Origin of the sequence: Rheinheimera texasensis DSM 17496, from assembly GCF_000711985.1 — a bacterium.
In the GTDB taxonomy this organism is placed as follows: Bacteria; Pseudomonadota; Gammaproteobacteria; order Enterobacterales; family Alteromonadaceae; genus Pararheinheimera; species Pararheinheimera texasensis.
In genome coordinates this window covers 1,178,660-1,294,002 of record NZ_KL544005.1, presented here as the reverse complement: position 1 = coordinate 1,294,002, position 115,343 = coordinate 1,178,660, and the positions used below count along the sequence as shown (strand labels likewise).

At 53.5% G+C, this 115,343-nt stretch carries 103 protein-coding genes (2 of these 103 running past the window's edge); 52 read left to right on the top strand and 51 right to left on the bottom strand.

The annotated features are described in order from the left end of the window. From gspD to Q399_RS0116240, 11 genes are all read left to right on the top strand, one after another. Positions 1-588, top strand: the end of a protein-coding gene (gspD, locus tag Q399_RS0116290; protein WP_106388992.1) for a type II secretion system secretin GspD. Its footprint begins 1,512 nt before the window's first position; the window shows 588 of its 2,100 coding nt (coding positions 1,513-2,100); the start codon falls outside the window, past its left edge; its stop codon occupies positions 586-588. Then, entirely contained in the window at positions 589-2,091 is a 1,503-nt protein-coding gene (gene gspE, locus Q399_RS0116285; RefSeq protein WP_031570255.1) for a type II secretion system ATPase GspE, read from the top strand. Beyond that, positions 2,091-3,314 (top strand): type II secretion system inner membrane protein GspF, encoded by a 1,224-nt coding sequence (gene gspF / locus Q399_RS0116280; RefSeq protein WP_031570253.1) that lies wholly within the window; start codon positions 2,091-2,093, stop codon positions 3,312-3,314. Before gspE ends, gspF begins: the two co-directional genes overlap by 1 nt. Positions 3,315-3,318: 4 nt before the next feature. Further along, positions 3,319-3,756: a type II secretion system major pseudopilin GspG gene (gene gspG, locus Q399_RS0116275; RefSeq protein WP_031570250.1), complete on the top strand. Its 438-nt coding sequence runs from the start codon at positions 3,319-3,321 to the stop codon at positions 3,754-3,756. Continuing rightward, entirely contained in the window at positions 3,756-4,466 is a 711-nt protein-coding gene (gspH, locus tag Q399_RS0116270) for a type II secretion system minor pseudopilin GspH (RefSeq protein WP_031570248.1), read from the top strand. The genes gspG and gspH overlap by 1 nt, the downstream gene beginning before the upstream one ends. Next, positions 4,450-4,824, top strand: coding sequence for a type II secretion system minor pseudopilin GspI (gspI, locus tag Q399_RS0116265; RefSeq protein WP_051686086.1), 375 nt, complete (start codon positions 4,450-4,452; stop codon positions 4,822-4,824). Before gspH ends, gspI begins: the two co-directional genes overlap by 17 nt. After that, positions 4,814-5,431: a type II secretion system minor pseudopilin GspJ gene (gene gspJ, locus Q399_RS0116260; protein WP_031570242.1), complete on the top strand. Its 618-nt coding sequence runs from the start codon at positions 4,814-4,816 to the stop codon at positions 5,429-5,431. The genes gspI and gspJ overlap by 11 nt, the downstream gene beginning before the upstream one ends. Continuing rightward, a complete protein-coding gene (gene gspK / locus Q399_RS0116255; RefSeq protein ID WP_031570239.1) occupies positions 5,428-6,534 on the top strand; it encodes a type II secretion system minor pseudopilin GspK in 1,107 nt (368 codons plus the stop codon). The genes gspJ and gspK overlap by 4 nt, the downstream gene beginning before the upstream one ends. Beyond that, a complete protein-coding gene (gspL, locus tag Q399_RS0116250; RefSeq protein WP_031570236.1) occupies positions 6,531-7,724 on the top strand; it encodes a type II secretion system protein GspL in 1,194 nt (397 codons plus the stop codon). The genes gspK and gspL overlap by 4 nt, the downstream gene beginning before the upstream one ends. Beyond that, positions 7,721-8,182, top strand: coding sequence for a type II secretion system protein GspM (gene gspM, locus Q399_RS0116245; RefSeq protein WP_031570233.1), 462 nt, complete (start codon positions 7,721-7,723; stop codon positions 8,180-8,182). Before gspL ends, gspM begins: the two co-directional genes overlap by 4 nt. 75 nt (positions 8,183-8,257) lie before the next feature. Continuing rightward, on the top strand, positions 8,258-9,019 hold the full coding sequence (locus Q399_RS0116240; RefSeq protein ID WP_031570230.1) for a type II secretion system protein N: 762 nt from the start codon (positions 8,258-8,260) through the stop codon (positions 9,017-9,019). A gap of 74 nt (positions 9,020-9,093) precedes the next feature. On the opposite strand, the gene yrfG is transcribed toward Q399_RS0116240, so the two are convergent. After that, a complete protein-coding gene (gene yrfG / locus Q399_RS0116235) occupies positions 9,094-9,786 on the bottom strand; it encodes a GMP/IMP nucleotidase (protein WP_307691194.1) in 693 nt (230 codons plus the stop codon). A gap of 58 nt (positions 9,787-9,844) precedes the next feature. Between yrfG and nudE the strand changes: the two genes are divergently transcribed. Both nudE and cysQ read left to right on the top strand, forming a co-directional pair. Further along, on the top strand, positions 9,845-10,423 hold the full coding sequence (gene nudE / locus Q399_RS0116230) for an ADP compounds hydrolase NudE (RefSeq protein ID WP_031570224.1): 579 nt from the start codon (positions 9,845-9,847) through the stop codon (positions 10,421-10,423). Next, positions 10,410-11,240 carry a 3'(2'),5'-bisphosphate nucleotidase CysQ gene (cysQ, locus tag Q399_RS0116225; protein WP_031570221.1) on the top strand — a complete coding sequence of 277 codons (831 nt, stop codon included), beginning with the start codon at positions 10,410-10,412 and terminating at the stop codon, positions 11,238-11,240. Before nudE ends, cysQ begins: the two co-directional genes overlap by 14 nt. On the opposite strand, the gene Q399_RS0116220 is transcribed toward cysQ, so the two are convergent. The 3 genes from Q399_RS0116220 to Q399_RS0116210 form a co-directional block, all read right to left on the bottom strand. Then, entirely contained in the window at positions 11,200-13,497 is a 2,298-nt protein-coding gene (locus Q399_RS0116220; protein WP_031570217.1) for a phosphodiesterase, read from the bottom strand. The genes cysQ and Q399_RS0116220 overlap by 41 nt on opposite strands. A gap of 79 nt (positions 13,498-13,576) precedes the next feature. After that, complete coding sequence (locus Q399_RS0116215; protein ID WP_031570214.1) at positions 13,577-13,822, bottom strand: YheU family protein; 246 nt, start codon at positions 13,820-13,822, stop codon at positions 13,577-13,579. After that, on the bottom strand, positions 13,822-14,826 hold the full coding sequence (locus Q399_RS0116210) for a hydrolase (protein WP_037046192.1): 1,005 nt from the start codon (positions 14,824-14,826) through the stop codon (positions 13,822-13,824). The genes Q399_RS0116215 and Q399_RS0116210 overlap by 1 nt, the downstream gene beginning before the upstream one ends. 50 nt (positions 14,827-14,876) lie before the next feature. On the opposite strand from Q399_RS0116210, the gene Q399_RS0116205 reads away from it, so the two are divergent. Next, entirely contained in the window at positions 14,877-15,386 is a 510-nt protein-coding gene (locus tag Q399_RS0116205) for a hypothetical protein (RefSeq protein ID WP_031570209.1), read from the top strand. Then, positions 15,379-16,959: a GMC family oxidoreductase gene (locus Q399_RS0116200; RefSeq protein ID WP_051686085.1), complete on the top strand. Its 1,581-nt coding sequence runs from the start codon at positions 15,379-15,381 to the stop codon at positions 16,957-16,959. Before Q399_RS0116205 ends, Q399_RS0116200 begins: the two co-directional genes overlap by 8 nt. 139 nt (positions 16,960-17,098) lie before the next feature. On the opposite strand, the gene Q399_RS21960 is transcribed toward Q399_RS0116200, so the two are convergent. The 3 genes from Q399_RS21960 to Q399_RS0116185 form a co-directional block, all read right to left on the bottom strand. Next, a complete protein-coding gene (locus tag Q399_RS21960; RefSeq protein ID WP_084164426.1) occupies positions 17,099-17,236 on the bottom strand; it encodes a DUF3149 domain-containing protein in 138 nt (45 codons plus the stop codon). Between the two features lie 68 nt (positions 17,237-17,304). Beyond that, complete coding sequence (locus Q399_RS0116190; protein WP_051686084.1) at positions 17,305-17,853, bottom strand: DUF2390 domain-containing protein; 549 nt, start codon at positions 17,851-17,853, stop codon at positions 17,305-17,307. After that, the gene (locus Q399_RS0116185) at positions 17,843-19,759 is read right to left on the bottom strand and encodes an ATP-binding cassette domain-containing protein (RefSeq protein WP_031570200.1); all 1,917 of its coding nucleotides are present in this window, start codon (positions 19,757-19,759) and stop codon (positions 17,843-17,845) included. The genes Q399_RS0116190 and Q399_RS0116185 overlap by 11 nt, the downstream gene beginning before the upstream one ends. 99 nt (positions 19,760-19,858) lie before the next feature. Between Q399_RS0116185 and Q399_RS0116180 the strand changes: the two genes are divergently transcribed. Next, positions 19,859-20,065 (top strand): YheV family putative zinc ribbon protein, encoded by a 207-nt coding sequence (locus Q399_RS0116180; protein ID WP_031570196.1) that lies wholly within the window; start codon positions 19,859-19,861, stop codon positions 20,063-20,065. A 6-nt stretch (positions 20,066-20,071) separates the two neighbouring features. Here Q399_RS0116180 and Q399_RS0116175 read toward each other — a convergent pair whose 3' ends face one another. Together Q399_RS0116175 and Q399_RS0116170 are read right to left on the bottom strand one after the other, a co-directional pair. Further along, positions 20,072-20,302, bottom strand: coding sequence for a SlyX family protein (locus tag Q399_RS0116175; RefSeq protein WP_031570193.1), 231 nt, complete (start codon positions 20,300-20,302; stop codon positions 20,072-20,074). Further along, on the bottom strand, positions 20,299-21,285 hold the full coding sequence (locus Q399_RS0116170; protein WP_031570189.1) for a WD40 repeat domain-containing protein: 987 nt from the start codon (positions 21,283-21,285) through the stop codon (positions 20,299-20,301). The genes Q399_RS0116175 and Q399_RS0116170 overlap by 4 nt, the downstream gene beginning before the upstream one ends. Positions 21,286-21,384: 99 nt before the next feature. Here Q399_RS0116170 and Q399_RS0116165 point away from each other — a divergent pair, with 99 nt between their 5' ends. Beyond that, the gene (locus Q399_RS0116165; RefSeq protein WP_031570186.1) at positions 21,385-22,158 is read left to right on the top strand and encodes a BamJ family beta-barrel-assembly machinery protein; all 774 of its coding nucleotides are present in this window, start codon (positions 21,385-21,387) and stop codon (positions 22,156-22,158) included. 76 nt (positions 22,159-22,234) lie between these two features. Here Q399_RS0116165 and ilvN read toward each other — a convergent pair whose 3' ends face one another. After that, positions 22,235-22,726, bottom strand: a complete 492-nt coding sequence (gene ilvN / locus Q399_RS0116160) for an acetolactate synthase small subunit (protein ID WP_031570183.1) — start codon at positions 22,724-22,726, stop codon at positions 22,235-22,237. Position 22,727: 1 nt separating this feature from the next. Further along, positions 22,728-24,464, bottom strand: a complete 1,737-nt coding sequence (locus tag Q399_RS0116155; protein ID WP_031570180.1) for an acetolactate synthase 3 large subunit — start codon at positions 24,462-24,464, stop codon at positions 22,728-22,730. A gap of 372 nt (positions 24,465-24,836) precedes the next feature. Between Q399_RS0116155 and Q399_RS0116150 the strand changes: the two genes are divergently transcribed. The 3 genes from Q399_RS0116150 (at position 24,837) to Q399_RS0116140 (ending at position 27,981) form a co-directional block, all read left to right on the top strand. Then, positions 24,837-25,682, top strand: a complete 846-nt coding sequence (locus Q399_RS0116150) for a tetratricopeptide repeat protein (RefSeq protein WP_051686083.1) — start codon at positions 24,837-24,839, stop codon at positions 25,680-25,682. Positions 25,683-25,750: 68 nt separating this feature from the next. Beyond that, positions 25,751-27,016 (top strand): S1 family peptidase, encoded by a 1,266-nt coding sequence (locus Q399_RS0116145; RefSeq protein WP_031570174.1) that lies wholly within the window; start codon positions 25,751-25,753, stop codon positions 27,014-27,016. Then, positions 27,007-27,981 carry an FHA domain-containing protein gene (locus tag Q399_RS0116140; RefSeq protein WP_031570170.1) on the top strand — a complete coding sequence of 325 codons (975 nt, stop codon included), beginning with the start codon at positions 27,007-27,009 and terminating at the stop codon, positions 27,979-27,981. The genes Q399_RS0116145 and Q399_RS0116140 overlap by 10 nt, the downstream gene beginning before the upstream one ends. Before the next feature lie 20 nt (positions 27,982-28,001). Here Q399_RS0116140 and Q399_RS0116135 read toward each other — a convergent pair whose 3' ends face one another. Further along, positions 28,002-28,388, bottom strand: a complete 387-nt coding sequence (locus Q399_RS0116135) for a response regulator (protein ID WP_031570168.1) — start codon at positions 28,386-28,388, stop codon at positions 28,002-28,004. 83 nt (positions 28,389-28,471) lie between these two features. On the opposite strand from Q399_RS0116135, the gene Q399_RS0116130 reads away from it, so the two are divergent. Then, positions 28,472-29,650, top strand: a complete 1,179-nt coding sequence (locus tag Q399_RS0116130; protein ID WP_031570166.1) for a methyltransferase — start codon at positions 28,472-28,474, stop codon at positions 29,648-29,650. On the opposite strand, the gene Q399_RS0116125 is transcribed toward Q399_RS0116130, so the two are convergent. The 3 genes from Q399_RS0116125 to speA form a co-directional block, all read right to left on the bottom strand. Continuing rightward, a complete protein-coding gene (locus tag Q399_RS0116125) occupies positions 29,647-30,585 on the bottom strand; it encodes an acyltransferase (protein WP_051686082.1) in 939 nt (312 codons plus the stop codon). The two genes, Q399_RS0116130 and Q399_RS0116125, sit on opposite strands and share 4 nt — an antisense overlap. Further along, a complete protein-coding gene (locus Q399_RS0116120; RefSeq protein ID WP_031570161.1) occupies positions 30,585-31,475 on the bottom strand; it encodes an acyltransferase in 891 nt (296 codons plus the stop codon). The genes Q399_RS0116125 and Q399_RS0116120 overlap by 1 nt, the downstream gene beginning before the upstream one ends. A 116-nt stretch (positions 31,476-31,591) precedes the next feature. Then, positions 31,592-33,475 carry a biosynthetic arginine decarboxylase gene (gene speA / locus Q399_RS0116115; RefSeq protein ID WP_031570159.1) on the bottom strand — a complete coding sequence of 628 codons (1,884 nt, stop codon included), beginning with the start codon at positions 33,473-33,475 and terminating at the stop codon, positions 31,592-31,594. Positions 33,476-33,604: 129 nt separating this feature from the next. Here speA and speE point away from each other — a divergent pair, with 129 nt between their 5' ends. After that, a complete protein-coding gene (gene speE / locus Q399_RS0116110) occupies positions 33,605-34,465 on the top strand; it encodes a polyamine aminopropyltransferase (RefSeq protein ID WP_031570157.1) in 861 nt (286 codons plus the stop codon). 129 nt (positions 34,466-34,594) lie between these two features. Here speE and Q399_RS0116105 read toward each other — a convergent pair whose 3' ends face one another. Together Q399_RS0116105 and Q399_RS22175 are read right to left on the bottom strand one after the other, a co-directional pair. Beyond that, positions 34,595-35,251: a YiaD family glycine zipper/OmpA-like lipoprotein gene (locus tag Q399_RS0116105; protein WP_031570154.1), complete on the bottom strand. Its 657-nt coding sequence runs from the start codon at positions 35,249-35,251 to the stop codon at positions 34,595-34,597. Positions 35,252-35,351: 100 nt separating this feature from the next. Then, the gene (locus Q399_RS22175) at positions 35,352-35,654 is read right to left on the bottom strand and encodes a hypothetical protein (RefSeq protein ID WP_157836336.1); all 303 of its coding nucleotides are present in this window, start codon (positions 35,652-35,654) and stop codon (positions 35,352-35,354) included. A gap of 58 nt (positions 35,655-35,712) precedes the next feature. Between Q399_RS22175 and proB the strand changes: the two genes are divergently transcribed. Together proB and Q399_RS0116090 are read left to right on the top strand one after the other, a co-directional pair. Next, positions 35,713-36,825: a glutamate 5-kinase gene (gene proB, locus Q399_RS0116095; protein ID WP_031570152.1), complete on the top strand. Its 1,113-nt coding sequence runs from the start codon at positions 35,713-35,715 to the stop codon at positions 36,823-36,825. Position 36,826: 1 nt separating this feature from the next. Continuing rightward, the gene (locus Q399_RS0116090) at positions 36,827-38,098 is read left to right on the top strand and encodes a glutamate-5-semialdehyde dehydrogenase (protein WP_037046187.1); all 1,272 of its coding nucleotides are present in this window, start codon (positions 36,827-36,829) and stop codon (positions 38,096-38,098) included. 49 nt (positions 38,099-38,147) lie between these two features. Here Q399_RS0116090 and Q399_RS0116085 read toward each other — a convergent pair whose 3' ends face one another. Further along, positions 38,148-39,605, bottom strand: coding sequence for a hypothetical protein (locus tag Q399_RS0116085; RefSeq protein ID WP_031570145.1), 1,458 nt, complete (start codon positions 39,603-39,605; stop codon positions 38,148-38,150). 169 nt (positions 39,606-39,774) lie between these two features. On the opposite strand from Q399_RS0116085, the gene Q399_RS0116080 reads away from it, so the two are divergent. Continuing rightward, positions 39,775-40,854: a glycerol-3-phosphate dehydrogenase/oxidase gene (locus tag Q399_RS0116080; protein ID WP_031570143.1), complete on the top strand. Its 1,080-nt coding sequence runs from the start codon at positions 39,775-39,777 to the stop codon at positions 40,852-40,854. 56 nt (positions 40,855-40,910) lie between these two features. On the opposite strand, the gene Q399_RS0116075 is transcribed toward Q399_RS0116080, so the two are convergent. From Q399_RS0116075 to argA, 4 genes are all read right to left on the bottom strand, one after another. Continuing rightward, complete coding sequence (locus tag Q399_RS0116075) at positions 40,911-42,080, bottom strand: DUF4340 domain-containing protein (protein WP_031570141.1); 1,170 nt, start codon at positions 42,078-42,080, stop codon at positions 40,911-40,913. 12 nt (positions 42,081-42,092) lie between these two features. Next, the gene (locus Q399_RS0116070) at positions 42,093-45,032 is read right to left on the bottom strand and encodes a Gldg family protein (protein WP_031570139.1); all 2,940 of its coding nucleotides are present in this window, start codon (positions 45,030-45,032) and stop codon (positions 42,093-42,095) included. Then, complete coding sequence (locus Q399_RS0116065) at positions 45,022-45,957, bottom strand: ABC transporter ATP-binding protein (protein WP_031570136.1); 936 nt, start codon at positions 45,955-45,957, stop codon at positions 45,022-45,024. The genes Q399_RS0116070 and Q399_RS0116065 overlap by 11 nt, the downstream gene beginning before the upstream one ends. A 310-nt stretch (positions 45,958-46,267) precedes the next feature. Next, positions 46,268-47,590 carry an amino-acid N-acetyltransferase gene (gene argA / locus Q399_RS0116060; RefSeq protein ID WP_031570133.1) on the bottom strand — a complete coding sequence of 441 codons (1,323 nt, stop codon included), beginning with the start codon at positions 47,588-47,590 and terminating at the stop codon, positions 46,268-46,270. Between the two features lie 100 nt (positions 47,591-47,690). On the opposite strand from argA, the gene Q399_RS22170 reads away from it, so the two are divergent. Further along, on the top strand, positions 47,691-47,834 hold the full coding sequence (locus Q399_RS22170) for a hypothetical protein (RefSeq protein ID WP_157836335.1): 144 nt from the start codon (positions 47,691-47,693) through the stop codon (positions 47,832-47,834). Positions 47,835-47,967: 133 nt separating this feature from the next. Here Q399_RS22170 and Q399_RS0116050 read toward each other — a convergent pair whose 3' ends face one another. From Q399_RS0116050 to Q399_RS0116025, 6 genes are all read right to left on the bottom strand, one after another. Continuing rightward, a complete protein-coding gene (locus tag Q399_RS0116050) occupies positions 47,968-51,033 on the bottom strand; it encodes a glycosyl hydrolase family 18 protein (RefSeq protein WP_245612900.1) in 3,066 nt (1,021 codons plus the stop codon). Between the two features lie 27 nt (positions 51,034-51,060). Then, entirely contained in the window at positions 51,061-52,479 is a 1,419-nt protein-coding gene (locus Q399_RS0116045; protein ID WP_051686081.1) for a glycoside hydrolase family 19 protein, read from the bottom strand. A gap of 76 nt (positions 52,480-52,555) precedes the next feature. Then, positions 52,556-54,283, bottom strand: coding sequence for a glycosyl hydrolase family 18 protein (locus tag Q399_RS0116040; RefSeq protein ID WP_084164422.1), 1,728 nt, complete (start codon positions 54,281-54,283; stop codon positions 52,556-52,558). A 297-nt stretch (positions 54,284-54,580) separates the two neighbouring features. Continuing rightward, entirely contained in the window at positions 54,581-55,735 is a 1,155-nt protein-coding gene (locus Q399_RS0116035; RefSeq protein WP_031570122.1) for a glutathionylspermidine synthase family protein, read from the bottom strand. 10 nt (positions 55,736-55,745) lie between these two features. Next, positions 55,746-56,321 (bottom strand): DUF1190 domain-containing protein, encoded by a 576-nt coding sequence (locus tag Q399_RS0116030; RefSeq protein WP_031570119.1) that lies wholly within the window; start codon positions 56,319-56,321, stop codon positions 55,746-55,748. Positions 56,322-56,331: 10 nt separating this feature from the next. After that, a complete protein-coding gene (locus Q399_RS0116025; protein ID WP_031570117.1) occupies positions 56,332-56,745 on the bottom strand; it encodes a DUF350 domain-containing protein in 414 nt (137 codons plus the stop codon). 159 nt (positions 56,746-56,904) lie between these two features. Between Q399_RS0116025 and Q399_RS0116020 the strand changes: the two genes are divergently transcribed. The 9 genes from Q399_RS0116020 to Q399_RS0115975 all read left to right on the top strand — a co-directional run bounded on the left by Q399_RS0116020 (position 56,905) and on the right by Q399_RS0115975 (position 71,363). Further along, positions 56,905-58,530, top strand: coding sequence for a methyl-accepting chemotaxis protein (locus tag Q399_RS0116020; RefSeq protein ID WP_031570115.1), 1,626 nt, complete (start codon positions 56,905-56,907; stop codon positions 58,528-58,530). 189 nt (positions 58,531-58,719) lie between these two features. Beyond that, positions 58,720-60,786: a M13 family metallopeptidase gene (locus Q399_RS0116015; RefSeq protein WP_031570114.1), complete on the top strand. Its 2,067-nt coding sequence runs from the start codon at positions 58,720-58,722 to the stop codon at positions 60,784-60,786. A 182-nt stretch (positions 60,787-60,968) separates the two neighbouring features. Then, positions 60,969-62,414, top strand: a complete 1,446-nt coding sequence (locus tag Q399_RS0116010; RefSeq protein WP_051686079.1) for a capsule assembly Wzi family protein — start codon at positions 60,969-60,971, stop codon at positions 62,412-62,414. Positions 62,415-62,441: 27 nt separating this feature from the next. Next, positions 62,442-62,864, top strand: coding sequence for a hypothetical protein (locus Q399_RS22165; protein WP_157836334.1), 423 nt, complete (start codon positions 62,442-62,444; stop codon positions 62,862-62,864). Further along, a complete protein-coding gene (locus Q399_RS0116000; RefSeq protein WP_031570111.1) occupies positions 62,861-65,674 on the top strand; it encodes a TonB-dependent receptor in 2,814 nt (937 codons plus the stop codon). The genes Q399_RS22165 and Q399_RS0116000 overlap by 4 nt, the downstream gene beginning before the upstream one ends. Positions 65,675-65,976: 302 nt before the next feature. After that, positions 65,977-67,476 carry a tryptophan halogenase family protein gene (locus Q399_RS0115990; protein WP_031570109.1) on the top strand — a complete coding sequence of 500 codons (1,500 nt, stop codon included), beginning with the start codon at positions 65,977-65,979 and terminating at the stop codon, positions 67,474-67,476. A 10-nt stretch (positions 67,477-67,486) separates the two neighbouring features. Further along, positions 67,487-70,075 (top strand): alpha-amylase family glycosyl hydrolase, encoded by a 2,589-nt coding sequence (locus tag Q399_RS0115985; RefSeq protein ID WP_051686078.1) that lies wholly within the window; start codon positions 67,487-67,489, stop codon positions 70,073-70,075. A 76-nt stretch (positions 70,076-70,151) separates the two neighbouring features. After that, positions 70,152-70,376 carry a hypothetical protein gene (locus tag Q399_RS0115980; RefSeq protein WP_031570107.1) on the top strand — a complete coding sequence of 75 codons (225 nt, stop codon included), beginning with the start codon at positions 70,152-70,154 and terminating at the stop codon, positions 70,374-70,376. A gap of 57 nt (positions 70,377-70,433) precedes the next feature. After that, on the top strand, positions 70,434-71,363 hold the full coding sequence (locus tag Q399_RS0115975) for an endonuclease/exonuclease/phosphatase family protein (RefSeq protein ID WP_031570106.1): 930 nt from the start codon (positions 70,434-70,436) through the stop codon (positions 71,361-71,363). Here the strand turns inward: Q399_RS0115975 and Q399_RS22160 are convergent. Both Q399_RS22160 and Q399_RS0115965 read right to left on the bottom strand, forming a co-directional pair. Continuing rightward, positions 71,350-71,526, bottom strand: a complete 177-nt coding sequence (locus Q399_RS22160; RefSeq protein ID WP_157836333.1) for a hypothetical protein — start codon at positions 71,524-71,526, stop codon at positions 71,350-71,352. The genes Q399_RS0115975 and Q399_RS22160 overlap by 14 nt on opposite strands. A gap of 36 nt (positions 71,527-71,562) precedes the next feature. Beyond that, positions 71,563-72,411, bottom strand: coding sequence for a substrate-binding periplasmic protein (locus Q399_RS0115965; protein ID WP_031570105.1), 849 nt, complete (start codon positions 72,409-72,411; stop codon positions 71,563-71,565). Between the two features lie 153 nt (positions 72,412-72,564). Between Q399_RS0115965 and dusC the strand changes: the two genes are divergently transcribed. Beyond that, positions 72,565-73,506: a tRNA dihydrouridine(16) synthase DusC gene (dusC, locus tag Q399_RS0115960; RefSeq protein WP_031570104.1), complete on the top strand. Its 942-nt coding sequence runs from the start codon at positions 72,565-72,567 to the stop codon at positions 73,504-73,506. 5 nt (positions 73,507-73,511) lie between these two features. On the opposite strand, the gene Q399_RS0115955 is transcribed toward dusC, so the two are convergent. The 3 genes from Q399_RS0115955 to Q399_RS0115945 all read right to left on the bottom strand — a co-directional run bounded on the left by Q399_RS0115955 (position 73,512) and on the right by Q399_RS0115945 (position 76,900). After that, on the bottom strand, positions 73,512-74,687 hold the full coding sequence (locus Q399_RS0115955; RefSeq protein ID WP_037046182.1) for a multidrug effflux MFS transporter: 1,176 nt from the start codon (positions 74,685-74,687) through the stop codon (positions 73,512-73,514). Between the two features lie 157 nt (positions 74,688-74,844). After that, positions 74,845-75,402 carry a sugar O-acetyltransferase gene (locus tag Q399_RS0115950; protein WP_031570102.1) on the bottom strand — a complete coding sequence of 186 codons (558 nt, stop codon included), beginning with the start codon at positions 75,400-75,402 and terminating at the stop codon, positions 74,845-74,847. A gap of 16 nt (positions 75,403-75,418) precedes the next feature. Further along, complete coding sequence (locus Q399_RS0115945) at positions 75,419-76,900, bottom strand: hypothetical protein (protein WP_031570101.1); 1,482 nt, start codon at positions 76,898-76,900, stop codon at positions 75,419-75,421. A 223-nt stretch (positions 76,901-77,123) separates the two neighbouring features. On the opposite strand from Q399_RS0115945, the gene Q399_RS0115940 reads away from it, so the two are divergent. Beyond that, positions 77,124-77,801 carry a DUF3334 family protein gene (locus Q399_RS0115940; RefSeq protein ID WP_031570099.1) on the top strand — a complete coding sequence of 226 codons (678 nt, stop codon included), beginning with the start codon at positions 77,124-77,126 and terminating at the stop codon, positions 77,799-77,801. Between the two features lie 43 nt (positions 77,802-77,844). Here Q399_RS0115940 and Q399_RS0115935 read toward each other — a convergent pair whose 3' ends face one another. Genes Q399_RS0115935 through Q399_RS0115920 form a run of 4 tightly spaced genes read right to left on the bottom strand, consistent with a single transcriptional unit; the run spans position 77,845 to position 81,069 of the window. Then, positions 77,845-79,101 (bottom strand): ATP-binding protein, encoded by a 1,257-nt coding sequence (locus Q399_RS0115935; protein ID WP_051686077.1) that lies wholly within the window; start codon positions 79,099-79,101, stop codon positions 77,845-77,847. Between the two features lie 2 nt (positions 79,102-79,103). Then, positions 79,104-79,796 carry a response regulator gene (locus Q399_RS0115930; RefSeq protein ID WP_031570096.1) on the bottom strand — a complete coding sequence of 231 codons (693 nt, stop codon included), beginning with the start codon at positions 79,794-79,796 and terminating at the stop codon, positions 79,104-79,106. Beyond that, a complete protein-coding gene (locus tag Q399_RS0115925; RefSeq protein WP_031570092.1) occupies positions 79,796-80,182 on the bottom strand; it encodes a DUF3019 domain-containing protein in 387 nt (128 codons plus the stop codon). The genes Q399_RS0115930 and Q399_RS0115925 overlap by 1 nt, the downstream gene beginning before the upstream one ends. Beyond that, positions 80,182-81,069, bottom strand: coding sequence for a MipA/OmpV family protein (locus Q399_RS0115920; RefSeq protein ID WP_157836332.1), 888 nt, complete (start codon positions 81,067-81,069; stop codon positions 80,182-80,184). The genes Q399_RS0115925 and Q399_RS0115920 overlap by 1 nt, the downstream gene beginning before the upstream one ends. A gap of 523 nt (positions 81,070-81,592) precedes the next feature. Between Q399_RS0115920 and Q399_RS0115910 the strand changes: the two genes are divergently transcribed. After that, positions 81,593-82,639 carry a LacI family DNA-binding transcriptional regulator gene (locus Q399_RS0115910; RefSeq protein ID WP_031570088.1) on the top strand — a complete coding sequence of 349 codons (1,047 nt, stop codon included), beginning with the start codon at positions 81,593-81,595 and terminating at the stop codon, positions 82,637-82,639. Next, complete coding sequence (gene rlmF / locus Q399_RS0115905; RefSeq protein ID WP_051686075.1) at positions 82,636-83,577, top strand: 23S rRNA (adenine(1618)-N(6))-methyltransferase RlmF; 942 nt, start codon at positions 82,636-82,638, stop codon at positions 83,575-83,577. The genes Q399_RS0115910 and rlmF overlap by 4 nt, the downstream gene beginning before the upstream one ends. Positions 83,578-83,791: 214 nt before the next feature. Here the strand turns inward: rlmF and Q399_RS0115900 are convergent, their stop codons facing one another. The 6 genes from Q399_RS0115900 to Q399_RS0115880 all read right to left on the bottom strand — a co-directional run bounded on the left by Q399_RS0115900 (position 83,792) and on the right by Q399_RS0115880 (position 90,950). Further along, positions 83,792-86,194 (bottom strand): glycoside hydrolase family 15 protein, encoded by a 2,403-nt coding sequence (locus tag Q399_RS0115900; RefSeq protein WP_031570085.1) that lies wholly within the window; start codon positions 86,192-86,194, stop codon positions 83,792-83,794. Between the two features lie 32 nt (positions 86,195-86,226). Then, positions 86,227-87,708, bottom strand: a complete 1,482-nt coding sequence (locus Q399_RS0115895; RefSeq protein ID WP_031570083.1) for an MFS transporter — start codon at positions 87,706-87,708, stop codon at positions 86,227-86,229. Positions 87,709-88,160: 452 nt separating this feature from the next. Continuing rightward, positions 88,161-89,033: an HDOD domain-containing protein gene (locus Q399_RS0115890; RefSeq protein WP_031570081.1), complete on the bottom strand. Its 873-nt coding sequence runs from the start codon at positions 89,031-89,033 to the stop codon at positions 88,161-88,163. A 131-nt stretch (positions 89,034-89,164) separates the two neighbouring features. After that, positions 89,165-90,160 (bottom strand): tetratricopeptide repeat protein, encoded by a 996-nt coding sequence (locus Q399_RS0115885; protein WP_031570079.1) that lies wholly within the window; start codon positions 90,158-90,160, stop codon positions 89,165-89,167. A gap of 72 nt (positions 90,161-90,232) precedes the next feature. Next, the gene (locus Q399_RS21955) at positions 90,233-90,379 is read right to left on the bottom strand and encodes a DUF2256 domain-containing protein (protein ID WP_084164418.1); all 147 of its coding nucleotides are present in this window, start codon (positions 90,377-90,379) and stop codon (positions 90,233-90,235) included. Between the two features lie 106 nt (positions 90,380-90,485). Continuing rightward, entirely contained in the window at positions 90,486-90,950 is a 465-nt protein-coding gene (locus tag Q399_RS0115880; RefSeq protein ID WP_031570078.1) for a hypothetical protein, read from the bottom strand. A 158-nt stretch (positions 90,951-91,108) separates the two neighbouring features. Between Q399_RS0115880 and glpE the strand changes: the two genes are divergently transcribed. Next, entirely contained in the window at positions 91,109-91,432 is a 324-nt protein-coding gene (glpE, locus tag Q399_RS0115875; protein ID WP_031570076.1) for a thiosulfate sulfurtransferase GlpE, read from the top strand. A gap of 5 nt (positions 91,433-91,437) precedes the next feature. Continuing rightward, positions 91,438-92,271, top strand: coding sequence for a rhomboid family intramembrane serine protease (locus Q399_RS0115870; protein WP_031570075.1), 834 nt, complete (start codon positions 91,438-91,440; stop codon positions 92,269-92,271). Between the two features lie 11 nt (positions 92,272-92,282). Here the strand turns inward: Q399_RS0115870 and Q399_RS0115865 are convergent, their stop codons facing one another. Next, the gene (locus tag Q399_RS0115865) at positions 92,283-92,702 is read right to left on the bottom strand and encodes a flagellar basal body-associated FliL family protein (protein ID WP_245612899.1); all 420 of its coding nucleotides are present in this window, start codon (positions 92,700-92,702) and stop codon (positions 92,283-92,285) included. 253 nt (positions 92,703-92,955) lie between these two features. On the opposite strand from Q399_RS0115865, the gene Q399_RS0115860 reads away from it, so the two are divergent. The 3 genes from Q399_RS0115860 to Q399_RS0115850 all read left to right on the top strand — a co-directional run bounded on the left by Q399_RS0115860 (position 92,956) and on the right by Q399_RS0115850 (position 94,891). Further along, positions 92,956-93,474, top strand: a complete 519-nt coding sequence (locus tag Q399_RS0115860) for a chorismate--pyruvate lyase family protein (RefSeq protein WP_245612915.1) — start codon at positions 92,956-92,958, stop codon at positions 93,472-93,474. A 1-nt stretch (position 93,475) separates the two neighbouring features. Next, a complete protein-coding gene (gene ubiA, locus Q399_RS0115855) occupies positions 93,476-94,336 on the top strand; it encodes a 4-hydroxybenzoate octaprenyltransferase (protein ID WP_031570069.1) in 861 nt (286 codons plus the stop codon). Between the two features lie 111 nt (positions 94,337-94,447). Continuing rightward, the gene (locus Q399_RS0115850; protein WP_051686073.1) at positions 94,448-94,891 is read left to right on the top strand and encodes a DUF3429 domain-containing protein; all 444 of its coding nucleotides are present in this window, start codon (positions 94,448-94,450) and stop codon (positions 94,889-94,891) included. A gap of 49 nt (positions 94,892-94,940) precedes the next feature. On the opposite strand, the gene Q399_RS0115845 is transcribed toward Q399_RS0115850, so the two are convergent. Continuing rightward, complete coding sequence (locus Q399_RS0115845) at positions 94,941-97,037, bottom strand: amidohydrolase family protein (protein ID WP_031570067.1); 2,097 nt, start codon at positions 97,035-97,037, stop codon at positions 94,941-94,943. A gap of 222 nt (positions 97,038-97,259) precedes the next feature. On the opposite strand from Q399_RS0115845, the gene Q399_RS0115840 reads away from it, so the two are divergent. The 3 genes from Q399_RS0115840 to Q399_RS0115830 all read left to right on the top strand — a co-directional run bounded on the left by Q399_RS0115840 (position 97,260) and on the right by Q399_RS0115830 (position 101,386). Continuing rightward, on the top strand, positions 97,260-100,427 hold the full coding sequence (locus tag Q399_RS0115840) for a DEAD/DEAH box helicase (RefSeq protein WP_031570065.1): 3,168 nt from the start codon (positions 97,260-97,262) through the stop codon (positions 100,425-100,427). Positions 100,428-100,508: 81 nt separating this feature from the next. Then, on the top strand, positions 100,509-100,778 hold the full coding sequence (locus tag Q399_RS0115835) for a hypothetical protein (protein ID WP_031570064.1): 270 nt from the start codon (positions 100,509-100,511) through the stop codon (positions 100,776-100,778). After that, a complete protein-coding gene (locus tag Q399_RS0115830; RefSeq protein WP_031570062.1) occupies positions 100,775-101,386 on the top strand; it encodes a hypothetical protein in 612 nt (203 codons plus the stop codon). Before Q399_RS0115835 ends, Q399_RS0115830 begins: the two co-directional genes overlap by 4 nt. Positions 101,387-101,457: 71 nt before the next feature. Here Q399_RS0115830 and Q399_RS0115825 read toward each other — a convergent pair whose 3' ends face one another. The 6 genes from Q399_RS0115825 to Q399_RS0115800 form a co-directional block, all read right to left on the bottom strand. Next, the gene (locus tag Q399_RS0115825) at positions 101,458-101,802 is read right to left on the bottom strand and encodes a DUF3718 domain-containing protein (RefSeq protein ID WP_031570060.1); all 345 of its coding nucleotides are present in this window, start codon (positions 101,800-101,802) and stop codon (positions 101,458-101,460) included. 222 nt (positions 101,803-102,024) lie between these two features. Continuing rightward, positions 102,025-103,998 (bottom strand): M6 family metalloprotease domain-containing protein, encoded by a 1,974-nt coding sequence (locus Q399_RS0115820; RefSeq protein ID WP_051686072.1) that lies wholly within the window; start codon positions 103,996-103,998, stop codon positions 102,025-102,027. Positions 103,999-104,292: 294 nt separating this feature from the next. Then, on the bottom strand, positions 104,293-105,021 hold the full coding sequence (locus tag Q399_RS0115815) for a LytR/AlgR family response regulator transcription factor (protein ID WP_031570056.1): 729 nt from the start codon (positions 105,019-105,021) through the stop codon (positions 104,293-104,295). Continuing rightward, positions 104,987-106,117 (bottom strand): sensor histidine kinase, encoded by a 1,131-nt coding sequence (locus Q399_RS0115810; RefSeq protein WP_031570053.1) that lies wholly within the window; start codon positions 106,115-106,117, stop codon positions 104,987-104,989. Before Q399_RS0115810 ends, Q399_RS0115815 begins: the two co-directional genes overlap by 35 nt. Next, the gene (locus Q399_RS0115805) at positions 106,114-107,154 is read right to left on the bottom strand and encodes a sensor histidine kinase (protein WP_031570050.1); all 1,041 of its coding nucleotides are present in this window, start codon (positions 107,152-107,154) and stop codon (positions 106,114-106,116) included. The genes Q399_RS0115810 and Q399_RS0115805 overlap by 4 nt, the downstream gene beginning before the upstream one ends. Before the next feature lie 127 nt (positions 107,155-107,281). Then, a complete protein-coding gene (locus Q399_RS0115800) occupies positions 107,282-108,781 on the bottom strand; it encodes a YifB family Mg chelatase-like AAA ATPase (RefSeq protein WP_031570047.1) in 1,500 nt (499 codons plus the stop codon). Between the two features lie 171 nt (positions 108,782-108,952). Here Q399_RS0115800 and Q399_RS0115795 point away from each other — a divergent pair, with 171 nt between their 5' ends. From Q399_RS0115795 to Q399_RS0115775, 5 genes are all read left to right on the top strand, one after another. Continuing rightward, positions 108,953-110,422 carry a TrkH family potassium uptake protein gene (locus Q399_RS0115795; protein WP_031570046.1) on the top strand — a complete coding sequence of 490 codons (1,470 nt, stop codon included), beginning with the start codon at positions 108,953-108,955 and terminating at the stop codon, positions 110,420-110,422. 119 nt (positions 110,423-110,541) lie between these two features. After that, positions 110,542-111,297, top strand: a complete 756-nt coding sequence (locus tag Q399_RS0115790; RefSeq protein ID WP_051686071.1) for a TetR/AcrR family transcriptional regulator — start codon at positions 110,542-110,544, stop codon at positions 111,295-111,297. Then, positions 111,294-113,609 carry an efflux RND transporter permease subunit gene (locus Q399_RS0115785; RefSeq protein WP_031570042.1) on the top strand — a complete coding sequence of 772 codons (2,316 nt, stop codon included), beginning with the start codon at positions 111,294-111,296 and terminating at the stop codon, positions 113,607-113,609. The genes Q399_RS0115790 and Q399_RS0115785 overlap by 4 nt, the downstream gene beginning before the upstream one ends. Position 113,610: 1 nt before the next feature. Next, positions 113,611-114,453 carry an outer membrane lipoprotein-sorting protein gene (locus Q399_RS0115780; protein WP_051686070.1) on the top strand — a complete coding sequence of 281 codons (843 nt, stop codon included), beginning with the start codon at positions 113,611-113,613 and terminating at the stop codon, positions 114,451-114,453. Between the two features lie 147 nt (positions 114,454-114,600). After that, positions 114,601-115,343, top strand: the 5' portion of a protein-coding gene (locus Q399_RS0115775) for a FimV/HubP family polar landmark protein (RefSeq protein ID WP_031570038.1). The gene runs 997 nt beyond the window's last position; the window shows 743 of its 1,740 coding nt (coding positions 1-743); the start codon lies at positions 114,601-114,603; its stop codon lies off the right edge, out of view.

Here is a 115,343-nt window from a genome sequence, read left to right as displayed (position 1 = left end):
GGTCAAAACGGCAACAGCCCTTTTACCACCAAAGATCGCAAAGAGATTGGTATCAAGCTTAAAGTCACGCCGCAAATCAACGAAGGCAATGCGGTGCGCCTGACTATTGAGCAGGAAGTTTCCAGTCGCGCCGGCGCGATTGACGGTGACCTCATCATCGCCAAACGCGAAATCAAAACTACAGTGATGGCCGACGATGGCGCCACCGTGGTGTTAGGTGGTCTGATTGATGAAGACGTGCAACAAAGCGAATCGAAAGTACCGCTGCTCGGTGATATTCCGGTGCTGGGACATTTATTCCGCTCCACCAGTACCAGTAAGAAAAAACGTAATCTGATGGTGTTTATCAAACCGACCATTATGCGCGACGGTGGTGTGATGAACGAAGTCAGCCAGCGTAAATACAACTACATGCGCGCGCAGCAGCTACAGAAGCAAGACAATGGCGTGTCGCTGATGCCTGATACACCAACGCCGGAATTGCCGGTTTGGGGCAAGGACAAAGCCTTACCGCCGGAAATTCAGCAGCGTCTGGAGCAGATGGACAAAGGCGAGCTGAACCCGGCCAAAGCTGAGGGCAACCAATAAATGGCGGCGGTTGACCTGCCTGAAGGCAGCGTAAAAGTGCGTTTGCCCTTTGGTTTTGCCAAACGGCACAAAGTGTTGCTGCAACAGGACTCGGCCGGCTTGTGGCAACTGCTGATCGCCCCGGAAACCACAGCAGCAGCTCTTCTTGAGATCCGCCGTTTGCTGAACCAGCCGTTTTCAATTCAGCGCATGAGTGCGGTGGAATTCGAAGCCATGCTGGAAGCGGCCTATCAGCGCGATTCCAGCGAAGCGCAACAAATCATGCAAGACATCGGCAACGAAGTGAATCTGGCCTCCCTGGCCGATGAAATTCCGGAAACCGAAGACTTATTAGAAAACGAAGACGACGCGCCGATCATCAAGCTGATTAACGCCATGCTCGGTGAAGCCATTAAACTCGGTGCTTCGGATATCCACGTCGAAACTTTTGAAAAAGCCTTAGTAGTGCGCTTTCGTATCGACGGTGTGCTGCGTGAAATGCTGCGGCCGAACCGCAAACTGTCGAGCCTGCTGGTGTCGCGGATTAAGGTTATGGCCAAACTCGACATCGCGGAAAAACGCGTGCCGCAGGATGGCCGCATCAGTCTGCGCATTGCCGGCCGCGCCGTCGACGTGCGGGTGTCGACGATGCCTTCGAGCCACGGCGAACGCGTGGTGTTGCGTTTACTCGACAAAAACAACTCACACCTGAACCTGGCTGATTTGGGCATGACTTTGTCGGTGCAGCAGGCCTTTGCTGAGCTGATTTTAAAACCACACGGCATTATTCTGGTGACGGGCCCGACCGGTTCCGGTAAATCGACCACGCTGTATGCTGGCCTTACCGATATCAATACCAAAGATCGTAATATTCTGACGGTGGAAGACCCGATTGAATACGAGCTCGAAGGCATAGGCCAGACTCAGGTCAATACCAAAGTGAATATGACCTTTGCCCGCGGTTTGCGTGCCATTTTGCGCCAGGACCCGGACGTGGTGATGGTCGGTGAAATTCGTGACTTGGAAACCGCACAAATCGCCGTGCAGGCCAGTTTAACCGGTCACCTGGTGTTATCGACGCTGCACACCAACACCGCTTCCGGTGCGATTACCCGGCTGGAAGATATGGGGATTGAACCTTTCCTGTTATCCAGCAGTTTGCTTGGTGTGCTGGCGCAGCGCCTGGTTCGCACGTTATGCCCGCACTGCAAACAAAGCCACGAACCGGATAAAGAAGAACGGGCACTTTTGGGCGTGAAAAAAGCTGAAGCCGCCACCATTTTCCGCGCCGTTGGCTGTGAACAGTGTAACCAGACCGGTTATCGCGGCCGGACCGGTATTCATGAATTGATTGTCGTCGACGAGCATTGCCGTGAACTGATCCACAACGGCAAAGGCGAGCAGTCGATCGAAAAATACATCCGCAGTCAAAGCCCGAGTATCCGCCAGGACGGTTTTTCCAAAGTGCTGGCCGGCATCACCACGCTGGAAGAAGTGCTGCGCGTGACGCGTGAGGATGCATAGTGGCCGCCTTTGAATATCAGGCGCTGGATGCGCGTGGCAAATCGTCCAAAGGTGTGCTGGAAGCCGATAACGCCCGCCATGCCCGCCAGCTGCTGCGGGAGCGTAAGCTGACGCCGGTCAGTATTGAGCTGGCGTCTCAGCAGGAAAAAATTATCGCCAGTGGCCGTAACTGGTTTCAAAGCGGCATCAGTGCGGCTGATCTGGCATTGATCACCCGGCAAATCGCCACATTAGTAGAAGCTGCGCTGCCTATTGAAAACGCCTTGCTGGCGGTGGCCGAGCAATGCGAAAAACCGCGGCTGCGCAACATGATGATGGGCGTGCGCTCCAAAGTGGTGGAAGGTTATAGCCTGGCTGAAGGTCTGGCCGAATTCCCGCATGTATTTGACCATCTGTTCCGCTCTATGGTGGCGGCCGGTGAGAAATCCGGTCACCTCGATGCGGTGTTAAACCGGCTGGCTGATTACACCGAACAGCGCCAGCATATGCGTAGTCAGCTGATGCAGGCGATGTTGTATCCGGCCATTCTGACCTTTTTTGCTGTGATGGTGATAAGCATTCTGCTGGCGTTAGTAGTGCCGAAAATTGTTGAGCAGTTTGACCATATGGGCCAGTCGCTGCCGGCATCAACTTTGTTTTTAATCGCTGCCAGTGAGTTTATCCGCAACTATGGTCTTTATCTGGTGGTGCTTGTGATGCTGGCTGTGACCGCGCTGAAACGGGCGTTACGTAAGCCGGCGCTAAAATTAAAATATGACCGCAGTATTTTACGCGTCGGACTTATCGGCAAAGTGGCGCGTGGCCTGAATACAGCCCGTTTTGCCCGCACTTTAAGTATTCTGAACGCCAGTGCCGTGCCTTTGTTAGAGGCGATGCGCATCAGTGCCGACGTGCTGGACAACAGCTATATGAAGCAAATGATTGGCGAAGCAACTGGCCGGGTGCGCGAAGGTGCTTCGCTGCGTGCGGCGCTGGATCAGACCAAATTATTCCCGCCGATGATGCTGCATATGATTGCCAGCGGTGAAAAAAGCGGCCAGCTCGATGGCATGCTCGAACGCGCGGCCAATAGTCAGGACAAAGAATTTGAAATCCTTGTCACTGTCTCGCTCAAAGTGTTCGAGCCGGCGCTGGTCGCGGTGATGGCCGGTATGGTGCTGTTTATCGTCATGGCGATATTGCAGCCAATTCTGGCACTGAACAATTTAGTAGGAGGAGGTTAATACAATGCAACGTTCACGTGGTTTTACCCTGTTAGAAGTGATGGTGGTTATCGTTATTCTCGGCATTATTGCCAGCATGGTGGTGCCTAACCTGATGGGCAACAAAGAGCAGGCCGACAAGCAAAAAGTGGTGGTGGACATTCAGCAGCTGGAAAATGCGCTGGATTTATACAAAATGCAAAATGGTTTTTACCCAACCACAGAACAAGGTTTACAGGCATTAACCACCCAGCCTACGTCTGAGCCAATGCCACGCAGCTACCCGGAGGGCGGTTATATCAAACGTCTGCCAAAAGACCCGTGGAATGGCGAATATCAGCTGGCAAGCCCGGGTGAGATGGGCAAAATTGATATTTTCTCAGCAGGCCCGGACCGCTCGGCTGGCACAGAAGATGATATCGGTAACTGGAATTTAGATGGTGGCGAAGAGCCACAAAACTGATGATTCCACGCCGCGCCGGAGGTTTTACCCTGATTGAAGTGCTGCTGGTGATCCTGCTCATCGGATTGCTGGCCGCCACTGTGGTGTATTCCTTCAGCGGCGAGAGCCGGCAGCAGCGGCTGGAAAAAGAAACTGAAAAATTACAGGCACGGGTACAGCTGGCGGCTGAACTGGCGATGCTGAAAAACGTCGAGCTGGGGCTTTATATCGATGACAAAGGCTACCGCTTTATGCTGTTTGAACAGGATAAATGGCGCAGTATCCGCGAACCCAAAGCTTTAGCCCCTTATGAGTTTAAGCCGGGTTTCAGCGCAAAAATTGAATTAGAAGGCCTGGAGTGGGCCGAGCAGAACCTGCTGAGCCGCGCCGAGTTTGAGCCGGAAGATGATGGTTTGTCCGAGGCCAACAGTTTTGATGAACTGGCGGTCGAAAAGCAGCTGGAAGAAGAACAAAAACAACAAGCCGAAGCAGATAAAGAGCGGGCAGACGGCAAAGTGAAAAAACCAGTGAAACGGCAAACCGGTATTCTGACCACGCCACCGCAGAAAAAAGACCCGCGTTATCCGACGGTGTTTATTTTATCCAGTGGCGAAATCAGCCCGTTTTTACTCGAACTAAAAGAAGACAGTGAAAGGCCGGTGCTGACCCAAAGCCTCAAAGCAGTATTCAGTATTCCACTGGAGCGGGGGCAGCTTGAACAGGCGCGCTAACGGTTTCACGCTGATTGAACTGATGATCGCGATGGCGGTATTTGCCATTGCAGGTGTGGCCGTGATGCGCGCCACCACCGAACATATCCGCGCGATGGGCATTATCGAAGAGATGACGATGGCCGGTTACGTGGCCGAAAATCAACTGCAGCTGGCGCGGCTCGATACGCGCTGGCCACCGCAGCCGGCCGAAGGTGAAGCCGAGATGGCGAAAAACCGCTGGAAATGGGTGCTGGAAGTGCTGGAAACCGAGGATGCTGAATTTCGCATGCTCAAAGTGACAGTGCGGCCGGTGGAAGAACCGGAGCGCGTGGTCAGCACGTTACAGACCTTTATCGGACGGCAACGTGCAGAATAACCGTGGTTTTACTTTTATTGAGATGTTGCTGGCGGTGGCGATTTTTGCACTGGTTGGTCTGGCGTCTGTTGCCGTGCTGGACAGTGTCACCCGTAGTGACGAGGCGTCCAGAGCCGCAACTTTGCGCTTACAACAATTGCAGCGCGCCATGATGGTGATTGAACGCGACTTCTGGCAAATCAGCGCCAGACAAATCCGTGTCAACGGCGAAGCACCGGTAGCGCAGACTTTAGCCGGAGCCGTCAACTGGATTGAAAGCGATGATGATGGCATCTCTTTCAGTCATGCCGGCTGGACCAATCCGGGCATGGTGCTGGCGCGCAGTGAAGTACAACTGGTCGGTTACCGGTTAAAAGAGCGGCAGTTGCAACGGTTGTATTATTTGTACCCTGATGCGGTCACCGGTACTGAGCCGAATATTCAGCCGTTGTTGGAAGATATCGACGAGCTCAAGTTCCGTTATCTGGTGAAAGAAGACGGTCAGGAGCAGTGGAAAGAATTTTGGGACCAGGGCAACTGGCCACTGGCGGTGAAAATGACGCTGAAATCACCCCAGCTCGGTGTTATTGAGCGGGTCTTCGGCCTGCCGCTGAAGGAGAGCCGATGAATAACCGGCTCCTGCGCAAGCAACAAGGTGTCGCGCTGATCGCTGTGATGATGGTGGTGGCATTTGTCGTGCTGATTGCGGTCAGCATGAGCGGGCGCCTGCAACTGGAATTGCAGCGGCAGATTAATTTACAGCAGCGTCAGCAGGCGATTTGGCTGGCATTAGGCGCTGAGCAGTTTATTCAACGCTTATTGAAAAAATCCGCCGCGGGTAAAGAAACCACCAACCTGAGTCAGGAATGGGCCACGCAAGGCGCTGTGTTTCCGGTGGAACAGGCGACGATCAGCGGCACTGTCACTGATCTGCAGGCGTGTTTTAACCTGAATTCGTTATTGCCGGCGGGGAATAATAATCCGGGCACTAATCAGGGTAACAATAGCGGCGACAGCAGCAACCCAAATAATAACACCGGCCGGGATGGTAATACGCCGAATAACGACAACGTCGCGGAAAGCGCAAACAGAGCCAAACCAGGTCAGCAAACCCCGGCGCAACAGGCGTTTTTACGGTTGCTGGAGCAAAATGCGGTGGATTTATCCTTGCCACCGGATTATCTGGTGGCGCGGGTCACCGACTGGCTGGACCCGGACAGCACTTTGCAAAGTGCCGGTGGCGCGGAAGAGAACGACTATGCTGCATTGGAAATGCCGTATTACAGTGCCAATAGTTTGATGGTCAGCAAGTCCGAACTACGGGTGATCCTCGATATGACGCCGGCGGATTATGCGCTGGTCGCGCCGCTGGTCTGTGTGATCCCACAGGTCAGCACGCTGCAGCTCAACGTCAATACCATGACTGAGCAACAGGCGCCGGTGTTGGCCGCCTTGATCCCAGGCCTTACTGAAGATGACGCCAAAAGCGTGATCAACGGCAGACCGGAAAAAGGCTACGACAGCGTCGATGATTTTTTCAGCAGCAACAGTTCGGTGTTCAGCCAAACGCCGACTGCTGAAGTAAAAGCATTGTTTGCCGTGAAATCGGCATATTTTCAGGCAGAGATTAGCATTGATACTGCCGACAGTAATTTTAGTATGACCAGCCTGCTGAAACTGGATGATGAACAGGTGCAGGTCTTGGCGCGGCGCTTTGGAGGCCCAGGGTGAGTGAACAATTAATCATCAGACTTGGCAGTGTGCCGCAGCAGCCGTTGTGGTGGCTGATTTGGTCGGCGGCGTCGGCCGAAGTGATCGCTTCAGGCCAACTGGCGGATGCCAGTGAACTGGCGGGTCTGGCCGAGCGCATTGGCGTTAACCGTCCGCTGACAGCTCTGTTGCCAGCCTGTGATGTGGTACTTAAAGAAGTGCCATTGCCCGGCAAACCAAACCGGCAAATGTTGCAGGCTTTGCCTTACATGCTGGAAGAGGAACAGGCCGAAGATATCGAACAGCTGCTGGTGTTACCGGCGCAGACGATTCAACGCGACAACCAGTATCTGCAGCAGGTCGCAGTACTGCGGCGCAGCCTGCTGGAACAATGGCTGGAGCTGTTGCAGCAAGCCGGTTTTGCGCCACGCCGGTTATTGCCGGATGCTTTGTTATTACCGCTTATGGAACAGCCGGTTGCCGTGCAGCTTGGCAGCCAGTGGCTGTTGCGCCACGGTGACTGGCAGGGCAGTTGTATTGATGACAGCTGGTGGCCAGACTATCTGCAGCTCGCGGCATTACCAGAAATTTTGAGTTACAGCCCATGGCCAGACAGCTGCAATGCCCAGGCCCATCAGCTGGCTCCGGCTGAGTTGCCGCTGGCGTTGCTGGCACAGCGGCTGGAAACGGTGTCGTTTAATTTATTGCAGGGTGCTTATGCGCCGAAAAAAGCCAGCAATAAACACTGGGCGCAGTGGCGTTTAAGCGGCAGTCTGGCGGCGGCTTGCGCCCTGTTGTATTTATGTCTGGTCGGTGTCGAAGCCTGGAAGTTCAGCCGTGAGGCAACGACAGCCCGCGCTGAAGCCAGTGCCTTGTATAAACAGCAGTTTCCGCAGGAACGCATCGTTAATCTGAAACGGCAGGTTGAACGCAAACTGGCAGCCAGCGGTGCACAGGGCCAACACAGCCTGTTGGCGATGCTTGGTGGCATGACACCAGCCTTAGGTGGTGCTGAGCCGGTGGTGCTGAATAACCTGAAATTCGACAGTAAAAAATCTGAATTAAAGTTGCTGGCCACTGCCGCCAGTTTCCAGCGTTTTGAAGCGTTAAAAGCCCAGCTGCAGCAGCAGGGTTATCAGGTTGATCAAGGTGCGCTCAGTCAGATTGACGGCAAAGTGCAAGGCACGCTGACGCTGCGGAGTAAATCATGAAAGCAGTTTTATTATGGTGGAATGGCCTGCAGCGCCGCGAACAGCAATTGTTAAGCGTACTTGGTGTGGTGGGTGGTATCGGCTTGTTTTATGCGCTGGTGTGGCTGCCGCTGCATCAGGCGCGCGACAGTCAGGCGCTGGCGGCGAAGACAGCTGCTGAGCAGCTGGTCTGGCTGAAAGGCAAAATGCCGCAGCTGGCCGCTGCACCCGCCAGTGCTACCGGCGGTAGCCTCAGCGACAAAGTGTCACAAAGCAGCCAGCAATTTCAGATTAAAGTCAGCCGGATGCAGCCAAAAGATGAGCAGCTCGACCTGATGCTGGACGATGTGCCTTTTGAACAATTGTTGCGTTGGTTGCAGCTGTTGCAAGGGGAACATGGCGTCCGGCTGGTGCAGCTGGAAGTCACTGATACCGACATGCCCGGTGTGGTTCGGGTACGGCGCTTAGTTCTCGAATAGCTATCGGACCAGTGGCTGGAATAACACGAATGGCCATGTGACCGCAGTTACGGTTTCAGGATTTGAGAGACATAGATGAAGAAGTTTGGATTTATCGTCACTGGCGTGTTGGCTTATGTGATTTTTATGGCGGTGCTGACGCCGGCCTCGGTCTGGCTGAAGTTAGTGCCATTGCCGCCAGAAGTGCAGCTCGGCAAAGTGCAGGGTACTTTATGGCAGGGCCAGATTGATGTGTTGTCGCGGCCGCCGGTTTATCTGACTAACCTGCGCTGGCAGCTGGAGCTCTCTTCATTATGGCGCGGGCAGCTCGGTGTACAGCTCAATGCCGGCGATGTCAAAGACGACAGCCAGCCTTATCTGAATCTGCGTGGTCAGGTAAGCCCTGCCAGCTATGCGTTGCAGCAGGCGACAGTGCGCTGGCCTGTGGCTGGGATTATGCGCAACCTGCAATTGCCGATGCCGGTTGATGCCAGTGGCGCTATTGTGCTGAATATTAACAACTTTACCAAAGGCGAGCCATATTGTGCGGCGTTAGACGGCAACGCCAGCTGGCAGCAGGCGCGGTTAAAATCACCAATTGGCTGGCTGGATTTACGCCAGATAGACGCGACACTGAGCTGTGAACAAGGCAATCTGCGACTGGTGACTAAACCGGATAATCCGCTGGCATTAGCCGTCACTGCTGACGTGATGGCGGGCCGTTATCAATTGTCCGGCACGTTAAAACCGGATGCCTCGATGCCGAAAGAAGTGCATGAAGCCATGCGGTTTGTGTCACAGCCGGATGCAGAGGGCCGTTACAATATTCAGTTCGGCGGTCAGATCCGCACGCAGTAACAGTCAAAAACAACAGTTTAAAAAGAAGAACGCCAGCATTTGCTGGCGTTATTTTTTGCGCTCAGCTGATGGCTTCAGCCTGCTGTGACTGGCGTCGCCAGAATATCGGCCACTAAATCCCGGTAGTCGGTGATCGCCGGAAATTCATCGATGCTGCGCACTGGTTGCTGGCTGTCCGGATTGGCCACTGCCAATAAATGGCCAATGCCAAATTGCTGCGCTGCGTGCAAGATCGGCAGGCTGTCGTCGACAAACAAGGTGCGTTTGGCATCAAACCCGAGCCGTGCCTGCAGCTGTTGCCACAGCGCCTGTTGTTCTTTGGTCACGCCAAATTCGTGGGTAGAAATCAGTTCATCAATATAAGCAGCGAGCGGCGTCAGTTCGACTTTTAATGACAGGCTGTCCGGGTGCGCATTGGTCACCAACACGATGCGGCGGCCACTTTGCTGCAGCGCCTGCAGGAATGGCGGGGTGTCTTCGCGCATGGCGATTTTGTCGCTGATCTCGCGTTTAAGCGCGGTGATCGGTAAGTTCAGCCGGCGTGTCCAGTAGTCGAGGCAATACCATTCGATTTTGCCCTGCAGTACGGCGTATTCAGCCCGCAGCGTGGCGCGCGCTTCGGCTTCATCGATGCCGGTTAATTCGCTCCAGCGTTTAGGTAAATGCTCCAGCCAGAAATGATTATCAAAATGCAGGTCGAGCAAAGTGCCGTCCATATCCAGTAAAACAGTATCGATCGCCGACCAATCCAGCATAGGTTTTTCCATCTTTCCGATTTATAGTAGTGCAGGCAAAGTGATGTGCCATTGTAGCAGAGGCAGAGCTATGGCGGACAAACCGCATTCAAGGCAAAAACCGCGCATTCTGGCGCAGGAAATCGTGGCGCAAAGCCGCCTGTTTAAGATTGAACAGGTGCAGTTGCAATTCAGCAATGGTGAAGAACGTTTATTTGAGCGGATGCGTGGTTCCGGCCGTGGCGCTGTGATGGTGGTGGCTTGTCCTGATCCGCAACATTTTTACCTTATTCGTGAATATTGTGCCGGCACTGATGATTACCAGCTCGGTTTCCCGAAAGGGCTGATTGATCCCGGCGAAACTGCATTGCAGGCAGCCGATCGCGAATTAAAAGAAGAAGCCGGATTCGGCGCAAGCTGGCTGCGGGAGCTGCGTAGCGTCGCGCTCGCCCCCGGATATTTTAATGCTACAATGCAAATTGTGCTGGCGGGTGGCCTTTATGCTGAACGACTGGAAGGCGATGAACCCGAGCCGTTAGAACTGGTGCAATGGCGCTGGGACCAACTGGACGAATTGCTGGCACAGGCCGATTTTACTGAAGCTCGTAGCGTGGCAGCGTTATTCCTGGCCCGCAAATATCTGGACAGCCACCCCGATGTTTTTAAGTAAACTGCTCGAACCGGTTAAAATTACGGCGCAACAAGCGGGTGAGCGCCTGTGGCAGATGTATCTGAGCGGCGAGGTTCAGGCAGAAGTTAAGTCTGACAACAGCCCGGTGACTGCCGCCGATTATGCCGCTAATCAAATCATTATTGAGCAATTATCCGAACTGACTCCGGACATCCCGGTGATCTCAGAAGAAAGCCATTTGGTGCCGCTGGCACAGCGTCAGCACTGGCCGCGTTACTGGCTGATTGACCCGATGGATGGCACGCAGGAGTTTGTCGCCCGTAGCGGCGATTTTGCCGTCAGCATCGCTCTGGTGGAACACGGCTGGCCGGCGCTTGGTGTAATTTATTGGCCAAAAGAACAAATCTGGTATTACGCCACGCGCGGCCATGGTGCTTTTAAACAACAACGTCATCTGATTAATCACATCAAAGTGCGGCAGCACCAAGAGGGTGACCCGCTGCGGATTGCAGTCAGTCGTCGCCAGCCACAACACCTGATCAGCGCCTTATTGGCACCGCAGCAACAGGCTGAATTTATTGCGCTGGGCAGTTGTTCACTGAAAAGTTGCCTGGTGGCCGAAGGCGGGGCCGATTGTTATATGCGGCTTGGCCCGACCGGCGAGTGGGATACCGGCGCCGTGCATATCATTGTCGAAGAAGCCGGTGGCCGTATTCTCGACAGCCAGTTTTTTCCATTGAGTTACAATCAGCGTGAAACCTTAGCCAATCCGGATTTTATGGTGATAGGCCAGTCGACGATGGCCTGGCACGAACTTATCCAGCCACATCCGACTCCACGCCCGATAACCGGCTAACTTCCGGCAACAGTGGTTGCTGTTGCTCCAGCCGGGCATGCCAGTGCTCTGCTGGTGCCGGCCGGCCAAACAAATAGCCTTGCAGCAGCGGAAAACCGAGTTTTGCCAGAAACTTACGCTGAATGTCGTTTTCCACCCCTTCGGCCACTGTGGTCAGATTCAGCGCCCGCGCCAGTTGCAGCGTGGTATGCAGCACTTTCACCTGCTGGCGGTGATGCGGAATGGCGGCGACAAAACGCCGGTCGATTTTCAGCGTGTCCGCCGGCATATCCACTAACTGACTGAGCGAGGCGTGGCCGGTGCCAAAATCGTCGATGGCGATGCTGAAGCCATATTGGCTGAGCGCCCGCAGCCGGGTGTGTAAGGCCGGTTGTTGTGTGGCGAAATGGGTTTCGGTGATCTCCAGCTGCAACCGTTTGGTCAGCCAGGGATAATGTGCACTTTGCGCCAGCAAATAGGCAAAAAAGCTGTCATCGAGTAATTCCGGGCCAGCCAGATTAATGGCGATTGGATAGAACCAACGCCGCTCCTGCCACTGCGCCAGAATGTCGATGGCCAAATCCAGCACCAGCTGACTCAGCGCTTTCATAAAGCCATGCTGTGCCGCCAGGGCGACAAATAAATCCGGTGCTATCCACTTATCCTGATGTTGCCAGCGGCATAAAGCTTCAAACGCTTTGATCTGACCTTCGCCATTGACCTTGGGTTGCAGGTGCAGCGCCAGCTGGCGTTGGCGGATAGCGTCCTGCAATGCATTCGCCAGTGCATAGGTTTGCTGCAGTTCAGCAGCCTGTTCCGGCGCGAACTGCACCATCGGCAGATTGTTATCTGCCTGCTCGAGCGCGATTTCGCATTGTTCCAGTAAAGTTGCCGCATCAGCGTGGCCTTCACTCAGGCAATAGCCCAGTTGGTAGCGCAGCTGTATCTGCTGGGCGCCGATCACTAAAGTGTCCGGCAATTGCTGGTGGATAAGTTCCGCCTGTTGTGCCGGTGACAGCGGTTCTGGTTGAATGGGCAGCAACAGCGCGAATTTCACACCACGTAAACGGCCTAACAAAGCGTCCGGCCGCAATGACTGGCGCAGCTGGCTGGCAAATTGCTGTAACACCTGGCTGCCAAATTCGTAGCCATATTGTTGATTCAGCGTTTTGATGTGGCAGAGCCGGATAATGACACAAAAACGCAGTGGCCAGCCCGGCTGGTCATGCAGCCGTTCGTCGGCCTGCTGGCGAAAAAAGTCGGCCTTGGGCAGGCAAGTCAGCCGGTCATACAGTTGCCAGACGTGTTGATGCTGGTGTTGCTGGTCCAGCTGCTGTTTTAATTCGACCATTGCTGTCACATCTTGCAGTTGCAACACATGATGGTGTTGGCGCGTCCGCACCATGTGCTTGAGCTGCAAATGCCGGCCCGGCTGATTGCGGGCGATGCAGGGTAAATCCTGTGCCAGCCAGAATGCATTGTCGCTGCAGTCCTGTTCCGGCACCAGCACCTGACTGAGATAGCAATGGCTGTCCGCGTTGATCCCCAGCCATTGGCAGGCTTTAGTATTGGCTTTGATGATCCGGCCATTGCCGGCACAGAGCAGTGTCGCTTCGCCGTTATTTTCAAACAGTTCTGCATAAAAATCGTGGCTTTGCGACAGCTGTTTGTTTGCCTGCTGCAGACCGGTACTGTGGCGCTGAATAGTGCGGATAATCCGGGCCGATGCCAGCGGAAGACAGAGGTTAAAAAACAGAAAAATCAGCCCGTGCAGGTAGGCGTGTGTTTGTGGCAGTGTGATCGAAAAGTCGAATAAGCGCGGTAATGGCTGGTTATACAGCAAAAAAGCAAAGGGGATAAAGTTCAGCAACATCAGGCCAACCATCACCTTCAGCGGAAAAAACATCAGCGCTATTGTCGGCAGGGCATATAAAAATACGATCCCTAGTTTGGCCATTTCAAAGTCGGGGTTAAACAGCAGAATAGCCAGTCCGGCACAGATCACCAGCAACAAAAAACCTGCAGCGCTGAAACTCAGCGAGGCTCTGGAGCGGCGCAGCAGCAACAACAGCGCAAGGTAAAAACCCGAGGTGATGGCAATAATATGGTAAGCACCAATCTGCCAGGCTTGCCAGGAACTGTGCAGACAAATCACCAGAACCAGCAACAAACCGGACAGGACCATAATACGGAACACACTGAGCTGCCAGTTATCCGGGCTTGCCGTGGCAAGGTCCGCTGGAGTCAGTTTGAGATATTGACGCAAGGCGCGCAGCACTACTTCAAATCCTTGCTAATGAATATTGTATCCTGAACCGGTACCATAACAAAGTTAGCGGGCTATCAGCAACAGATTGCTATTCTGTTGCCGGATCATTTTGTAATAACTGTTGATATTGGTGTTTGGTTAACAAATCAACAGATTCGTGCAGTTCTGAGTACAGGATCAGCACCTGACCTTGCTGGATTTGTTGCAACACGGCAGCAGTTTTCACGGCCAGGCTGACTTCTTCGTCACCATAATCTGTGCCTTCGCGCAGTACATAACTTTCAATCAGCCGTTGTAAGGTTTCAGCGTTTAATTGTTGCCATGGGATCAGCATCAAAGGGTTTCCTGTGTGTAAGAAAGACTGTTCAGCCACTGCGGCACTACCTGATCCAGCCAGTATTGCGGCCGCCACAGTTTGCCACTGAGAAAACCAACGTGGCCGCCGTGTTGGCACAGCTGTAATTGCACGGTCGGCGGCAGCTGTAACGGAATTGCTGCGGGCGCCAGAAAAGGGTCATCTTTGGCGTGGATCAGCAACAAAGGCTTTTGCACTTGTGGCAGGAAATTTAAACCACTGCAGTTTTGGTAATAATGCTCTGCATTGCGAAAGCCATGCAGTGGCGCGGTCAGCAGGTCGTCAAACTGACGGATACTGCGGATTGTGCGGATATCTTTTGACGTCAGCGCTAACGGGAAATCGGCGTGCACGGCGAGTTTGCGCTGCATAGTGCCTTTGAGGCGGCCGAGCAGATAACGCTGGTAGATTTTGCTGAAACCTTGATTAATCCGGTCGCTGCTCGGCGCCAGTGCCAAGGGGGCACAGACCGCCACGGCGCCGCTAAGCAGATTAGCGGCACCGGTTTCACCGCAATATTTCACCAGCACATTGCCGCCCAGCGAAAAACCAACCGCTAGCAAAGGCCGGGTGGGATAACGGCTGCGACACAGCTGCAAAAACAAAGCAAAATCGGCGGTATCACCGGAATGGTATGCGCGTGGTAATTTGTTGGCGACGCCGTGACAACCGCGAAAATGCATCAATACCACACCAAAACCTTGCTGGCGCAAGCTATGAAACATACCGCGCACATAGTGGCTGTGAATATTGCCTTCCAGGCCATGCAATAACACCACTAAGGGTTTACTGCAGTCTTCGGCGTCCAGGCTCCAGTTCAGTTGCAGCTCGTCTTTGTCCGGCAGCTGCAGCATTTCGACCCGTGTGTGCAGCGGCCGGCGCGGTGCCAGATATTTCGCCAGAATAGTTTGCAGATGGGCGTTCCCCAGGCCGGATGCGGGCTTAAAAGCGGGTAATGGCGCAGACTGCGATGCAACTTGCAATTTTTAACTCCTGCTACAACAATGGTTTTTTAACTGTTCGGACCAGAATAATGCAAAGACGACAGTTTATCATGCTTGGCCTCGGCGCGGGTGTCGGCCTGAGTCTTGGCCTCACGCTTTATCCGGTGTTGCAGAGCAGCACGCAGCAGCGCAGTGATGCAGCGACCTTAGTGCTGGATGCTTTGTTACCTGCGCTGTTACAAGGTGCCTTACCGGCAGAAGCCGCCGCTCAGCAGGCGGCGCTGCGGCGTAGCCGCGACGCCGTGCTGCAATTCCTGCCGTTTTTGCCACGTCGGCAGCAGGCCGAGTTACAGCAGCTGTTTTTATTGCTGCAGCAGCGGCTTGGCCAGCTTGCGCTGCTCGGGCATTGGCTCAGTCTGAATGAGATGCCGCTGCAAAGCCGGTTGCAGCTGCTCAGCAGCTGGCGTGATAGTTATCTGGCAACGCTGCAACAGGCCTATCATGGTCTGCGCGAATTATTGTACGGCGCTTATTATGGTCAGCCGCAACATTGGCCGGCGTTAAAGTACCAGCCGTTGGAGTTTAATCCTTATGTATGATCCAATCGCCGAAGGCCTGACCCGCGGCTGGCGCCATATCGACGCCAGTACGCTGACAACCGGTCAGCAATTTGACACCGACGTGGTGATCATCGGCACCGGCGCCGGCGGCGGTATTGCCGCAGAGTTGCTGACGCAGGCCGGTTTTAAAGTGCTGATGTTAGAGCACGGCGCTTTGTATTCCAGTAGTGATTTCCGCCAACAGGAACGCTGGGCTTACCCGCAGCTGTATCAGGATGGCGCCGGCCGTAAAACTAAAGACCAGGCCATCTCCATATTGCAAGGCCGCACTGTCGGTGGTTCGACTACGGTGAACTGGACCACTTCAATCCGCACGCCAGCCAACACGCTGCAATACTGGGAACAGCAATTTGGGCTGGATTTTGCCAGCAGCGGTGCATTAGAACCTTTTTTAGATTTAGCGACCGGGCGGCTCAATATCAGCGAATGGGCGCTGACGCCCAACCACAATAATGGTGCACTACAACGTGGCTGTCAGGCGCTTGGCTGGCAATACACGGTGATCCACCGCAACGTCAAAGGTTGTGCCAATACCGGGTATTGCGGCATGGGCTGCCCGCTGAATGCCAAGCAATCGATGCTGGTGACCACTATTCCGGTGGCGCTCGATGGCGGTGCCACACTCATCAGTCGGGTGTCGGCGCGGGAGCTGGTCTGGCGTGGTAATGAAATTCAGGAGCTTTGGGCAGTGCCGGTCGACGCACAGTTCCAAACCGACCCGCGGCTTAAAATCCGCATCCGTGCGCGGCACTATGTGCTGGCGGGCGGCGCGATCAACAGCCCGGCTTTGTTATTGCGCTCCAAAGTACCAGACCCATCCGGCCGGCTTGGTAAACATACTTACTTGCATCCCAGTGTGATCTCCGGTGCTTTGTTTGCTGAAGCTGTCAACGGTCACCAGGGCGCACCGCAGTCGATTTACTCTGACCAGTTTGTCTGGCCTGAAGCGGCGAAGGCTGGCTTTAAGCTCGAAGTACCGCCGTTACATCCGGTATTGATGGCCAGCAAACTAACCGGTATGGCCGAAGCGCACGCCGACCTGATGCGTCAGTTTAATCATCTGCAAGTGATGATTGCGTTGTTGCGTGACGGTTTTCATCCGGAAGCGCAAGGTGGGGCAGTCCAGCTCGACAGTGACGGCGAACCGCAGCTGGATTACCCGCTGACTGAGTATCTGTGGGATGGGGTAAGACGGGCTTATCTGGCGATGGCGGAGTTACAGTTTGCGGCAGGAGCAGCAGCAGTATTGCCGGTGCATGACGATGCGCAAATGTATCGTAGCTGGTCGCAAGCCAAAGCCGCGATTGCGGAACTGCCGCTGCAGCGTTATCGCGCGACCCTTGCTTCAGCCCATGTGATGGGCGGCTGCAATATGAGTGCTGACCCGGCAACCGGCGTGGTCGACAGCTTCGGCCGGCATCAGCAGCTGAAGAATCTGACGGTTTGTGATGGTTCGATTTTGCCAAGTAGCCTGGGGGCGAATCCTCAATTAACAATTTACGCGCTGAGCTGGCGGATTTGCACTGAGCTGATAAAAAAACTGTCGGTGTGATTGCTCATACCGACAGCAACATTGGCAAAGAGTTCGGGCCAACAAAACGCTTTGCATCAGTCCGGTTGGGCAGGGGATGATGCGCCGCGCAGTCTTACAAGTGACGAGAGAACACAGCAATCAGGCAATAATCAGCAGGCTAGTCGTTCGGGCCGGCGTGGCTGATTTTGTACATAAAATACACCGCGTAAAACGCGCAGAGTCCCAGCACAATCGCCAGACCAGTAAATGAAATGAAGATGACCGGGTCATTCATAAATTCGTGCCACAGGTTCATGATGTTTGCCTCCATTGACTTGATGAAGGCAGTGTAGTCAGCAGCAGGCAGCTAAACCCTGATACAGATCAAGCTTTGGCGGGGGAAAATGGCTGTGACAGACCCAGTTGCAGCAGGGCTTGATCCAGATCAACAGTCAGTTGCTGCTGGATAGAAAACGGTACCAGATGGCTGTGCAGATATTGCTGACGCAGCGTGGCCGCGGCGACGGTACAACAGCTTGAGTTGGCGCAGCATTGCACTAATGCTCGCTGTTCCAGCCGCTCAGCCGTCAATTCAGTATCGAGCAGTTGTTGGCGCAATTGCACTAACAACGGGTCGGCGGCTTTGTCCTTCAGCACCCGACTGATATCACGCCGGATTTGCCGAATGTTTTGCGTGGTCAGATGCTGCGGGCTCAGTGCTTGCATCAACTGCGGCAATGGCGGCAAATACGGCCGCCAGGCGCTCAGTAGCAACAGATTCACATTACAGCTGTATTGGTCTTGTAACGCCAGCAGTTCAGTCTGCAGCAAAGGGTATAGTGCCAGACTGAACTGCCAGAATTGTTCGGCATGGTCGGTTTCAGCCGGCAGTTCAGTTGAGCTTGTATCAGTTAAACGATGGTCAGTTAACACCGTTGGCCTGCCAGAAATTCTCGGTTTTCAGCTCCAGCTGTTCCTGCGCTTCAAACCAATTGAGCTCGACGTCCCCCAGTTCATTGCTGAGTTTGGTTTGCTCGGCCAGCAACTTAGTCAGGTCGGCTTTACGGTTGGCATCGTACAGGCCGACATCGGCCAGCTCAGTTTCAATGTTGTTCAACCTTGCCTGCAGTTTTTCCTGCTGTTGTTCCAGTTTTTCAATTTGTTGCTTCAGCGGCCGCAGTAAATTGCGCAGGTCGGCTTCGAGGCGTTTCTGGTCTTTGCGCTGCTGTGCTACCGGCGCTTCGGTGCTGGCTGGCGAGGCTTTTTGCAGTTGCAGTTTGCTGTCGTTTTGCAGCCACTGGTAATAATCCTGCAAATCGCCGGCAAATGGTGCCACTTTGCCATGCGCCACCAGATAAAACTCGTCTGTGGTGGAGGCCAGTAAATGTCGATCGTGCGACACGACGACGATAGCGCCTTCAAAACCCTGCAGCGCCATCACAATGGCTTCGCGCATGTCGAGATCGAGGTGGTTGGTCGGTTCGTCGAGTAACAGCAGGTTTGGCCGCTGATACACCAGCAGCGCCAGCACTAACCGCGCTTTTTCACCGCCGGAAAAAGGTCCGCACGGCGCTAAGGCTTTATCACCATGAAAACCAAAACCACCAACATAATCGCGCAGGCTCTGTTCGGTTGCTTGTGGTGCCAGCCGGACTAAATGTTGCAGCGGTGAATCCTGCGGCCGCAGTGTTTCGAGCTGATGCTGGGCAAAATAACCGATGCTGACGCCGTTGGCGTACCATAAATCACCAGCCTGCGGCGGCATAGCACCGGATAACAGCTTGATTAAGGTCGATTTACCAGCACCGTTGCGGCCTAATAAACCGATGCGGCTGCCTGGCAAAAGCTGAAAATTAATCTGCTGTAAAATTGAAGTGTCGCCATAACCGGCGCGCACATTTTCTAATTTCAACAGCGGGTTTGGCAGCGCCCGCGGCGGCAGAAACTCAAACTGAAAGGGCGAATCGACATGCGCCGGCGCCAATAACGTCATGCGCTCTAAGGCTTTAATCCGGCTTTGCGCCTGTTTGGCTTTGGTGGCCTGCGCGCGGAAGCGGTCAATATAAGATTGCAGATGCGCAACCTGACGCTGTTGTTTTTCATACATCGATTGTTGCTGCGCCATTTGCTCAGCACGCTGACGTTCAAACTGGCTGTAGTTGCCGCGATATAAATTCAGTTTCTGATTGTCGATATGCACGGTGTTATCGATGACGGCATCAAGAAAATCGCGGTCGTGGCTAATCAGCAGCAAAGTGCCGTCGAAGTTGCTCAGGTATTTTTCCAGCCACAGCACTGCGTCTAAATCGAGGTGGTTGGTCGGTTCATCGAGAAGCAGCAATTCAGCGCGTTGCATCAGCGCCCGCGCCAGATTCAGCCGCATGCGCCAGCCACCAGAGAAAGACTTCACGCTGTGTTGTTGCATCTCACCACTGAACCCGAGGCCGTCGAGCAACGTACCTGCTTTGGCTTCGGCGCGATAACCATCCAGCGTTTCAATCTGATGATGTACCGCGACCAGATCGGTGTCGGCTGCGGCATGGCGTACCAGCAACAGCAACGGATACAGCGATTCGTCGCCCTGCAGCACGTAGTCCATCGCGCTGATGTCCAGCGCCGGCGTTTCCTGCGCTACTGTGGCGATGGTCCAGCTGGCCGGGATACTGACACTGCCGGCGTCCGGCTGCAGTTTGCCCTGTAGCATGGCAAACAGGGATGATTTGCCACAACCGTTGGCGCCGATAATACCGACCTTTTGGCCCGGAAATACGGTAAGATCGGCGTCTTGTAATAAAGCCAGAGCGCCGCGGCGTAATTCGATGTTCTGAAGTTGGATCATAAAAACTATACCCGTCGGAAGAGGCTGCTAATGTAATCGGAATGGCCCGGCAAACCAAGTATTGCCGCGGTTTTTACTCTGTGGGAGTCAGATATTTTCATGCAAAACCGCAAAAAGAAGCGCTTTATCGCCGGCGCATCCTGCCCAAAATGTAAGGCCGTTGACACCATGATGCTGTTTCTGGAAAACAACGTCGAAAAAGTCGAATGTGTGCAATGTGGTTATCAGATGGCACAACCGGGCACTGAAATTGAAAAAGCCGCTCGCCCGGCTGAGACCGTGATTGGTGTGTTTAAACCGGAATAAACGCTGTTAGTAATGCGGCGGTGGTGGTTCTTCGTCGGTGCGCAGAATGCCGCTGTCGGTATTGCCCTGTAGTTTCTCCGCCAGGATCAAGACATGGCGCTGTAGTTTTTCAATGCGGCGCTGATGCTCCAGCAATTCATTGTTAAGTGCCTGTAAAGTGTCTTCCTGAAAAGCAACTTTGCTCTCCAGTTCAACCACTTGTTGTTGCAATTGCTCATGACTGTTGTGCAGTGTCATGGTTTGAACTCCCAGTATTCGGCCAGACCACTGGAACTCAGGGTCAGCAGCTGCCCGTTATTAAGCAGCGCGACATCATACACTACAGCACCCGGTGGTTTGGCATAAGGTGACGGACTGACTGCCCAGTCTTTGACCAGTTGACCGGTCTGAACGTTCCAGATGCTGGCACGCTGCGAGGGTGAACCGGTCAGCAGCCATTTGCCGTCACTGCTAAAACGCGCACTGTTGAAGACACGGCCGCGATCTAATTTAAGTTTACTCAGCACACGGCCTGATCTGATGTCCAGTAGCTGCGCCTGTTGCAGGCTGTCAGCACTGAACAGGTAATGCCCCTGCGTATCCAGCGCCACCCGGGTCACCCGGTTTGGATGCGACATGCTATGCAGGATTTGCGCACTGTCGGTATCCCAAAAATAACTGTGTAGATCGCTGCTGCCGGTTAAGGCATAACGGCCGTTGGGTGAAAGCGCGACCGCATTGATATTTTCGCTATGGCCCTGAAATTCCAGGCGCCGGCCGCTTTTGAGTGTGATGTGCTGGATTTTGCCATCGCTTTGGCCAATTAACAGGTGACGACCAAAATCCGACACTGCAATGTCGCGCACAGTGACGCCGGCTTGCATGGCCCAGAATCCGAGATTCTTGCCGTCCTGCAAGTCCCACAAAGCGACATTAACCGGGTCAGCACTGAGCAAATATTTACCGTCGGCGCTAAACACCAGATGCGTCACCAGATTTTGCGTCGGGTCGCCGTGGCTTAAACGGAACTTAGCTTTGCCAGCCTGAATGTCCCAGACGATGATACCGGAGGTGAGACTGCTGACAGCCAACAACTGACTGACTGGGCTAATCGCGCCCGCAACAGTGCCTTCTGCGCTGATCACTTGCTGGCGCAGTAAATCTTTTGGAACTTCTGTGCAGCTTATCAGCCAAAGGCTGAGAAAAATGGCCAGATATTTAGATCTAAGTGTTAACGTCATCCGCACAAGCCTGTAGTATAGCCGTGGTTGAAGGTTAGTCCTTTCTGCTTATCACAACACAATTTTGCAGTGAAGTCTGCAGTTTATTTGGAGAGTCAAATGCGCGTAGCTATGAAGGTGTCGCTGATTGCAGCCGCCCTGATTTCATTATCTGCTTGTCAGAAAGAAGCTGCTGAACCAGCTGCACCTAAGCTGGATACCGATACAGCCAAGCAATCTTATGCTCTGGGTCTGTCAGCCGGTAAATACCTGAACAATGCGGTTGAAGAACATAAAAAATTAAACCTGACGCTGGATGCAGCACTGATCCTGCGCGGTGTTCAGGACGCAGCAGGTGGTGGCAAACCAGCTATGGCTGAAGAAGAGATTCAAAAAGTGCTGACCGCACTGGACGAGCAATTCCGCAACAAACAAGCGGAAATGGCAAAAACCAAAGCTGAAGAAGCAAAAGCCAAAGGTGTTGCTTACTTAGCTGAAAATGCGAAAAAAGCTGGCGTGACCACGACTGCTTCAGGCCTGCAATATGAAGTGATCACTGCTGCTGATGGCGCCAAGCCTAAAGCAGAAGATACCGTCAAAGTGAAATACAAAGGTACACTGACTGACGGTACTGAGTTTGACAGCACTGAGAAAAACAACAACGGTGAGCCAATCGAGTTCCCGTTAAACCGCGTGATCAAAGGCTGGACTGAAGGTGTGCAGCTGATGGGTGTGGGTTCTAAGTTCAAGTTCACAGTGCCATCAGAACTGGCTTACGGTGAAAACGGCATGGGTCCAATCCCGGCGAACAGCGTCCTGGTGTTTGAAGTTGAACTGGTTGGTATTTCTGCTCCTGAAGCTGCAGCACCTGCAGGCGAAGAAGCAAAAAAGTAGTGATAGCTACCCCGTACAAAACGCAATAAAGCCGGCAATGCCGGCTTTATTTTTTACTCGTTTTGTCCGCGATAGCTCAGAGTGACAGGGCTTTTTCACCGCGCGAAATGCCTGAGACACCGCTACGCACGGTTTCCAGGATTTGCGTACCGGAGAGTGCTTCAATAAAAGCTTCCAGTTTTTCCGAAGTCCCTACCACCTGAATAGTGTAAGTGGTTGGCGACACATCGATGATCTGGCCTCGGAAGATGTCAGCATTGCGTTTGACCTCTTCGCGTTGTTCGCCGCTGGCTTTGACTTTGACCATCATCAACTCACGTTCGATATGTGCGCTTTCACTTAAGTCAGTCAGCTTCACTACTTCAATCAGCTTATGTAGTTGTTTGGTGATTTGTTCGATGACCTGATCGTCGCCACGGGTCACCAGCGTCAGCCGCGACATGGTTGGGTCTTCGGTCGCGGCGACCGTCAGCGAGTCGATGTTGTAACCGCGCTGGGCAAACAAACCCACGACACGGGCTAAAGCGCCGGATTCGTTTTCCAGCAGTACAGCAATAATATGGCGCATGTTAAGTCCGCTCCGTTTTGCTCAGGAACATGTCATTCATGGCACCACCTGGTACCTGCATCGGGTAAACGTGTTCTTTCGGGTCGACATGAATATCGAGGAACACCAGTTTATCTTTCAGCGCGAATGCCTTTTCCAGTGCCGGTTCCAGTTCTTCCGGGCTGGTGACACGGATGCCAACATGGCCGTAAGCTTCAGCCAGTTTGACGAAATCCGGCAGTGAATCCATATAAGAGCTGGAGTAGCGGGAGTCATAGTTCATGTCCTGCCACTGCTTCACCATGCCCAAATAACCGTTATTGAGGTTGATGATTTTGACGCCAAGACCATATTGTTTACAGGTCGACAGCTCCTGAATATTCATCTGAATCGAGCCTTCGCCGGTGACACAGACCACTTCCGCATCCGGGTAATGTAACTTCACGCCCATTGCTGCCGGCAGCCCAAAGCCCATAGTGCCGAGGCCACCTGAGTTGATCCAGCGGTTTGGTTTGTCGAACTTGTAATATTGCGCGGCAAACATCTGGTGTTGGCCAACGTCTGAGGTGACATAAGCGTCGCCTTTGGTGTGGCGCCAGACCGCTTCAATTACTGCCTGCGGTTTTAACAGGTCAGTGCGGTGCTCAAAACGGCCGCCGTGCACTTCACGCCATTGATGGATTTGGTTCCACCACTGGCCAAGCGCCGCCTGGTCCAGCGTGTTGCCGTGTTTTTCCAGCTGATGCAGCATCTCCTGCAATACCGGTTTTACCAGACCAACAATAGGCACGTGCGCCGTGATGGTTTTCGAAATACTGGCCGGATCGATATCGATATGGATAATGGTCGCATTCGGGCAGAATTTTTTCGTTGCGTTGGTGACGCGGTCATCAAAACGGGCGCCGACGGCAAAAATTACGTCAGCATTGTGCATCGCCTGGTTGGCTTCATAACTGCCGTGCATGCCGAGCATACCGATAAATTGTGGGTCTGTGGCCGGGTAAGCGCCCAGGCCCATCAGTGTGTTGGTCACTGGTAAATTCAGTTTCTTCGCCAGTTCAGTCAGTTCAGCTGAGGCCTGACCTAAAATCACGCCGCCACCGGAATACAGCACCGGCTTTTTCGCCGCGAGCAGCGTTTGCAGAGCCTTTTTGATTTGGCCCGGATGGCCTTTGGCGTTCGGATTGTACGAGCGCAGTTTGATATCTTTCGGATATTCGTATGGGAACTTTTGGTTCGGCATCGTCATATCTTTTGGAATATCCAGTACCACAGGACCAGGCCGGCCGCTTTGGGCGATATAAAAAGCTTTTTTCACCATGGCCGGAATGTCGGCAGGATTGCGCACCGACATATTGTGTTTGACGATGGGGCGCGAGATACCGAGCATGTCGGTTTCCTGGAAAGCATCATCGCCAATCAGATGGCTCATGACCTGACCACAGATCACCACCATCGGAATAGAATCCATGTAAGCAGTGGCAATGCCGGTGACGGCATTGGTGGCGCCGGGGCCTGAGGTGACGAGCACCACGCCGGCTTTTCCGCTGGCACGGGCATAGGCATCCGCCATGTGGGTGGCGGCTTGCTCATGACGGACCAGCACATGTTTTACCTCGGTTTGCTGAAACAGCGCATCGTAGATATGTAACACGGCGCCGCCGGGGTAACCATAAACGAATTCGACTCCTTCATCACGAAGGGCCCGAATCAGCATGGCGCCGCCAGACAGCATTTCTGGTTGGTGTTGTTGGCTCATTTTTACTCAGGTCTCATAGTTTGCGTAGGCACAGTTATACCGGTCAGCCTTTTGGCATGCCGGTTGGGTTCTTGTCTGGAGACAAGCAATTCTGCTTACGTGGAGAATTCACAGGGGTAAGACTGTGAAAAAATCAAACTACGGCCTTTATCGTTGGATACGCCTCCGCTGCAGCGCAGTCAGGGCGGGTTTATGGGCAGGCTCGCTAAGCCGTACTTTACGGGATCTGGTCCGGCCTTGCCAGCTCTTTTTTAGCTGAGCAGATGCAGTTTTTTTGCCGGAATTGGGGGCATAAAACCAGCACAATGCCTTGCAAATCAAGGGGCGCAGCCACATAGTAGGCAGAGTTTCATTTGCACAGAGATTTTATCGGTGTTAAGCAATCAGATTGATGTCAGTTTTGACAACGTACGTGAATTATTGGAGCTGTCGCAGCAAAAGCTGGTGATTTTTGATTTTTGGGTTCAGCAGCATGAGCCTTGTCAGCAAATTTTGGTGGCGCTGGAAAAAATCGCCGGCGATTATCCAGAGCATTTAGTGCTGGCGAAGGTCAATTGCGACACAGAACAACAACTGGCAATGCAGTTCGGTGTGCGCTCCTTGCCCACAGTGCTGTTTATCCGCAACGGTCAGCCGGTTGATGGTTTTGCCGGTGTGGAAACTGAAAGCCAAATCCGCGCAAGGCTGGAGCCCTATTTACCCAAACCAGAAGATTTATTGCTGCAACAAGCCTTGCCATTGTTAGAGGCGCAGCACTGGCAGGAAGCCTATCCACTGCTGAAAAACGCCCATCAGCTGGCGCCACAGCGTGCTGATGCCCGCCTGCAGCTGGCCTATTGTGCCGCGTCACTTGGTCAGATAGCGTTGGCAGAAGAGCTGATAGCACCGGTGCTGCTGGCCGATCAGGATGCTTTGTATCATCAGGTTAAAGCGCTGATTGAACTGGCGCAGCAAGCAGCGGAAAGCCCGGAGATCCGTGCACTGGAACAACAGCTGGCGGCAGACCCCAGCAATTTGCAGCTGAAGCAACAACTGGCGGTGCAATATCAGCAGGTACAACGCTTTGCCGACGCTTTGGCGTTATTATTCAGCATTCTGCAGCAGGATTTGAACTTTGGTGACAGTAAGAAGCTAATGTTAGATATGCTGGCGGTGTTACCAAAAGGTGACGCACTGGCTGGTGAGTACCGGCGCAAGCTTTATAGTTTGTTGTATTAATAGTTCAGACATTAGGATCTGAGCATACAATACCCGGTGAATGCCGGGTGAAATCACAAGGAAATTCAATGCGCTTGCAGACTTATTACTGCGCTTTGTTGTCAGTGCTGTTGTTGTTCAGCAGTGCCCAGGGCCGGGCCGATTCCGCTGAACAGTTGTTTGCCAGGTTTGAGCCGGCGTTACTGCAGGTTCGGGTGCTGGAGCAGGCCTCTGGGGCCAAAGCGGCGATAGGCACCGGCTTTGTGCTGGAAGAGCCGGCCCTGGTTGTGACTAATTACCACGTCGTTTCTGAAGCTGTATTGTCCCCTGAGAAGTACCAGCTGGAGTATCTGAATGCCAGCCAGCAAAAAGGGGCATTACAGGTACTGGCCGTTGATGTGATCAATGATTTGGCGCTGGTCAGTACCGATTACCGCGCGCCACAGCCGTTTAAAATTCAGACTACTAAACCGGTGCAGGGCGCAACGATTTATTCGTTGGGTAATCCGCATGACCTCGGCATGATTTTGGTACCTGGCACCTACAATGGCCTGCAAAAATACAGTTATTACCCACGGATCCATTTTACCGGTGCGGTTAATTCCGGCATGAGCGGAGGGCCGGCGGTTGATGTTAATGGTCAGGTTGTTGGCGTGAATGTCGCATCGGCCGGCAATCAGCTGGGTTTCCTGGTACCTGCGGACGCGTTGCAGCAATTGTTGGCGCGTTATCAGCGTGAAGGTCAAAGCAAGGACTTAAAAGCCGACATCGAACGCCAGCTGCTGAGCAGCCAACAGGCGATGTTCAGCCAAATTCTGAATGCGGACTGGAAACTAAAAGACTTTGGCACCGGTAAAGTGCCGGATGAAGTGGTGCCATTTGTGCGGTGTTGGGGTGAATCCAATGTGGAAAAAGACCAGGAGACGCTGAAAAAAGTCACGGCCTTCTGCAGTCAGAGTGAAGAGATCTTCCTGTCGCAGCATTTTACTTCTGGCCGGGTAGAGATGCAGTTTGAATGGCTCGAAGCCAAAGATTTACATCCATTGCAGTTTTTTAGTCTGTACGAGAAGAATATTTCCCGCGCCAGTGCCGACAACCAAGCGTTGAAAGAGGATGTCACGGCATTTGAATGTCAGCACCGCGTGGTGCGTCAGACAGGCGGCCATCACGCCAAAATGATCTATTGCGTGCGGGCGTATCGCGATTATGCCGGCTTGTATGACGTGTTATATCTGTCTGCGTCTCTGGATCAGCAACAACAGGGGCTGGTCAGTCATTACACTTTGTCGGGCGTCAGTCAGGACACCGCCCGGGCCTTTAGTCAGAAATTCAATGGGGCTGTGTCATGGCAATAATTATTGAAGTGCTGAATAAACAGCACAAAGTGACAGAGCGTCATCGTTTTTCTCAGCCGCGGGTAGCGCTGGGCCGTGCTTACAACAATGATTTAATCCTGTATGACAAACATGTCAGCCCGCATCATGCAGAGCTGGTGCTGGCCGAAGACGGTCGTTGGCAGCTGGTGGATTTGGCGTCGCTAAACGGCAGTTTTGTCGAGCCGTCGGTGGCCGTCACGCAGAGTACTGAATTGCAGAGCGGTCAGTTATGCTGGCTGGGCGAACAGGCCATTCGGGTCTATGACGAACACCATCCGGTGCCGCCGGCTTTACCTTTTAATAATATCGAGCAGCGCTTACGCCGCTTTGGTCATCCGGCACTGATAGTGTTGCTGGCGCTGTTTTTAATTGCCGAAGAGTTATTTGGCTTGTGGCTGACCGCACCGGAACCCGGGCAGGGCCGCTGGTCCCGTAATCTGCTGAATCTGCCTTTACTAATGCTCGGTCTCGCATTGTGGCCGGCATTGCTGGCGCTCTGGGCCAAAATCAATCAGCATGAGGCACGGTTTCTGCCGCAGCTAGGCATCACCTTCAGTATCGTGGTGTTGATGGAATGTTGGCAGGCCTTAATGACAGTGCTGAATTTCAGTCTGGATGGCGCTGCTGCTGTGGTTTGGCTGGCTGATATCGGCCAGACCGCACTGGTGATTTTATTATTGTCGGCGAATTTTTATCTGGCGCTGCAGTTGTCGGCGGTGAAGAAAGTGGCCTTGGCCACCGGACTTGGCTTATTGGTGAGTCTGCAGGGTGTTGCCGTGTCGGTACTGTTTGAAGAGCAGGGGCAGTTGACGCCAAAGTTTGATAACAGCCTGATGCCGTTGACGTTTTACCTGAACAAACCGATGAATAGTGCTGAGTTTGAAAAGGAAAGCGCCGAGTTATTCCGGCTCACTGAAGAAGCAAGACTCGAACCTGCCGAATAAAATAAGGTGCCGGCGGCGCTTCAGCCCTGCCGGCGCTGCCAGATCTGGCGGATCTGGTCTGATAACGTCATAGGGTCAAAGGGCTTCACCACTACATCGCTGGCGCCCAATGCTTTGTAAGATTCGATTTCGCTGGATTGTACTTTGGCGGTCATAAATACCACAGGGACGTCACTTAAATCGAATTGTTGCTGCAACTGTTTCAGCGTGCTGGGTCCGTCCATGCCAGGCATCATCACGTCTAACAGGATTAGTTGTGGTAGAAACTGCGGATATTGTTCCAGCGCTTGTGCGCCGCCATGACAGGTACAGACTTCAAAGTGACCGACGGCTTCGAGTGCAACCCGAGCAACCATCTGGATCGAAGGATCATCTTCCACATGCATGATTTTTTTCAGTTCTGTCATCTTTTAACCTTCAATATCCGCTGCCCGTTCAGTCTGTCACAAGCCTGTCGGGATTACCAGTTTCCGCCTAAAGGCTTGTATTGATGTCGTTGTTTTCACAGTTATTTATAACCTTGGATGCCTTGTTGCAGCAACACAGACTACTGTGGCAGTTCCAGCCGATGCAGGCGGACTGGCCGGCTGAACTGGAGCCGGCATTATTCAGCCTGCTGCAGAGTTTCAGCCTGGAAGACTGCGCCCGCATTGATGCCAGTCCTGCGTTGCAACAGCAGTATTTTCAGTACTGGTTTCCGCAGCTGTTTTCGGCTTTACCGCTGTTACCACAGGAAGTGGCAGAACCAGCGCAGCCACTGCCATTTTGGCTCAGTACTGATATCAGTGGTCGTAAATGGCAACAAATCACCCGGCTGGCGGCTTGCATCGGTCAACCCGGCCGGCCTGTGCTGGAGTGGTGTGCCGGCAAAGGCCATCTCGGTAAGGTGATGGGTTATCTGTATCAGGCTGAAGTTACCAGTCTCGAGTGGCAACAGAGCTTGTGTAACGCCGGGCAACAGCGTGCTGATCAGCTTGGTCTGAAGCAGCAGTTTGTCTGTGTTGATGTGCTGAAACAGCCGGTGGCTTCATATCTGCAAAGCCAGCAACAACTACTGGCGCTGCACGCCTGCGGTGATTTACACCGGGTGGCGGCGCGGGAGGCTGTGGCAGCCGGTTGCCAGGCGCTGGCTTTGGTGCCTTGTTGTTATCATTTGCAACAAGCTGCGTTGTATCAGCCATTGTCTGAATTGGGCCTGCAAAGCCCACTTAAGCTCACTAAAGCCGACTTGCGGCTGGCGGTGCAGCAAAGTTGTACCGGCGGCGAGCGGGTGGCGCGGTTGTCTCAGACTGAAATGTTGTGGCGGCAACTGTGGCGACTTTGGCGACGGCAACAGGGCCTTAGTTATCAGCCGCTGCGCTCGGTCAGCAAACATTGGTTTAGTGGTGATTTGGCTGAGTTTCTCGCTTTTGCCGGCGCTGAACATCAATTGCTGCCACCGGATGCGGGTTTGCTACCGGGATTACTGAAGCAGGCAGAACAGGCGCTGCTACAACAACGCCAACTGGAGCTGGTACAGCATCTGTTCCGCCGGCCACTGGAATTATGGCTGGTGGCGGACTTGGCGCTGTATCTGCAGCAGCAAGGCTTTCAGGTGCAGCTCAGTGAGCTGTGTGCTGCCAGCCTGACGCCGCGTAATCTGCTGTTGCAGGCAGTGAAAAACACTTAAGAAGTGCTGGTGCAATCCAACTGTTGCTTGAGTGTGTTGTCCGGCGCAGCCAGACAAGCCGCAATACGCTGATCTTTGTCGACCCAACGCTGGTTCAGCCACATTTGGAACTGCTGACGGAACACTTCATTCTGGAAATAATCGCCGATGATTTGGGCATCGACCGGTAATACATCAACCTGGATCACCACCCGTTTTAACCGGCCCAGTAACATCGCGACCAGCACATGGCGTGGGTTATCCGGATAAATCAGCGTGACATCCAGCACCGCGTCAAACAATGACCCCATGCTGGCCAGCGTGAAGGCAATACCACCGGCTTTGGCTGGTAACAAAAAGCGAAACGGACTGTTTTTTAACCGGTGTTTGGCGGCAGTAAACCGGGTGCCTTCAACAAAATTGATGATTGTGGTCGGCTGTTCGCGGAATTTCTCACAGGACTGGCGCGTGGTTTCGATATCTTTGCCCTGCAGCGCCGGATTCTTGCGGATCTGCGCCTGGCTGTAGCGCTTCATAAACGGCATATCGAGCGCCCAGGACGCCGAGCCGATAAAAGGCACCCACTTCAACTCTTCTTTTAAAAAGAACTTCGGCTCCGGAATACGGTCCAGTGCAAATTGGCTCAGTACCGGGATGTCCAGCCAGCTGCGATGATTCGAAATCAATAAATACCAGCTCTGTGGCGACAGCCGCGCTTCGCCTTCAATTTGCCATTCCACTTTGTTGAACAGTTCAATCAGCTGGCGGTTGTGCAAGGACCAGTGCCGATAGGCCCAATGCGCGACTTTGGACACCCGTTGCCGGGCCGATGGCATCGGCAGCAGCAATTTGACTACGCCGCATAGGGTGACAATCAGCCCCCACACCGTCAGGTTTAGCGTAAACAGCGGCAGTGATAACAGCAGGATCAACGGCGCGGGGAGAAAAGCCAGCATCAGCGGGACTCCTGTTGTAATAAAGCGATTTGCCGGTCTTTATCCAGCCATAACTGGTTGACCCAGTGCTGGAATTGCTGGCGGAACTGTGCGTCTTCGTAATCACCAATCAGCGCTGGTTCAATCGGTAACACACGCACCCGAACTTTAATGTCATGTACTTTACCACTGATATAGTCCCAAAAACTCGGTGAGCCTTTCGGGTAATAAATCGTCACATCCAGTAATTTGTGTAGATGCTCGCCCATGGCGTTCAGCACAAAAGAAATACCACCGGCTTTGGGTTTAAGTAAATGGGCAAAAGGTGCTTGTTGTTTGTCGTGTTTTTCCGGCGTAAACCGGGTGCCTTCAAGGAAATTCATCACCGACACCGGCTTGTAACGGAATTTTTCACAGGCTTTGCGGGTGGTTTCAACATCTTTGCCTTTGAGCTCCGGATGTTTGGCCAGAAACGCAGCGCTGTAGCGTTTCATAAAAGGAAAATCCAGCGCCCACCAGCACAGGCCAATGACCGGCACATAAATCAGCTCTTTTTTCAGAAAGAATTTCAGGAACGGAATTTGCCGGTTAAAGACTTTTTGTAGCACCAGAATATCGACCCAGCTCTGATGATTGGCGACCACCAGATACCAGTCTTTCAGACTCAGTGTTTCCAGGCCTTTTACGTCCCAGCGAATACGGGTAAACAGTGCCGTGGTGCAGTTATTAATGGAGATCCAGGCGCTGGCACAAGCATCTAACAGCCAGGTGATCCAGGTTTGCCAGCGTTGCACCGGCGGCAATTTTAAAATGGCGAGGCACAGAATTGGCACAGCCCAGAATAAGGTATTGCCGATATATAACAAGAAAGAAACCAAGCCAATCAGGGGTTTAGGCAAGAAATGCAGCATCAGTTCTCTCCGTGTGAAACTTCGGTCATAGCAAGCAAAAAAAAGAGCAAGTCTGGCCTGCCCTTTGATATACGTTAGTCGGAGCAACTAAACTGCTCCGACCTCTGCAGTCTACCTTAATCTTCGAAGTAGGTGTAGCCGTAGACGCCTGCTTTCAGCTCTTCCAGCATCGCCTGCTGTGTTTCAGTGCTGAAGCTGCTGCGGCCTAACTGATTGGAGTAGGAATTAATCAGTTTTTCCGCATCAAAAGCGACGTAACGTAACACGTCCGCAACGGTATCGCCTTTAATGGCATTCGCCAGAGAATAAGTGCCGTCCGGGTTCAGCTCGACATGGACAGAATCGGTGTCGCCAAACAGGTTGTGTAAATCGCCGAGGATTTCCTGATAAGCGCCGACCATGAACATACCAATCAGATACTGTTCGTCTTCTTTATATTCCGGCAGCGGCAGGCTGCTTTCGATGCCGTTGCCGTCGGCATAGCTCTTCAGCGCGCCATCCGAGTCACAGGTGATGTCCTGAATAATAGCGCGGCGGTCCAGCGCTTCATTCATCCGTTCCAGCGGCATCACCGGGAACAGCTGGTCAATACCCCAGGCGTCTGGCATCGACTGGAACAACGAGAAGTTGACGAACAGTTTGTCGGCCAGTTTCTCGTTCAGTTCGTCGTGAATTTCCCGGTGCGAACGTGAACTTAAGTCCAGCATGTCCTTCACTTTATTGATGGTGGCAAAGTAGATTTGCTCCAGCAAAGACCAGTCTTTCAGCGTCAGCAAGCCATGCACATACTGCGCATGCGCGTCAGTAAAATAGTGTACGGCATCGTGATAGGCTTCCACCGCAGAGCGTGGCGTGACGTTCTGATAAGAATCCCACAGCGCCCACACCACTTGCGGTGAATCTTCAGAAGGTTCCGGCAGATAACGCAGGCCTGGCGCACGTTCAACGTCGATCGCATCAGTCACCAGCACAGCGTGGTGTGCAGTCATAGCACGGCCGGATTCGGTGATGATGTTCGGATGCGGCAGGTCGTATTCGTCACAGACTTCTTTTAAGCCAAAGACGACGTTGCGGGCATATTCATACATGGTGTAGTTCATCGAACAGGCTGAACGTGAGTTCGAACCTTCGTAATCCACACCTAAACCACCACCGACGTCGACTGTGGTGATAGGCACACCCAGCGTGCGCAGTTCGGCATAATGCCGGGCACATTCGCGGATAGCGTTGTGAATATCGCGGATATTGGCGATTTGTGAGCCGATATGGAAATGCACCAGCTGTAACAGGTCGAGCTTGCCGGCTTCTTTTAAGATATCAATGGCTTGCAGCACTTGCGTGGCGGTTAAGCCAAATTTGCCTTTTTCACCGCCGGTGTTCTGCCATTTGCCTTTGCCGACTGAGTTCAGCTTGATACGGATACCGATTAATGGCGCCGCGCCTAAGCTGTCGATTTCGCGCAGCAAGGTTTTTAATTCGGTCAGTTTTTCTACGACCACGTAAACCGTGTGGCCCATCATTTGGCCAATAGTCGCCAGACGCAGGAATTCGCTGTCTTTATAACCGTTACAAACGATTTTCAGTGGTTTTTCGGTGACGCCCAGAATGGCCATCAGTTCAGGTTTTGAACCGGCTTCCAGGCCAACTTTATTACTGGAATGCACCAGCTTCTTCACCACGGAATATTGCTGGTTCACTTTGATCGGGTACACCGCAGTGTATTCGCCCTGATACTCGCGCTCAGATTTTGCTTTGGCAAAAGAGCTGATTAAGGTTTCAACCCGGTGCTGCAGGATGTCGGTAAACCGCACCAGCACTGGTAAAGTCAGACCTTCTTGTTTAAAACGTGCTGTCAGTTCCGGGAAACTAATGCCCGGTTTGCTGTGATCCTGATCCGGATAAGCAACGAGATCGCCATTGGCGTTGACGTCAAAGTAGCCTTCGCTCCAGACTGCAACGTTATAAATAGATCTTGCTTTGTCGATACCCCATTCTGCCATTGTCGTGCCCTTAGAAAAAATAGGCCGCCATTTTATTCGTATCGGCGGCAAAAAAACATGAAAAATTTGTCTCAGGCAGGCTTCACTGGCAAAATATTTGGCCCCTGAATCAGTACCCGGAGTGATACTATGTCAGAACTTAATTCACAACAGTGGTTTACCGAGATCTTCGCGCCAAGTGGCAGTGCGTTTTCCTTAAGAACCGAGCAAAAATTAGCTGAAGTTCAGTCGCCTTTCCAGCACATCGAAATCTATAAAACCACCGATTTTGGCAATCTGATGGTGATCGATGGCGTCATTATGCTGAGCAGCCGTGACAATTTCCTGTATCACGAGATGCTGAGCCACCCGGTGCTGTTCACGCACCCAAATCCGCAAAACGTCATCATCATCGGCGGCGGTGATTGCGGCACATTACGTGAAGTGCTGAAACACAGATCAATTCAGCAAGTGACGCAGATTGATATCGACGAACAAGTGACCCGGATGGCCGAGCGTTATTTCCCGGAACTGTGCGCGTCAAATCAGGACCCACGCGCCACGTTGCTGTTTGCCGATGGCATTCAGTACATGCGCGATGCGGCGCCAGCCAGTGTTGATGTGGTGATTGTCGACTCGACAGATCCAATAGGCCCTGGCGAAGGTTTATTTAATCGCGCCTTTTACCAAAGCTGTTTTGCTGCATTAAAACCGGGCGGCATTCTGGTACAACAAAGCGAATCGCCGCTGATCCACCTGGAACTGCTGAATGACATGCGGGTAGCAATGAAAGACGCCGGTTTTGCTGAGTTGCAAACGCTGCAGTTCCCGCAAATGGTCTATCCAAGCGGCTGGTGGACTTGTACGTTGGCCCGCAAAGAGCAAGGCTTTGACGGCTTCCGCCGTGACGCTGCGGCCAATCCGGGCTTTGATACTGAATACTACAATGCCGATATTCATCAGGCATCGATGGCGCTGCCAAACTTTATGCGCCGGCAGTTAAAGCCCTGAGACTGAGCTGGAACGACGGCGGCCAGACATTGGTAATGCCAGTCAGGTAAGCTGACTGGCATTATTTTTTAAATAAAAAAGGGATGCATAAAACCACCTGCATCCCTGGGGACAAAAGCTTAGCCGTGCTTATTGGCTGATCAGCGGCTCAATCTGAATTTCCACCCGACGGTTTTTCGCCCGGTTCGCTTCTGAAGTATTGGCTACCAGCGGCTGGTCCGGTCCTGCACCTTGCGTGACTAAGCGGCGATCGTCGATGCGCTGTGCGCTTAAGTAATTTTTCACTGTGTCGGCGCGTTGTTGCGACAGTCGCATATTCAGCTCGCGACCGCCGGTGTCGTCGGTATGGCCGGTGATCACCAGCAGGGTTTTGTCATATTCGGCCAGCACTTTGGCGATGTCGTTCAGCACCGGATACAGCTCAGCACGAATGTCACTGCGACCGGAAGCAAAAGTAATTTGCGACGGAATTTCCAGTTTCAACACGTCGCCTTCGCGTTTCACCTGCACACCGGAACCGGCCAGCTGTTCTTCCAGCGCCTGTTCCTGATTATCCATGTAACGACCAATCGCCGCGCCACTTAGCGCACCTAACACCGCACCTAAAGCCACGCGTTTATTTTTGTGATTGCCAGTGGCTTTGCCTGCGACGCCGCCGACTACAGCACCAATAGCGGCGCCACGGGTGGTATTGTCTTGCGGGAACTGGGCACAACCGGCCAGCGTCAGGCTGGCAGCGGCGGCAAGGGCCGTCAGGCGGGATGCAGTCTGGCGAAATGAAGTCATGAGAGATCCTGTGTTTCTGAATAAGAGAAAATGCATATGCGACCGAGTCTGACGTCGCCGGGCTGAATTATGGCTGAATCAGCAGCAGACCGGCAGCCGTTTAACCTGTGGTCGGTGCTGTTGGTCGATCGAGCACCAAATAGTTTAAAAAATCGGCAGTAGCGATAAGCAGAATGGTCGCAGGCAAGGCGGATTTTTGAAGCTTTAGTGGTTCTAAAGCGAGAAAATTTAACGCCGCATGCGGCCATTCTGCTATCGCCCGTCCGGGAGCGCCTGCAATTGCCTCATGCGGCGTTGCCACAGCTCGAAAGAGCACCACTATTCCTTCGCCGTTTCGCCTTGCCTGAGGCAATTTCAGGCTGCTCTGCTGTTCGCTTATTAAACTATATGGTGCTCTAGACATTTATACGGCTAAACAGTTAAGCTGCCGCTTAATTAAACAAAAGCGGAGATGTGGGCAAATGGCGGGGTTGAGCTGGAAACGGATAGTGATCAAAGTCGGCAGTGCTTTGATTGCACCGGCAGGGAAAGGCACGTCAACCCGATATTTGCTGGCTATTGCCCGCTTTATCAGCGAATGTAAATTACGCGGTATTGAGGTTGTGCTGGTTTCAAGTGGCAGCGTGGCGGCGGGTCGCTCGGCCATTGAATTCACTCATCAGCCGTTACCGATTAACGTGAAACAGGCTTTAGCGGCTATTGGTCAGGCGCAGATGATGGCGACCTGGAGCCAGTTGCTCGACTGGCCCTGTGCGCAGATTTTACTGACGCATGCCGATTTGGCCGACCGGCGGCGTTATCTGAATATCGACAACACCCTACGTACACTGCTGAGTCACGGCGCGCTGCCGATCGTCAATGAAAACGATACGGTGGCGACCAAAGAGCTGCGGGTCGGCGACAACGACAATCTGGCAGCGATGGTAGCATCTGTGGTTGAAGCTGATGCGCTGATTATCTGCTCTGACGTGGATGGCTTATTTACTGCCAATCCGCGCACTGATGTCACCGCTTGCTTAATCCCTCGTGTTGAAGCACTGACGGCAGACATCTATGCCATGGCTGGTGGCAGTCATCACAGCACCGGCACCGGCGGTATGGTGACGAAGTTACAGGCGGCCGACAAAGCGACAGCGGTCGGGATTGAAACGCTCATCATCAATGGCCAAAAAGCGCAGAGCTTTGAAGATTTATTAGCCGGCAAGCCTGTTGGCACTTTGTTTGCCGCGCGCCAAAGCACGGTGAGTGCGAAAAAACACTGGTTATTACATTCCAGCAAAGCCAATGCCGAAGTCTGGCTGGATGCTGGCGCCGCGCAGGCCGTGCAGCATAAAGGCGCGTCGTTGCTGGCTAAAGGCGTTGCTAAAGTGCAGGGCGAGTTCGATAAAGGCGACGCGGTTTGGTTAGTGGCACCGGATGGCAGCAAAATTGCCAAAGGCGTTAGTCAGTACAACGCCGCTGAACTGAACAAAATCAAAGGTATCCACAGTGATCAAATCGCCACCGTATTGGGTTATTGCCCAAGTGAAGTGGCGGTGCACCGGGATGATTTAGTCGTTTTACAGGGAGCTTAACATGCAGTCCGCAGAACAAAGCCGTGCATTTGATGTTGTTGCGCTGTGCGTGCAGGCCAAAGCAGCCAGCCGGCAACTGGCACAGCTGTCCGAAGCGCAAAAAAACCAGATCCTGAACGATATGGCCACAGCGCTGATCGAGGCTACTCCGGCGATTCTGGCCGCCAATGCACTGGATATGGCGGCAGCGCGCGAAAAAGACCTGGCGCCGGCGATGCAGGACCGGTTGTTGTTAACTGCAGAGCGACTGCAGCAGTTGGCTGCGGCGGTGCGGCAAATTGCTGCGTTACCAGACCCGGTCGGCCAAATCCGGCAGCTGGCGCCAAGACCCAACGGTATTCAGGTTGGTCGGATGCGTATTCCGCTGGGTGTCATTGCGATGATTTATGAAGCCCGGCCCAATGTCACTGCGGATGCCGGTGCTTTGTGCCTGAAATCCGGCAATGCGGTGATTTTACGAGGCGGGCGTGAAGCGCTGCATTCCAGTCTTGCTATCGCGACGGTTTTACAACAAGTGCTGGTGCAGCATCAGGTCAATCCGGCGGCTATCGCGGTATTGCCGGACCCTGACCGGGCGATTTTACTGGAACTGCTGCAACAAAAAGCTTATGTCGATTTGGTGATCCCACGCGGCGGCGAGGGGCTGATTCATTTTGTCAGCGACAACAGCCGCATTCCGGTGATCCAACACTACAAAGGCATCTGCCATTTATTTGTCGATAAAGCGGCGGACCCTGACAAAGCCTTAGCGCTGCTGCTCAATGGCAAAACCCAGCGGCCAGGCGTCTGCAATGCGCTGGAAACTTTGTTGGTGCATCAGGATATAGCCGCCAGCTTTCTGCCATTGGCGGGCGCTGCTCTGGCAGAACAAGGTGTGCAGGTGTTTGCTTGTCCGCAAAGCCTCGGCTATTTCAGCGATGCCCAGCCGGCCGGCCCGGCGCAATTTGATACTGAATATCTGGCGCTGGCGTTGTCGGTGCGGGTGGTGGACAGCTTTGCCGCAGCGACAGCGCATATTGAACAACATAGCTCCGGCCATACCGAAGTGATTTGTACTCAGGACATCAGCCGGGCGCAGCGTTTCCTGAAGCAAATCAATTCCGCAGTGGTGATGGTGAATGCGTCGTCGCGCTTTTCTGATGGCGGCGAGCTGGGGCTTGGGGCGGAAATCGGTATCTCCACCAGTAAGTTGCAAGCCTATGGGCCTATGGGTTTAGAGTCGTTGACGACAGAAAAGTATATTGTGATTGGCGACGGGCAGGTCCGGCAATAACGAGGTGACCCGCTGCTATTGGACTGCGGCGGGTGCTCAATCGGTTGGGTTAATTGCGGATGGTGTCGTTGCGGTTCCACAAATTCTGATGCTTCAGATAACTGAAAAACTCGTCCGGGTTCCAGCACTTCGGGATCAAATCTGTATTGACCCTTTCCTCAAAATTCGACACCAGCTTGCTGAGGATTTCACGCAGCCGTTCTTCACTGATACGCTCCAGTTTTTGCTGCGCGACGGGGAAATACAGATTGTTTTCAGCGCTGACCACCACATTAATACCAAAAGTGTTAAAGGTCAGATTGCGTGTCACTTGCCGGCAAATTGGTTGCTCTGGTTCCAGCGGATACAAGCCATTGACGATGGCGTATTCATAACGGTCTAAGTCGCGTTTATCCGAGTCTTTCGGGATGTAGGTAATGCCAAATCCTTGAGGGAAATATCCGGTGATGGTTAACAGACTTTGCACCACAGCCGCCGGATACCAGCCTTTTTCCACGCCGGCTTTCAGTAGCGGCCCAACTTTGGGCAGGCTGTCATAGCTGTAATTTTGCTTCGACGGTAACACCACTGAGGTATAAACCTGTGGAATTTTCAATAGGTTACCAATACCGTCTTCCGGCGTGATCGCCGAGCGCAGCAAATGTAAGGCAAAGGCCTGTTTGTCTTCTTCCACCATCACAAACAATTCGCGCTCGGCTCTGGAATTGCCAACATATTGGTCTAGTCCCAACCCATCTTGCAGATACAACTGGCTTTGTTCGAAACTAATCTGCAGCAATTGCTGACGCTGTTCAGGCGGTAACACCCGGTATGGGTCCTGATCGCCGTCCGGCCCATATAACAGGCTTTGGACCTGCGGGTGTTGCAGGCCGATGTCCTGGATCAGACAAGCCATCACCAGCGGGATCTGCACTTCGTCCAGAAATGCCGACGCGGTATCAGCGGCGGTATTCAGTGAGTCAGCGACCTTGGCTAACACAAAACGGTTTTTAATCTGCTTATCGACCAGCAATTGTTTTAACAGTAGGAGCGCAAGGATGGCTTTATACAAATGTTTATGGCGCTGATTGGTTGCTGCGATATTTTTGCCATAAGTCGGTGACAGCAGCTGAATAGTGCCGAGCGCGCGGGCTGCCAGTTGGCGCGATTCTTCCTGGCTGTCGCCTTGGATCAGCTCAACAATATGCCGGGCCACACCTTTGAGCTGGCGAATGCGGTCAATCCGATTATCTTGTTGTTGTTTCAGGCTTTCTTTGAGTTGTTGACTGACTTCGGTCAGTTTGAGTTCCAGCTTATGCCGTGCCCCTTTACTGGCATCGTCAAGCCGACGTTGCAGCTCGGTTTTCTGCTGTTGCAGCTGATCAATTTCGCGTTGTTCGTGTCCCTGAAAATACCAGGCAGCCTGCTCATAAATGGACAGGCGTTGACTGCTGTTGTCATAAATTTTACTCAGCAATTCTTTGATGATTTTGGTGGCCGCGTTCGCACCGTACATCGCCTGATTCATGCCCCAGGTTCCTTTGCCTTTTCAGGTACAGTAGAAATCCATGATGACACAACTGTAGCTGCTTTTTCAGCCCGTGCCAGCGTAGCCTTTTGGTGTTCTGTCCGGAAAATTAGACAAGCATGAGTTAATTTGCTTTTCTTAAACAATTAGTTAGCAAAGGAAGTTGCCTGTGCATATTGCAGTGATCGGGGGCGGTATCAACGGCGTGACCTCAGCATGGCAGCTGGCGTTGGCGGGGCATCAGGTTGAATTGTTTGAGCGTGACGGCCTGATGCAGGCGACCAGTGCAGCGTCCAGCAAGTTATTGCATGGTGGCCTGCGTTATCTGGAGCAAGGCGAGTTCCGGCTGGTGCATGAAGCGCTGCAGGAGCGACGCTGGTGGATCAAAAAAGCACCGCATTTAACCCGACGCCTCCCTATTCTTTATCCGATTTACCGCAGTGGCCGCCGGCCGCGCTGGCAGCTGAAAATTGGCCTGTGGCTGTATGATCTGCTGTCTGGCCGTAAAGGCATTGGCCGCCATCGCTGGCTCAATACTCAGCAAACACTGCGCTGCAGTCCGGATTTACAGCCGGACGGTTTACTCGGTGCCTTTTTGTTTTTTGACGGTCAGATGGATGACCAGCAGCTCGGCCTCTGGGCCGTAGAGCAAGCACGCCAGCATGGCGTGTTGGTGCATGATCATCAGCCGGTGCAGACATTGCAGGCCGATGGTCAGTTGCAACTGGCCAGCGGGGAATGGCGCCGGTTTGAGCGCGTGATTAATGTGGCGGGTCCCTGGGCCAATCAGTTGCTGCAGCAGTCTGGTTTAGCGGTGCAGCAGCCACTGGATTTAGTTCGTGGCAGTCATCTGTTATTACCTCAGCTCTGTCGTTATGGTCATATGCTGGAAGTGCCGGGTGAAGCCCGCATTGTCTTTGTGTTGCCATTTAAGGGGCAGACGCTGCTCGGAACCACCGAAGTGCGACAGCAGCTGAGCGAACCAATTTGCTGCAGTGACGCGGAGCGTCAGTATTTGTTAAAGCTGTATAACCATTATTTTGTCACTAAGCGTTTTGGCAGTGATATTCAGCGCGAATTTGCCGGCGTGCGGCCCTTATTAGGCGGCGCCAATGATGCCAGTAAAGCCAGCCGCGAATATGCGATGCATTGGCAGCAAGCGGTGCTGACGGTCAACGGCGGCAAATGGACCACGGCAAGGGCGTTGGCGAAACAAGTGGTGGCGCAGGTGCAGAGTTCCCTGCGATGAAAAAAAACAGCCGGCTGAGTGCCGGCTGTTGTCCATCCTGACAATGTCTAGTCTGATCAAGGTTTGGCATCACCGGCAGCCCCAGTGTTGTCCGGGGCTGAAGTTTTCAGCTCTGCTTGTTCTATGGCTGACGCCTGAGTTGCCGTTTTACCGGGTTGCAGTTGTTGGCTCAGCTTATCCAGCGCCTGGGTGCCGGGGCTTTGTGCCGTGCCGGCTACTTGCTGCTCTGCCGGTTTGCTCAGCTTCGCCAGATTAGTGCTGACTAAGCTTTGATACTGGCTTTGCTCGATGTTGAATACGGCATCAACATCTGAGCGTCGCAGCCAATATTGCCCACCGGCTTCGGCCAGCTGCAGGCTCAGCTCGCTGGTTTTCCCGTCGCGGTTGGCTGCGGTTATCATCAGTCGGGGCGCTTTCGCCAGCGCAGCAGTGGTTTCTGCTGTTGGCTTCGCGACATATTGCTGCACCGTCAGCGTTTGCAGGCTGCTCAGCAGCTGGTCCGCCTGACTTTGATCCAACGTCGGTGCTATCGCATCAGCCGCCGGGGTCAGTCCGGCCAATTGCCAGATTGGCTTATCCGTATTTGGGGTCGTGCCTGTCGCCGCTGGCTGAATTTTCAGCAAGCTGTAGTCTGGCCCCCGCACCGCCTGAATATCTTTGAATGCCAGCTGATTTTTGTCCAGCCACTGCGCAGGATCGACGCTGAGTTCATAGCTGTTCAGCGCGACCTGATACACGGCACTCTCGCCGTCGCGGCGTAAATATTGCTGACGGAAACCGGCACTGTCGCCAAGCCAAAGGGTTTGCACCGCATCAGTGCCGGCAGCTTTGAGCTGCAGCTGCCAGTGGTACTGGTCCGGCGCGACGGCAAACCGGCGCTGACTGTCGGCAGAATCGGCCAGCGGCCAGTTCAGCCGGGCTTTTTGCAAATCCGTCAGCAGTTGCTGCACTTTGGCCGGGTTGGCCGCCAACCAGAGCGGCTGCTCAGTGCCAGCAGCGTTAAACTGCCACTGGCCGTTGTGCTGACGTAAGTTGAAGCTGGCGGCCGCTGCGGGCTTTGCCTCAGCATCTTGGGTCTTGCCTGGCCCTTTGACCAGTGTCAGTTCAGTCAGTTGATTGCTGGCCAGTAACGGCTCTGCCTGCGTTGGCTGATGGTTGCTGTACCACAGCATTCCGGCGAGGCCAAGCTGAGCGGTCAGCAGTATGGCTAAATGAGAAACTTGCATCAGATACCTCCGTTACATAGCCACAAGTTGTTGATAACGCGCTTTTTTACGGGTGTGCAGATAACGTTCCGCGCCAAACAGCAAACTCAGCAACAGTAAGGCAATGCCATAGTTGGCGTATTCCAGCGCACTGCGGCTATCCGGCGACAGTGCCGGTAAGGTACGGTTAAACTGCGCGCGGCTGCGGATGGATGACAGTTCTGTGTCGGCCAGCGCAAAACTCAGCATGTTTTGCAGCAGCTGCAGGTTATTCAGATACTGGCTGCCGTTGCTGCTGCCAGCCAGCTGCAGCGTCTGGTCGCTGAACATGCTGTTACTGGATACCAGCAGCAGCCGGGCGCCGGGGGCGGATTTTTTCAGCAAGCCGGTATCGCGCAGCGTTGAGTCCGTATTTGTCTCTGTGCCGGATTTGTCGTCCGGTGTTGCGTTATCTGGCTTGGTTTCGCGCAGCGGATGTGCTTTGTCGGCGAAATACGACTTAAATTCACCGCTGACCAGCACGGCAACTGGTGCAGCGCCGGTGCTGGCAGTGTCGCCCGGATAACTGACCTGACCATCACTGCCAAGCGTTGGCATTACATCCAGGCTGTTGCTGCGCCAGCTGCCGGCCGAGGTGTTGAGCAGGGTCTGATACTGCAGCGCCGGTTGAGCTTGCGCTTTGTCCTGACTGGCAGCCAGCGGCGTCACATTGATTGGCGAAGCCCAGGGTACGGTCAGCTGCGGCAAATCACCGAGGATGGCCCGCTGATGTTGCTGTTCAGCCGCGTTTGTCGTTGCGGCGAAATCTGCTGGCCGCAGGTCGGCAAAGTACGGGTAGGGCAACATCGCCATTTGCTGGAAGCTGAAGCCACCGGCCTGACGGGTCACCGGCACCGGCAAAGTGCTGTGCTGCGGGTCCAGCACCAGCGTCTGTTCAATGCTGAGGCCCTGCGCTTTGAGGAAATCCTGCAAGCCGGAATTGACGGCCGTCAGCCCCAGGCTGCGCTGGCTGAGATTGACGTCATAAGGCGAGGTCGCTGCGATGACGGTACCGCCTTGCATCAGGAACTGATCAACGGCAAACACTTGTTTTTCAGTCAGATCTTTGGGTGCCAGCAGCACCAGTACGTCAGCCTCGGCGGCAACTTTGCCGTCGGTTAAATCTTCCGAAATCACATTCAGTTCAGTGCCAATCAGTTCGCGCAGCTGGTTAAAAGTGCTGCCCATAGCGCCGTAACCGGCCGGCATGCTGCTGCCGCTGACCAGCGCGACGGTTTGCTCCAGGCCGGGTACAAAACGTTGTAAGGTCGCTTTGATTGACTGCTCCAGCGCGGTTTGATCCAAAGCTGACAACGGGATAGCCAGCTCGCGCTCCCCCAGTTGCAGCGTCAGGAAGAACCAGAACGGTTGTGGCTGCAGCAGGTCCAGCACCATCGGTTGGGCGCCAAAAGTGGCGTTGATCCGTTTAGTGATCGCCGGATCTGCCATCGATTGCTGTTGCAACGGCAGCTGCGCGCTGTGATTGCCACGCAGTTGTTGCAGCGTTTGCGGCAACTGCTGCATCAGCGTTTTGAGCTGCGCCGGCAGCTCGGTTTCCGGCGACACATAGGCATTTAAAGTGACAGTGCCGGGCAACTGGGCCAGCACATCGCCACCGCTCTGATATTGCGCCTGCAGTTTTTTGATTTGCCGGCTGATGTCGTATTCCGGGTTGCGCAGCAACACTTGCAAGTCTGCTTCGCCCTGGGTTTTCACATCAATAAAATCACGGAAACTCAGTACTTTATGCTCTGAGCCGTATTGCAGCAGCACATGGAAATAAGAGCTGACAATGGCCGACTGATGCCGGTCCGCCACCTGAAAGGGCACAGGTTCAATCTGATATTGCTGATTGGCCTGTTGTTCCAGCTCCGCGTCTGTCGTCGGGTCTACCAGCTCCAGTTTTACTTTGCCGCGGCCAGCCACCTGATATTCCTTTAATAAATCCTGCAGCTGAGGCACCAGCGGCGCCAGTAACGGGTGAGTATTGGCAGAGAAATAACCGCGGATCAGCAAAGGTTCCTGCAGGCCGGCCAGCTGCTGTTTACTGACCTCTGACAGCGAATACTGCGCACCGGCCGTGGTATCAAGCCGCAGTTGCGGTAACTGACTCAGCCAGAAGTTGGCACCGATAAAATTGGCCGCGATAAGGCCTGTCAGCGCTGTTTTCGCCCACTGTGCCGGAGTTAAACGGCGCTCACGTGCCCAGCGCTCACGCTCCAGCATCAGCGCGTTCAAGGCCAGAAACACCGCCACCAATGACAGATAAAAATACAGATCCCGCAGATCGATCACACCACGGGTAATGGCGTCAAAGCGGCTGCTGGTGCTGATTTGGCCCAATACCGCCGCCACGTCGGCGTTGACCAGGCCGGCCAGCAAACTGGAGCCTGGCAGGTAAAACAGCAGTCCCAGCAGCACAGAGCCCAGCAAAGCTACTATGGCGTTGTCGGTCCGGCTCGAGACAAACAGCCCCATCGCCAGATAAGCCGCGCCTAACAGCAAAGCCGCCAGATAACCACTCAGGACAGGCCCCCAGTCGAGTTCAGCCAGCAGGCTGACGGTGACAGGGATTGGTAAGGTTAAGGTCAGCGCCAACAGCAACAGCAACAAACAGGCGCTGAATTTGCCGGCGATAAAATGCCACAGCGGTTGTGGACTGGTCAGAATATGTTCCAGCGTGCCGCTGCGTCTTTCATCGCTCCATAACCGCATCGTCAATGTGGCGGCTAAAAACAGCAATAACAGCGGCATCCACTGAAATAATGGCCGAACGTCGGCGATATTGCGGGCAAAAAACGCCTCAGCCCAGAAAAACACAAAGAGCTCAATACTGATAAACGCAAACAAAAACAGCCAGGCCAGTGGCGAAGCAAAAAACAGTGCCAGCTCTTTTTGGCAAATGCGGCGTACAGACAGATGATCAGGCTGCATGGGCGACCTCCTGACGGGCAAATAAAGTTTCTAAATCCTGGCCTTGCAGGCTCAGCTGATACAAATCGCCACCCTGCTGCACCACGGCGCGTGCCAGTGCCGCGATAGCCTGCTGATGACTGGCTGACGTGGTGTCGGCCCCTTGTGGTAAGGCAAACAGATAGTGCCCCGGAGCCGGGCTTGCGCTGAGTGTCAGTGGCGCTGCCTGTGGCAACAACGCGCGAATTTGCGGTTCATCCAGCGAAGTGTGCAGGCTCAGCTGCTGGCCGGTCAGCTCCGCTAAACGGGCATCCAGCACTAATTCACCTTGTTGTAACAGCAGCACCCGATCACATAAAGCGGTGACTTCCTGCATGATATGGGTTGATAAAATCACCGTGGCGTCGCGGGCGATGTCTTTAATCAGCTGACGCATTTGCAGCGTTTGCGTCGGGTCCAGCCCGTTGGTGGGTTCATCCAGGATCAACAGCCGGGGTTTGCCTAACAATGCCTGGGCCACGCCGACCCGCTGTTTATAGCCGCGTGAGAGGGTCGATACCTTTTGCAGCGCTTTGGCACTGATATCGGTTGCCTGCATCACGCGCCTGATTTCGGCTGCTTTGTCAGCGCCACTGAGGCCTTTGAGGCTGGCGGCGTAATCGAGGTAATCCGCCACCAGCATGTCCTGATACACCGGCAGGTTTTCCGGCAGATAACCAAGCTGACGTTGCAGCAGTTTGGCGGACGTGACGAGGTCGGTTTGATCGAGCCGCACTGAGCCTGAGTGTGGCTCCAGATAACCCGACAGCATCTTCATAAGGGTGGTTTTACCGGCACCGTTATGACCGAGCAAACCGACGATTTCACCGGCATCAATGGTGAAACTGACAGGCTTGACCGCGACATAGTCGTCATAACGCCGGGATAGTTGATGAACTTCCAGCATAAGGTCTCCTTTTCAGATTGAAACATCTTGGAAACCCGCAACGTGGTGGCCGAGCGAGCCGGGCTGGACGGTCCGGCGAAAGGTGTTCAGTTCAGGCTGACTCTGGCTCCAGGCTGCGGGACATTCCGCAAAAAATCAGGCTGCAAAAAAGCTGAAAAGAATATATGGCCGGCCGGCATTTTTTCAATTGGCCGCAGTGGTACAGCATATGGTGCTGGTGGAGACGAAGGGGGGATGGCAGGCGCTGGTGTCTATGAAACAACCTCCGGCGTGCCGGAGGTTGTTTTGTCATTACGGGAATTGAGCCCGCTCAGGTCAAATCCAGCGCGAGGATTTTTGAGCGGCGCTGATAGTTGTACAGCTGTTGTTTTTTCGCCGGCAGGTCGGCTACGTCTTTCAGTTCAAAGCCGTGTTCAAGGAACCAGTGAATGCTGCGGGTGGTCAGCGCAAACAGCGTGTAATACTTGCGCTGGCGCGCCAGACCAATAATGTGTTTCAGCAACAGGCTACCGCGGTCGGCGTCGCGATAGTTCGGGTGCACGGCCAGGCAGGCAAATTCACCGACGTTTTCTTCCGGAAACGGATACAAAGCGGCACAGCCAATCACCAGACCGTCGCGTTCAATCACGACAAACTGGTCGATTTCCATTTCCAGCTGTTCACGGGAGCGGCGCACCAGCAAACCTTGTTGTTCCAGTGGCCGGATCAGATCCAGAATACCGCCGATGTCATTAATATTGGCGAGGCGCAGCCGTTCGGCCGCTTCAGTGACAATTTGCGTGCCGATACCGTCGCGCGAGAACAGCTCCTGCAGCAAAGCGCCGTTCATAGTGCTGCTGACCAAATGGCAACGCGACACGCCGGCACGGCTGGCAGTGATAGCGGCATGCAGGAAGGCTAAAGTTGAGGTGCAGGCGCGCTGGCTTTGTTCCAGCTGCTGCAGCATAGATTCGGCGAAATTTGGCATTAACTCGGCAATAATCTCGCCATCTTCGTCGATGATGCCGCCATCGTCACTAAAACCGATCATTTTGTCGGCTTTGAGTTTAATCGCCACTTGCGTGGCAATTTCTTCAGCAGTCAGATTAAAACTTTCGCCGGTGACAGACGCAGCAATAGGCCCCATCAGCACAATACAGTTCTGATCGAGCTGGCGGCGGATACCGGCGACGTCTATCCGGCGCACTTTGCCGCTGTGGAAGTAATCCACGCCTTCATCAACACCCAGCGGCTGCGCAATGACAAAGTTGCCGCTGACCACGTTGATTTGCGCATTATGCATCGGTGTATTCGACAAACTCATCGACAACCGGGCTGTGATATCCAGTTGCAGCGCGCCGGCGACTTGTTTAATCAGCTGGAAAGAATCGTCGTCGGTGACGCGGATGCGGTTGTGGTACTGCGCGGTTAAACCGGCCTGCGTCAGGGCACTGTTAATCTGCGGACGGGCGCCATACACCAGCACAATCTTGATGCCTAAGGTATTTAGCAGAGCGATGTCATTGATAATACTGCGAAAACCAGGTTGCGTAATGGCTTCACCGCCCAGCATCACCACAAAGGTTTTGCCACGGTGTGCATTGACATAAGGGGCCGACTGGCGGAATCCATCAACAAGTTCAGTAGTACGCACGCTCTGTTTTTGTCCTTCTGTAAAAGTGGCTTAGGGCCGCTGCGCCAATCATTATTCAGTCATAAGCAGTTTGCATGACAGCGGTATGACAGACGGCTGTATGACCGTCAGCGTGCAGTTTGCAGAGCGCAAGCCACAGGAGCTGAACGGGATCAGGGAATTGGCGCGTACTTTAATGGAAAAGTGGATAAATATCCAACAATTATTTGGCTGGTTTTTGCGTGCGCGAAGTCAGCAAACATAAAGCATTGATTAAGTGGTGAATGTGTTGTTGCGATGTATTTTAAAATTTCTTTTATGAAAATATATCCAATAAATTCGCATATAAATCTAAAAAACAGGCGCATCCGTGCGCCCGTATCGCACAACATGCAGCATCAAGCCCCGCTAGTGACACTGCAGACTAACAGCCAGCTGCCGTCAGACCCGGGCACTGACTGCGTCCACCAGTTGGCTTTGTAGATTTTGCCCTGGTGACGCAGATGGTCGCCGGCGGCGGCATAAGTGCCACGTGGCCAGTTTGGATAGTCATTAACCGTGGCAGGTATGCCGGCACAATTGCCGCCTGTTTCGCCACCTCCGCCACTGATAGTGCCGGCCGGCAACTGTGGATACTCCTGCTTCAGCGCAAAACTCTGGCTGCCGACACTGACGCGCCAGTTCGACGGCATTGGGATTGGCAGGTAATAGTTCAGCGTGAGGCTGGTGCTGGCGTTTGCTGCCAGCGGGCTGTGTGTGGGTAGGGTCAGTTCAACGCGGTGGAAGTCGTTTTGGATACCACCGATGTTATTGCCACTGCTGTTGCGGCCGCTTTGGATGACCTTAGTGCCATAACCACTTTGGTCGGTGAAGTTGTCTCCGCTGGCGGTGGGGACGTCAAAACTGATTTTGGCGCCGCCCGGAATGGTCTGGCCGGATTTGTTGCTCAGCGTCAGTTTCGGATTGATCGGATAGTTGGCGTCACCGAGTTTAAAGCCATCGATTTTGACCTGCAGATCCAGGCTTTGCGGCGGCAATGGTTTCGGGTCGCGTTTGTTGCCATAAGGCGCCGCGGTTTTAAAGGTCTGGTAGAAGATGCTGGTGAGGTCGCTGCCCATGCCATATTCAGCTTTGGCGGCGTCATAGCTGTAGTCGCCGGCCAGCTCCCAGAACATCACCCCGCCGATGCCTTTATTGACGATGTAATTGGCTTTTTGCTGGATACTTTCTTCATCTTCGACCGACAAAAACACTTTTTTCGTATCGTTCCACAGCCAGGTGGCGACCAGCGTCGGGTCGTATTGCCCCTGATACACGCCGGTTAAGCGGTCGGTTGGATCTGTCGCCGGGTCCAGGCCATAAGCGGCGGCATAAGAGCCGGCTTTGCCCAGTTGCAGGTTACGGGTGTGCCACAGCGGATTGGATCCGGCCGGTACTTCAGCGCCCAGACTGTTTTTGTCATGCCACAGGTTGTCGATGCCGACTGCGCCCGCGCCACATTGGTTTTGCGGGGAACCGCCGGTGCCAGGTGGACATTGGTTTTGATTCGGCTGCGCGGCTTTGCCCCATAAACCTTTGTTGCCGCCGGTGACATTCTGCCAGCCGCGGCTGTAATAAGGCACACCGATATTAACGCGGCCGGCTTGCATCGCACCACGGAAATAATGATAAGCCCAGTCGGTATTGAGGTAACCCAAGCCCTGATACTGCGCGCTTTGGTAGTAATTCCACACCAGCAACTCACTGTCGCGGCCATCGTCATACAGCGCGGCATTCGGGCCAACATGCTGGTTCCAGGCGCCGTGCAGGTCGTAACTCATGATGTTGACGTAATCCAGGTACTGCGTGACCGGGAACACTTCCATACCGCGCAGCAGATAGCCGCTTGATGGCGAGGCGATGGTCAGTAAATAGTGTTTACCGTCGGCGACTGAGGCCGCATCAAGTTTTTCCCGCAACGTTTTCATCAGCACCTGATAAGACGCCATCAGGCCGGCACGGCGGGCGTTGGAGATGGCAAAGTCATCCGGATTGCCGGAATCTTTCATGCTGGACGGATATTCGTAGTCAATATCAGCGCCATCAAAGCCGTAAGTGCGCAGGAAAGTGACGACGGAGTCAGCAAAGGTATTGATACCGGTCACATTGACGGAGTTGTCGGCGTTGGTGGTCATGCTGTAAAAGCCACCACTGGCGACGCGGTTGCCGTTATCGTCAAAATAACCGCCGGTTTCGGCCCAGCCGCCAATCGACACCAGCGTTTTTACGTCCGGATGTTGTTTTTTGAATTTATTCAGCTGGTTAAAGTGGCCTTTGTAGCTGAACTGCGGGTCCATTTCGGCGCCGGCCACACCAGGCCACTCCATGTTCGTGGCGGCATTGTCAGGCGCTTGCGGGTTGCCAATCGACACCTTATTTTGTGCGTCGACATGGGCAAAGGCGTAGTTCAGATGCGTCACTTTGTCCCACGGAATGTTGTGGGCAAGGTAAGACGGCTGACCATTTTTACCAGTGCGCCAGCTGGTGAAATAACCAATGATGCGGCGCGGATGGTCGGCACCCATTTTCTCCCGGCCTTGCTGGTCATAGATAGTGCAATAAGGCACAGCCAGTCCTGGCGTCTGGTATAGGCCATCAGGGCGGCAGGCGGCATGGCCTGTGGGCGAGCTGGTGACACTGAACGAAATACTGGCCTCGCTCTGGCCACCAAGATTATCAATGACCCGCACGGTCAGTTGCTGATTGCCGGCGACAGCGGTCCAGCTGCTGCTATAGGGCGCGGCAGTTTTTTCTGCGATCACAGTGCCGTTTAACACAAACTGCACTTTGGCGATGCTGCCGTCGGCATCACTGGCAGTAGCGCTCAGTAACACGGTTTCACCGGTATTCAGGCTGGCATTGTTGGCTGGCGCAGTGATGCTGACGCCGGGCAATTGATTATTGCCGGTGCTGACCGTGAAGCTGACCGCTGCAGTCTGGCTGCTGGCGGCTTTGTCGTCGGTCGCTTTGGCGTAGACGCTGTGGTTACCGGCAACCGCTGTCCAGGTCAGGCTGTAAGGTGCGCTGCTGTCGCTGCCAGCCAGTTGATTATCAACATAAAATTCTACTTTACTGACAGTGCCGTCGGTGTCGCTGGCATTGGCGCTTAGCGTCACTGCGGCACCGTTAGAGTAGTTGCTGCCGGCCGCAGGCGCGGTCAGGCTGATTTGCGGTGGTTTGTTCGCAACTACACCATCGCAGTCGCCTTGTTTGGTCCATTCCTGATAGGGATTGGAATACTGCGCCGGGTTTTTATTCTGGTTCCACCAGTTGGCTTTATAGGCCTTTTGTTCATGCTGAACAGTGGCGCCGCCGTTGTAAGCTTTAGTAGCCAGCCAGCTGTCCAGATTGGTACAGCTGACGGCCGCCGCTTGCTGTGACAAAGCGGCGAGACTGAGCGCCAGCAGGTTTTTTTGCATAGTCATATTCAGTTCCTTGGCTTGGGGCTGGTGTCAGGGCACCAGCACCACGTTGAAATGTTTCTGCACGCAGCGGTGATAGTCACCGCTTTGCAGCGTGCTGTAGGCGGTTTGGTAGCCGACGGCTTTACAGGCAAAACTTTTGCCTTCAGGCCGGTCCGGGTAATAAGCCCAGTCCATGTCCCAGTAAATGTTCAGCGCGCCGGCGCCGTTGATATCAAAGGGTTTTTGGTCTTTGCAGCCCAGTTGCTCTGCCGCAGTAACCGGTACGCCGAGTTGCTGGGCGTGGCGTTGGTAATAACTGACGCGGTTCAGGCTTTGTGGTTTTTCATAGCCGTGGCCACATTCAATACCGCCATTGATAATATTGGTGGTTGCGCCAAAACCGGCACTGATGCCACGGCTCTGGTCGCTGGTATTGGGCTGCCAGCTGCCATCGATCACCGACCACATCGAAGGTTTGGGCGAGGCCGGATACTGCATAAAAAACACCGCAGACGCGAGATTCAGCCAAGTATCCGCCACCAGTTCCGGCTGATTCAGCAGGACTTTGGCATCGCCAAACATCGCCTGACTGAACGGGCCATAGTTGTAGTGATAACTCAGTTGTTTGGCTCCGCGGCCATAGTATTTTTTAAAGCGGCCCTGTGCGTCTTTGCCGCAAGGCCAAATCTCAGTCTGCCAGCCGGCCATCGCACATTCGCTGTTGTAGCCGCAGCTGCTGTCGTTGTCGGCGCAGCCGGCTTCTTTGACGAAATACAGACCCTGACGCCATTCCTCGATGGCGGAGTTGCGATCATGGGCGCCGGTTTCCTGGGTGAAATGGGCAAACATGGTAGCCAGTGCTTTGCGGCAAATCGCATCGGCATCCCGACCGTCAGTAAATTCGCGGCAAAAGCCGGAAAACTTGGCGCTGGCTTGCAGGAATTTCCCATAGCTGTACGCCGGGTTCGCCTGCGGGAAATGTTGTAGCCACTGGGATGCCGGTAGCAGCCGTTCAATCCGCCGCACATTGTCCGGATTGGCCGCCCGTCCGGGGACCACAGCCTCCACTTCACTGTTGGGCCGGGTGGCAATATTGGCACGGGTCAGTGCATATAAAGGGCTGCTGGTGAGCCTGGCTTCTGTCGCATCCAGTTCAGCTTTGAGCATACTGTAACCGCCACCAGGTTGGGGCTGCGGACCGGTCTGTGGCGGGGTGCCGCCACCTGAGCCACTGTCACAGCGGCTGTCGCAGGGACCGATAAGCCGCCAGGGGCCGTTAGTACCCGGCACATTATTTTGTGTCCACCAGCGTGCCTGATAAATCAGGTTTTGATGATGGGCTTGCAGGCCGCTGGTGTAGACTTTTGTTGCTTTCCACTGCGGGATAGTCTCAGCAGCTTCCGCTGCAGCTACAGGCGACAGTAACGCCAGTGGCAGGGCCAGCGCGGTGAGTTGAAATATTGGCATTTTTATCTCCGGAATTAGACCAAAAACAACGCGCTGCTATCTGGGTGACAGCGCGCTGGTGTATTGCTGTGGATTGCTATTTCTGTGGATGGCCGAGCCCCTGATGCATCGCATTGAGGATCTGGCCGTTGTCCGCGTCTAATTCCCAGGCAAAAATGCCGCCTAAGCCGTACTGCCGGATCAGTTCACCTTTGGCTTTGACTGAGCGGGCGGTATCGAAGCTGACCAGCGTGGTGGTGGCCGGATTCCAGACATAACTGGCTTTGGCCTGTTCGTCCCAATACAGCGTGTAGCCATTGACGCCGCTGCCATTGGGGCCACCCATCAGCTGACTTTCGATTTTTTTGTAATCTTCGATGCCTTTTTCCCAACTGCCAGCAATGCCTTCGCCACCAGTGCCGGTAAATGGATTGCCATTTTTCACGCCGCTGACCGTTTTCCAGCCGCGGCCGTACATCGCCGCGCCGATAGTGACTTTATTGGCCGGCACTTGCCGAGCCAGTAGATGCCTCACCGCTTCCTCGACTGAGAAGCCGCTGATCGGCGAATTGTCGTTTGGGTAAGTGCCCGCCATATGTCCCAGGGTGCTGTTCCATGCGCCGTAGTAGTCGTAGGTCATCAGGTTGATGTAATCCATGTATGGATGTGCGGCTTCCCAATTGACCCGGCTGAGTTTTTCGACGCCACCGCTCATGGCAGCAGTCAGTTGATAGGTGCGGCCGGTTTTGGCGGACAACGCATTCAATGCGGTGCGTAAGTCTTTCATCAATAACACAAAACCGTCGCCGTCCTGTGGGCTGCCCAGCGTGTCATTGGCACCGCCACCGCCGGGGAATTCCCAGTCGATGTCGATGCCATCGAAGAAGTCATAGGTTTTGATAAAGTCGGTGATGGAGGTGACAAATACCGCACGCGCTTTGGCGTCAGTGCCGATTTTGTACAGCGGGTCGGATAAGGTCCAGCCGCCTACTGAGGGTAGAATTTTCAGATGCGGATTGGTTTTTTTCAGCCGGTACATTTCGGCAAACAGACCTTTGATCGGCTGGTCCCATCTGTCGTTGGCGTAGGCTTTGTCCAGCGCAGCCCATTTGTCGTGGACCACCACGCTGTAGTCTGGTTTGCCCTTACACTGCGCCTGCAGCGCGCTGTAGCCTTGGGGATTGTCGCGTTTTAAGGCGTCATTGGCGCCACAGACCGGAATAAAACCATAAAACAGATGAGTCAGGTTTTTTGCAGGAATATCATAGGCATGGAAGTTTCTGCCATAGATACCCCACTCAACAAAATAACCACCAACCATTTTATTGCTGGTGTTCTGATAAGGTTTATTTTGCTGCAACAGCGGTTTTGGCCAGCCGGCAAAGTTCAGCTGAGTCCAGGGATCAAAACTGCCCGGTGTGCCGGGGTCGCCACTGCCCGTGACAGTGATTTGGCGTTTGTCGCTCTGTGTACAGCTGCGCTCACTACCCACTACGTTACACAGCGCCACCACATATTCATAACTGCCGGCTGCGGTCAGGCTGACCGTTTTACTGCCGCTTTGCGCATTCTGGCCATTTGGCGTCAGACTGGCGCTGTGCACCACCACGCCGTTTTGCAGCAGTTGCCATTGGTTGCCATTGGTGCCCCACCACATATTCCACTGGATTGGCACGTTCACGCTGCCGTTTTGTAACGTCAGATTGGTATCCTGCCAGGCCAGTACCGGTTTGGCCGGCAGCGCCGGTGCTGCCTGGAGCTGAGCGCCATACAGCGCCGCACACAGCCAGCCGAGCCGGCGGGCTGTGATTAATTGAGTTTGCATATCTAGTCCTGCCTGTTGATTTCAAGTTGGTTTGGTTTGAATAGCAAGACGGGCGCTGGGGTACTTTTTCGCTTCATCCCTGAGCTGCACATATCCTTGTGTGAGCTGTCCATCGAAAAGTGCCAGTGTTGCTGTCACCAAGATGAAACAAATGACAGCGTTGTCAAAATCAGTTTTAAGACAAGAAAGTGATTTTTATTTGATTATTTTCTGATATCAGAGCAGGTCTGTGATTTAGCGGGAATTTCAGCAAAGCCGCCACAGGCAGCCCGAACGGCTGCCTGTGGCGATAGCAGGTTAATCGACAATGATATGTGGTAAAAACCTGGAGCTGTCTTTGGTGATCAGCGAATTGTCTTCGCGAATGCCCATACCGGCGGCACTGTCACCCACCAGCCAGGACCCTATCAGCGTGTAGCTGTCGCCGAATTTTGGCAACGCGTGAAAGGCCTGACGGATATAACCGCTATCGTGGTAAGGGCCGTCGACTTTCAGACGCTGACCGCTGTGATCGACCAGTTCAATATTGGCGCCTTCGCGTGAATACAAAGGTTTACGTACCCAACCATTGCTCAGCGCACTCTGCGGTTCGGTGTCAAAAAACGCCGGTAACAGATTGGGATGATTCGGATACTTTTGCCATAACAGCGGCAAAATGCCTTTGTTGGACAACAACATTTTCCAGGCAGGTTCCAGATAAGCTGTTTTGCTGCTTTTCAGATGCACACCGAAATCTTCCCGCAGCATAAATTCCCACGGATAAAGCTTAAACAGCGACTGCAGCGGGTAGTTGTCGGTATCGACCAGCTGGCCGTCGATTTCGCCGATTTGGTCGAGGCCAAGAAAACGCGCGTCGATGCCGGCCTGTGTGGCGATATCCATCAGATAATGCACAGTGCCTTTATCTTCAATATTGTCGGCCACACAGCTGAAATACACCGGCTGCAATAAATTCAGCGTAGCGAAGCGGTGCTCCAGCTGGTCCTGCAGCGAATTAAACTGATCTGCGCCTTGCGGCAGTTTGCCGCGCATCAGCTGGTCTTCCAGCCAGACCCACTGGAAAAAGCCGGTTTCGTACAGGGAAGTCGGCGTGTCGTAATTCAGTTCCAGCAGTTTGGCCGGGCTCTTGCCGTCATAGGCCAAATCCAGCCGGCCGTATAAATGCGGCTGCTGGGTACGCCAGCTGTCGGCGATCCAGTCCCAATAAAACTCAGGTACATCCAGTTGCCGTAACAACTGTTCACTGGCCAGAATTTCCGGCACCAGCGACAAGGCCATTTGGTGCAGTTCTTCAGTTGGCTCTTCAATGTCCTGCTCAATTTGCTGCAGGCTGAACTGATAATAAGCCGACTCGTCCCAATAGGGCTCGCCATCAAAAGTATGAAAATTAAAACCGACCGATTCGGCATAACTACGCCAGCCGGCCCGTTCGGCGATACGGACTTTTTTCATCGCAATAATCCTATCCGCCGAATGAACTACTTTGCTGATCGCTACGCCGTTGCGCCTGAGCACCAAAACCACCGCGATTGACCATTTTTCCGGGTGCAACCTGCATCCGTGACGGCATCACATTAACCGGGCCGGTTTGGCGGGCGACCGGCTGATTGTTGGCGGTACGGAAGGTCGACAGGTCGTCTTTTGATTTATACAGCGGCTGAGTCGGCACATATTGTTTGGCAGAACTGCTTTTATTCAGCATCTGACCGGCAAGAAACCCCATCATCATTGGCATAAAGAAGCCGCCGGAGCTGGCTTGTTGTTGCTGCGGCTGCGGGCAGTTGCCGGTGCCAAAATCGGCTTCACATTCGGCCTGCGTCTGATATTTCGGCGCCACTTGCTGATGCAGCGCTTCCGCTTTGGCAAATTCGGCTTTGCAGCTTTCCGGCGGATTATAAAAAGCCGCGCACTCTTCGGCGTCTTTATACACTGCTGTGGTGACTGGCTCTTCACTGCTGCAGCTGGCGAGGAAAAAACCAGTGGCCGGCACCATCAGTACCAGCGCAGCTTTGCGGCTGCGTTTAGTCATTTTACTCATGATTCCTCCGTCAGAATGTCATGCTGGCGGCGTTGATCAGGCCCACCGCGATTGCGCAACCGGCAGCAAAAATGCCTGAAGCAATTTCACCTTCGCTGATGCGTTGCGGTAACTGGCGGACGGTGACTCGGACCGCGACAAAGGTCAGGATTTGGATCACCAGCGCAAAGGCACCCCAAATGGCGCAATCAGCCAGAGAAATCGAATGTTCGATGGCGCTGGCCAGTGGCAGGGCAAAACCAAGCAGCGCGCCGACAAAGGCGATGGCTGCGGCCGGGTTATTGGCGCGGATCAACGCGAATTCGTCGTGGGGGGTGACCCAGCTGTAAAAGCGGCAAAACAGCAGGATTAACAAAATAGCCAACACAAAAAAGCTCAGAAAGGCCGGTAAACCGGCTATAGAGGCGAGGATAGAGTCTGTCATCGGGAATTCCTTGTCGGTTTAATCGGTATTGTTTTTCCTATCATCCTGAAAAATATTCGTAAACGCAAACTTTGTCCGGCAAATCAACAGGGAAATCGGCGTGCAGGGATTCAAGTCTGAACTAAGCTGAATTTTTAAGCAGAAAAAGCCGGGTTTAATATGCTGAACCAAATAAAAGTTCGTAGTCGTCTGATTATATTGGCCGTATTACCCTTAACAGCATTGGTCATGCTGTGTGCTCTGTCGTTGTATGACATGAAGTTGTTGGCTGCCGGAGTCGATAGCTTATATGTGGATCGAGTCCAACCCTTGCAACAGATTAAGCAGGTATCAGATGCCTATGCTGTGACCATTGTTGATACTTTGCATAAGCACCGCGGTGGTTTGCTGAGCGCACAACAGGCGATCAGTGCCATAGATGCTGCAGAGCAAGATGCAAAAAAGGCGTGGCAGGCTTACCGGAGTACTCAGTTAACCCAGGAGGAGACTCAGCTGGTCGCCGAGGCTGAGCGACTAATCGTGACATGGACCTCCCAACTTCAACAGTACCGGACGCAACTCAGTCAGGGCCAAATCGAAGGGATGGATGGTGCTGCATTTAACGAGCAGCTCTATACCAATGCAGACCCGCTGAGTGTTGCTTTAAACCGGTTGATTGAACTGCAACTGACTGAATCGGCAAGATTTACAGAAGGCGCCAAACAAACGCTTTCAGAAACGCTCTGGTTATTTGTCCTGATTGTGCTTTGCGTCAGTTTGGTTTTGGTTGTGCTGGCGATGCTGGTTAGCCAGTCTATTCAACGGCCTCTGTCAAATTTACAGACGACCATAGTGGCAGTAGGGCAGCAGTCAGATCTGCGGTTGCGTGCGATAGTCACAGGCCAGGACGAAATTGCCCAGACGGCGCTGGCGTTTAACCAGACCGTGGAGCGGGTCCAGCAGTTTTTTGCCGAGCTCAGTCAGGCAGTCGCCCAGCTGGCGGCAGCTTCTGAGGAAATGAGCACTATCAGCCATCAGGTCAGTAATACCGCCTTTGAGCAGGAACAGCAGGCGAATTTAATCGCCACGGCGATTAACCAGATGTCGGCGGCGATTCAGGAAGTCGCGAACAGCGCGCAGCTGACCTCAGATCAGGCCAATCAAACCGATGCTCAGACGCAACAGGGCGTACAGCAGGTCAATGCCAATATCATCGCCATCACCCGGTTATCTGAAGCGATCCAGAGCGCTGGCACTGTGATTAGCCAGCTCAACAGCGAAACAGACAAAATCAGTCAGGTGCTGTCGGTGATTCAAAGTATCGCCGCGCAGACCAACCTGCTGGCGCTGAATGCAGCGATTGAAGCGGCTCGGGCCGGCGAGGCCGGGCGTGGTTTCGCCGTGGTGGCAGACGAAGTGCGGACTCTGGCAACCAATACCCAGCAGGCTACTGAGTCTATCCGCAGTATGATTGACAAGCTGCAGGGTGCGGCGCGGGAAGCGGTCAGTGCCATGACGGAGTCGCAAGGCCATGCCGAGGGCAGTGTGCACAATGCGGAGCAGGCCGGCACCGTGCTGGAGCAAATCAAACAATCTATTTCCGCCATTGTGGATATGAACGTGCAGATCTCAACGGCGACTGAACAACAAACCATAGTTGCGGAAGAGATTAACCGGAATATCACGGACTTTAATGGCAGCATCGGTGAGGTCAGCCGTAGTTCAGCACAAAGTGCAGAGGCCAGTGAAGCGCTGGCTGAGCTCGCTGCGCGTTTACGGACTCAGGCGGCGTCTTTTCAGGTGTAATGCCTGAACACCAAGCCGATGGCATGGACGGACCGACGCCATCGACTGCCATCGGCTCATTGCCTGCGTTCATAGCAGCTAATGCTCTGTCCGTCGCAGATCGGCGTTGCTGGGCCTGTCGGGTGCTGGACATTCAATTCCTCCTCACTACACTCGGAACAAATTTCATTGTTGTTCCGGGGAACTCTTATGTCGCAAAAAACTGTGATTGCGCTGGCCGTGGCGGCTGCGCTGACTTTTCATCTGACGGGCTGTGGCAAAGCGCCGGAAACTGTGGCTCCGCAAGCTCAGGTTGAAGCCGTACAGCTGAAATCCGGCATCGAATTGGGCAATCTGGATACACAGGTCAAGCCGCAGCAAGATTTCTTCCGTTACGTCAACGGCAACTGGTTGGCGAAAACCGAGATCCCAGCGGATAAATCGCGGTGGGGCAGCTTCGACGAATTGCGGTATAACGCCGAAAAACATGTGTTGGAACTCATCCAGCAACAAGCCGCTAAACCGGCTGAAGGCGGTACAGACGCGCAGAAGATCGGCGATTTATACCGGGCTTTTATGGACACCGCGACTATTGAACAACTGGGCCTGCAACCACTCGCCGCTGATATTGCCGCTATCGACGCGCTGAAAACAGCCGACGAACTGGCCATGTTCTGGGGCAAACTGCAGGCACAGCGCTATGGTACGCCGGTGACATTGTTCGTCGGGCAGGACCAGAAAAACTCCACCCAATACATCAGCCTGGTCAATCAATCCGGTTTAGGCATGCCAGATCGGGATAACTATCTAAAAACTGACGAAAAAGCGGAAAAAATCAAACAGCAGTACCGCTGGATGATTGCAAAATTCTGGGAATTAGCCGGTTGGCCGGACGGTTCTGCCGCCGCGGACCGGATTTACGCCATTGAGCAACAGCTGGCGACTATTCAGTGGAGCCGCGTCCAAAACCGCGACCGCACTGCGACTTACAATAAAATGACGCCGGCAGAACTGGCCACTGCAGCGCCTGGTTTTAACTGGGCTGGTTTCCTTGAAGGCGCAGGTTTGCCGGCTATCGACAGTCTGGTAGTGCGTCAGCCGACTTATCTAACCGAGTTTGCCAAACTGCAAAGCCAGATCAGCCTGGCCGACTGGCAGCTGTACCTGAAGTTTCATTTAATCCGCAGCCATGCCGCCCTGCTGGCCAGTGGTTTTGAACAGGCGAGTTTTGATTTCTATGGCCGTGCACTGAATGGTCTGCAGCAACAAAAACCGCGGGAAGAGCGGGCAGTTGCCGCCATCGATGAAGCGCTGGGCTTTATGGTCGGTAAGTTGTATGTGGAAAAACACTTCAAACCGGAAGCTAAAGCACGGATGGAGCAGCTGATCAAAAATCTGCGTGCCGCCTTTGAGCAATCCATCAACGGCCTGGAGTGGATGAGCCCTGAGACCAAACAACAGGCTCTGGCCAAGCTCGCGAAGTTTAATACCAAAATTGGTTACCCGGATGTCTGGCGTGATTACAGCTGTCTGGAGATCAAAGCCGGTGATTTAGTCGGCAATATGCAGCGCAGCAGTGCCTGTGAATATCAGCGCAATACCGGCCGACTCGGCAAACCGGTCGACCGCACTGACTGGGGCATGACACCGCAAACCGTCAACGCTTATTACAGCTCCACGATGAATGAAATCGTGTTCCCTGCGGCGATTCTGCAACCACCGTTTTTTAACGTCGAAGCTGATGATGCGGTGAACTATGGTGCTATCGGCGGCGTGATTGGCCATGAAATTACCCATGGTTTTGATGATCAGGGTCGCCGCTCCGACGGTGACGGCAACCTGCGTGACTGGTGGACGCCGGACGATGAACAGAAATTTAAACAACGTGCGCAGCTGATGATTGACCAGTACAGCGCCTTTAATCCGATTGATGATTTGCACCTGCAGGGTGCTTTGGGCCTTGGCGAGAACATCGCTGACCTCGGTGGTCTGACCGTGTCTTACCGCGCTTATCAGAACTCGCTTGGCGGCAAACCAGCGCCGGTGATCGACGGTTTTACCGGCGAGAAACGCTTCTTTATCGGCTGGGCGCAAGTCTGGCGGATCAAGTTCCGTGACGAAGCGCTGCGTCAGCAAATTATCACCGGGCCACATTCACCGGGCATGTATCGCGTGCTGGGCGTGTTGTCGAATATGCCGGAATTTTATCAGGCTTATGACGTCAAACCGGGCGACGGTATGTACCGGCCGGATGATGTCCGCGTGAAGATCTGGTAATCGCAGTTATTTGTCAGACAAAACGGGACTTCGGTCCCGTTTTGCGTTAGGGCGGTCACGCACCGCATGACAGACGGCAACAGCAGATTTGTAGTGAAATTGTACCGGATGCGGCAGCAGCCATTTGGTGGCTGAGTGTCGCCGTGTATAATCGGCCCAACTTTTCGCCAAGGGAATGAATTTTGAAACTCAAACTGTTATCTCTGTTGGTTTGTGCTGCCGCAGCTGTCAGCACACCGGCTTTGGCCGGCTGGTGGATTGAAGCGGATGATTTGTCGCTGCGCAATGATATTCAGCTGCTGTCGGATGCAGGTTTTATCCGTCAGCCCATCAACACTTATCCACTGATGTGGGCCGGCATTGTGCAGGACTTGCAGCAACTGGACCCGGCAACGCTGGATGAGGATGCACAACAGGCGCTGCAGCGTGTCATGATGATTTGGCAACGTGACCGGCGGGAAGTACAGGCCAGCCTGAGCCTCGCCGGTGAAACTGAACAGCCGGCCTTTGTGCGTTTCGGCGATACCTTACGTGACAAAGCTCAAGCGCAGGCCAGCGGCAGTTATCAGACCGAGCGTGTCAGCGCGCGGCTGCAGGTCAGTCAGGTCAGTCAGCCGTTTGACCAGAATAAATCCCGCCTCGACGGCAGTTATGTCGCAGTCAAAGCCGGCAACTGGATTGTCAGCGCCGGTGCACTGGAAAAATACTGGGGCCCGTCTTTTGATACCAGCGCCATTTTGTCTACCAATGCCCGACCAGTACCGGCCATAACCCTGAGTCGCAACTCCAGCATTGCTGATGCAGATGACTGGCTGCCGGCCTGGACATTCACCACCAGCTTTGGCCAGCTCAGCAGCCGTGCCCATGTGCCTGATGCCAAACTATGGCAAGCGCGCCTCGGCATCAAACCGCTGAATTCACTGGAGATGGGCTTTAGCTGGGTGATGACGTATGGTGGCGAAGGTTATGGTAATGGCCTGAATGACTGGTTTGACGGCCTGTTCCGTGGCGGTCAAATTGAAGGCACCGAAAACATGCTGGCCGGCTACGATTTACGCTGGAGCACCAGCTTGCTGGGCCAGCCGGTCGGTGTTTACTGGTCAGCGATTGCCGATGACTTTGGCACCAAAAATCTGCAGCTGTACAAAGTGTCGTACCAGCTGGGTATCGATACTTATATCCGCGTGCTGAGTAGTCGTGTCTATCTTGAAGCACTGGATACGGCTATTGACTGCAGTAATGATCGCAAATTTAACTGTTATTACGAACACAGCACTCATTTTGATGGTTACCGTCGTTATGGCCGTGCTTTTGGTACCTCGTACGACAATGACAGCAAAGTGCTGAATATCGGGGTCCTGACCCAGCTCGACAGTCAGACCAGCTGGCATAACAAGCTGGCCTGGTTGCGGCTAAACGTCGACGGTGGCCGGGTGGATTTACCTTCGCAATGGACCCAGACGCAATTACCAGCCCGCACTGTGTTGCTGTGGCGCACTGAACAACAATGGCGCGAGCAGGCCGACCAATGGAAATGGGGGCTTGAGTTCAGCAATACATTGGATAAAGCCAGCGGCAGTCGTGACTGGCAATCAGAACTGTTCCTGAGCTGGAGCCGGCAGTTTTAGGCTCCTGCATAATCTGTTGAAAGATTTGTGCATACGTATGCAATTTGCTGTTGCCTTGCCGCAGCAAATTGCCTGATTTCTGCTTTCCCCGGTCTCATCGGCTCCCTGAATTACTGCCGTCTGAATAGAACACTGCTTCAATTTGAAACTAATCATTTTTTTCACAAATTCTGTGCTATTCGTTACATGGGGCTGGCCTCGATGTTGGGACATTTCAGTGCGGTTCTGCCGGAAAACCCAACAACAAAAGCGCTGATTGCACACGGCTGGTGCAAGGTTTCGAAAAGTTGCACTGCTCCGGCGCAAAAGCGTGATTATGAATACGTATTCATGTTGTATCGGGGGGAGGTTCCACATAGAAATAGCATGGTTGTCATCTTTCATGCCGCTCGGTATGGAGAGCACAACCAAATAACTATGAAACACCACACCGGGGATGAAGGGCAATGAAACACTATAAACTCAGCGTACTGACGCTGGCACTGGCTGCCGCCGGTTTCAGCACCTCAGGCTTTGCAGCACAAGAAGCTGCTGCAGATGCCGGCAAAAAACTCACACCTACTGAAGCCCGTGCTAAAGCCAAAGCCGAAGCTGCAGTTGAAGTGATTGAAATCAAAGGCTTCCGTCGTTCTGTCGTTGAATCGATCAACACAAAACGTTTCTCTACCAACGTGGTGGAATCTATTTCCGCTGAAGACATCGGTAAATTACCGGATTCCAGTATCGCTGAATCGATTTCCCGCCTGCCAGGTCTGGCGTCACAGCGTCTGGACGGCCGCGCCAGCAAAGTCAGTATCCGTGGTTTCGGTGAAAACGAAAGCGCCACCACCTTCAACGGCCGTGAGCAAGTCTCTATCGGCGACAACCGCGGCGTAGAATTCGATTTATACCCGTCTGAAATCATGAGTGGCGTCACGGTTTATAAAACACCAAACGCCACACTGGAAGCCGAAGGCATCGCCGGTGTCATCGACATGCAGACGGTCAAACCATTAAGCCGTGAGCGCACTATTCAGTTCAACGGCCAGTACGAAATGACCAGCCTGGACAAACTGAACCCGGACGGCAAAGACTCAGGCGCCCGTGGTACTTTCTCTTACATTGACAAATTCGCCAATGACACTGTCGGTGTAGCTTTTGCTTACTCAAAAATGAGCTCGCCAAACCAGGAAAAACGCTGGAACGCCTGGGGTTACCCGGAGTTTTCTGTCGACGGTAAAAACTACTCAATCCTCGGTGGTGCCAAGCCGTTTGTCCGTTCATCGGTGCTGGACCGTGACTCTGCCTTGTTAGTGGTGGAAGCTGCACCAAACGACAAACTGAAAATGACGTTTGACGCGCTGTATGTAGATTTCTCTGACGAGAAAATCCTGCGTGGTATCGAAATTCCATTCGCCTGGGGTTACAACCGTGGCACTTCAGCAGTTGAAGTAGACCCGGCAACAGGTTTCGTCACTAAAGGTAAAGTCAGCAATGAATACCTGGTTGTCCGTAACGACCTGGAAAACCGTGACGCCAAAATGAACGCTTTTGGTTTCAACGCTGATTACAACCTGAATGACGACTGGACCTTAAACTTTGATGCCAGCCACTCATCGGTTGAGCGTGAAATTTGGTCTTTCGAAAGCTACGCCGGTACTGGCCGGGGTGACAAGCTGGGTGTCGGTGACAACCTGAGCTATGAACTGAAGCCGGGTAACTCAGGCGCCGTCTTTACACCAAGCCTGAACTACGGTGATTACAACCTGATTAAACTGGGTGGCCCACGCAGCTGGGGCTGGAGTACAGCACTGAACCAGAAATTCGGTGTGGTCGGTAACGACCTGTACGAAAACACCGCACAAGACGGTTTTATCAACGCGCCAACTGTTGATGACGAAATGAACGCCTTTAAACTGGCGGCGACTCAGATGCTGGAAGATGCCGGCATGTTCACTAAGATGCATTACGGTGCTTCTTACAAAACTCGTGAAAAAGAGAAAAAGTCTGAAGGTTACTTCATGACTTTAAAAGATTTCCCGGCCATGGTCTCTGTGCCTGAGAAGTACCGCATGGGCACTGTGAACCTGGACTTCATCGGTATGGGCAACATGATTGCTTATGATTCAGGCGCAATGCTGAACGACGGTTATTACGTACTGACCGCCGAAAGCCTGACGAATCAAAGCCACTCATTCAAAACCTGGACTGTCGGCGAAGATGTGACCTCACTGTACACCCAAGCGGATTTAGAAGCCGAAGTGGGCAGTATCCCGGTCACCGGTAGTATCGGTGTGCGTTATGTCAAAACTGAACAGGATTCACAAGGGACGGCCTTTGGTACTGTAAATGGCCTGATTGTGGCTTCACCAACAGATATCGATCACAGCTACAGCCATGTGCTGCCAAGCCTGAACCTGATTTTTGACGTAGCTGAGAACCAGTCCGTGCGTTTTGGCGCAGCGAAGACACTGTCCCGTCCATTAATGGGTGACATGAACGCTTCTGTTGGCGCGACATATAGCCAGCAAGTTGACAGCAACGGCAACAACTGGAGCGTCAGCGGTGGTAACCCGCTGCTGGAACCTAAAGAAGCACTGGGTATCGACCTGTCGTATGAGAACTACTTCTCTGATGAAGGTTATTTCTCTGTGGCTTACTTCTGGAAAGATCTGAACGAGTGGATCTTCGACGGTAAGTATCAGGTTGACTTAGCCGGTGTCGCTGATCCGAGCACTGGTCAGGTACCTCCATCTTCACGTGCGACCGGTTCAGGTAAAGTGAACGGTGGCGGCGGTACGCTGCAAGGTACTGAATTCTCTGCAACAGTTCCACTGAACGCAGTCAGCGATATTCTGGAAGGTTTTGGTCTGATCGCCAGCTACACCATCGTTGATCAGGATATTCAGGACCCGCTGGGCAAAGATTACGAGCTGCCAGGCCTGTCAAAAGAAATCATTTCTGCGACTGCGTTCTTCGAGCGCAATGGCTTCCAGGCCCGCGTCAGCGCGCGTAAACGTGGTGACTTCAAAGGTGACGTCTACGGTATCGGTTTCGACACGCAACAAGTGGATATCGAAGGCGAGACTATTGTTGATGCGCAAATTGGTTACGACTTCGGCGAAGCAGGCTTTAAAGAGTTAGACGGTCTGTCTATCTTCCTGCAAGGCCAGAACTTAACCGACGAGCCATTTGTATCAACCCAAGGCGATGCGCTGAAGATCCGCGATTATCAACAGTACGGCAAAACCTACCTGTTAGGCTTCAGCTACAAGCTGTAATTTCTGCCACAATCAAAGCCCTGGTCCGCCGGGGCTTTTTTTATGTACAGGATGTACGGTATGCCGCAAATGCATGGAGCAATTTGTGGCGATGTACAGGATGTACGGTATGGTGAATCAGGGATTTCGAAACGCCAACAGTTTGGCGTTTCGCCTGATGAACGCCATTTGCTCTGCAAATGGCAAAATGCAGGTACGTGGTACCCAGTACGTGGTACCCAGTACGTGGTACCCAGTACGTGGTACCCAGTACGTGGTACGCAGAGCTTTGTGGCGATGTACAGTGACAAAACGGAGTCGTGATGCAAGCAAATAAACCGGTGCGCGAAGTAGTGATTTTAGGCGGTGGCACAGCCGGCTGGATTTCAGCGTCGCTGCTCGTGAAGTTACTGGGTAAATCCATTCGTATCACTTTGGTCGAATCTGACGAGATTGGTATTGTCGGTGTCGGTGAAGCGACGATCCCGCCGATCATGACCTTTAACGCCGCACTTGGCATTGACGAAAAAGCTTTTGTCCGCGCCACCAAAGGCACTATTAAACTCGGTATTGAGTTTGAAAACTGGCGCCAGATTGGCGACCGCTATATGCATGCGTTTGGCAGCATTGGTAAAGAATTCCCCAGCTGTAATTTCCATCATTTTTGGGTGCGCAGCCAAAAGCTCGGCATGCCTTATGACTTCTGGGATTTTTCGCTGGCTTATCAGGCAGCCGTACAACATAAGTTTGGTCATCTGGCGAAAATCGACGGCGTAAATCTGCCGGGGTTGTCTTATGCCTATCATTTTGATGCCGGCTTGTACGCGCAGTTTTTACGTCAGTTCAGCGAAAACCTCGGTGTGCGGCGCATTGAAGGCAAAGTCAGTCAGGTGCTGCGCCATGCTGACAATGGCGATGTAGCTACCCTGGTGCTGCAAAACGGTGAGCAGGTGCACGGCGATTTATTTATTGATTGCAGTGGCTTACATGCGCTGCTGATCGAAAAAACCTTAAACACCGGTTATGAAGACTGGAGCCACTGGTTACCGGCCGACAGTGCGCTGGCTGTGCCTTGTGCCTCGGTTGAGCCCATCACGCCTTACACCAAATCCATTGCCCACGCCAAAGGCTGGCAATGGCGCATTCCGCTGCAACACCGCATCGGCAATGGCTTTGTTTATTCCTCGAAATATTGCAGCGATGAAGAAGCCAAAGCGACTTTACTGGCGAATCTCGATGGCGAACCATTGGCCGAACCGCGCAAAATCTCGTTTAAAACCGGACGGCGCCGCAAGCAGTGGAGCCACAACGTGGTCAGTATCGGTTTATCCAGTGGTTTCCTCGAACCGCTGGAGTCAACCAGTATTCACCTCATTCAATCCGGGGTGCTGCGTTTACTGAAGTTTTTCCCGAACAACGGCATTTCGCCGGCAATGCGCGACGAATTTAACCGCCTGTCACAGATTGAATTCGAGCAAATCCGTGACTTTATTATCTTGCATTACAAGCTGAACGAACGCACCGACAGCCAGTATTGGCTGGATTGCGCCCGGATGGACGTGCCGGAAACCCTGCGCCGGAAAATGGCGATGTTCCGCGAAACCGGCATGGTACAGCGCGAACAGGACGAGCTGTTCTCTGAGATCGCCTGGCAGCAGGTGATGATAGGCCAGGGCGTGCTCCCGGCGGATTATCACAGCATGGCCAACGCCATTGATGAAACCGCGCTGAAAGAGTTGCTTGATAACCTCAAAGCGGTGATGCAGGTGACGGTCAACCGCTTGCCTGCGCATCAGGACTTTATTGATTTCTGTGTACGCTGAGGGTCGGATCATGCGGACGAAATCTTTGAGTCTGGTCCTTTCAGTCCTGCTGCTAAATAACTCACAGGCGGCTGAAGGACCGTTACAGGTACCGTCGCCGGACTGGCGCGATCAGGTGATTTATTTTGTACTGACCGACCGTTTTGCCGATGGCGATCCATCCAACAATGACCAAGGCGTGGATGAATACAATCCGGCGAAGTCGAGTCACTACAGTGGTGGGGACCTTCGAGGTATTCAGCAAAAGCTGGATTACATTCAGGGGCTTGGCGCTACAGCCGTCTGGCTGACGCCGCCGGTAGCGAACCAGTGGTGGAGCGACAAAGCGCAATATGCCGGCTATCACGGTTATTGGGCTACTGACTTTGCCAATATCGACGCCCACTATGGCACGCTGGCGGATTATCAGGCCTTATCGCGCGGTTTACATGGCCGCGGCATGTATTTGATCCAGGACATTGTGGTCAATCATACCGGCAATTTCTTTGGTTACGACGGTCCTTATGATGCGACTGACACGGCGAAAAACTTTGTGCTATATGAAAGCCAAAACAGTCGCCAAAGCGCGCCGGTGCAGCCGCCTTTTGATCAGATTAACCGCTTAAATCCGGCGCATACCGCAGCGGACATTTATCACTGGACCCCGCCAATCAGCGACCCAACCGTGCCTGGTCAGGAATTTCACTATCAGCTGGCGACACTCGCCGACATCAACACCGCCAATCCGCGCGTGCGGCAGGCGCTGAAGCACAGTTACCGTTATTGGCTAGAGCAGGCCGGTGTCGATGCTTATCGCATTGATACCGCAAAATATGTCGAACACGAATTCTGGCAGGATTTTCTGCATGCGCCCGATGGCGTGCTGGCTAAAGCGCGGGAACTTGGCAAACAGCATTTCCTTGCTTTTGGTGAAGTGTTTGAAGCGTCAAAGCCATTTGCTGCCGATGGTGAAGCTAAACTACGGCGTTTTCTTGGCACTGCGGAAAAACCGGAACTGAATTCAGTCATCGCTTTTCCACTGTATTTTGAGCTGAACCGGGTATTGGCAGAAGGCCAGCCTGCGGCGCAGCTCGGTTACCGGCTACAGCAGCACGTCAGTCAGTTTCCGCAGCCGCATCTGCTGCCGACATTTCTGAATAATCACGACACCAAACGCTTTCTGGCGGCCGGCAGCCCGGCGGCATTTTTGCAGGCTTATGCGCTGCTTTTTACCATTCCGGGCATTCCGGTGATTTATCAGGGCGATGAACAGCTGTTACCGGAAACCCGTCAGGCGATGTTTAAAGGCGGTTGGGGCGCCACAGCGGATGCTTTCCGGCCAGAACACAGCATGTATCAGCACATTCGTCAGCTGGCGGATTTACGCAAGCAACATCGTTTATTCAGCCGTGGTGAGTTCAGCCTGCTACAGGCCGAAACCGCCGGCGCCGGCATTCTGGCATATCAGATGCAATATCAGGGACAAAAGGCTATGGTGGTGATGAATACGGCCGATAGCCCGCGTTTATTGGCCGGATTAAAGCTCGGCGCCAGTCAGGCCCGGGTGTTATGGCAAAGCCCTGGTGCGGCGTCCGGCCCGCTAGTGCTGAATCCCGCTGGCGAACTGACGCTGGAATTGCCGGGGCGTGCGGTGCTGGTGCTGCAACCGGCAGGCGAGGCAGCCAGTAAGGCTGTTGCGGCTGGCAAGTTAACGTTGGGCGAATTACCACCAGCCCCGTTAGAGCGGGATGTCTGGCTGCAAGGCAAAACAGACAGGCCGGATCTGCCGATTTGGCCGGTGCTGAATGGTCAGTTACATCAATTACCACCAGTGCACGCTGCGGCGGACGGTAGTTTCCGGCTATTGCTGCCTGTGCGGGACCTGGGGCTGCAGCAACAGCGTTTACAGCTGTATCAGGCCGAAACCGGGGCGCTGAGCCCGGTCTGGCAGTATCAGACCGATGTCAAAGCCGCGAGCTGGGCGGCCGCAGTAGAAGACCCGACTGGCGATGACAAAGGTTTTGACGGCAATTACAAAGGACCAACCCAGCCGCACGCGCAGCAGCAACGCGATATCCGCGGGCTGAGCGGCCGTTCTGGCGGCAATGTGCTGGAACTGGAGCTGCAAATGCAACAAATCAGCCAGTTTTGGGCGCCGGCCAATGGTTTTGACAATGTGCACTTTGCGCTGTTTTTCCATCTGCCTCAGGCGGCACAACTGCCCGCTGCTACTGAGTTGCCTGGGTTGAACCGCAGTATGCCACATGGGCTTTCCTGGCAACTGGGCCATTTCCTGTTTGGTTGGGGCAATTCGGTGTTTAATGCCGCTGGAGCCAACGCCATGTCGACCGGGCAAAAACTTGGTGCAGCACCCGAAGTGACAGTGGATGCGGCGAAGGGGTTGATCCGGATCCGTTATCACGCTACAGCGCTGGGTTTGCCCGGCTGGGATGGCGCGAAAATTTACCTGTCCACCTGGGACAAAACCGGTGAAGGTGTGCTGCGCAGTATCGAACTGACTCCGTCGCCGTGGAATTTTAGTGCAAAGGCAATAGACGCCCCAAAAGTGATGGATGATCTCTGGCTTGAGCTCAAAGCGAATAACAGCTCTGACCACTGACAAGGACGGGAACCTGCGGTCGTTCCTTCAGTCACATTGATGCCCCAGTGCATGAATGTGACTGAAGGAGAATAGGATGTTGTCAAAAATCCGCAGCCGGATCATCCGGTTTTTACAGCTCAGCCAGTGTCGTTTTGATGTCGACGGTCAGAAAATTCATACCTGCAATGCTTGCCTGACTTTTAAGGAGCAGGCGCTGTTGATTGAACGTCCCGGTAAACCAAGCCGGTTGATGCCTTATGAAAAACTCAATCTCGACCGTTTATTATTTTTGATTAATCCTGCTATTACAGTGCATTAGGTGCTTGAACCGGGCTGTGATAACGTCAGGGGAATGTCCGAGTGAAGGAGTCCGGGCTTGGCTGAACTGCGTGTCGCCACTTTAAATCTGCTGAATTTTGCCGCGCCGCCGCTGGCCTGTTATGAATGGGACAACATTTATAGTCAGGCACAGTGGCAGCAAAAAACCAACTGGCTAAAGGCGCTGTTGCTGGAGCAGCAACCGGATATTCTGGCACTGCAGGAAGTGTTTTCGGTTACGGAATTACGTGAGCTGCTGGCGACCCTGGGTTACACCTGGTTTGCCGTGGTGGAGCAACCAGAACTGCTGGATCAGCATGTGTTTACCCGCCCGGTAGTGGCCATCGCCAGCCGTTATCCCCTGCTTAAGGTTGCAGAAGTCACAGCCGACGCCGCCGCTCTGGCACAGCTTGGGCTGCAAAGTTTCCAGTTCAGCCGCAAACCTGCATTGGTGCAGCTGGACACCCCACAGTTTGGTCCGGTGTGGCTGGCGTCTGTGCACCTGAAATCGCGCCGGCCGGCAGAATTGCCGGATGCTGCGCTGGCATTGTGGGCTTCTGAGCTGCAGCGCGGTCATGAAGCGGCGTTGCTGCGCCAGACGCTGGCGTTGCATTGCCGGTCTCAACATGGTCAGGCCGAACCACTGATCTTGGCCGGTGATTTTAATGATGTGTTGAGTTCAGCGTTATTACAACCGCTGCTGGCGACAGATCGCAGCCAACAGCCAATATTCCTGTTACAGGACGCGGCAGAGCTGGCAGCTGAAGCTTACCGTGCGCCGACGCATTATTATGGTGCCGGCGGTCAGGTGTTAGATTATCTATTGGTGTCCACGGCTTTTGATCCACGCCACCATCATGCCTGTGGTGAGGTCAGCCGCTATCGGGTGGTGGACCAGCATCTGGTCAGTCCAGTATTTGCGCGTGATGGCTACAGCAGCGATCACGCTTATGTGCAAATCAGCCTGAAACCGTTTAAATCCCGCTAGTGGCAGATGCTGTGGTGGTGTCTGTCTCAGCTGGCGTTTCCGTTGCCGGGCTGATTTCAGTGTCTGCTTTTTGTTTCAGCCGGATTGAATTTTTTACCTGAATATTTTTTTTCTGTTTGGCGCGTTTGGCGATTTTCTTTTTCAGGGCTTTGGCTGAGCTCATGGCAGGGTTCCGGTACTGGTCATCAAAAGCCCTATTCTAGCGGATCGCCGGCGTCGCGCCCAGCTTTGCTTGCTGCGCCAGCTGTTCACTTAATACTTTGGGTCTGTAACTTTGTTCCAGCCGCTGCAGTTCACCGCTTTGCTGCAGACGCCGGATGGCTTTATTTATCGCTGCCATCGTCGCCAGATTCACCGTTTGCTGGCTGGCCATCAGATGGGCCGGTGTCACATGTAGTTGTGGACTGGCGAGCCGGATATCCATGATCCGGTCCGGGCCGACAAAATGGTAAAACAGGTCGGCGTCAATCAGCACCAAATCGCCGCGGCTGGGTGTGGCAAATAACAGTTCAGTGCCGACCTGCGCATCCGGATAAGCTGTATAGCGTTTTTGCTGTTTAAATCGGTTGCGATACTGCTCAAACTCAATGCCATACCAGCCACTGGCCGGGCCGATCAGCCGCAATCCCAGTCGTAGCGCATCGGCGAGGCTGAGCTCGTCCGGCAGGTCGCTGCGGGTGCGGGCGAACATACCAACCACTTCCTGTCGGTACGGCTGACTAAAGTGGGCAAAACGTTCACGATCCGGGTTTTTCGAAGCGCGGATCATCAAATCAATCTCGCCATCCTGCAAGCTTTTCAGAATTCGTGCACCGGTCATCGGTGTGACATGCCAGCGCCATTGACAACCAGCGGCCTGCAGAATGGCGCTGACCAGTTCAACGTCCATGCCGCGCAGCTGGCCACTTGCATCGCGATAAGCCGATGGCGCATGCAGGTCGAGGTGCACCCGCAGGGGCTGCGGACACACCGCATTCGCTGCAGTTGCAGCTATGGCTTTTGCTGCATACAGCAGCACAGAGAGAGTAAAAATCAGCGCTTTAAACACACAATACCTTTCAGCTCGGCCTGACCACTTCAACGGGCCGTATCAGCGGCATTATCGCGGATCCGGGGCCTGTGTCTGGTCTTATCTGCAGATTTGGTAATTGTCGCTGCTTCTGGCTAAAATGTCGGCCTTTTTCTGACAATTGGCGCAAATATGCGGATTATTCTGGCTCCGATGGAAGGGGTGGTTGACCATTTAATGCGCGACATGCTGACGCGCATTGGTGGTTTTGATTTATGTATCACCGAATTTGTCCGGGTCGTGGATCAGTTATTGCCACGCCGGGTCTTTACCCGGCTTTGTCCTGAATTACTCAACGGTGGCAAAACGCCGGCAGGCACGCCGGTGCGGGTACAGCTGCTGGGGCAGGAACCCGAATGGCTGGCGGAAAACGCTGCCCGTGCTGTGGCGTTGGGGTCGCCTGGCGTGGATTTGAACTTTGGCTGTCCGGCCAAAACGGTCAACAAAAGCAAAGGCGGCGCTGTGCTGCTGAAAGAAACCGACACGCTGTACCGCATTATGCAGGCGGTACGCAGTGCAGTGCCGGCCGAATTTCCGGTCACGGCGAAAATGCGGCTGGGGTTTGATGATACCAGTCTGGCGCTCGATAACGCCCGGGCGCTGGCTGAAGCCGGCGCGTCGGAATTAACAGTTCATGCCCGTACCAAAGCCGATGGTTACCGCCCGCCGGCGTATTGGCCCTGGATTGCTGAGATCCGTAAAGTCATCAGTATTCCGGTGATTGCCAACGGCGAGATTTGGCAACCGGCCGATGCTGCGCTCTGCCGTGAGCAAAGCGGTTCTGCGGATATTATGTTGGGACGTGGCGCACTGGCGCAGCCCAATCTGGCGCTGCGTATTCGTGACGGCGTGCCTTTGCTGCCCTGGCCGGACGTGCTGGCAATGTTGATGCGTTACTCCGAATACGAAATCGCCGGCGACAAAGGCCTGTATTACAGCAACCGCATCAAACAATGGTTCAGTTATCTGCGCCTGCAATATCCGGAAGCTGAGGTCTTGTTCCAGCAACTGCGGCTGCTGCGCAAAAGTGCTGAGATTGTCGCGTTGTTGCAACAGCAGCTACAGCGCCACTGACGCTGTTATTGCGGGTGCGCGAGGCGGCGCTGTCTGAACCACAGCGCCAGTGCCATGCCGCCAACACCGCTAAGCATCAGCAGCGCAAAGGGCAACACTGACGTCTGACCGCCCAGCGCCAGTAATGGCCCGGCGGCGGCGCCGGCACCAAAGCGTAAAGTGCCAATCACCGCGGTCGCAGTGCCGGAATGCTCTGGAAACTCCATCAAAATCAATGCATCGGCGTTGGTCGCGCAGATACCAAGACTGGCCATTAGCGGAATGATCGCCGCGACGACGGCCCATAACGGCGCGTCCACCGCGCCCACGGCCGTCAACAGCAAAGCGCAAATCACCGCGCTGCCAAAAGCAACCTTTAATAACTTCGCACTGCCATGGCGCACCACGAGCCGGGCATTGGCAAAATTGGCGCCGATCAGCGCCAGCACATTACAGCCAAACAAAATACTAAAAGTACTAGTGTCGACATGAAAATGACCAATGTAGATAAAAGGCACTGCGGTCAAAAAACAGAAGAAACTAAAGGACGCAAACATCGACACGGCGATCAGTGGCTGCGCCAGTTTGCGGCTTAATACCGTGCGGTAAGCGCTGAAAAACTCTGGTTTGCGTTTGTTGTCGGGATGAGTGGCCGGGAAAAACTTTGCACTGCACAGCAAAATCAACAAACCATAACCAGCCAGAGTCAGGAAAATCCAGCGCCAGTCACTCAGCGCCAGTACGGCACTGCCAATGGCTGGTGCCAGCAAGGGTGCCAGCATCATCATCATCGAGACATAGGACATGCCCTTGGCGGTGTGCTCCTGATAGAGCTGGCGAATCAGGCCAGGCACTACCACAGTCGCTGCGGCGCCAAAAAATGCCTGCAGGGCACGGCCTGCAAGAAAACTTTCAATGTCGGTACTACGGCTCAGCCAGATGCTGCTCAGCACAAAACCAGCGAGGCCCAACAGCGCCAGCGGCCGGCGGCCGACCGCATCGGCCAGCGGGCCAAATAACAACATGCCGAGGGCATAAAAAGCTAAAAAGATACTCAGCGATTGTTGCACAGCGCCGGAGTCTGTCGCCAGCGCCTGACTTAACAGCGGCATCGCTGGCAAATACATATCAATTGCCAGCGGCGTAATGGCCACGACAGAGGCAAAAAGTGCGATTAACGCGAGCGAAGGGCGATGGGGCATAACTTTTATCTGTTCGGAAAAAACGATATTTTACCGCATCAGCCGCGTTTAAATGATCGTAAAAGCTGAAAGGAAGCGAACGTCTGAATGCAGAATTGTGAATTGTCGCGGCCAAAAAACTGTGTGCAACTGGCCGCATTGGTGGCTACGCTACGCCCTAGTTCGCCAGCTCTTTGATGAATCGAGCAGGCTGACCGGCGACCAGCGTGTAGGGCGCCACGTCACGATTCACCACAGCACCTGCCGCAATTACCGCACCTTCTCCAATACTGACACCTGGCAGAATAATAGCGCCACCACCGATCCAAACCCGGTTGCCGATGATGACCGGATGCGCTTGCTCTATGCCAGTTACCCGCTCGCTGGCGGCCATCGGATGACTGACCGTGTAAATGTGTACTGCAGGACCCAGCATCACATCATCGCCGATGGTGATAGTGGCAGCGTCGAGCATCACACATTGATGGTTGGCATAAAAACGCTGGCCAAGGTGGATATTACCGCCATAGTCGCACCAGAAATCAGGTTCGATATAACAGCTGCCAACGCTGCCGAATAACTGCCGCGCTAGCTGCTGATGAGCTTTAAAAGGCTCAGGGCCTTGTTGATTGATTTGCCGGCATAACTGTTTGGCACGGCGGCGCTGCTCGGCCAGTTCGCGATCAGCCGGGTTAAACCATTGCTGCAATGCCATTTTTTCACGTTCAGAGGTCATAAATTTCTACTGCTGGTTAGTTTTGTTGCAGCTCAGTGCGGTTCCATAAATTCTGATGTTTTGCCGGCGCAAAAAATTCATCCGGATGCCAGCAGCGCGGTAAGAAGTGCCGCAGCTGCGCCGGCTCAAAGTTCGATGACAGCTTACTGAGGATCTCCTGCAATCTTGCTTCCGGGATCACCGCCAGCTTTTGCCGCGCCGGTTTGAAATAAAGATTGTGGTCGACGCTGACCGCCAGATTCTGGCCTGAGGTTTTAAAGCGCAAATTGCGGGTGACACCACGACATAAAGGTGTTTCCGGACTTGGCGGATATAACGAATTCACAATGGCAAATTCATAACGTTCCGGTGCTGCGGCGGATTTTTCCTTTGGCAGGTAGACGATGCCATAACCTTGCGGAAAAATGCCGGTGATGGTCAGTAGCTGGTCGACCATGCGTTCATCATATTGGCCGGCCCGGGCGCCATTTTTCAGAATAAGCGCCACTTTTGGTAAGCTTTCATAAATAAAACGCGCCCGCCCTGGCAACACCGCTGACGCATAGACCTGCGGGATGCGCAGCAGATTGCCAACGCCGCTGCCGGGCGCTGCTGCGGTCCGCAGCACTGTCGCGGCAAAAGCGATTTTTTCCTGTTCGTTTTGCTGAAACTCAGCCCGTTCACTTTTGGAATTGCCGCGATACAGTGGCATGCCGATGCCTTTGAGTAAAAACCTTAAGCTGGCCTGTAAACTGACATCCAAAAATTCTTGCCGCTCGGCTGCACTGAATTGCAGGCGGTAGTTCGGCTGGCTGCCGTCAGCACGTAATAAACGCAATGCGTCCGGATGATAGTGGCCGACGTCCTGCAATAACACCGCCATCAGCAGCGGAATTTGTACGTCGTCGCGAAATGGGCAATATGGCTGTGGCCCCGGTAATTGCAACATCTCGGCTCGTTGTTGCGCTTTCTTCAGGATGTAGCTGTTGGTGATGAGCTTTTGCTCCAGCAGATGATCGAGTAGGCGCAGGCTCAATACGGCCTTGTAAAAAGGTTTGTATTTCTGTTGCATCGCTGCCATCGAGTCGCCTTCGCTCGGCGCCAGCAGTTGCAGTGTACCGAGCAGGCGCGAAGAGCGCAGAATAGTTTCCTGCCGGTTTTGACCTTCGGTCAGTTCCAATAACTGCTGGCAAATCAAATGCAGCTGGTTGTAACGTTGTTGTTGTAGCTGTTCGTAGCGGTGTTCGGCATCAAATAAGCGCTGACGTTTTTGTTGCACATCAGCGATGAGACTGGCTTCGGTCTTGCGGTTGGCCTGCGCCAGCCTGGCCTGACTTTGCTCCCAAATGTCCTGCAGCTGCGCGATGTCGGCAGTATCCTGCTCATCCCGGCCAAAAAAACGCGCGGCAGCGCCATAAACTGACAATTGAAAGCGTGAGCCACTTAACAGGCCGCCGATCAGTTTTGTCAGGTTTTTGCTGTAACTGTTTTCAACCGAAGTTTTCGGGTCGGTGGCCATCCACGCTGTTCCCTGTAGTAAGCCGTGCGCAAAACTACACGATAGCTGAAGTTCGTGCCCGCGTGAAGCCAGCCGCAGTTTCTGGACCATATTTGCAACAAAGTTGCGCAGCGTGGCAGGCTGGCATAGTATTCAGCTTAGTATTCGACGACATGTCCTTAATCTGTGTGCTGATTTGGTTTTCACATCATGCAGTTGCAATCCGGCCCAACCAGGAGCCTTCATGAGAAAAAATAAAGTTATTAATACCGACGACGTCTTACTGACGCTCTGTACCGCCGTGACTCAGGTCTTCGCCGCGGCAGGCAACGCACAAATTGCTTATTCGCCGATGGTGCAGAAGATCCAAAAAACCTGTTTACGCCCGGACCTGGGATGTTTTGTGTTATTTGATGGCGGTTTTTCCGGTCTGGTGGTGATCAATTTCACCGCAGAATCAGCGATGGAAATTTACCGTAAGTACATGATGAGTATGGGAATGCCGGAAACAGAACTGGCTCAGTTCCACACTTCAGACGAAGTTGGTAACGTGATGGGCGAGCTGATGAACCAGATTGTTGGTGACTTTACCAACCGGGTGCGTCAGGAGTTACAAACGTCAATTAATCAAAGCCAGCCGAAGATGATGGCGATCAACAAACAGGTACAGATCCTGATCAATACGCAGCTGGACCAGCCGCAGGCCCGTCGGGTGACCTTTAACACGCCATTACACAATATTTTTTATCTGGAACTGGCGATGGATAAAACCGAATTTATTCAGCTCCATGAGTTTGAAACTGCCGAAGAAGAAAACGTAGATGACATTCTGGCCAATGCCAATAGCCAATCTGCGGCCGCCGCTGACAGCGCTGCAGCGCAGGATGTGGATGATGACTTCCTGGCAAATCTGGGGCTGTGACATCAGCATCTGACTAACAGGTTTTAAGCAAACAACGCGGCTTTCAGGCCGCGTTGTTGTTTTGGCTGCCGGCAGGCAGCACCGGTAGTTGCAGCTGAAAGCGGGCACCACCAAGCAGGGAGTCATCAATCCGCAGGCGGCCCTGATGCCAGCCCACGATGCGGCTGACAATAGCGAGACCCAAACCAAAACCGCCTTTGTCGCGGCTGCGACTCTGGTCGACGCGGACAAAAGGTTGCAGGATAGCGTCTCTTTGCTCGGCGGGGATGCCGGGACCGTCATCTTCGATAACAAAATTCAGCCAGTTGCCTTGTTGTTGCACCGACAGCACCACCTGACTGCGGGCATATCGTTTGGCGTTCAGTAACAGGTTTTGCAGCGCGCGTTCCAGATAATGACCATCGCAGGTCCAATGCAGCCGGGCGGGCCTTTGCAGTAAAATCGACGCACCAGGCAGCGGTGCCAGTTTTTCCAGCAGGTTTTCCAGTAACTCCACCAGATTGACGTCTTCAAAGTTTAACCGTACCGTCTGCGCTTCCAGCCGGGCGTAATCGAGCATTTCATCGACCAGCTGGTCGAGTTCAGTTAAATCCTGCTGCATCGCACGTTTTTCGCTGTCCGGCAGCTGTTGCAGTTCCAGCGCAAACTTCAGCCGGGCCAGCGGGGTGCGCAGTTCATGCGACACAGCGTGGGTCATTTCGCGTTGCAGCGACATCAGCCGAAGAATTTGTCTGGCCATCTGCTGCACACTGCCGGCGATAGGAGCCAGCAGGGAATGCTCCGGCAAAGGCGGGTCCGGAAGCTGCATGCCTTGACCAAACTGACGCAGCTGGCGCTTCAGCGTCTCAATATCACGGGCCACCGGCCATAAAAAACCGGCCAGCGCTATGCCGAGCAGCAGGAAAAATAACAGCGTAAACAGGTAAGTGTTGTGTGCGGGGACTTCAACCTGCACCGGGCCAAATTGCAGCAGCTGATCCTGCACCATCTGATAGAAATAGACCTGATCGTCGCTGAATAGCGGGACTAACTGACCGCGTTCCAGCGCTTGTTGTTCGGCGTCAGACCAGGCGATGCTTTGTGGCGGCAGGGGTTGCAGCCCCAGACTCAGTTGTGCAGCCACTTGTTCGGCACTTTGTTCCGGGGCGGCCAGCTGGTAGGCCAGGCTTTGGCCTAACAGCTCCACCCATCCGGGTAATTCCGGGCTTTGGCTCTGTTCCCACAAGCGTTCGACTGACCAGCCGATGGCGAGCAGCATCAGCAAAATAAACAGATAAAAGCGCAGGAACAAACGGCGCATGCTTAGTTCCAGGCGTCCGCAACGAATAGATAACCTTTACCCCAGACGGTTTTGATCCGGAATGGTGTTTCGGCGTTATCGCCCAGTTTACGGCGCAGATGCGACACCCGTACATCCACAGTGCGATCCAAGCCATCATACTCGCGGCCGATGATTTGTTTATGAATGGCTTCCCGCCGCACGGTCTGGCCGGCGTGTCTGGCCAGCATCCACAACAAATCAAACTCGTAACTGGTCAGTTCGACCAGCTGTTCGTCATAATAGGCTTCGCGGGCGGACTGATTGAGCCTGAGTTTGCCAAATTCGAGCCGCTGCTGGTCAGCCCCGATGCCGCCTTGGGTGCGACGCAGCAGCGCGTGGATACGCGCCAGCAACACTCTGGGTTCGACCGGTTTAATGACATAATCGTCGGCACCGAGTTCAAGGCCAAGCACCTGATCGATATCACTTTGTTTGGCAGTCAGCATCAGCACCGGCTGTTTATACCAGCTGCGCAGGGCACGACAAACGGCAAAGCCGTCCAGCCCCGGCAGCATCAGGTCCAGCACGACCAGATCCGGCCCAAATTCTTTGCATTGCTGTTCTGCCTGCAGACCATTGTCACAGACTTGCACCGTAAAGCCGTGTTGTTGCAAAAAACTCTGCACCAGGCTCGCCAGCCGTTGATCATCTTCAACTAACAGAATTTTACTCATCAGAACACACTCCAGGGGGCGACCAGCCTGCGTTTACGGGCGGGCTGGCGACTTAACACCGATAATTCACGCGACAGCCGGGGGTGGCCGTCGGAGCGCAGCAGCAGTTGCGCTGAGCCTTCAATCTGCGCCTGATAACTCAGCTCGCCTGAGGTTTGCTGTTGCCAGCAATGTAACGACAACCCTTCGAGCTCAGCACACAGCGAGATGGGTTCAGGGTGCTGCCACGACAGGCGAAAATCCAGCTGGCAGCTGTCGGATTTTTGATTGGCGATGCAAACGACAGGGGCGATTTGCCAGCACAGGGTCTGGTCACATTGCGCATCCGCCGGCGCTGCCTGCGCGACGGTATGTACCAGCAAAATCAGCCACAGCGCAGAACGCATCAGAGAAACCGGTAACTGAAGCCGATAAACCAGCTGTGCGCAGTAGATTCCTGCAACAGCGGGCTTTGGATCCGGCCGATGCCGGCTGGCACTTCAACATCGGTATTGAGCCAGCGATGTCGCCATACACTCAGCAGTTGCCAGCGCTCGGTCAATGGATATTGCCAGTGCAGGCTGATCTCTGGTTGCCAGCTGGCCAATGCGCGATATTCCAAGCCTTCGCCTTCGCTGGCGTTCAGACCGTAATAGGTATTCATCAAATGCTGATCCTTCCATGCCAGCGCGACTCCCAGCTGCCAGTGTCCAAACTGACTTTGCCAGCCAGAGCTGGCGGCAAGACGCAGGTGCTGCCCGTCATATTGCTGACTGATATCATGCCACCAGTTCAGTTTCAGCTGTAAGCCGGGTAAAAACCAGTCCAATTGCAAACCGCCATCCAGCGCCAATGGTCTTTTGTCCGCCTCTGCTACAGAAAGTTCTTGTTTCATAGCAACTTTTTGTACCGGGCCTGCCACGCCCATGCTGGAGATAAATTGCGGTTCAAACAGGTTGACGGCCGAACGTCTGTGGAAATAGCCCTTTTCTTCGTTCAGGCGACTGACCAGGCTGAGCTGGATGTCGTCGTGCAGTTGCCAGCTATAGCCTAGTGTCGCATTGTCAAAAAACCAGTGTTCGCCGTAATAGCTGATATCTGGCATCAGCCAGAGTGGGAAATTGTGACCACCATAAAGTGGATTGGAGCGAAATCCGGCGCCTATCGCCAGATTGATTTGCCATTGATCTGTGGCTACGCAGGGTTCCTGCGTTTTGCTGTCCGTGCAGTCGGCGTGTACCGGCGTGGTGACACCAAGAACAACCAGTATGAAGTACAATGCCCGTAACATCATGATCTGAGCCTGTGCTGCTGTAAATGTCGGCACTTTAGCATCGTGGCCTGAGCCAGGCAGCAAAAATAACATTGTTTCACAAATTGGCCGGGGAATTGTCACAGAAGCGTCTTGCCTCACTCTTTAGACTGAACCGACATGTTGTGGATGGAGACATAAAGTGCAAAATGATTTGAATGCGCCAGCCCCGGGCCGTTATTGCCGGCTGCAAATTCTGGCTTTTTTGCTGGTGAATTTGTTAGGGTCCTGTGTTCATGTACCGCCAGCTCAGAGCTCCGCGCAATCGGCGAGTGTTTCCCAGACCGGGCGACAGGCTGACGCTCAGCAAAACAGCAATACGCTGACAGTTGTGACAGCACAGCCTTAAAGAACGCGAATTCCCGGCATCCTCTGTTGGTTTGCTTGCCCACAGCAGCCTGTTGTGGCACCTTATCAGCCTGATAATAAGTCTGCCATCTCTGTTTCACCGTATAGCAGAGCAAAACAGTAGCAGGCGTTGCAGGCCGATGGGGAATTTTGCAGTATGAAAGGAAAAGCCACTTCGTTTGATATTGCCTACCTGGCTGGAGTGTCGCAATCAACGGTATCCCGCGCCCTACGTGACAGCCCGGCGGTGAATCAGGAAACCAAAGACAAGATTTTCGCGATCGCCAAACAACTCAATTATAAAGTCGACAAAAATGCCAGTAACCTGCGTAAACAGCGCAGCGGTACTTTAGCCTTGTTGTTATTTGAAGACCCTACCGTCGATGATTCACAAATTAATCCGTTTTTTCTGTCGATGCTCGGCAGCATCACCCGTGCTTGTACCAAACGCGGCCATGATTTACTGATCTCGTTCCAGCAACTGAGTAATGACTGGCATGCCGACTACGAAGACAGCAAAAAAGCTGATGGCATCATCCTGCTGGGTTACGGCGATTACATCGATTACGAAGAAAAGTTACAGCAACTACTGGCGCAACAGACGCATTTTGTATGCTGGGGCGCGCAGGTTGAAGGCCATCCGGAATTTACCATTCGCAGTAACAATCGCGAAGGTGGCCGGCAAGCAGCTGCACACCTGCTAAGCCTGGGCTACCGCAGTTTTGCTTTTATCGGTATTGCGTCTGATCATGCGCCTGAATTTTTGCAGCGGTTTCAGGGTTATCTTGAAGTGCTGGCCGAACATGGTATTCCACCGGAGCAAGTGCCGCAGTTTGATGCGATTTCGACCGAACAGGCCGGCTACAGTGCCACGCAACAGTTATTTGCCGAAGGTCACAGACCCCGGGCGATATTTACCGCCAGTGACCTGATTGCTATTGGCGTGATCCGTGCGGTGCAAGCCGCTGGTTTGCGGGTGCCGGAAGACGTGGCGGTGGTGGGTTTCGACGACATCCCGATGGCCAGCTTCTGCACGCCGCCTTTGACCACTATTCAGCAAAATACCACCTTAGCCGGTGAGATGTTGGTGGTGAACCTGCTGAAGCTGATCGCACAGGAAAGTATCAGTCAGACTGAGATTGAACCGAAAATGATTGTGCGCCGTTCTTGCGGCAGCCCTCAAACCGCGCTCATCGGCAAATGACGGCCAATAAAACCAGTCTGCATCCGCAGAATCCTTTTGCCGCGCCATATCCGCTCACGGAGCTGGTCAAGCTGCAACCGGCACTGGCGGCGTTTTTAAAAACGACTCCGGATGGCCGGCAAACATTGAATTTTGCCGAACCTGAAGCTGTCACTCTGCTAAATACCGCGTTATTACAATGGCAGTTTGGCGTGGCGCATTATCAAATTCCGTCTGGTTATCTTTGTCCGGCCGTGCCAGGGCGGCTGGATTACCTGCTGTATTTACAGGATTTATTAACCCAAAGTCATCAGGGCAAAAAGGTGCCGGCATCTGCAGTGCAACTGCTGGATATCGGTTGTGGTGCCAACCTTATTTATGCATTGTTGGCCGCTAAAGCGCTGCGTTGGCAGGCGATTGGCAGCGATATTGATGCCAGAGCTTTGCAGAATGCGGCGTCTCTTATCGAGCAAAATGGCTTGCAACGTCAGTTATCGCTGCGTCAGCAAAGCAATCCGCAGGCGATTTTCCATGGCGTGATTCAGCCCGGGGACTATCTGGACCTGACCTTATGTAACCCGCCGTTTCATGACAGTCCGGACGCTGCTGCAGCCGGCAGTGCCCGAAAACAACGCAATTTGGGCCTGGAGAGTTCGGCACCGCTGAATTTTGCCGGGCAAGCCAATGAGCTCTGGTGTGAAGGCGGCGAGCCGGCTTTTTTACGCCGGATGCTGGCGGAGAGCAAAGATTTTGCCCATCAGGTGTATTGGTTCAGCACGCTGGTGTCGAAACAGCAGCATTTGCCAAAATTGCAGCAGCAGTTACAGCAACTGGGCGCGACACAAGTGCAGGTGATCACGATGGCGCAGGGCAATAAACAAAGCCGGATTTTAGCCTGGAGTTTTCTGACCCCTGAGCTTGCGGCATTATGGCAACAACATCGCTGGCGTCGTCGTTGATGTCCTGCCGTCGCCGCGTTCATATCGTCTGAAAACTATCGCAGAAGACTATCGCAGAAGACTATCGCAAAAACTCCCCACAAAGAAAAACTCCCGGCCTGCTGCATCGCAACAACAAACCGGGAGCGGGAGAGTCGTGCGGTACAGGTAAACTGGCCCGCAGCAGTGTGTTATTTCGCGTAACGCCGCGCTTTATTTGTCGTAACGTTGTTCTTTATTTGGCGTAGCGCTGCTCTACCAGCGGATAACGGTCCCAGACTTTCTGGTCCTGCAGTGACCGCAACAGCTTGATATATTCGGCGTGAGTCCAGGCCAACGGCGTCGCGCCATTGGTACCTTCACCCGGCTGATACTGGTAGTGGCTATTATTGCCGACGCCGTCAAATACCTGCTCCGGTAACATGAGACCTTCGTTAGCAAAATGCTCCATTGCGCCAACATACTGCGCCCGCAAAGGCGCCAGTTCTGCCTCAGCTAACTGAGGTTTTTGCAGCAGCGCCCGCGCCAGCTCATAGTGGCCGCGCTCACCGGAGAAAAACGGCCAGACGCGGCCGCGTTGACCGGCCGTGTTGGTCTGGCCAGGTCCATTGGCATAAGCCTCGCCACTGACGATATCTTCGCCATAACCATCAATGCCATATCGACGCCAGCCTGAAACGGTCTGTCCGCTGGCAGTTTTAAATTCGTAGCGCACCCGCGTCAGGTCTGGCAACGTCAGGTCGTCCATTTCGCCTAAAGTCGCCAGCACCGCCGGATGGTCGGCTTTGCGTACGCCATAACGCACCAGTTCGAGGAAACCACCGTCAACCACGTTGCCTTCGCGGGTATCGGCCTGACCGTTACGCAGTTCCAGCACACTGTTGTCGTTTGGATCTTCGTTGCTGTTGATGCGCAGATAATATTTGCCGTCACTATTGGCTGTTTTCAGCTGGCCTTGTTCGGTATAAGTCAGGGCTTCAAGCTTGCCGGCAAACTCGTCGGCTTTTTGCTGATACAGCGTGGCATTCTCGCTGTCACCAGCCTTGGCCGCGATGTCGGCAGCACTGACCAGACCGCTGATAATCGCCGCCATGGTCGATGGTGAATAACCATATTGTTCTTCCCAGCGCTCCTGTTGGGTCGCCGGCGACTTTAAATCGATGTCGTTCCAGTCCAGTTTGACTTTGCCGCCGTGCGCGAGGAAATCCGCCGCCGGTTTTAGCATGCTGTGATACCAGCTGGTGATCTCGGCGTCCGATAACACGCCGTCCTGCCACAAGCGCCAGCCCAGCATCACTGGCATGGCGGTCTGGTCCATCTGGATACCAACCCATTCCAACGTGCCATCAACATGGGTTTTTTGCAGGAACCAGCCCGGTGTACCGCTATAACCCGGCGTTTTGTCAGTGACCTGCACTTTTTGCAGGTATTGGAACGCGACTTTTGGGCTCTCTTTATCGCCCAGCGCTAACAGAGCCATCGCCACCTGATAAAAATCCCTTGGCCAGACAGCTTTGTAGCCGGTCTGTGCCTGTTCAGCTGATTTGGCTTCGCCCCATGGATTGGACAAAGAGGCGATAAAAGCACCGGCGTGGGTTTTATCTTCCTGTGCTTTTAACACCAGCGCACTGGCATACAGCAGTTTGCCCTGATCGGTGCTCTGGTCGGTCAGTGTCGCCAGCGCCGGCAGCTGCGTCAGATAATCCTGCCAGCCGATAGCATCGCCGTCGCCGTGATATTGTGCCAACACGGTGTCGAGGCCGCGGGCCAGCGTTTGTTGCGCCTGAGCTTGACTTTGTGCCGCGTCGCTACCAAAACCAATCACCTGGTCCCAGCTCGCTGTCTCGCCTTTTTTCAGTGTGGCGTGAGTAAGCAAAGCCGCCACGTTGCCGGCTGTCTCACCGGTGCTTTGATAAGCTGGTACTTTGCCAGACTTTTTCAGCTCGGTCAGGCCGTCCGACACTCCGGCGAAGCCGACTGTGGCCTGCAAAGGTGCCGGCACCGTCAGCAGTGTCAAACTGTTGCTGCCATCTTGCGCCTGCAGCATACCGTCTTTGAATGTTGCTTTGTCATTGCTGCCGGTATTGGCCAGCGCCGGGTCAATATAGGAATAGACTGTCAGGCCATCGGCCAAGGCTTTGAATTTGGTCCGCACCACCATCGATTGCGCTGAAGGATCAGTGAAATACTGTTTTTCAATTTCATACTGGCCGTTTTTTGCGGTGTTGGTCACCCGGTACGATAGCGCCAATGGGCGGCCGGCGGCATCTTTGAGCAGGTAATCGGTCTCACTGTTGGTCGCGGTTTTTTCTTCGTCAACAAAACCTTGCCCTTGAACTACCAGCTGTAATTCGCGTAGCTGCGCTTCATGGATAAGCCCTGCCATGGTTTCGGTCAGAATGCCCTGTGCCAGTGAGAACCAGACTTTCGACACCACGCCCGTGCTGGCGGTATCCGCATAACGGCCATCCTGATATTGCTCGTACGAGGAGCCGATACCGGTTTTACCGGCATAAGACCAGGTGGAAGGCTGACCAGGTGCGCCCGGCGCCGTCGTTGCGGCAGGCTCTTGCTGCGGCTGACAGGCCGACAACATGAAGGCGACACTCAGCGCCGACAGACGAAACACAGCTTTCATCAACAATCTCTCCTTTACTTCGCGGCAGTTGCTCAGCTGCGCTCAGTTTTTACGGTCAGTACGTACACAGCAGCAATCAGCAGACTGGCAGCACCCAGCGCCAGCGCATAAATCGCCTCGGCGTTAAATAAATGATTAATCAGCGAGCCCAGAATAGTGGCGGCCAACAGCTGCGGTAACACGATAAAGAAGTTAAACATGCCCATGTACACGCCCATTTTGTTAGACGGTAATGAATCAGCCAGCATGGCGTATGGCAGCGACAAAATTGATGCCCAGGCGAAGCCGACACCAATCATGGAGAGCCACAACAACGCCGGATCTTTGATCACCAAAAAGGACAGATAACCAAGCGCACCCAAGACCAGATTGATGCAGTGTGCCACCTGCAATGAGGTGCGGCGTACAATATATGGGATCACTAAGGCCGCCAGCGCGGCAAAACCGTTGTAAAACGCGAACAGCATGCCGACCCAGTCCGCGCCGTCGTTGTATGCGGCAGACGTCGGATCTGAACTGCCGTAGTGCACCGAAGTGACTGCAGCTGTGGTGTAAATCCACATGGCAAACAAGGCGAACCAGGAGAAAAACTGCACTACCGCGAGCTGACGCATGCGGCCTGGCATTGTGTACAGGTCATCAACAATTTGTACGACCATGCCATTTTTGCCTTTGGCTTTGCTGCGGGATACCTGGAATTGCAGCAAACCAAAGGCCAGCAGCGAACCGCCAAGAATATATAGTTGCTGGTCGAGCTGGAACTGCCAGACTAAACCGAGTGACACTACGCCAATCAGCGCGGCAATCACGCCTTCACGCCAGTACTGGCGTTGATTGCTGCCGGGCAGACTTTCTTCATGTGCTTCGCCAAAAGCGGCCAGTTGCGCTGGGCTATATTCGGTCGAACGCATCACGGTCCAAAGTACCGCGATAAACAGCACCACACCGCCACAATAAAACGAATAACGCACTGAATCCGGAATTTCCCCCGGTGCTGCAGTATTGGCCACGTCAAACCAGTTGGTCAGCATATAAGGCAGGGCGGACGCGACGACGGCACCAATACCGATAAAAAAGCTCTGCATGGAAAAACCCAGCGGCCGTTGTTGCTCGTTCAGGTTGTCGCCGACAAAAGCGCGGAAAGGTTCCATGGTGATATTGATAGAGGCATCAAGGATCCATAGCATGCCGGCCGCCATCCACAAAGTTGGTGAATTCGGCAGGAAGAACAGCGCCATCGTAGTCAGCACGGCGCCGTAGAAAAAGTACGGGCGGCGGCGGCCTAAGCGGTTCCAGGTCCGGTCAGAAAAATATCCTACCACCGGCTGCACCAGTAACCCGGTCAGCGGCCCGGCGATCCATAAAATTGGCAGTTCATCGATACTGGCGCCTAAGGTTTGAAAAATCCGGCTGACGTTACCGTTTTGCAAGGCAAAACCAAACTGGATCCCCAGGAAGCCGAAGCACATATTCCAGATTTGCCAGAAACTAAGATTCGGTTTGGCCTGCTGCATAATGATTCCCCGTATTGTTATTTTTTGCGTCTATTGTCCCTGCCCGCTATGACTGCCGGTGCTGACAGTGGCAGGCTTTCAGAGCATAGCAGAGTGCTGTTTATACTATGGTTTTCTGCTGTTTTGCCGGGAGACACCCAGAAAAAAGGGGAGCATTAACTCCCCGCAAATGTGTCTCCAGGAAACTGTGGGACCTGGCCTGCACGGCTTGTGGCGCAAGCAGACAGATAAACAGATCTTCTTGATATCGTGCTTTGCCGGCAACAACAACATGAATACGTATTCAAACCAGGCCAGATGCGGCGAAATGAGGCATTCGCCGGCGAGACGTGCGCAGATTGCACCAGCACGCAACAAAAAACCGGCTATGACGGGCCGGGCTGTTGAAAACTGGTGCAGTAGCGGCAGCTTTTGCTCCGCTTTGGGTGCTGTTGCTTAGCTACCTGCTGAGTTTAGCGGTGGAACTGGTTTTCGACGCCGTTTTCCAGCAGGAAATCGCCGAGGTCCAGCAAATGCATCTCGTCCAGTTCCAGCGTGTCGAGCACCGCATCGGCGATCGCTTGCCACTGCATGTCGTCTGATACGTCAAATAAGGTCTGTTGCTCGCCGACCATATGTTCTGCCAGTTTTAAAATCGCGCACAGGCGTTTTTCATACATATCAGTGGAATGGAACAACAATTCGGGCTGATGGTGATAAGCGATGACGTTACTGATCTCTGGTGCCAGGCCCCAGCTCTGGGCAATCATAAATCCCAGCATTTCGTGGCTGGTATTAAAATAACGCTGCTCAATATCGCCAAAATTCATTTGTTGGCTGAGGCCGACTTTCAGCACCTTCGGATAATCCGGGAACTGCGCATGGATCAGCGCCATTCCGGCGTTATGGAACAAACCAATCGAATAACAATCGTCGGCGCAGTCCGAACCGAGGCGTAAATGCTGGGCGATCAGCATGGCGGCGCTGCCAACATCCATCGCACTGTTCCACTGCCGCAGCGTAAAGGGGTCGGCTTTGCCATCGCTGAGGGTAAAACGCAGCACCACGCTGGACACCAGTTTCACCACGCGGTTTAAGCCCAGAAATTTACAGGCATGTTCAATCGAACTGATTTTACGGCGCAGGCCAAAATAGGCGGAGTTCACGACTTTCAGCGTAAAGCCGGCAATGCCAATATCCATATTGATCAGCGTCGCAATGGTATTGATATTCGGATCTTCCAGTTCGATTTCCTGTTTGATCCGCAGTAGCACTTCAGGTTGCGGGGGAATGGTGAAACCGGCCAATGCATTTTCAACCGCTTTCATATCAATAGGTTTGACCATAAAGCCAGACTCCGGAAGGCAAGGACTCAATTGAATAAGTGCCTAGTATATCCGCTCTGAGGGCGAACTGCAGTGTCTGTTTGGGGAAATCCGGCGTGGTGGCCACCCCACCGGACTTGTTTGCTGTTGGCTTAGCTTTTCAGCTTTTTCAGTTGTTTTTGCAGGGATTTCAGTTCTTTTTCCAGCTTTTCTGGCTTGTCGGCCAAAGCCAACACCGGCTGTAATGCCTGTTCAGCGTCTGTTTTATTCTGTTCCAATAAATGGATTTGCGCTAAGCGGACCCGCGCCCATGGCAATTGTTGATTCTCGCCATCTTTATAAAAATCAATAAATTGCTGCAATGCGGCTTTACCGGCAGCTTTATCCTGTTGCTCGACTGCGGCCAGGCGGCCAACTTGATACAGGTAGCTGTATTTTTGCTGCGGTTTTTCTGCCAGTTGGGCGGCCTGCTGATACAGCGCTGCTGCCTCAGACATTTGTTTTTTACTCAGCAGCAACACGGCCTTTTGTGCCAATAAACGGGCTTGCTGCGGTTGTTGCTGCAAGGCCTCATCGATGACTTTCAGTGCTTCGTCGGTTTTTTCATCGTTATTCAGCACCATGGCTTGTGCCAGCGGGCCTGCTACCCGATCTTTGCCTGCCAGGGCTTGTGTCATTCGCTTTGCTTCGTCTTCATCACCGCCGGCGATACCGGGTGCCTGCAGATAAAAGCCAATCAGATTCAGCTGCAGATCTGCATCTTCTGGTGCCAGACTAACGGCTTGTTTCAGCAGCGCCAGCCCGTCTTTGGCATGGCCTGCGGCCGAAAAAATGCTGGCTTGCTGTGCCAGTGTGAACTGATTCATCGCGGCGAGCTGCAGCAGATCGGCATCTTTGGGAAAAGTTTTGCTGGCTTGTTGCAGAAACTCTGCAGCCGCTTCAGTTTGCTCGAGTCCTATCAGTGCTTGAGCGTGCGCTTGTTGTAAGCTGACGTCAGAAGCGAAGGTTGGCAGGGTAGTAACGTGTTTTTCGATATTTTTGAACTGGTCTTTTTCCAGCCACTGCTGGATTTGCGTCGCGTTGACTTCAGTTTGACTGTGTAATAAACCAGAGAAGATCGAAGCGCATAACAATATAGCGGTTTTCATCGGCCTATCCTTGTAATTGATGTATCAATGGATATTAACCTGATGGTAACAATTTGTGCAAACAGACGCGCTTCAGGTCTGACCTTTGCTGCTACGCCTACAGCGTTCGGAACAATATTTCACCGTCGCCCAATCACGTTGCCATTTTTTGCGCCATTGAAAAGGACGCAGGCAAACCGGGCAGATTTTTTCAGGTAGATGTAATTTGTGGTGAGCCAACTGAATAGTTCCTGAACTGAAAAGTAAGCATTGAGCGTAAGGTTACGGCTCAGTTCAGGCGATGGATTATTACCGGGCGGGCACGAAACGGAATTTTGGAGAATGGTTACGAGTCGAGATAAGGCCGACCGGCCATCATCTTTTGTGCCAGCTGAATTTCGGCGTCTTTGTCTTCCAGCTGCAGATTGGCAAACTGCACGTCAAACTGAATTAAATCGTCTTCCGGCATATTCAGTGCGATCAGCCGGTCCGGTACATGGCCAACCTGACGATAGGCATTAATCGCCACTTGGGCTGCCTGTTCCATCAGCATAAAGAAATAACCCAGCGGGAAATTTTGCAGCTCCGGCGCGTCCAGCTGTGCCCAGCCGAGTAAATCGCCACTGATGCTTTCGTCGGCATGGTCAGTGAATAACAGCGACACTGCAGCAAATGGCGGATTTTCACCGGATTTATAGGCTGCAGCATCCGCTTCGCTGAATAACAGTACATAACCGAAGGCCGGGCAGCCTTCTGCGTCCATATCGTCAAAGGCAGGGTCGTACACTAAAAACAGGCGATTGTCAGACATGGCAGGTACTCAAAACACAACAGGCCGCATATTGTACCTAAGGCTGTCCGGTTGCAGAAGCATAAATTTGCAGCAACAGCGCCTTTCAGCGGAACTACAGCTGATCTTTTGCCGGGACTGGGCTAACATGCGGCGGGTCTTTGACGGGAGAATTAAGCATGTCCGAGTTTAAACATATTTCTACCAGCGAAACTTTTGCCGCTTTAAATGCCGGTGAAGTGGTGATCGCTGATATCCGCGACGACCAGAGTTTTGCCAGCGCCCATATCGACGGCGCTTATCATCTGACTAACGGCACTTTGCACCAGTTTATGCTGCAAACCCCGCTGGATAAGCCGGTGGTAGTGGTGTGTTATCACGGTCGCTCCAGCCAGAGCGCGGCACAATATCTGGCTGAACAGGGGTTTGACACTGTGTACAGCATGGACGGTGGTTTTGAAAGCTGGCGTCTGGCCTATCCGTTCAGTAGCTCGTTGGAGTAAATGGCATGCAGCAGCTGGCCGTGCTGAATTCTGCCGCCGCAGCCCAGACCTTCGCCGATTATTGCCTGACGCAGGGGTGGTCGGTCAGTGTGGTAGTGCATAGCACAGAGCATGCGGAAATCTTCTGCGAGGCGGCGGATGAACCGCAAGTTGCCGCCGAGCTGCAGCAATTTTTACAACAACCGGGGCATGACAAATACAGCGCCGCGGCCTGGCAGCGCAGTCAGCCGTTGCAGCATTCCGGCAGCAGCGGGCTTGGAGCTTTAGGTCAGGGCTTTTTGCAACAAACCGGGCCTGTAGTGTGGTTACTGACCATCCCGGCGCTGCTGGTATTTGTTTGCCTGCAGATTTGGCCTCAGCAAGTATTTGATAGTCTGCGTTTTTTTAGCGCGGACGAATCAGAGCTGCTCAGTTATCGTTGGTGGAGCCCGATGCTGCTGCACTTCTCTGCTGCGCATCTGATGTTTAATTTACTAGCGTTATGGATTTATGGCGGCCGGCTTGAAGTCTGGCTGGGCAGCCGGCAGTTATTGCTCGTGGCACTGGTGGCTGGCCTTGTCAGTAATCTGAGTCAGTTCCTGCTGACCGGGCCGAATTTTGGCGGATTATCCGGTGTGGTTTATGCGATTTTTGGTTTTGTCTGGGTCTACGGTTGGCGGTTTCCGCTGCAACCACTGCAATTGTCCAAGCCTGATCTGATTATGGCGCTGGGCTTTCTGGGCTTAGGTTTTGCGGATTTGCTGTGGGTGAACACAGCAAACTGGGCACATCTGAGTGGGTTTGTCTGTGGTATGGCGCTGGCGACACTGGCCCGAAGCCCGGTGCGCCAGCCAAAGTAGATATTTTTAGATTATTGGTACAGGTACTTAGTGAATAACACGTCCTGTACCAATTCTGACCCTGTCTCTTTTTTCATCAGCTCGTTGATTTTCTGCAGAATTTTCATCCGCACTTCTTCGCGGCCCTGCAGAGATTTAATAGTCGTATCCGCTTCTTTACCAAACACACCGACAATGGCGTCGAGGATCAGTGGTTCATGATGTTCAATCAGAGGCAAAAACTTTTCGTCTTTGATCATCAACTCCATGGTCACCCGCACATACCCTAAGGATTTCTGCCCGTCGGTCACGTAGTTAGTCACGATATCCGGGTCAAACCCGTGATAAACCACTTTGGGCTGAGCCGGTGCTGCCGGTGCAGGCTCCTGAGCAAAGGCGACAGGGACAAACAACAAAAAGAAAAGGCCGATAAGAGTCTTGTTGGCTAACACAGCTGAGTCCGCTTAATTGGTTTGTTAACAAGTTTACCCGAGAGCATGGCAGAACACTATCCTGTGCATGCGGGCGAATGATGAAAAAAATCAGCAGCCTTTGTTGCGCCGCCTGGACTATCTATGATCGATTTTTCCGGCACTGTCAAAGGAGTTTGTTTGATGCTAGAGCGTGGTAATGAAAACAGCCGGCAGAACTTGGTATGATGCGGGTTTAATACAACTGTTTGGACCGGGTGTTGGCTTGAATGATGTGGATGTAGCGCCAATTTGGCAGGCGGATTGGTCGGCGCAACAGCCCGATGACATAGCTCCATTGTGGCTGGACTGGTTACTCGAACCCGGTTCGCTGACGGCCCGGCTCCAGCGCACGGGTTATGCCTTTAGCTTGCAGCTGTTGTTGCAACGAAACATCGACTTGCCGGAATTCCTGCAACAGCGCTGGCAGACCCGATATGGCTTAGTGCGTGAAGTGGTGTTGCTGTTGGACCAGCAGCCTTGCATCTATGCGCAGAGTTTTCTGCCAGACCATACAGTGGCGGCTTTGCAGCCGCTGGCTGATCTCGGTACTATGCCGCTCGGCCATTATATTTTTACCCAGCCTGATTTACAGCGCAGCGGGATTGAGCTGGCCCCGTTTGACGCCGGGCTACAGCTGCGGTCCGTCGGCCTTTTGCCGCAGCTGTGGGGCCGGCGTTCTTATTTCACTTTGTCACATCACGAATTATTAGTGCAGGAACTGTATTTACCTGCATTAGCGGAGTTTATCTGATATGCACTGGCAACTGTCCCTGGCGCATTGGCCTGAATATAAGCAACTGATGCGGCTCGATAAACCTATCGGTATCTACCTGTTGTTATGGCCAACAGCCTGGGCTTTGTGGCTGGCGGCTGAAGGTTTTCCGAGCCTGACCATGCTGCTGGTATTTGGTTTAGGTGTGGTGTTGATGCGCTCCGCCGGTTGTGTGATTAACGACTATGCCGACCGCAATTTTGATGGTGCGGTAGAACGCACCAAAAACCGCCCTTTGGCGGCAGGCCGGGTCAGTAGTCGCGAGGCCTTGCAGTTATTTGTGTTGTTACTGGTGTTGTCAGCCAGTTTGCTGCTGTTTTTAAACTGGCAAACCGTGTTGTTAAGCGGTGTTGCTGTGCTGTTGGCAGCTATTTATCCCTTTATGAAACGGGTCACGCACTTACCTCAAGTGGTGCTCGGCGCTGCATTCAGTTGGGGCATGCCAATGAGTTTTATGGCGATACAGGGTCAGCTGCCTCTGCTGGTTTGGGTGTTATATGGTGCCAACCTGCTGTGGACTGTGGCTTACGATACCTTTTATGCCATGGTTGATCAGGAAGATGATGTCAAAATCGGCGTCAAATCCACAGCGCGGTTGTTTGGCCGATACGGGTTTTGGATCATCGGGTTGTTACAGCTGGGAACTCTGGCCTTGCTGGAATGGGCAGGTCAGCTGGCCGGCCTTGGTGAAGCATACAGTTATGCGCTGCTGACCGTGCTGCTGCTGTTTTTTTATCAGCATCGCATCGCCCGGCAGGGCCGGGACGGTTGTTTCCGTGCTTTTTTACACAATCATTATGTGGGCGCGGTTGTTTTTGCCGGTATTGTGCTGGGGCAGTGATTGCCCATGATGGTGTTTTTCCGGCGGTTGAGCTGACTTCGGTGCAAGCTGCTATCAACTGATGTTATGGTGCTGCGATCCAATTGCCACACTGTCCCGTAAGGCTTTGTTATGCAACATCACCAAGACGCTGATACCCCTATGCCCGCTTTACACGTTCTCGGTTATCTCGGTTTATTGCCATTTCTGGCCTTAAGCCTGCTGACTTTTTTCCCGCTGCCGGGCTTTGATGCCTTGGCGATGTTTCAGCGCTACAGCGCTATTATTCTGGGTTTTATGGCCGGGGTGTTATGGCCGGTCTGGTCGCAGCGGTTGTCGGTCTGGCCTTTGGCAGTTTTTGCTGTCAGTTTACCGGTGCTGAGTTTTTTGGCCGGATTTCTGCCACAGACGGCTACTTTAACTGTTGAATTGCTGCTGTTTGTCGCGCTCAGGCTCGGCGAACGCTGGTTCGAACTGGACCAGCAATATCACCCGGCTTATTTGCAGTTGCGCAAACAGCTGACAGCTGTCGTTGTTGCCTGCCACGCGGCTTTGCTGGTGTTTTTATTTCTCTGAATAAGAAACCCGGCATGCGCCGGGTTTCTGCTTCAAGTTCGCAAAGCGACTAGTGCATATGCCGATGACCGGTTCTGGCACCGCCACTGGCGGCATTGCCGGCTGGCTCAGCAAAATCGCGGATACTCACTGTAGTTTTGGCAAAAGGCTGTACGCCGATACGCTGATAAATCTGCGATGGCACCATAGCTTTACCTTGTGTCACCACCAATGCCAGTTGGCGAATGTCGGCGATGTTTTTCGTCGGGTCACCGTCGACCAGCAGTAAATCGGCATCAAAGCCCGGTTTGATCTGGCCTTTGGTTTCCGCCACTTTACTGAATTTCGCGCCGTTTAACGTTGCAACCTGCAGCGCCTGCGCCGGGGTTAAACCGGCTTTCACCAGCAATTCCAGTTCGCCTTGTAAAGTGAAACCCGCCAGTTCGTCAGTGCCAGCCACCACCGGAATACCGGCTTTGTACATCATGCCAACAAACTCAACCATCTTGGCGTAGGATTTAGCGTAGCGCTGCGCTGTAGCGTCATCCGGAATATCCAGCTCGGCGCGGGCATAACGACGCTGCACATCCGGCGGCAGGTTTTTCACGATAGCGCGCCAGGGTTCGCCAACGGTGCCGTCGACTTTTTTCAGGAAGTCAAAAGTTGCCAGCGTCGGGTCGACTGACAGATTGTTGTCTTTCAGTAATTTAATGAAATCCTGCACTTTTTTGCTTTGCAGGTCTAAATCGGCCACTTGTTTCGCCGGTAAATAAAACCGTTCCAGCGTGCGGGTGTCAGTGTCGGGTTTGACCAGGAAGTTCAGCAATAACTGGTTGATATGCTGAATTTCATCAAAACCGGCGGCAACGACATCCTCCGCTTTTAAAAACGCCGGCACGTGGCCGCTGACGCGCAGGCCACGGCTATGCGCATAGGCGACAGTGTCTTTTAAGATGGCTTTGGGAAACGAGTTATAAATTTTCAGCTGCGGGTAACCATGGGCGGCGTACCAGTCAATCGCCTGTTTCGCACCAGCCAGGTCTTTGATCACAAAACCGCTGCGCGATGAATACGGGCTTTCACCTTCAAGGAAACCGGTTGGCACTATCGTTGGCGCCAGCAACTGGTCGTTGGCAATTTCGTCGATCATCAGCTGCATATTGGCGTTGTCGTTGCCCATATCACGCAGCGTGGTCACGCCTGCCGCCAGATGGAGCGGACCTTCCCAGCGTGAAATATGGCCGTGCATATCAAATAGGCCAGGCACCACGATGCGGTTCGCGGCGTCGATTTCATGCTGTACAGGGCTTTGCAATGAGCCGGCCGGCACTACTGTGGTGATTTTGCCACGCAGCAGATAGATGTCACTTGGCGCGCCGACCTGCAAAGTCACGCTGTCAAAAATTCGCGCATTACGCACCACGGTCAGGCCGTGCAGCTCTTTTGGCAGCTCAGTGGCCATTTTTTCCAGCAAAGTAGTTTCAGCTTTGAGCTGCATCGCCAGCATTGCATCAGCGTTACCCTGCCAGCCTTCTTCAATCAGTGTCAGATAACCGGGCGCAATGCTGGCAAACAGCCGTGGCGTTTCGCCTTTGGTGGCCCAGACAAAATTCGGTTCAAAGCCAACGCCGGTCTGGACTAACAACTGGACTTGCTGTTTTTCACCAGCGTTTTCGACAATCAGTTCACCAGCGACTTGCTGTTGCAAAGTGCCGCTGGGCAATAATGGCAGGCTGTTTTTACCGCTTTTCGCCATGGCGGCGATAGCAACTGTCGCCAGCTGCGGTGTGCCGTCGACCGGCAGATAGAGTGCGTTTTGATTGTATTTGGCGCTGCCTTGTTCTTTGCCGGTGCTCCAGCGCGCAGTGTCGCCTTCGACTTTAAAGCTTTCACTGACCACTGAGCCAAAAGTGGTGGCGCCTTTGGCCTGATAGTCGGTGATAAAGCCGTCTTTGTTCAGTTTAATAGTTTCGTTAATTTCCGGGCCGCGGCCGTTGTCTTTAAAGATAAAGCGGACCGAGGTTTCGCCGTTATCTTTGATGTCGACAATTTGTTCGCCGGCTTTGACGCCGTTGTCGACCAGAATCGTGTATTTGAGTTGTTCGGCTGCTAAGGCCTGCTGAGCACAGGCCAGCATCGTTAACAGACTAAGGATTTTTATTTTCATCTGAGGTTCCCGGTGTTTGCACCCAAACAGGCAGCATAATGCAAATTTGTCTGCCGTACTCATCTAACCTGCCTTTGATCGCCGGACTTTTTCGGTCATTGGTCGCTTTTAATGGCGTGATGTTGCACAAAACCCCGCAATCAGCTGCGGAATACTTTGGCCGGCCCGGACATTCCGGTACACTAGCGGTTTGCCTTTTTTCCGCGAAGGAATAATTCAGCTGTGTTTCCGATAAGTCCTGTGCAACTGCAACTCTGGTTTGACCCTGCTACTTTTCAGCGCGCCCGCGCTTATTGGCAGGCTGGCAAAGTGATCAAACTGGAATACAACGAGGATTTATCGTCGATCAGTGCGCAGGTCTGGGGCGAAGCTTTAGCGCCGTACCGGCAATATTTGTCATTAAAACAACGGGATGGAGACTGGCAGCTGACCGATTCGTGCAGTTGCCCGGTTGGTGGCCGTTGTAAACATGTGCTGGCAGTGCTGCTGAAATTAAAACAGGCCTGGGAACAGCAACAGGTTGATTTGCAGCAGCTGCCGCTGCGTCAGCTGACGCAATGGTTTGCCGACGCCGAGCGCCAGACCGGACAGTCGGCCGACAGCGCCAAACTGCGTGAAGTGGTGCTGTACATCTTAAGTTATGGCCAAAGCGGCCTGCAGCTCTATCCACGCCGCGTCAAGACCAGTAAAAAAGGCGGTTACAGCAAAGGCACTGCCATCACAGCGCAGGATTTTTCCGGTTATCTGCAACCGTATTGGATTGAAGAAGCGGATTTTCGTCTGCTGAATTTGTTCCGCGCGCAGAATTTAAAAGATCAGGCCTTGCTCGAAGACGACTGGGGTTATGCGCTGTTGCAACAGATGATGGCCACCGGCCGCTGTTATTTCGGCGAAGGCCGCCACACATTGAGCTGGGGAGCAGCACGCCCGCTACAGCTGAACTGGCTGGCAGGGCGTGAAGGTTATCTGCTGGAATGGGATTTGGGCGACGATGCCGAACTGGAAGTGGTTTACACCCAACCACCTTGTTATCTCGACACCAGCAACTATCAGCTGGGCTTGCTGGAAACCGATTTAACCGGCCGTGAGCTGAAGTTGTTGTCGCGCATGCCGCCGATCCCGGCCAATGCCGCCGCTGACAGTCTGGTCCGGCTGCAGCAATTATTTTCCCGAGTCAGTTTGCCTATTCCACGTGGCGTTGGCTTAAGTCGGGTCGAAGCCGATGCGGTACCGGTGTTAAAGCTGGGGCAAAGTGATGCCGGGCAGGACGAGGCCATTCTGGCTTTTGATTATGGTTCTCACCGGTTGGCGCTGGATTTAAGCGCACATCAGACTGAAATTCAGCAGGGTAACGAGCGGATTTTTATCAAACGTCAGCGCGCTATTGAAGTGCAGGCGGTGGAACAATTGACGGAACTCGGGCTGGTGCAGACCGCGCCGGCCAAAGATCCAGCCCGTTTTGGTACCGGCGAAGGGCCGGACAATCCGTTACTATGGCAGCAATTGCTGCAGGCGTTGCCGGAGCTTCATGCTGGTGGCTGGCGGGTCGAACAGGACAGCCGCTTTAATCAGGCGATTTTAAGCGACCGGCCTTATCTCAAAGTGCAGGACAAAGCCAAAGGTGGCTTTGGTGTTGCCATTGAAGTGGAAGTCGACGGCGTGCAGGTGCCGCTATTGCCGCTCATCAGCCAGTGGCTGCGCCAATACGGCTTACCGACAGCGCAGCAGGAGATTTGGCTGAAGTTACCACAAGGTCAGCTGGCGCTGCCGGTGAGTCTCATTCAGCCGTTAATTGACACTATTGTCGAGCTGCTGAATCTGCAAAAAACACCGCTGGAACTGGAGCTGCCGGATTACAAAGCGGCGATTTTACCACCGCCCGGCGCGAGTGAGGTCAAATACCTAAACGCCAGCCGGGTGGCCAGTTTAAGCACCCAGCTGCAGCAGTTTGACGGCATCAGCGAAGTGCCGGTGCCACAACGGCTGCAGGCGACGCTGCGGCCTTATCAGCAACAAGGCCTGAACTGGCTGAGTTTTCTGCGCACTTATGGCTTAGGCGGCATTCTGGCCGACGATATGGGCCTTGGTAAAACTTTGCAGACGTTAAGTTTTATCCAGAGCGAACGCGAAGCCGGCCGGCTCAATAGCCCGGTGTTAATCGTTTGCCCGACCAGTTTACTTGGTAATTGGCAGCAGGAAGCGGCGCGTTTTACGCCAGAGCTTCGCGTGCTGCAAATCTATGGCAGCAAACGCCAGCATTTGTTTGAGCAGCTTTGTGATTATGATTTGCTGGTGACCACCTATCCGCTGATTGTGCGCGATATCAAGGTGTATCAGCAGCTGCGTTTTAACCTGGTGGTGCTGGACGAAGCGCAGCATATTAAAAATTCCGGCAGTCAGGCTGCACAGGCGGTACGTCTGTTAAAAGCCGATTTCCGCCTCGCCTTAAGCGGCACGCCGCTGGAGAACCATTTGGGCGAGCTGAAATCGTTGTTTGATTTTGTCCTGCCGGGCCTTTTAGGCACTGAGACCTATTTCCAGCAGGTGTTCCGTAAACCTATTGAAAAACAAGGTGATATGGAGCGCTCCAATGCGCTGAAGCAACGAATCGCACCTTTTATGCTGCGCCGCACCAAAAACCAGGTCGCGACTGAATTGCCGGATAAAACCGAAATCATTCAGCTGCTGGAACTGGAGCACGACCAGCGCAACTTATATGAAAGCATCCGGCTGGTGATGGAAACCAAAGTGCGCGAGCTGTTCCTGAAAAAAGGCGTAGCGGCCAGTCAGATTGAATTCCTCGACGCGCTGCTGAAACTGCGCCAGGCCTGCTGCGACGCGCGTTTGGTACCGATTGAACAGGCGCAGTCGGTTAAACACAATGCCAAATTAGAATGGCTGCGCGACAACCTGACGGAAATGATTGAAGAAGGCCGCAAAATCCTGTTGTTCAGCCAGTTTGCCAGCATGTTGGGGCTGATTGAGCAGGAACTGCAGTATCTGGGCATTCCATACAGCAAACTGACGGGGCAAACTAAAAACCGGCAGCAACAAATTGACGACTTCCAGCACGGTAGTAATCCGATTTTCCTCATAAGCCTCAAAGCCGGCGGTACCGGGCTGAATTTAACCGCAGCTGATACCGTCATTCATTACGACCCCTGGTGGAATCCTGCCGCCGAAAATCAGGCCACCGACCGCGCGCACCGCATCGGCCAGGACAAAGCGGTGTTTGTGTATAAGCTGATTGCCCGTCACACCGTCGAAGAAAAAGTGCAGCAAATGCAGCAATACAAACGCGGCCTCGCTGACCAGCTGTTCGCCGGCACGCAAGGCCAGCCGTGGCAGGGCAGTGCCATGGATTTACTGGCGCTGTTTGGTGAGGGTTGATGCGCGTAACTGAGTGTTATAACAGACTGTTAATTTTGTGATATAAATTCGGCAGTCTGCTTTTTCATCAGGTCGACGCCGATGCTTTTAGTATTCCTTGCCAGTACTTTGTTGTTTTTGTTACTCGGTGTATTTGCCGGTGGGGCCGATGATCCAAAGATGCCCGGCAAAAGAGCCGGTTTTGTGGTGTATTTCCTGTCGTTTTATGCGGTCAGTCAGTGGTCAAGCGACAAGTTTTCGCTGGCAGATCTGGGCGTCATGCTAAGCGCAGTCTTAAGTTATCTGGCGGGCGTCCGGCTGGGGCGCAAGTTACAACAACATTTCGAGAAGAAACCAAAGGAACGGTTATGAAGCGTTATATTACGCTGATTTGGACTGTTGCAGTCAGTTACTCACTGTTTGCAATTCTGGTCTTGTTAAGCGCTTCGGCCGAGCTGGTGCAACAAATCTGGTTAACTGCCACTCTGTTGCTACTGCTTTATTTAAGTCCACAAGTATTTGACCGGGTTCGATATTTGACCAGACCAGCGTTTTACTTCTGCGTGCTGGTTGCTGCCCTCGTGTTGCTGCGGCTGATTTGTATCCCTTTCTTTGACAGGAGCTGGCTGGTGCAGATGCCGGGGATTTTCCATCTGGCCTTTGTACTGTGTTTTATCGTGGTCGGGCAAAGTTTTCACGGCTTTCGCTTGGACCGGACACCAGATTATTTATACCGCGCAGTACATTGGCAGGATTTGAGTGTTGCATTGAAATGGGCTGTTGGCCTGATACTGGCGAGCGCAGCAGTCCAGCTGGGGTTTATCCTGCAGCAAATGCCGGCGGCGGTAGCTGAGCTCTCCTCTGAGGCAGCGCATTATGCAGCACACGAATTTTCTGTATCGATGTTACTGAATCAATTGTTTGCGGTCTTTTTACTCGATGTATTAAGACTGCGCAGTCAGTCAATAACTGCGGACTGATGCTGCTGTCCCGCCGCGAACGCGGCGGGTTTTGCTGCTGCGTTTCAGCAAAAAATTTGTTCGCCATGCACTCAAAGCGGGGCATCCACATCTTTAATCGTCACATTGCCATTGATGCGGTTTTCGACCGGCGTTAACAGTTTCACCACTTTGTGCGCTTGTTCAGCGCGGGCGAAGTCGACCAGCGGCTGAGCATTACACACCACTTTTTTCACCGCATTATCTTTACTGATGCGATAGGCTTTTAAGGTTTTCACCAGGCCAAAGGCATCATCTTGTGAGGCTTCGACACAGACGCTCATGACGGCTCGGTCGATATAAGACATTTCGCCTTTGCTGGCACTGGCGGGCATGGCCAGGCTGGTGGCGACTGTGATGGTCAGGGCGGCAGTGCGTAATAAGGTCAGGCTGTTCATAGGGTGTCCCTCGTGGTGATTCGTGCTGTCAGGTATTGGCGGTGCGCTCAGCACGCTGCCATAGCGTCATTATTCTGCTGGTGGTGGCGCTTGTCTGAACAAAAGGGACGGCAGGGGCAGTCGAGGTGACCAAGTGACCAGAGCCCCGAAAGCCGGGTTTAACGGGGATTGGCGGTCAATAAAATGGCCACTACAGCGCAGGCGGCTTTAGTGGCCTTGTAGTTATTTCTCTAGTTTCAGGCTGTAACTGCCGCTGCCACGGACTGCTTTCACCACCGCGCGGTAATAGCCACTGTTAGCAGCGTAACTTAATGATTCTTTAGCCGTTGTTGAGGTTGACTGCGCCACATTTACCCAGGCGGAGCCATTCCAGCGTTGCAGGTACAAATCAAAGTTCGCCGTGGCCGGACCGGTTAAAGTTAAGCGGATAGTGCCGCCACCATACTGAAAATAACTGTTGTTCGGCACTATGGCCTGGGCGCCGCTGGTCAGGTTACCGCTATAAGTTTCGCCAGTGCTGGCGGCCACCAGCTGAAAGCTGATAGTGGGTGCCGGAGCGCTGATTTGCGCCAGGGCGAACCCTGAATCTGTGCCATTCCACCACAGGCTGTTGGTGCCTTTGCTGGTCAGTGCATTCGGGAAATTCCGGTTAAATTCAGCAGTGCTGTTGCCGTCGTATAAATCGGTGGCATCACTGCGATTACGTTTGTTTTCCGGATCGCGGTTGCCGTCAGCATGCTCCATCTGGATATAAGGTTTCCATTCATTCGAGTTATCACCGCTCGGGTCGACATGCCAGACGGCCAGGCCCTGGTCTGGTTGATATTGCTGTTGCCCGCTTTGGTGAATAGCTTCGAGGTAAAACGCTTCTTTGGTATTGGCCGGATTACTCCAGCGATACAGCTGATGGCTTTCTGAAGTGTGACTAAGTAGCCCGGATGGGGCCTGACTGTTCAGTTTCGGATTGAGTTCAATCACGCTGTCCCAGCCGGCCAGATGGCGCAACACGCCGACCGGTGGGGTGGGTTTAAATTTATTTTGTGCGCCGATGGCACCGTAACCCATCAGGCAAAATGCAGCGACTGAACCTTCAGAGCTGCCGTCATAATCATATAAGTCGGGCCAGCCAAATAACAGATGGCCGCTTTCGTGCACAAAGGTGCCAATGGCCATGTTTGTGCCCATATTGGTGATTTGATAACGAGAGGTACAGACGCCGTCGGCACAGAATTTTGGCGAAAGCCCGCCCATATGGGGCCACAAACCTTTTGACCAGGCACTGTCGGCTTCACCGGCGTAAAAGAAATTCAGCCCCAGAATTTGTTTACTGCTGTTGGTGGTCAGCGTGGAGAAATCAAAGCCTTCAGTTTTATCCAGCCAGTTCAGCGCTTCTGAGATCAACTCCATTGACCTGACGGATGCCGAAAGGCTGTTGTCGGCGTAATACGCTTTGTTTTTCTTCGCGGTGTAATAACGTGTCACGCTGTTCTGATAATCCAGTTTGCCGGCCGACACAGTGCGAAAATAGCCGCGCACGGACTGGGCGTTGCCAAATTCGCTGTAATTCAGGTCATTGAGGAAACTCTCGACCTGAGTTTTACTGATTGTCCCGGCCTGATCCGGAAACTGGATAATCACCGTCAGGCCTTTCACCGTGGCAGGTAAGGCACTGTTGCTGATATCTGTCGCCAACACGGCAGCATCGTCGGCGGGTTCGTCATGCAGATGAAAAGAGGTCTCACCGGACTGTTGACCAAACAACTGTTGCTGCGCCTGCCTGACCAATGCAGCTCTTGCAGCTGCAGATAAGCCCGGCTCTGGCTTCACGCCGGACAGTTCAGCTGTGGCTTGTGCCGGATCTGCTTTGGTATTGGCAGGTGGCAACGCCAGCTGCCCGGTCGATTCAATGATTTTACCATCGGCGCTGACACGGCCATAGGCATAACCTTTTAACTGGTTGTCGTACACCACCAGCCGACCGTCGGCCAGCCGTTGTTCGGCGAACAAACTGTTACCGGACAAATAGATGGTTAAGCTCTGTCCACCGGGCTGGCGGAACTGAAACGGCTGATTCGCATAAGGCACGGCGGCTTGGGCCGTGCTGACCCAAAGACCTGTGGTGCTGGTCAGCAGCGCACTGAATAGCAATACAGAGCAAGCCGCTGAAAATGGCCGCGCCCGGAATGAATAAGTCATGGTGGATGTTCCTGTTGCAAAATGTTGGCAAGTGCAGCTCTGGGGCTGCTGCATGGTCTGTATGGACAGATCCGGCTCCAGACTAGACGTTTTTGCTCAGGCTATGCGGGATCCACTGCCGCAAAAATGTGATATTTCTGTGATATTTTTTTGAATTTCGAATGAAAAAGGAACAAGTTTGGTTTTTTCACAAGCCTTCACCGTGCAAAAAAAACGCTATTTCGAAACTAAATGAAGATTTAAGCTGTTGTTCCGGTTAATTCACATCAATGAGCAACACCGGGACAGGGCAGGTCAAAGCTCTGCCAGCCGACCTTCCCAATTCTGCTTATAACGCCTCGACGCATTCACCACTTTTCCGTCGGACAACGTGAACTGATAGTCGTTGTGGTGGGTTTTGACTTTATGCACATGATGCAGATTAACCAGAATCGAGCGGTGAATTTGCACAAAATGCGCTGGCAGCCGTTGCAGCAGTTCTTTGATGGTTTCGCGGATCACCAGATTTTCTGACAAAGTCTGCACACACATATAGTTGCCGGCAGCTTCTATCACCCGCACGTCGATGTCATCCAGCAGCAAAGTCGAAGCGCCGGTGCGGAAGGTCAGCTTGTGCGGCGGGGCCACTTCGCTGAGCGGCTGGTTTTTATCCAGCGTGGTGCGCACGTCTAGCAGGCACTGCGCCAGGCGCTGGCGCGACACCGGTTTGAGCAGGTAATCAAAGGCAAAATGCTCAAAAGCGGAAAAAGCATATTGCTCATACGCCGTCACCAGCACCAGCAGCGGCGGGCTTAAGGCGGAGGCTTTATTCAGCTGCTTCAGAATATCAATGCCTTTAAGGCCTGGCATCTGAATATCCAGAAACACCAAATCGACCTGATGCTGCTGTAAGTATGTCAGCGTGTCGTCGCCATTATCAAAACAGGCATCAATCTGCAGGTTCGGATAATTCGCCAGTTTGGCTTTTAAGTTACTGATCGCCAGCGGTTCATCGTCCGCGATCACGAGCCGGATGGGCTGCATATAACACCTCCAGTGGTAAATTCAGCCGGGCATAAAAACCAAAGGCCGGGTTTAATAACGTCAGACTGGCGCGGGAGCCAAAGAGCAACTCCAGCCGCTCTTGTAGCTGCTGTAAACTTGCGGGCACCTGACTGGCAGGCCAGAGCTGGGTTTCGGTGCCGGCGGCATCACTACGAATAATAAATTGCAGCATGCCCGCCTGTTCGCCCGGTTCGCAGGGCTCGGTCAGCTCAATATGTAAGTGGATAGGACCACTTTGTTCGGCCACAGTCCACAGAATGGCTTGTTCGGCCATCGGCTGAAACAACAAAGGCGGCAGCTGCATTGGTTTAGTCGCGCTTAACTGCCAATCCAGCACCAGCCGCTCGCCAAACCGCACTTGCTGAATAGCCAGATAGGCTTCCAGCGCCTGTAATTCTTCGCGCAGCGGCACCCACTGGTCGTCCTGATTCTTCAGCGAGTGGCGCAAAAATGCTGATAGTTGCTGGATCAAGTCTTCGGCGGCCAGGCCTTTACGGCTGACAATCAATGAATTCAACGCGTTTAGCGTATTAAACATAAAGTGAGGGTTGAGCTGATAACGCAGGACTTTCAGCCGCGCTTGCCGCGCCTGTTTTAGCAGTTGCTGGCGGTTTTCCAGTTGCTGCAAAGTGAAGAAATTCAGCTTCATCAGCAAAAACACCGCCACCCAGCCACAGAGTGGCAACAGCACCAGCGGAATACCCACGACTAAATAGTGGCTCCAGTGCGTCATCATGTCGGGGCCGCTTTTCATTGCATAATGTGTCAGCAAATATTGGCGCAGCGGAATTAACAGCAATAACAACGGCATTAACCAGACCGCCAGTCGTTGCAGTTGCTGCGCAGGCGTACAGGGCCGGGCCAGTTCGCGGGTGCCGAGCCAGCCGGTCAGGCTCAGGTTAATGACGGTGATCAGCGTGTATGTCGCCAGGTAAGGAAAAGCTGCTTCCTGTTGTAGTGGGATCAGCAAGCTGAGATGGGTGTATTTCAGCAGTAAATAGCCAAGCCAATACAGCAGATGCCAAAACCAGAAACGGGTCAGTGCTAAGGCAGAGTCGTTGACGGGCCTAATCATAAAACGCTGCTCTGTTGCGGCGGCAGGGCGATCGCCACACTGAAACCGGCCGGTAAACTCTGCACTACTAAACGTGCCTGCTCACCAAAATGCTGATAAAGCCGGTCGCGGATATTTCTAAGGCCGACGCCGGTGCCATGGCCAGCTGCACTTTGCGCGCCGGGGCCGTCATCCTGCACCGACAATTGCACCAGACCATCGCATTGCCCGCCGCTGATAGTGATAGTGGCGCCATTTTGCTGCGCAGCGACGGCATATTTGATGGCATTTTCTACCAGCGGCTGTAGCAACAATGCGGGCACCAGTTGTTGTTTGATCTGTTCGTCAATGTGCCATTGCACCCTCAGCTTGTCGCCGAAGCGGGTTTTCTGGAGGGTCAGATAAGCCTCAATTGCTGAGAGTTCGTCGGCCAGGCGAACCAGTGAATCCGGCGAATGACTGAGCGAATAGCGTAAAAAAGTCGATAGCTGTTCTGACATCAGCTCGGCATCTTCAAAACGTTCGGCTTCGAGCAAGGCACAAACGGAATTCAGCGCATTAAAAGTAAAATGCGGATTGAGTTGATGACGCAGTGCCTGCAGTTCCAGCTGCTGAATATTCTGAGCCAGCCGGTGGGACTCCTGAGCTTGCGCCTGTTGCAGGCAATACCGGCTAAAACTGAGAAAAGCGGCCGCCCAGACAAAAAACGCCAGCGCGTGGGTGTCGAGCTGCCCGAGCAGTAAATTCAGGTGGAAATCATATTTTTGCCATAGCAGCATACTGGCGTAATTGAATAAAGGGATATAACACAAAGCCAGCAACGCCGTGGCCAGAAACAGCCGCAACGCCGACAACTGCCAGCGCTGCGCCAGCGTTAGCAGTGCACTGGTTAAGGCCAGTTGCACCGCTAAAGAACCGAATGACAACAGCAAATATTTCAGTTCGAATTTCTCTTTCCACACCAGTACTTCCAGTAGCAGATTCGTTATTTCAAACAAAGCGACGCAGCACCAGAACCAGATGTTAAATCGAATCAGTCTTGGTAAGTCTAATGGCATGGGCCAGCTCTCCAGCAGCAATGACACTCAGTATATGAATAAAGCTCATCACGGATGCAAGCTAGGGTTCAACGGGCGTTGCAGCGGGATAAACAGGGATAAGCGGGTAGTGGCACCCCTACATGTGCTAGTCGCGTAAATACCGCAGCAGCTTATCAAAAGCCCGGTAACTCAGCGCTTCCAGCAAATGTGGCCGGTCAATCTTTTGGTCGCCAGCCAGATCGGCAATAGTGCGTGCCACTTTCCATAATTTGTGAAAACTGCGGCTGGATAGCTGCAATTGCGAGACCGCCTGTTCCAGAAAAGCGCTGTCGGCACTTTGCAGCGGGCAAAATTGTTCCAGTTCACTACTACTCAGCCTTGCATTGGGTTTGCCCTGGCGCACCAGCTGACGTTCCCGCCCGGCCAGCACCCGGCTTGCGACTATTTCGCTGGTTTCGCCATTACTCTGTTGGCTCAGCACGCCGGCTGGTAACAAGGGCACTTCGAGCTGCAGGTCAATGCGGTCAGTCAGCGGGCCGGAAATACGTGCGAGGTAACGTAAAATCTCGGCTTTGCTGGCGCGGCCGTCCAGATGATGGCCGCTGGGGCTTGGGTTCAGCGCCGCGACCAGCTGGAACTGAGCCGGGAATTCAGCCTGACGGCCGGCACGGGAAATATGTACCAGCCCGGTTTCCAGTGGTTCGCGCAGCGCGTCCAGCACATGGCGCTGAAATTCGGGCAATTCATCAAGAAATAATACACCGTGGTGCGCCAGGGAAATTTCGCCGGGTTTGGGCATGGTTCCGCCGCCTGCCAGCGCCGGCGCCGAGCTGGTGTGATGCGGCTGACGGAATGGTCGACGGCGGAGATCAGCGGCGGGAGGTAGTGCCGCAATCGAATAAATCGCTGCGCTTTCTAAAGCTTCATGGAACGTCAGTGGCGGTAAGATACCGGCCAGCCGCTGAGCCAGCATCGATTTTCCGGTCCCGGGCGGACCGTAAAACAATAAATTATGTGATCCACTGGCCGCGATTTCCAGCGCCCTTTTGGCGTGCTGCTGGCCTTTGACATCCGACAAACATAATGGCGACGGAATGGCAGTGTCGGGCAGCGCCGGAATGGGCGGTAAAGGTTGTTGTGCCAGCAAATGGCTATGGACCTGCAACAGATGACTGGCACCCAGCACCAGTACATCCGGCACTTGCCGGGCAACGCAGGCATTTTGCATCGGCAGCAGCAAAGCCCGGCCAGCCTGCTGTGCTGCGAGCGCTAACGGAATTTCGCCGACGATAGGCCGGATCTCGCCTGATAATGCCAGTTCGCCATAAAATTCAGTGTCAGCAACTGCGGCGGCAGGGAGTTGGCCACTGGCTACCAGAATGCCGATAGCGATAGGCAAATCAAAACGGCCGCCTTCTTTGGGTAAATCCGCCGGTGCCAGATTGACGATAATTTTGCGATCGGGAAAGTCAAAGCCGCAGGTCAACAGTGCGCTACGTACCCGGTCACGTGCTTCCCGCACTGTGGTTTCCGCCAGCCCAACCAGCTGAAAACCGGGCAGGCCATTAGACAAATGTACTTCGATAGTCACGGGCGGCGCCTGCAGTCCGAGCCGCGCCCGGCTGTGAATGAATGCCAGTGTCATCAGCGTCCTTGCTTGTTGCACAGATCTAAAGATGTAGCCCAATGTTAAATAAATGCAAACTAATTCACTGTGGCAGGCCATTCGGGCAGCCTTTCTTCTGTGCCAAGAAGCCGCTACACTCAACTATCTTGTGTTGATCCAATTTTCTGACTGCATTAATCCCGGGCCCTCATGCGCATTGAAGTACAAACTGCAAAAAGTCGTTATCTGTTTTACCGGGTGATTGGATATCTGCTGGTGATTTTGTCGATGTTTATGCTGCTGACCGCTGGTGTCGCAGTGTACTTCGATGAGCAGAGTTTCTGGAGTTACCTCATCAGCAGCCTGTTAACGGTCAGCGTCGGTTATAGCCTGGTCTACAAAGGCCGGCATGACTTTGTGCTGATGAAACGCCAGCTGTTTTTGCTGACCACCTTATGCTGGGTATCGATTTGTTTATTTGCCACTTTGCCTTTTGTGCTGGTGCTGCCGCAGCTCAGTTATGTTGACGCGGTGTTTGAAACTGTGTCGGCGATCACCACCACAGGAGCCACAGTGCTCAAAGGGCTGGATAACATGCCAAGAGGCCTGCTGTTCTGGCGCGCGGTGCTGCAGTGGATTGGTGGCATTGGTATTATCGTGATGGCGATTGCCATTTTACCGGCGTTAAAAATCGGTGGGATGAAGTTATTTAAAACCGAAAATTCGGATATTTCTGAAAAAATTCTGCCGCGTAGTTCCAGTCTGAGTCTGATGATTGGCGTGGTGTATCTAACCATGTCGGCGAGCTGTATGACGCTGTTTTATCTGTTTGGCATGAATGGCTTTGATGCTATTACCCATGGCATGACGACAGTCGCCACCGGTGGTTTTGCCAATTACGACGCATCTTTTGGCCACTTTAACGATAAACCGGCGCTGCTGTGGATTTCGTCGTTATTTATGCTGCTGTCGGCGCTGCCGCTGGTACTACTGGTAGGCACGGTACGAGGTCACAAATGGCTGTTGTTACGTGACCCTCAGGTCCGGGCCTTTTTAGCCATTACCGCTTTTAGCGTGATTTTACTGACCTTGTATCAGCACCATCATAATGACCGGCCTTTGCTTGATGCATTGACTCACACCACTTTTAACGTGGTTTCCATCATTACGACTTGTGGTTATGCCAGCGAAAACTATGCGGCCTGGGGTGGATTGGCGCTGATCCTGTTCTTTTATTTAACCTTTTCCGGGGGATGCTCAGGGTCAACTACCGGTGGCCTGAAGATTTTCCGCACCCAGCTGGCCGGATTATTGTTGATCAAGCAGTTTAAATTATTGGTACATCCGAATGCAGTCTGGGTGCAGAAATATGGCAGCAAACCGGTAAACGACCAGTTATTGGGTTCAGTACTGGCGTTTTGTTTTATCTATTTCGCTTCTATTGCTGCGCTGGCGCTCGGTTTATCAATGTACGAACTGGATTTTGTTACGGCGCTGACCGGCGCTGCGACGGCGATCAGTAACGTTGGCCCGGGGCTTGGCCCTGTGATTGGCCCGGATGGTACTTTTGCCAGTTTACCCGATGGCGCCAAATGGTTGATTAGCTTTGGTATGTTATTGGGTCGGCTGGAGATTCTGACGGTCTTGTTATTGTTTACGCCGATGTACTGGCGCTTCTGAACCGATGGGTCCGACCTCCGGTTGATTTTTCCGCTTTGACCTTGCGTTGTGGTGGTTTTCACCTAGAATGACGATCCGTCAACTTTTTTCGGTATCGTCCAATGCTCCCCCAGCCGCCAATGCAAAACTCGCGTAGCCTGGCCCGGCAACTCCGGGAGCAGGCGCTGTTGAAGCTGGCGCAGCAGATTTTACGGCAGGACGGTTTTGCCGGCCTGACCATGGACCGGCTGACGGCTTTATCTGACGTGTCCAAAGGCACTTTATATAATCATTTCAGCAGCAAAGAAGACGTGCTGACTGCCCTCAGCGTCGACTCATTAGAGCGGCTGCAACATCTTTTCCAATTAGCACTTAACTTTAACGGCCATAGCCGGGAACGCGCGCTGGCTCTGCATTATGCTTATCATCGTTTCAGCGCCGCCGAACCGACCTTGTTTTTATGTTTGTTGACCGCTGCCACACCGGGGGTGATGGAAAAAAGTTCACCAGAGCGGCTACTACGCCGTCAGCAGCTGGAAACCGAATTATTGACCATGTGCCAGACCGTCCTGTCAGCAGCGCTGGCGGACGGTAGTTTAACTTTGCCTGCCGGGGCTGCGGTGGAGCAATATTCCTTTATCAACTGGGCGCTGGCTTTTGGCTGTAATGCGCTGTTTGCGCCGCTGCGCCAGTTAGGTTTGTTTGCTGGCCTGCAGGCGGGACAGATCAACATTCAGAGCATTAATTTATTGTTTGATGGCATGGGCTGGTTACCTTTGTCGGCAGACTGGGATTATCAGGCCAGTTGGCACCGCATCGGCCTGATTTTCAGTCAACAGCTGATGTCCGATCCCCTCATTCACCCGACGTTGAACCAAACACAGGAGCCCGCATGAATCATCCCTGGTTAGACAATTCTGTAAAAAGGCCTTGGCTGGCGGTGTTCCTGGTCTTGCTGGTGACAGTTTTATTTAGCTGGGGCGCGAAAAATCTGTATTTCCGCGGTGATTTCCGGATTTTTTTCTCGGCCGACAATCCACAGATGCAGGCGTTTGAGCGGATGCAGGCGCAGTTTAATAAAAGCGACAATATGCTGGTGGCGGTGTTGCCGGCCGAGGGGGATGTGTTCACGCCAGAAGTGTTGACCGTGGTGAAAAAGCTTACCGACGCCGCCTGGCAAACGCCTTATTCGTTGCGCGTTGATTCGATCACTAATTTTCAGCACACTGAAGCGCAGGAAGACGACTTACTTGTCGAAGATTTGCTATTAGATGTGGCGGATATTTCGGCAGAAAAAATCAGTAAAATCAAAGAAGTTGTGCTTAATGAACCGGCGTTGCTGAAGCGGTTGGTATCGGCAGACGGCGGCATGACTGCAGTGAACATCACGGTGCAGTTGCCGGAGAAAGACCAGAATAAAGAAGTCGCGGACGTCTATTCCTCGGTGGCGGCTTTGACCGAACAGTTGGCAAAAGAACATCCGACCGTCAGTTTTAAACTGGCTGGCGTGATAGCGCTGAACAATGCCTTTACCGCCGAAGCGCAGCATGACGCCAGCGCTCTGGTGCCGCTGATGTTTGTCACTATCATTGTATTGTTGGCGTTGATGCTGCGCTCTGCGCTCGCGGCGCTTGCTGTGGTGATTATTATTATTCTGACCATCAGCTCTACGCTCGGCCTGGCCGGTTGGGCCGGCATTTTCCTCAGCACCGCCACGGTGAATGTGCCGACCCTGGTGATGACGCTGGCGGTAGCGGATAGTGTACATCTGATAGCTTCCTGTCAGTTTTTGATGCGGCAAGGCCAGTCCAAACCTGATGCGATCCGCCAGGCCATGTTGATAAATACTATGCCGGTGTTTATTACCAGTGCGACGACGGCGGTTGGTTTCCTGACACTGAATTTCTCTGAAGTGCCTATACTGCGTGACTTCGGCAATATGGTGGCCGTGGGCGTAATGCTGGCCTGGTTATTAACCATCCTGTTGTTGCCAGCGTTACTGGCGTTATTGCCAATCAGTGCAGGCCACGATTCCAAAGCCTTTGGTGGTATGGACCGTTTAGCGGAATTTGTCATCCGCCGGCCCGGGCCTATTTTAATTGGCACTGTGCTGCTGACCCTGGCGGGCGGCTATCTGACGTTGCAAAACCGCGTGAATGACGAGGCAGTCAAATATTTTTCCACTCAGACGGAGTATCGTCAGGCCGTTGATTTGCTGGAAGAAAAACTAGGTGGCGTGTCGCTGATGGATTTTGCCATCGAAAGCGGCGGTGAATCTGGCGTCAATGATCCGGCATTTATCGCCGCCATTGATGCTTTTGGCGATTATCTGCAGACCTTACCGGAAGTGACCCATGTAAGCCGGATCAGCGACACTTATAAACGGCTGAATAAGAGTATGCATGGTGACGACCCGGCCTTTTACCGGCTGCCGGAAAGTCAGGAGCTGGCGGCGCAATATCTGCTGATGTACGAAATGTCGTTACCTTTTGGTCTGGATTTAAGCAATCAGCTGGATATGGATAAAAGTGCCACCAAGGTTGGTATCACGATGCAAAACCTTGGCAGTAAAGAAATGACGGCGATTGAAGACAAAACTATTGCCTGGTTCCGGCAGCAATATCCGCAATATTCGATTGAAGCATCGAGCACTGCGCTGATGTTTGCGCATATTGGTGAGCGCAATATGGCCAGCATGATGCAAAGCCTGCCGCTGGCGGCTGTGTTGATTTCCGCTCTGTTGGTGTTAAGCCTGCGCTCCTGGAAACTGGGCACTATCAGTTTATTGCCGAATATGATACCGGCCCTGCTGGGTTTTGGTGTCTGGCAGTTGTTATCCGGCGAAATCAACTTAGGTTTGTCGGTGGTTGCTTCGATGAGCCTCGGCATTATCGTCGACGATACCGTGCATTTTCTCGCTAAATATCAGCACGCCAGACAGGATGGTCGAAATGCCGAAGATGCGGTGCGGTACGCCTTTCATAGTGTGGGCTGGGCTTTGGTCGTGACCACTGTGGTACTGGTGATTGGCTTCTCGGTACTGCTGTTGTCAGATTTCCGGCTGAATTCTGATATGGGTCTGCTCACCGGCATCATTTTGTTGATCGCGCTGATTGTCGATTTCCTGTTTTTACCGGCGGTGCTGCTGAAGCTGGACCGCAAAGCCTATTCCCCGGCACCTGCCGCCACTCATCCGAACGGAGTCTGATATGAATACTCATTTGCTGATCTGTCATCGCCCGCAGGTTCGAAACAGCTGGATAAAGCTGTTGTCCGGCTTGTTGTGTGCCAGTTGGTTAACCACTGGTTTGTTCAGCATGCCTGTGCTGGCCGACGATGGCGGCAAGGGGCTGCAAATCGCCACTGAACGTAAAAAACGTGACGAGGGCTGGAAAGACAGCGAGTCCAAAACCACTATGGTGCTGCGCAATGCCCAAGGCGAAGAAAGTACCCGCGAGATCCGCAGCATCAGTCTGGAAGTCGCCAACGACGGCGACAAAGGCCTGACCATTTTTGATGAACCAAAAGATGTACGCGGTACCGCGTTTCTGAACCACTCGCACACCGGTAAACCGGACGACCAATGGCTGTATCTGCCTTCGGTGAAGCGGGTCAAACGTATTGCGTCGCGCAATAAATCCGGCCCATTTATGGCCAGCGAATTTGCCTATGAAGACTTAAGTTCGTTTGAACTGGAGAAATTCAAATTTACCTGGCTGCGTGATGAGCAGCTAAACGGCGAAGCGGTGTTTGTGGTGGAGCAGGTGCCGCTCGACGAATTTTCTGGCTACAGCAAAAGTGTGGTGTGGATTGATCAGGCTGAGTATCGCGCGCGCAAAATCGAATTCTATGACCGAAAAAATGCACTGTTAAAAACTCTGGTGATGAGTGACTACAAGCAGTATCTGAATAAATACTGGCGGCCGCTGAAACTGCAGATGACCAATCATCAAACCGGCAAAAGTACCGATTTACTCGTGCGCGACATTGAGTTTGGCAAAGGTCGTACCGATGCTGATTTTGACACCAATGCCCTGCAACGCAGCCGTTAAGCTCAGTCACTCAGCAAATCTGCGGTCTGGCCCGAGATTTGCTGAGTTTGTTGTTTCGCCGTGCTGTCCAGTTGGTAAAAATCTGGCTTTCAGCCATGCTGAAAGCAGCTTTGAGACGTAGGCAGTGTCAGATCCCGGAACCGAATCATGCAATTAAATATCTGTTGGGTGTTATGTGCTGCAGCTTTGGCTGCTGTCACTCCCTCGCACGCCGCAACCATCGGGCCTGTCACCGGCAATGAGACTTTATGGAGTCTGGCCCGCGCCGCCCGTGGCGATGCACCGTATTCGATGTATCAGGCCATTGTTGCTTTGCAACAGAAAAATCCGACTGCTTTTATTGGTAACAACGTGCATCACGTCAAACTGGGTGCTGTGCTGGAGCTACCAACCGCCGCTGAAATTGCTGCCGTGGATGCGCTCAGTGCCGAACAAAAAGTTGAAGCGGATGCCGTGGCCTGGCGGCAATGGGTTGCCACCCGGCAAACGTCGGGCGGCACTGCGCAGGGCGCTGTTGCAGTGCGTAAAACCGGTGGTTTGTCGTCGCAGGCCACTGCGGCTTTAGCCCGGCAAGTGCAGCAACAAAGTAAAGCCGTGCCTGTGCTGTTAGCTGCGCCGGCAGAAACACCTGCCGCCGTGGCCGAAGCGGCCCCCGTTTCGGCGGCATCAGCGCCACTGGCGCCTTTGCCACCAGAACCATCTGCCCCGGACATCGCTGAAGCGCCGGCAGTGCTCACGCGTGAACCCCGCAGTGACTGGACTGAACGTTTGCAAACTGATACCACTTTAGGGCTGGACTGGCGCTGGTTCGCCAAGCGCGGCTTACAGGGCCAAAGCCGCAGTGCATTAAGCGGCAGCGCGTTGGTCGAATGGTACTGGCAATCCGAAGA

Coding starts and splice junctions, on each gene's coding strand:
- gspE (WP_031570255.1), top strand. CDS start 589: ATGGCGGCGGTTGACCTGCCTGAAGGCAGCGTAAAAGTGCGTTTGCCC.
- gspG (WP_031570250.1), top strand. CDS start 3,319: ATGCAACGTTCACGTGGTTTTACCCTGTTAGAAGTGATGGTGGTTATC.
- gspH (WP_031570248.1), top strand. CDS start 3,756: ATGATTCCACGCCGCGCCGGAGGTTTTACCCTGATTGAAGTGCTGCTG.
- gspK (WP_031570239.1), top strand. CDS start 5,428: ATGAATAACCGGCTCCTGCGCAAGCAACAAGGTGTCGCGCTGATCGCT.
- gspM (WP_031570233.1), top strand. CDS start 7,721: ATGAAAGCAGTTTTATTATGGTGGAATGGCCTGCAGCGCCGCGAACAG.
- Q399_RS0116240 (WP_031570230.1), top strand. CDS start 8,258: ATGAAGAAGTTTGGATTTATCGTCACTGGCGTGTTGGCTTATGTGATT.
- yrfG (WP_307691194.1), bottom strand. CDS start 9,786: ATGGAAAAACCTATGCTGGATTGGTCGGCGATCGATACTGTTTTACTG.
- nudE (WP_031570224.1), top strand. CDS start 9,845: ATGGCGGACAAACCGCATTCAAGGCAAAAACCGCGCATTCTGGCGCAG.
- cysQ (WP_031570221.1), top strand. CDS start 10,410: ATGTTTTTAAGTAAACTGCTCGAACCGGTTAAAATTACGGCGCAACAA.
- Q399_RS0116215 (WP_031570214.1), bottom strand. CDS start 13,822: ATGCTGATCCCATGGCAACAATTAAACGCTGAAACCTTACAACGGCTG.
- Q399_RS0116205 (WP_031570209.1), top strand. CDS start 14,877: ATGCAAAGACGACAGTTTATCATGCTTGGCCTCGGCGCGGGTGTCGGC.
- Q399_RS0116200 (WP_051686085.1), top strand. CDS start 15,379: ATGTATGATCCAATCGCCGAAGGCCTGACCCGCGGCTGGCGCCATATC.
- Q399_RS21960 (WP_084164426.1), bottom strand. CDS start 17,236: ATGAACCTGTGGCACGAATTTATGAATGACCCGGTCATCTTCATTTCA.
- Q399_RS0116185 (WP_031570200.1), bottom strand. CDS start 19,759: ATGATCCAACTTCAGAACATCGAATTACGCCGCGGCGCTCTGGCTTTA.
- Q399_RS0116180 (WP_031570196.1), top strand. CDS start 19,859: ATGCAAAACCGCAAAAAGAAGCGCTTTATCGCCGGCGCATCCTGCCCA.
- Q399_RS0116175 (WP_031570193.1), bottom strand. CDS start 20,302: ATGACACTGCACAACAGTCATGAGCAATTGCAACAACAAGTGGTTGAA.
- Q399_RS0116170 (WP_031570189.1), bottom strand. CDS start 21,285: ATGACGTTAACACTTAGATCTAAATATCTGGCCATTTTTCTCAGCCTT.
- Q399_RS0116165 (WP_031570186.1), top strand. CDS start 21,385: ATGCGCGTAGCTATGAAGGTGTCGCTGATTGCAGCCGCCCTGATTTCA.
- ilvN (WP_031570183.1), bottom strand. CDS start 22,726: ATGCGCCATATTATTGCTGTACTGCTGGAAAACGAATCCGGCGCTTTA.
- Q399_RS0116155 (WP_031570180.1), bottom strand. CDS start 24,464: ATGAGCCAACAACACCAACCAGAAATGCTGTCTGGCGGCGCCATGCTG.
- Q399_RS0116145 (WP_031570174.1), top strand. CDS start 25,751: ATGCGCTTGCAGACTTATTACTGCGCTTTGTTGTCAGTGCTGTTGTTG.
- Q399_RS0116140 (WP_031570170.1), top strand. CDS start 27,007: ATGGCAATAATTATTGAAGTGCTGAATAAACAGCACAAAGTGACAGAG.
- Q399_RS0116135 (WP_031570168.1), bottom strand. CDS start 28,388: ATGACAGAACTGAAAAAAATCATGCATGTGGAAGATGATCCTTCGATC.
- Q399_RS0116130 (WP_031570166.1), top strand. CDS start 28,472: ATGTCGTTGTTTTCACAGTTATTTATAACCTTGGATGCCTTGTTGCAG.
- Q399_RS0116125 (WP_051686082.1), bottom strand. CDS start 30,585: ATGCTGGCTTTTCTCCCCGCGCCGTTGATCCTGCTGTTATCACTGCCG.
- Q399_RS0116120 (WP_031570161.1), bottom strand. CDS start 31,475: ATGCTGCATTTCTTGCCTAAACCCCTGATTGGCTTGGTTTCTTTCTTG.
- speA (WP_031570159.1), bottom strand. CDS start 33,475: ATGGCAGAATGGGGTATCGACAAAGCAAGATCTATTTATAACGTTGCA.
- speE (WP_031570157.1), top strand. CDS start 33,605: ATGTCAGAACTTAATTCACAACAGTGGTTTACCGAGATCTTCGCGCCA.
- Q399_RS0116105 (WP_031570154.1), bottom strand. CDS start 35,251: ATGACTTCATTTCGCCAGACTGCATCCCGCCTGACGGCCCTTGCCGCC.
- Q399_RS22175 (WP_157836336.1), bottom strand. CDS start 35,654: ATGTCTAGAGCACCATATAGTTTAATAAGCGAACAGCAGAGCAGCCTG.
- proB (WP_031570152.1), top strand. CDS start 35,713: ATGGCGGGGTTGAGCTGGAAACGGATAGTGATCAAAGTCGGCAGTGCT.
- Q399_RS0116090 (WP_037046187.1), top strand. CDS start 36,827: ATGCAGTCCGCAGAACAAAGCCGTGCATTTGATGTTGTTGCGCTGTGC.
- Q399_RS0116085 (WP_031570145.1), bottom strand. CDS start 39,605: ATGAATCAGGCGATGTACGGTGCGAACGCGGCCACCAAAATCATCAAA.
- Q399_RS0116075 (WP_031570141.1), bottom strand. CDS start 42,080: ATGCAAGTTTCTCATTTAGCCATACTGCTGACCGCTCAGCTTGGCCTC.
- Q399_RS0116070 (WP_031570139.1), bottom strand. CDS start 45,032: ATGCAGCCTGATCATCTGTCTGTACGCCGCATTTGCCAAAAAGAGCTG.
- Q399_RS0116065 (WP_031570136.1), bottom strand. CDS start 45,957: ATGCTGGAAGTTCATCAACTATCCCGGCGTTATGACGACTATGTCGCG.
- Q399_RS22170 (WP_157836335.1), top strand. CDS start 47,691: ATGACCGTCAGCGTGCAGTTTGCAGAGCGCAAGCCACAGGAGCTGAAC.
- Q399_RS0116050 (WP_245612900.1), bottom strand. CDS start 51,033: ATGACTATGCAAAAAAACCTGCTGGCGCTCAGTCTCGCCGCTTTGTCA.
- Q399_RS0116045 (WP_051686081.1), bottom strand. CDS start 52,479: ATGCCAATATTTCAACTCACCGCGCTGGCCCTGCCACTGGCGTTACTG.
- Q399_RS0116040 (WP_084164422.1), bottom strand. CDS start 54,283: ATGCAAACTCAATTAATCACAGCCCGCCGGCTCGGCTGGCTGTGTGCG.
- Q399_RS0116035 (WP_031570122.1), bottom strand. CDS start 55,735: ATGAAAAAAGTCCGTATCGCCGAACGGGCCGGCTGGCGTAGTTATGCC.
- Q399_RS0116030 (WP_031570119.1), bottom strand. CDS start 56,321: ATGAGTAAAATGACTAAACGCAGCCGCAAAGCTGCGCTGGTACTGATG.
- Q399_RS0116025 (WP_031570117.1), bottom strand. CDS start 56,745: ATGACAGACTCTATCCTCGCCTCTATAGCCGGTTTACCGGCCTTTCTG.
- Q399_RS0116020 (WP_031570115.1), top strand. CDS start 56,905: ATGCTGAACCAAATAAAAGTTCGTAGTCGTCTGATTATATTGGCCGTA.
- Q399_RS0116015 (WP_031570114.1), top strand. CDS start 58,720: ATGTCGCAAAAAACTGTGATTGCGCTGGCCGTGGCGGCTGCGCTGACT.
- Q399_RS0116000 (WP_031570111.1), top strand. CDS start 62,861: ATGAAACACTATAAACTCAGCGTACTGACGCTGGCACTGGCTGCCGCC.
- Q399_RS0115990 (WP_031570109.1), top strand. CDS start 65,977: ATGCAAGCAAATAAACCGGTGCGCGAAGTAGTGATTTTAGGCGGTGGC.
- Q399_RS0115985 (WP_051686078.1), top strand. CDS start 67,487: ATGCGGACGAAATCTTTGAGTCTGGTCCTTTCAGTCCTGCTGCTAAAT.
- Q399_RS0115980 (WP_031570107.1), top strand. CDS start 70,152: ATGTTGTCAAAAATCCGCAGCCGGATCATCCGGTTTTTACAGCTCAGC.
- Q399_RS22160 (WP_157836333.1), bottom strand. CDS start 71,526: ATGAGCTCAGCCAAAGCCCTGAAAAAGAAAATCGCCAAACGCGCCAAA.
- dusC (WP_031570104.1), top strand. CDS start 72,565: ATGCGGATTATTCTGGCTCCGATGGAAGGGGTGGTTGACCATTTAATG.
- Q399_RS0115955 (WP_037046182.1), bottom strand. CDS start 74,687: ATGCCCCATCGCCCTTCGCTCGCGTTAATCGCACTTTTTGCCTCTGTC.
- Q399_RS0115950 (WP_031570102.1), bottom strand. CDS start 75,402: ATGACCTCTGAACGTGAAAAAATGGCATTGCAGCAATGGTTTAACCCG.
- Q399_RS0115945 (WP_031570101.1), bottom strand. CDS start 76,900: ATGGCCACCGACCCGAAAACTTCGGTTGAAAACAGTTACAGCAAAAAC.
- Q399_RS0115940 (WP_031570099.1), top strand. CDS start 77,124: ATGAGAAAAAATAAAGTTATTAATACCGACGACGTCTTACTGACGCTC.
- Q399_RS0115935 (WP_051686077.1), bottom strand. CDS start 79,101: ATGCGCCGTTTGTTCCTGCGCTTTTATCTGTTTATTTTGCTGATGCTG.
- Q399_RS0115930 (WP_031570096.1), bottom strand. CDS start 79,796: ATGAGTAAAATTCTGTTAGTTGAAGATGATCAACGGCTGGCGAGCCTG.
- Q399_RS0115925 (WP_031570092.1), bottom strand. CDS start 80,182: ATGCGTTCTGCGCTGTGGCTGATTTTGCTGGTACATACCGTCGCGCAG.
- Q399_RS0115920 (WP_157836332.1), bottom strand. CDS start 81,069: ATGATGTTACGGGCATTGTACTTCATACTGGTTGTTCTTGGTGTCACC.
- Q399_RS0115910 (WP_031570088.1), top strand. CDS start 81,593: ATGAAAGGAAAAGCCACTTCGTTTGATATTGCCTACCTGGCTGGAGTG.
- rlmF (WP_051686075.1), top strand. CDS start 82,636: ATGACGGCCAATAAAACCAGTCTGCATCCGCAGAATCCTTTTGCCGCG.
- Q399_RS0115900 (WP_031570085.1), bottom strand. CDS start 86,194: ATGAAAGCTGTGTTTCGTCTGTCGGCGCTGAGTGTCGCCTTCATGTTG.
- Q399_RS0115895 (WP_031570083.1), bottom strand. CDS start 87,708: ATGCAGCAGGCCAAACCGAATCTTAGTTTCTGGCAAATCTGGAATATG.
- Q399_RS0115890 (WP_031570081.1), bottom strand. CDS start 89,033: ATGGTCAAACCTATTGATATGAAAGCGGTTGAAAATGCATTGGCCGGT.
- Q399_RS0115885 (WP_031570079.1), bottom strand. CDS start 90,160: ATGAAAACCGCTATATTGTTATGCGCTTCGATCTTCTCTGGTTTATTA.
- Q399_RS0115880 (WP_031570078.1), bottom strand. CDS start 90,950: ATGTCTGACAATCGCCTGTTTTTAGTGTACGACCCTGCCTTTGACGAT.
- glpE (WP_031570076.1), top strand. CDS start 91,109: ATGTCCGAGTTTAAACATATTTCTACCAGCGAAACTTTTGCCGCTTTA.
- Q399_RS0115870 (WP_031570075.1), top strand. CDS start 91,438: ATGCAGCAGCTGGCCGTGCTGAATTCTGCCGCCGCAGCCCAGACCTTC.
- ubiA (WP_031570069.1), top strand. CDS start 93,476: ATGCACTGGCAACTGTCCCTGGCGCATTGGCCTGAATATAAGCAACTG.
- Q399_RS0115850 (WP_051686073.1), top strand. CDS start 94,448: ATGCAACATCACCAAGACGCTGATACCCCTATGCCCGCTTTACACGTT.
- Q399_RS0115845 (WP_031570067.1), bottom strand. CDS start 97,037: ATGAAAATAAAAATCCTTAGTCTGTTAACGATGCTGGCCTGTGCTCAG.
- Q399_RS0115835 (WP_031570064.1), top strand. CDS start 100,509: ATGCTTTTAGTATTCCTTGCCAGTACTTTGTTGTTTTTGTTACTCGGT.
- Q399_RS0115830 (WP_031570062.1), top strand. CDS start 100,775: ATGAAGCGTTATATTACGCTGATTTGGACTGTTGCAGTCAGTTACTCA.
- Q399_RS0115825 (WP_031570060.1), bottom strand. CDS start 101,802: ATGAACAGCCTGACCTTATTACGCACTGCCGCCCTGACCATCACAGTC.
- Q399_RS0115820 (WP_051686072.1), bottom strand. CDS start 103,998: ATGACTTATTCATTCCGGGCGCGGCCATTTTCAGCGGCTTGCTCTGTA.
- Q399_RS0115815 (WP_031570056.1), bottom strand. CDS start 105,021: ATGCAGCCCATCCGGCTCGTGATCGCGGACGATGAACCGCTGGCGATC.
- Q399_RS0115810 (WP_031570053.1), bottom strand. CDS start 106,117: ATGATTAGGCCCGTCAACGACTCTGCCTTAGCACTGACCCGTTTCTGG.
- Q399_RS0115805 (WP_031570050.1), bottom strand. CDS start 107,154: ATGCCATTAGACTTACCAAGACTGATTCGATTTAACATCTGGTTCTGG.
- Q399_RS0115800 (WP_031570047.1), bottom strand. CDS start 108,781: ATGACACTGGCATTCATTCACAGCCGGGCGCGGCTCGGACTGCAGGCG.
- Q399_RS0115795 (WP_031570046.1), top strand. CDS start 108,953: ATGCGCATTGAAGTACAAACTGCAAAAAGTCGTTATCTGTTTTACCGG.
- Q399_RS0115790 (WP_051686071.1), top strand. CDS start 110,542: ATGCAAAACTCGCGTAGCCTGGCCCGGCAACTCCGGGAGCAGGCGCTG.
- Q399_RS0115785 (WP_031570042.1), top strand. CDS start 111,294: ATGAATCATCCCTGGTTAGACAATTCTGTAAAAAGGCCTTGGCTGGCG.
- Q399_RS0115780 (WP_051686070.1), top strand. CDS start 113,611: ATGAATACTCATTTGCTGATCTGTCATCGCCCGCAGGTTCGAAACAGC.